This is a genomic window from Corynebacterium suicordis DSM 45110, assembly GCF_015351405.1.
GTDB classification, from domain to species: domain Bacteria; phylum Actinomycetota; class Actinomycetes; order Mycobacteriales; family Mycobacteriaceae; genus Corynebacterium; species Corynebacterium suicordis.
The window spans coordinates 1,265,826-1,381,168 of record NZ_JADKMY010000001.1 but is presented as its reverse complement, the minus strand read 5'-3'; the positions used below and the strand labels follow the sequence as shown (position 1 = coordinate 1,381,168).

Genomic DNA, 115,343 nt, shown 5'->3' with positions numbered 1-115,343 from the left:
AGCGAATACTAACTAGTGTGTTTTAGTGGCATGTCCTGGACCCGAAGCGGGGTGATCTACCCATGGCCAGTGTGAAGCAGCAGTAAGATGCTGTGGAGGCGCGAACCCACTTAGGTTGAAAACTGAGGGGATGAGTTGTGGGTAGGGGTGAAAGGCCAATCAAACTCCGTGATAGCTGGTTCTCCCCGAAATGCATTTAGGTGCAGCGTCGTGTGTTTCTTGCCGGAGGTAGAGCTACTGGTTGGTTTAGCGGGACTACAATCTTAGCGACATCAGCCAAACTCCGAATGCCGGTAAGTTAGAGCGCGGCAGTGAGACTGCGGGGGATAAGCTTCGTAGTCGAGAGGGAAACAGCCCAGATCGCCGGCTAAGGCCCCTAAGAGTGTACTAAGTGGAAAAGGATGTGGGATCGCGAAGACAGCCAGGAGGTTGGCTTAGAAGCAGCCACCCTTGAAAGAGTGCGTAATAGCTCACTGGTCGAGTGGTTCTGCGCCGACAATGTAGTGGGGCTCAAGTACACCGCCGAAGCCGCGGAATTCAACATTTAGTTGTTGGATTGGTAGGGGAGCGTCGTGTGGCCATTGAAGGTGCGGGGTAACCCAGTGCTGGAGGCCATGCGAGTGAGAATGCAGGCATGAGTAGCGAATGATGAGTGAGAAACTCATCCGCCGGATGACTAAGGGTTCCTGGGTCAAGCTAATCTTCCCAGGGTGAGTCGGGACCTAAGGCGAGGCCGACAGGCGTAGTCGATGGATAACGGGTTGATATTCCCGTACCCGTGTATGTGCGACCAATGGTGAATCAGTGATACTAACCACCCAAAAGCACACTTTCGCCATCTTCGGATGGTGCCTGTGTGTGGCTGCGTGGGACCTGAACTGGTAGTAGCCAAGCGATGGGGTGACGCAGGAAGGTAGCCAAGCCACTTATTGGATTGTGGTGTAAGCGTGTGGCCCGCAGGATTGGTAAATCCGTCCTGCATGAAGGGTGAGGCGTGATGCATACCCGTTGTGGGGAATTTGGTGATCCTATGCTGTCGAGAAAAGCCTCTAGTGAGTGCATATATGGCCCGTACCCTAAACCGACACAGGTAGTCAGGTAGAGAATACTAAGGCGATCGGGTGAACTGTGGTTAAGGAACTCGGCAAATTGCCCCCGTAACTTCGGGAGAAGGGGGACCATTACTGGTGACAGACTGATGTGAGCTGGTGATGGTCGCAGAGAGTAGAGGGAAGCGACTGTTTACTAAAAACACAGGTCCGTGCGAAGACGATAAGTCGATGTATACGGACTGACGCCTGCCCGGTGCTGGAAGGTTAAGAGGACCTGTTAGGCTTTCGAGCCGAAGCGGAGAATTTAAGCCCCAGTAAACGGCGGTGGTAACTATAACCATCCTAAGGTAGCGAAATTCCTTGTCGGGTAAGTTCCGACCTGCACGAATGGCGTAACGACTTCCCTGCTGTCTCAACCACAGGCCCGGCGAAATTGCAGTACGAGTAAAGATGCTCGTTACGCGCGGCAGGACGAAAAGACCCCGGGACCTTCACTATAGCTTGGTATTGGTGTTTGGTTCGGTTTGTGTAGGATAGGTGGGAGACTGTGAAGCTATCACGCTAGTGGTGGTGGAGTCGTTGTTGAAATACCACTCTGATCGAATTGAGCATCTCAACCTCGGCCCATGATCTGGGTTAGGGACAGTGCCTGGTGGGTAGTTTAACTGGGGCGGTTGCCTCCCAAAGAGTAACGGAGGCGCCCAAAGGTTCCCTCAGCCTGGTTGGCAATCAGGTGTTGAGTGTAAGTGCACAAGGGAGCTTGACTGTGAGACTGACAGGTCGAGCAGGTACGAAAGTAGGGACTAGTGATCCGGCACCGGCTTGTGGAAGCGGTGTCGCTCAACGGATAAAAGGTACCCCGGGGATAACAGGCTGATCTTCCCCAAGAGTCCATATCGACGGGATGGTTTGGCACCTCGATGTCGGCTCGTCGCATCCTGGGGCTGGAGTAGGTCCCAAGGGTTGGGCTGTTCGCCCATTAAAGCGGCACGCGAGCTGGGTTTAGAACGTCGTGAGACAGTTCGGTCTCTATCCGCCGCGCGCGTTGAAACTTGAGAAAGGCTGACCCTAGTACGAGAGGACCGGGTTGGACATACCTCTGGTGGGCCAGTTGTCACGCCCGTGGCATGGCTGGTTGGCTACGTATGGGAGGGATAACCGCTGAAAGCATCTAAGCGGGAAGCCTGTTTCGAGATGAGGTTTCTTTTGAGGTTCCCTATAGATTATGGGGTTGATAGGCCGGATCTGGAAGCGCTGTAAAGTGTGGAGGTGACCGGTACTAATTGACCGAGACGATTAAACGAGTATGACTGACAGTTTTGGTTGTTGGTGTGCATGATGACTGTTGCGTAACAACATAAAATAGATATTTTCGCGTCTGCTGTGCAGTGTCTGGGACGACACGGCACACCACCCCCAAGCACTTGTGTGTGGGGGTTGGGTGTGTGGTTTGTTCTGTTTTGTTTTGTCGGTGGTTTTAGCGGCGGGGTCACGCCCGGTCCCTTTCCGAACCCGGAAGCTAAGCCTGTCTGCGCCGATGGTACTGCACCTGGGAGGGTGTGGGAGAGTAGGTCACCGCCGGCATTTATTATTTAGTGGGCTCTGATGAGTCGAGGTTTATACGGTAAACAATTTGTTTACTGTGTTACCCCGATTCATCAGGGTCCATTTTTATGTTTAAAGTAAGTTTTTTTATCTCAGTTACTGAATAGATCAGTATCTCGGTTTGCTAACCATCCATTCATACTGGCGGGATCTCCGCAGTCTGTCTTAGGATGGTTTCTAGGTTAATTTCACAGTGAAAGGTCTTCTTCATGTCTCAGTTCAACGGTGGTCGTAGCAATAATTCTCAGGGCGGCGGTCAGCGTAGGTCTGGACAAGGACGACCTTCCGATCGTCGTAATGACGATCGACGCGGAGGTGAGCATCGGGGTGACGACCGCCGTGGCGGAGAGCGCCGTAGCGACGACCGACGTGGCGGAGACCAGCGACGATCCGAATACCGCGGGGGTGTGAACGGATCTCGTGGGGGATACTCATCTCGGAATGATTCCGAAGGCGGTTACTCCAGGGATGATCGTGGCGGTTCATCCGAGCGCCGTGGCGGGTGGAATGGACGTCGGGATGAGGGACGTCCAGAGCGCCGTGGGGAAGATCGCAACCGCGGGCGTGATTCCTATCGCGGAGACCGTGAAGGTGGGCGTCGATCAGAAGGGCGATACGGACGCAACGATGACCGCCGGGACGACCGTCGGGATGATCGCGGTTACCGCGGGCGGGATGATCGAGATGACCGGCGCGGTGGTGAGCGTCGCGAAGGTGGACGAGGCCGTGGCGATGACCGCCAGCATGCCAACCGCGGTGGCGCCAACCGTGCGCAGCACTCGGGCCCGCAACGCACCGGTTACCGCGAAGAGCGCATCAACAACCGCATCAACGAGCCCGCCGTGCCCGCAGATCTGGATCCAAAGGAGCTCGATCCATCGGTTCGTCAGGAGCTACGCAGCCTGGCCAAAGACAATGCGGACATGGTGGCGAAGCACCTGATCATGGCAGCAACCCTGCTGGATGAGAATCCAGAGAAGGCTTTGGCCCACGCGCGGGCTGCGAAGGATCGTGCCGGCCGGGTATCCGTGGCTCGTGAAACCAACGGCATCGCCGCTTATCACGCCGGTGAGTGGAAGGAAGCTATCGCTGAATTGCGCGCTGCTCGTCGTATGTCCGGCGGGCCTGGCCTGCTGGCTGTGCTCGCGGATGCGGAACGTGGCCTCGGTCGCCCGGAAAAGGCTATTGAGGTGGCTCATGAAGAGGGCGTGGAATCCCTGGAGCCGGGTTCTCGTGCAGAACTGGCGATCGTGGTTGCTGGTGCCCACCAGGACCTTGGCGATAACGATGCAGCTTTGGTCAGCTTGCAGGATGCCCTGGATATCCCGGAGATCCCGGAAGTTAACCTCATGCGCCTCTTCTACGCGTACGCCGATGTTCTGGAGCACGTGGGTCGCAGGGAAGAGGCCATCGACTGGTTCCAGCGTTCCGCACGATTGGACGCGGGAGAGCTCATGGACACTCCTGAACGCCTAAAGAACCTCAACGCTGGCCAGGAATCGGAGTAGTTCAGAATGGCTCTCGCATTACTCGATAACTACGATGCCCTCTTGGTTGACCTCGACGGCACCGTTTTTGAAGGCGGCCGCCCAGTGGACGGTGCCGCGGAAGGTTTGGCAGGCAGGGAAGTGGTCTACGTGACCAACAACGCCTCCCGCTCCCCGCAGGCCGTAGCTGATCACCTTTCTGAGCTGGGTTTTCCCACCACCGCAGACCAGGTGCTCACCAGTGCCCAGGCAGCCTGCACACTGGCCGTGGAGCAGCTGGGTAAGCCCGAGGGCAAGGTCTATGTGATCGGTGCCGAGTCCTTCAAGGAACTGGCTCGCGAGGCAGGCTTCACCGTGGTGGAGTCTGCCGATGATGAACCCATTGCCGTGCTGCACGGGCATAACCCGGAAACCGGTTGGCCGCAGCTTTCTGAAGGTGCGCTAGCCATCCAGCGCGGGGCAATTTACGTGGCCTCCAATCTGGACACCACCTTGCCCACCGAGCGTGGGTTCCTGGTGGGTAATGGCTCCATGGTGGCTGCCGTGGTCAGCGCAACCGGCGTGACCCCCGTGAGCGCTGGCAAGCCCGGAGCGGAAATGTTCCGGGTGGCCGCTGAGGGTGTTAACGCCCAAAAACCTCTCGTGGTGGGCGACCGCCTCAACACAGATATCGCCGGTGGTATCGCGGCAGGCTTCGACACCCTCTGCACCGTCACGGGCGTTTCCGGGCATCGCGAACTGCTGAGCACCCCTCATCGCCCCACGTTCATCGCCGCCAACATGCGCGATCACCTCTCCGGTTGGTCGGCCGAGGCACGCGAAGAGGAGCCAGGAAAGGTCATCGTTTCCGTGCGTTCCGGAGAATCTTCTTCCGACGCCACACTCCTGGCCGCCGAGGCAGTCGCCGCAGCCGCACCAGTGGTGTGGGAGCAGCTAGACCAGGGCGTGGCTATGGAAAACATCGAAGTAGTCGGCGCGGATGAATCAGCTCAGCGCGGCATTGAGGCGTGGCGATAGATGAGTGGGATGAATCCGGGCGCGCTGGCGGAACAGGGGCGGCGTCGACAAGAAGAAGAGGCCAAGTCCCCGCAACAGAAACAAGAAGAACTAGCAGCGGCCGTGGATGAACTGCTCGCGCAGGACGTGGACGGCGCGGAGGAAGCTGCCGTGCTGGAACGAGCGCATCAGGTGGTTAACGATGCGTTGGGGCGGGGCTAGCCCATGGCGAAAAAGGGCGCCAAGCTGCAGCGACTCGATGCGGAGCTGGTGAAGCGGAAGATCGCGCGCAGCAGGGAGCACGCGCAAGAGATGATCAAGGCTGGGCGAGTCACCGTCAATGGGATGGCCGCTACGAAGCCAGCTTCCGGGGTGGATGGGCTGGTGTCTATCCGGGTTGCAGACTCGGAGGATGATCGCTGGGCTTCACGCGGTGCGCACAAATTGATGGGCGCGCTGGACGCGTTTGCAGGTCAAGGGGTCAGCGTTGAAGGCAAGGTGGTGCTGGATGCTGGGGCGTCCACGGGTGGATTCACAGATGTGTGCCTGGACCGGGGCGCGAAAACTGTCCACGCGGTGGACGTGGGGTACGGGCAACTGATCTGGCGGCTGCAAAACGATGAGCGCGTGGTGGTGCATGACCGCACCAACGTGCGCACGCTCACCCCGGAAGTTTTGGGCGGGCAGGCGGACTTGATGGTGGGGGATCTTTCCTTTATTTCCATTGAGCTGGTGCTTCCCGCGCTGGCGGCCTGCATGCGCGAGGGCGCGGACCTGCTGCCGATGGTCAAGCCGCAGTTCGAGGTGGGCAAGGATCGGCTGGGCAGTGGCGGAGTTGTGCGCAGCCCGGAATTGCGTGCGGAAGTGACGCGAAGCGTGGCTGTCGCGGCAATGAAGTATGGTTTATCAACAAAGGGTGTTGTTGCATCGCCTCTTCCCGGGCCGAGTGGAAACGTGGAGTTTTTCCTCTGGCTGGTGAAGGACGGTGGCGCGGCCATGCCAACCATGGACCAGCTGAACGCCATGGTGGACACAGCGATTAAGGAGGGCCCACAATGACGGAATCCCGTGAGGTCTTGTTGGTGGCGCACACTGGTGTCCATGAAAACTTGGGGCTAGCTGCGGAGGCTGCTTCTCGACTCAAGGCCGGTGGTGTCGACGTGCGCGTCATGGCTACCGCAGACCCCGCTCCGGTGGCTCGTCACGAGGTGCTGGGTCGGTTCAAGCGCTTCGGTCACACGCGTGAGGCTGCAACCGGTGTTGAGCTGGTTTTGGTGCTCGGTGGCGATGGCACGTTCCTGCGCGCGGCGGATATCGCGCACTCTGCTGATGTGCCCGTGCTGGGTGTGAACATGGGCCACATTGGCTTTTTGGCTGAGTGGGAGCAGGAATCGCTGGAAGAGGCGATTGACCGGGTGATCGATAAGGATTACCACGTGGAAGATCGCATGACGCTGGCGATCACCGTGCGCGATGGCGATGGTCGCGTACTGGGCACCGGCTGGGCGCTCAATGAGTGCTCAGTGGAAAACCTCAACCGCCAGGGCGTGCTGGATACCATTCTGGAGATTGATCAGCGCCCCGTGAGCTCCTTCGGCTGCGATGGCGTGCTGGTCTCTACCCCAACTGGCTCTACGGCGTACGCGTTCTCCGCTGGTGGCCCCGTGCTGTGGCCAGAGCTGGAATCCATCTTGGTGGTGCCATCTAACGCGCACGCGCTGTTCAGCCGCCCGCTGGTGGTGTCCCCGAATTCTTCTGTGGCCGTGGAGACCAACCCCATGACCTCGCCCGCCACCGCAGTGATGGATGGCTTCCGCCAGATCCACATGCCTCCGGGTGCCCGCGTGGAGATCCGCCGTGGCCCGCAGCCCGTGCGCTGGGTGCGCCTGGATTCTGCACCGTTTACCGACCGACTGGTCAGCAAGTTCCGCCTGCCTGTGACCGGTTGGAGGGGTCCGCGCCGCTAGTATGCTGCAAGAACTCCACATTCGTAACTTGGGCGTGATTGAAGAATCTACCGCCGAGTTTGATTCCGGCCTCACCGTGGTTACCGGTGAAACTGGTGCCGGTAAGACCATGGTGGTCTCTTCTCTGCGTTTGCTTTCCGGGCACCGCGCTGATGCTTCCCGCGTGCGTGCCGGTGCGGACCGCGCCGTGGTTGAAGGCATTTTTTCTTTCGACGCCACCTCTCACCCCAAAGTTTCCGATCTCATCGAAGAAGTGGGCGGCTTTGTGGAAGACGAAGAGGTGATCGCTTCTCGCACGGTAACTTCTGCTGGGCGCTCCCGAGCTCACTTGGCGGGCAAGACCGTGGCCGCTGGCGTGTTGGGTGAGTTCGCCTCTGGCATGATCACCATCCACGGGCAGAATGACCAGTTGCGTTTGATTGATCCCGTGCGCCAGCTGCTGGCGGTGGATGAGTACGCGGGCTTGGGGTCACTTCGCGCGGAATACCGCGAGGCTCGCGCTGCATGGGTAGCGCTGGCCAAGGATCTGAAGAAGCGGATAGATGCACGCCGAGAGCTGGCGCTGGAAACCGAAACACTGCAGCGGGCGCTGGAGACCATTGACGCGATTGATCCGCAGCCGGGGGAGGATGAGGATCTGAAGATGCAGATCCAGCGCCTCCAGGCCGCTGATGAGCTGCGCGCGCAAATGGGAGACGCGCTGGCAGTGATTGATGGCTCTGCTGGGGAGGTGGACGCTGATGTGCCCACCGCAGTGGATCTGGTGGCGCAGGCGGAGAACTTCCTGCGCAGCGATGACGAGCAACTAAAGAAGCTGGCCGAGCGACTGCGGGAGATTTCCACGCTGCTCTCCGATGTAGCGATGGAAGTCGGACAGTCGCTGGCAGCAGTACCGGATCCCGATGAGCTGGAGGGGATGCTGCAGCGGCAGCAAGAGCTGCGTGAACTGCGGAAGTTTGCGGTGGACGTGGACGGAGCGATCGCGTGGCGCGATGAGGCTCGGGAACGTTTAAGCAAGATCGATGTGTCCGGGGAGGCCATCGAGGAGCTGAAGTCTAAGACAGAGGCTGCTCTTCAGGCGATGTTGGGCGTCGGAAAGAAGCTTTCCACCGAGCGTTCCAAGGCCGCAGTGGACTTCGGCAAGGCAGTGACCAAGGAAATCAAGGGACTGCAGATGTCCGCGGAGATCCGCGTGGAGCTGACTGAGGTGGAGCCAGGCTCGCAGGGCCTGGACGAAGCTGAGTTCCAGCTGGTGCAGGGCGGGCACGCGAACGCACTGGCCTCTAGCGCGTCCGGCGGTGAGCTTTCCCGCGTGATGCTGGCGCTGGAGGTGATCCTGGCGGGTAAGGGCCGCACGATGGTCTTTGATGAGGTCGACGCCGGGGTGGGCGGCAAAGCGGCTGTAGAGATTGGCCGCAGGCTGGCCCGCTTAGCGGTGGACAACCAGGTGATCGTGGTGACGCACCTGCCTCAGGTGGCTGCGTTTGCTGATGCGCACGCGTATGTAGCGAAGAACGCCACCGATAACTCCGTGACTTCCGAGGTGAAGCTGCTCAGCGATGAGGAGCGCGTGGAAGAGCTCTCGCGCATGCTTGCCGGGCTTGAGTCCGAAACGGGACGGGCGCATGCGGAAGAATTGCTGGAAATGGCGCAAACATATCGCGGGAAACTTTAAACCTAGAGCAAAGAGTTAATGTGTTTCTTGGGAACTAATGTGATTATTGATAATTGCAGGCTTGAAATAACACTAATGTCATTAATTTACGAAAATCACGTCTACGTGCGCATACTAAATTTCACTTAAAAAACATTAATTTCAACTAGTCAATCCCCTGTGACTCTGCTTAGATTTTTCTTGGACAGAGGCTCTCTAACTGGGAGCTCCAGTCCAAGGAATGGTTTCCAGAGGAACGCAGGGGAGAGGTTGCCAATTAATGTGGCATCGCACCAATGGCCATATGGTTCAACGGGGGTTAGGTTGGATCATCGCCGCACTGTTGGGGACAGTGTTGGCCAGCTGTGGGGCGATGGCAGATGATAACCAGGCTCGTCCAGAGGGGGATGCACTCAGTAGTGAGAGTGTGAGCGAAGAGGAGATGGGGGCTCCGGAAATCGCAGAGGACGGGAGAATGTTGCAACCGAGGGGCCACGAAGGACTTTGGTTTGAGACTGAACCTGCAGATCCATGGGAACGATATGTTTGGCTGTCCCAGAAGTACGTGGGGGATCCGGTGCATCTGGGACAGCTTGCCGAGGGGGAAGTGTCGGAAGGCTTTGTGGGGGAGCCAGATATCTGTAGCGAAGAAGTGATCGCTCGGATGGGGGAGATTGGACTTAAGAAGATCCAGACGGATTCTGAATTCGGGTCTTACACATGCCAATTCGAGGCACATCCAATTGAGCAAGAATCGTTTTCAGCATATGTCGATCTTGACATGTTTCATCCCGAGCCAGGGTGGTCGTCAAAACCAACACAATTGAATTTCGGTCCAGATAGTGGGCGAATAGTCCGTGAATTTTCGCAAGATCTTGATGATTATGGCTGCGCTGGAATTGGTCGAGTAGAAGGTTCGCGAACGACTGTGTTGACTTACAGCGATATGGGGTATCGGTCGGAAGGGTTTGAGGATGCGTGCCGCCGAGCATATTTAACATTCTGGATACTTAAAAACGTAGGAATTCTGGGGAGATCTAATGATCAAATTTGATTTGGCAGGAATAAATAGCGTTAAAAATCATCTTGAATTAGCAGAGTTGGCAGTTAGCACAGTCGCTAAACTTTCCAATAGGTCTGCGAAATTCACCAACTCCCCATCACTGTCAGCATCATTTGCTCAACATCAAACGTACTTTTCTGGCCAGCCGGGAGCAATGACGAATGTTATCCGGTCATTGAAGAGTGACATTAAGTGGCTCCAAGAGATGTTCGACTCTCACATCACCGCGTTTGAACTGCAGGATCAATTGTCTTCCGGGTCATTTGATCAGATGAACTCCACCATTGAATTCGATCAAAAGATGGTGAGAATGCGGAACCCGGAAAGAGACTTCAAACCCATTAGCAACCTGATTTACACGCAGCCGGTTACTGCTGTTGAAGCGACCACTCCACTGTTAGCGCTAATCGCCATGTTTGAAGGCAACGATGGGGCGCCAATCCAATCGGCTCAAAACTGGATGAATGCTGGCAAGAAACTAGTCGAGTCAATGACTGCTTTGCAGGCCGCATCATCAGCCATGGCTGCTTCGGCGGAGGGATACTCCTTCGATATGGCCCGAACCGCTATTGGCGATGTTGTGAAGACCGGCAATGTCGTGGGTGCCAATGCGGTCATCATGGGGCAATCCATGATGGAGTTCCCAGCGGTGAGATTGGCGAATTTGAACGCTCTCCGGGCGATTCAAGCATCCACCGCAGCTATTCCTGATCAAGCGGCGAGAATCGCAGCCGAGCAAAGTGCAGTTGCAACCTTTGCCTCAACCCAGTTGCAACCGTCATTGGAATTGCTCCGCCCACCCGTCGCCAACCTTGGCACTCCGGTCGTTGGCCACATGGGAGGCGGCGCATTAGACAGTGCAACGACCTCTCAAAGCTCGGGCATTTCCTCAGTTCACACACCTCAAGGCGGTAACGCTACAGTTTCTACCGCTTCGGCTAATGGTCTAGGTGGGCAAGCTCAAGCTGCAGCGAATGCCGCCCCACAACCAAGCGGAACAGTAGCGCCAGCTTCAGCTGCCAATGCAGCACCGCAATTCGCCCAGCCAGCCGCTTCTCCCGTCTCACCTCAACCCCTCAATTCAAACCGGGCAGGCACCACCGGGCATGCAGGGGCTATGAACAACAGTGCAGTGGTTCGCCCAAGCGGCATGGTCGGCCATGGGGCAACTAACACCGGAATGAGTGGGTTGACCCAGGCTCATTCTGCTCAGTCGGTGAGGGGTGGCGTCGCAAATGCGAATTATGGTGCCACGATGATGCAGCGAGGCGGCCTCAATGGGCCGGTTGTTCCTCAATTGCCTGGAGGGCGGCTCGGCAATACCAGCAGCACGCCAATGAACGGCCGAATGAATGCGCTCTCAACACCGCCACATGGAACAGATTCAGTAGGTGGGAATCAGAGCAAGAATGCGCTTTCGGCGGGTAAATCAGGGCAGACAACCGCTGGTGGTTCGAATAATCGTGGGGGAATGCTGGGCATGGGCGGAATGGGAGCCAATAACGGAAAGGCCGCCGCAAAGGGGGCCGGCTCGGTGACTTCTCGCAACCTGAAGGCCGCAGCGGGAATCTTCGGCAAGAGGAAATGGGCGCCGGAGGTCAATGAATACTTCAAACGGCAGTTCATGGGGCAGAAAAAGCGCACTGTTAATAAAGTGATTCGCTAGATAACCGGCGCGCCTTCCGCAACAACAGTCACAGGCGTATCAAAATGGTGACATGATCTTCTCCCGTACCGACTTGCCCGGCATCCACGGTGTCACGCGCGATCTCACCGGCCCCAAGGGATTCAACAAGGCCAAGCTGCATGAAGGCGATATCGCTATCGTCGACGCGCCAGATATGTCCCGCGCCTACGCGCAGCGGCTCATCGATTCCAAGGTGGCTGCCGTGGTTAACCTGCAGCAATTCACCACCGGCAAGGTTCCCAACTTCGGCCCCCAGATGCTGCTGGATCGTGGCACCCTGCTGGTGGAAAACGCCGGCCTGGACCTGGCCAAGAAGGTGAAGAACGGCAAGAAGGGCCGCATCGAAGATGCGAAGCTCTACTACGGTGACCGTTCTGTCGGCGGCGGTGAGATTCTCGATAGCGAAACCGCATCAGCACGTTTCGATGAAGCGCGTGAAGAGTTGGGCGATCACGTGGAAGCGCTCTCCGGCAACATGTCTGAGTTCGTCCGCAGCGAGGCCCCGCTGTTGATCGATGGCCTGGGCATTCCCGATGTGGACGTGGACATGGATGACCGCAAGGTGCTGGTGGTCTCCCAGGACCACCGCCTGCGCGACAAGCTGAAGGATCTGCGCTACTTCATTCGCGAGTATGACCCAGTAGTTATCGCCGTGGATGCAGTGGCCGATGACCTGATCGCTGCAGGCCACAAGCCAAATATCATCGTGGGCGATCCAGAAGTGATCTCCTCCGAGGGCCTGCGTTCCGGCGCGGTAGTGGTGCTCCCTGCTGAGCCGGACGGACACGCTCGTGGTCTGGACCGCATTCAGGATCTTGGCGTGGGTGCAATGACCTTCCCTGCCGCCTCTAACAACCCCACGGACCTGGCGCTGCTCATTGCGCACTACCACGGTGCGTCCATGGTGGTTCACCTCGGCGAGCCAATGGACGTGGATACCCTCTTCAATGAAGCTGCAGGTGAGAACACCTCTTCCGCATTGCTCTCCCGACTGCGTGTAGGCCCACGGCTGGTGGATTCCACCGCGATGTCTGAGCTCTACCGTGTCTCCAAGTCCAGCTTCGGCTGGCTCTGGGCACTCCTGGGAATCCTCGTGGCCATCGCCGCCATCATCGTGATCGTGGGCATGAGCGGCGACGCCGGCTTCACCGATAACCTCATCAATTCTTGGAACAACTTCGCGTTGAGCGTCCAAGACCTGTTCAAGAACTAGGGGAGACATGGCTAAGGGAACAGCTGGAAAGGTCATCGCAGGCTTAGGCCTGGGCGTGGCACTGGGCACGGCCGTGGGCTTCTACGCCCTCGCGCCGAATGTCGAAGGCGGTGCCGGAGGAGGCAGCGCAAAGATCCAGGAGCAGTTGGATCAGGAAAAGTCCGCACGTGAGGCTGCGGAAAAGGACGTCGCTGCATCTAATGATGTGCTTTCTGATGTGGCGGGCGACGTCGTTAAAGAAGAACTACAAGGCCAGTCCGTGGTGCTTTTTGTAGCACCCGACGCCAACTCTGACACCGTGAACTCCACCCGCGAACTGGTGCAGGATGCGGGCGCGAGCGTATCCGGAGTGATCAAGCTTTCCGAAAAGATGCTGGATCAGAACAATGGCGATGACCTGAAATCCATCGCCGCCAATTCCCTCCCAGCAGGTGCCAAGCTGAACGAGGAAAACCTCAACCCGGGAATGCACGCGGGTGAGCTGCTGAGCGCCGCCTTGAACACGGAGAAGGAAGCCTCCGATTCTGACCGCGGCCTGGCTCTAGGAGCCTTGGAGCAGGGCGGATTCATCTCCTTCGAGGGTGAGCCTGCCGGCGCAGCGGATCTGGCGCTGGTTATCGGCGGCGAAAACTCGGAAGGGTACCAGGGCGGATTCCTGGCCGATTTCTCTATGGGTCTGGATGAAAACTTCAAGGGCGCAGTGCTGGCGGACACACAAGCATCCGCTGAGGCAGAAGGTGCAATTGGCACCCTGCGCGATAACGGCGATTACGCAGGCAAGGTGTCCACCGTGGACAACGTGAACACCGAGGCTGGGCGCATCACCGTGGTGCGCGCGCTCAAGCAGCAAAGCGAAGGCGAAGCCGGACACTACGGTGCTGCGGACAACGCTGGCTCCGCGACTGTTGGATAGCGCAGCGGAACAGCTGAGGAATAAAAGAGCGTCCTAGGCCTGTGTTAGGCTGAGGTCCCGTAGGTACACACCTGCGGGGCTTTTTTATTTGTGCTGGAAACCGGCACTTTTGGCCTCGCTATTGACGAGGAGCGCCCGTGAGCGGCAAGCGTGCACAGCAGGACACCAAATTCATTTTCGTGACGGGCGGGGTGGCTTCCTCACTGGGTAAGGGGCTCACGGCAGCCAGCCTGGGGCAGCTGCTTAGCGCGCGTGGCCTGCGCGTGACCATGCAGAAACTGGATCCCTACCTCAACGTGGATCCGGGCACGATGAATCCATTCGAGCACGGCGAAGTGTTCGTCACCGAAGATGGCGCGGAAACCGACCTGGATCTGGGCCACTACGAGCGCTTCTTGGACCGAAACCTCTCCGCGCACGGCAATGTGACCACCGGCAAGGTGTACTCCAACGTGATCGCCAAGGAACGCCGTGGTGAATACCTGGGCAAGACCGTGCAGGTCATCCCACACATCACGGATGAGATCAAGGACTCCGTGCTAGCCATGGCCCTGCCGGATAGCAACGGTGACGCCCCGGACGTGGTGATCTCCGAAATTGGCGGCACCGTGGGCGACATCGAATCCCAGCCCTTCATGGAGGCAGCCCGTCAGGTCCGCCAGCAGGTGGGCCGGGATAGCGTGCTGTTCATCCACGTTTCCCTGGTGCCTTACCTGGCCCCATCCGGCGAGCTGAAAACCAAGCCCACCCAGCACTCCGTGGCTACCTTGCGCAGCATCGGCATCATCCCGGATGCGCTGGTCCTGCGCGCGGACCGGGATGTGCCTGAGGCCGTGAAGAACAAGATCGGTCGCATGTGCGACGTGGATGAAGAAGCCGTGATTGCCTGCCCCGATGCACCTTCCATCTATGACATCCCCAAGGTGCTCTACACCCAGCACCTGGATACCTACGTGATCCGCCGCCTGGGCCTGCCATTTCGCGATGTGGATTGGAGCACCTGGGGCCGCCTGCTGGATTCCGTGCACAACCCAGAGGGCAGCGTGCGGGTAGGCATCGTGGGCAAGTACATCGACCTGCCAGATGCGTACCTCTCCGTGGCAGAAGCTGTCCGGGCCGCTGGTTTCGCCCGGAATGTGAAGGCGCTCGTGGAATGGATTCCCGCCGATGAATGCATCACCCCAGAGGCAGCCGCCAAGACCCTTGGTGAGCTGGATGCGGTGGTGATCCCTGGCGGGTTTGGTAACCGTGGCGTCGAAGGAAAGATTGGAGCGATCAAGCACGCGCGCGAAAACAAGCTGCCGCTGCTGGGAATCTGCATGGGGTTGCAGTGCGTGGTGATTGAGGCGGCCCGCGCAGGCGGATTGCCAGAGGCCACTTCCACCGAGTTTGAGCCAGATGCGGCCGTGCCCGTGATTTCCACCATGGAGGAGCAGAAAGCCGCTGTGGCCGGTGATGCGGACTTGGGCGGCACCATGCGATTGGGCTCCTACCCTGCGGTGTTGGCGGAAGGATCGCTGGTGCGGGAGCTGTATGGCCAGGCCGAGGTGAGCGAGCGCCACCGCCATCGTTTCGAGGTGAACAACGAGTATCGTGAGACCATTGCGGAAAACACCGACCTACTGTTCAGCGGCACCTCGCCCGAAGGCGTGCTGGTGGAGTTCGTGGAATACCCGCGGGAGGTCCACCCCTTCTTCGTGGCCACCCAGGCGCACCCGGAATATAAGTCCCGGCCGACTCGCCCTCACCCTCTGTTCCAAGGATTAATCGACGCCGCCCTGGAGGCCCAAGCATGAGCAACCAAGCTAAGAACGAACAATCCGCACGCGAAGAACGGGATTACCGAGTTAAGGATTCTCGCGTGATCTTTGACGGGCCCATTTTTGCGGTGCGCCAGGACGTGATTGAGACCCAAACCGGTGAGGCGAAACGCGACTTGGTGGAGCACTTTGGCTCCGTGGCTAGCGCTGCAGTCAAGGATGGAAAGCTGCTGATGGTGCACCAGTACCGGCATGCGGTGGGTCGATATTTGTGGGAGATTCCCGCTGGTCTGCTGGATCAAGCAGGGGAGAAGCCACTGGCCGCAGCCAAGCGTGAACTGGCTGAGGAAGGTTCCGTGGCGGCACGGGAATGGTCGCTGCTGGGGGACATCGTGACCTCTCCCGGGTTCTCCGAGGAGATGTGTCGCATCTTCAAGGCGGAGGATGTGCACGAGGATTTGCGGGAGTTCGATATCCCCGAGGCCGCCGATGAAGAAGCAGACATGGAGCTGCGCTGGGTGCCGCTGGATGAAGCGGTGGCCTGGGTACAGGATGGCACCGTGGATAATGCGATCGCGGTAGCTGCGATTTTGCACCTTGCTGTGGGAACACAGCGGGAGCTTTCCGAGGATTTCCCTTTCACCTCCGCCTTGGCTGAACGTCGCAGTGACAAGGTTGCCGAGGGTGAGGATATGAAGTCGCTTGGCTAGCGAACGCCCTGCTGAGATGAACCCAGCTGAGGTGGCCTCTGCGAAAGCGCGCCCGATCGAAGTCAATCCTGACAATCAGCGGCTGGCTCAGCGGTGGATCCGTCACCTGCGCACGGAGCGGGACCTCTCGCCGCACACGCTGAGTAATTACAGCCGCGACGTGGACAAATACCTTGGATGGCTGGGCAACAAGCCCCTCGCGGATGTCCGTACCGGTGACATCGAGGACTTCCTGCTCCAGCTGCGCAATGACATCGGCCTGGCTGCAAGCTCCACGGCGCGCATCCTGGCCAGCGTGCGCGGCCTGCACTCATTCGGCGTGCAGGAGCGCGAACTTTCCGCGGATGTCTCCGCGAGCGTCCCCGTCCCGGCACAGGCAGATAGCATCCCCAAGGCCATGTCCGTGGACGAGGTCATTCGCCTTATCGACGCCTGCCCCAACGCCGAAGCGGCAACTCCCTTGAATCTGCGCGATAGGGCCTTGGTGGAGATGCTGTATTCCACGGGAGCGCGAATCACCGAGCTTCTTGATCTAGATATCGATGATCTGGACGCCAAGAATCGCTGGGTGAAGGTGCGAGGCAAGGGCGGGAAAGAGCGGATAGTCCCGCTGGGTGATCCAGCCTTGGAAGCCGTGGATCAGTACCGCGTGCGCGGGCGGGAAACGCTGAACAAGAAGGGGAGTCCAGCCTTGTTCCTTAACCGCTCGGGTAACCGGATGGGTCGGCAGAGCGGATTCAAGGTGGTTTCCGAAGCCGCCGAGCGGGCCGGTTTGGGTCATGTTTCGCCCCACACGTTGCGTCACAGCTTTGCCACCCACTTGTTGGAAGGCGGGGCTGACGTGCGTGTTGTGCAAGAGTTGCTGGGCCATGCGAGCGTGGCCACCACGCAGATCTACACCAAGGTCTCTCCGCAACACCTGCGGGAAATCTGGGCTACCAGCCACCCACGAACCTGAGAGCTGGCGGACAAGATTCTGGTTGTGTGTTTCCTCGGTACACACCCTGCTAATCTGGAGCATGTAATTTATCGGCACATCAAGCTGCAAACGGGTGCGATGTGCTGGAACTGGAAACTATCCAGTGATATGCGCGAATAATCAAGGGAAGGGGCTTGACGGTGCCTGGATCAGATGCGCTGTTCTCAAAGCCTGAGCAGCAAATGGGACTCACCGGCCGACCATGGCGTGAACTTCCGGATCCCCAGCCCTTGGAGTCCCACGGCCCGGCCACCATCATCTCCATGTGTAATCAGAAGGGCGGAGTGGGTAAGACCACTTCCTCCATCAACTTGGGCGCATCTCTGGCCGAATACGGCCGCAAGGTGCTGCTGGTGGATCTGGATCCACAAGGTGCGCTTTCCGCAGGTTTGGGAATCAACCACGATGATCTTGATGTCACCATCTATGACCTCTTGGTGGATAGCCGCAACACCATCTTCGATGCTCTGCACACCACCTCGGTGACCAACCTGGATGTGGTGCCCGCCAATATTGACCTCTCCGCAGCTGAGATTCAATTGGTGAACGAAGTGGGACGTGAACAGGCCTTGGCCCGCGCGCTGCGTCCGGTGATGAAGGATTATGACATCATCATCATCGATTGCCAGCCTTCCCTTGGGTTGCTGGCTGTCAACGCGCTGAGCTGCTCTGACTCCGTGATCATCCCGGTGGAATCCGAATACTTCTCCCTGCGTGGCCTGGCTCTGCTCATGGACACGGTGGAGAAGGTGCGCGATCGTCTCAACTTCCGGCTGGAAACTCTGGGCATCTTGGTGACCATGTTTGATCGCCGCACCCTGCACGCCCGTGAGGTCATGGATCGTCTGGTGGATGCGTTCGGCGACAAAGTCTTTGAATCAGTGATCACCCGAACCGTGCGCTTCCCCGAAACCTCCGTGGCAGGTGAGCCCATTAATTCCTGGGCGCCGACCTCCCAGGGAGCAGAGCAGTACCGAAACCTGGCCAAGGAAGTCATCGAGCGCGTGGCCAAGCTGCCATAAGCCTCCATCCATGACCACCAGCCAACACGTCGAGCAGCCAGAACTCCCCGGATTCCGGGTAGCTCTGGCTAATTTCGATGGCCCCTTTGATCTGCTGCTGCAGCTCATCCATTCCCGAAAAATGGATATCACGGAGATTGCCTTGGCCACCGTGACGGATGAATTCATCGCGTACACACGCGGGCTATCTAACTCCGCAGAGGATCTGGATGAGGTGACTGAGTTCCTCGTGGTGGCGTCGACCCTCCTGGACCTGAAAACCGCCCGCCTGGTGCCGCGAGGCGAGGTGGAGGACGAAGAAGACCTGGCGCTGCTGGAATCACGCGACCTGCTGTTTGCGAAGCTCCTGCAGTACAAAACATACAAGGGCGTGGCGGATATCTTCGCGCAGTGGCAGCGCGACGCCGCGCGGCGATTCCCCGTGCAGCTCTCGCTGGAAGAACAGCATTCGAATCTTCTGCCGCCGGTGAAGCTGGGGCATACTCCGGAGAGCTTCGCGCAGATGGCCGCGGCGGTGTTTCGCCCGCGTCCCACCGACGTGGACACGGGGCATATCCACACCGTGGCGGTGTCCGTACCGGAGCAGGCCGGGCATATCCTTTCCACGTTGAAGATCGCCGGGGCTGACCAATGGATCAGTTTCCACGCGCTGACCGCGGATTGTGAGCTGTCCATGACGGTGATTGGCCGGTTCCTCGCGTTGCTGGAGCTCTACAAGGCGCGCGCGATCGGAATTGAGCAGGCCGAGGCGCTGGAAGAGATGACCGTGGCATGGACCGGTGTGGATGTGGACCCAGCTGTGGTTGCGGCTGCAAACTGGAACTAAAGGACAGGAATTAAAGGACTTTGACTGTGAATTCTCCCGCTGATTACACGCCCGTGAGCCTGCTGCGCAGCCGACTGGAATCTTTGCTGCTGGTGTCAGACGAGCCGGTGACGGCCGAGGATCTGGCCCGGGTGCTTTCTGCGGTCTCGGGAAGCACTCCAGATGACCCCGAACTGATCAGCGTGGAAGCGGTCCGCGCGGAACTGCAGACGATCGCCGATGAGTTCACCCAGCGAGGATCCGGCTTTGAGCTGCGGGAACAGGATGATGCGTGGCGTCTGTTCACCCGCCGGGCAAACTCCGATGTGGTGGAAGCCAAACTGCTGGATGGCACGCAACAGCGACTATCTCGCGCAGCGCTGGAAACCCTCGCGGTGATTGCTTATCGCCAGCCGTGCACCCGCGCCCAGGTTGCCAGCGTGCGCGGTGTGAACTGTGATGGCGTGATCCGCACCCTGAACCTGCGTGGTTTGATCGCTGAAGTGGGGGAGACCGGAGGCGCGCACCTGTACTCCACCACGGAACTTTTCCTGGAACAGCTGGGTCTGGATTCCCTCAAACAGCTCCCCGAACTGGCACCGCTGCTGCCAAATATTGAAGACATCGACGACTGATCGCCCGGCGTCGAAAAGAGACACACTCACCACCCGGCTGGCGGCCAGAGACAAGCCGCCGTACCCACCCCTCAACTCACCGCCATTGGGCACGGCCACACTCCGCATACCACGAACAAAAATGCGGGCTATAGGAAACGGCATATTCCCTGCTAGACTCCCAGGGAGTATCAATGTTTTCCATGTGAGGATCTATAAATGAACACCCCCGCTCGCCGAGACGGCACACCGGAGAAAAAGGCCAAGGACACGGAAATCTTCCTGTCCAAGGCCAAGCCGGCCAAACGTCAACACATCACTGAGACTGAATTGGCCGAAGCCGCCGAATCCTCCCCTCAAGAAAAAGTCCGCCTGCAGAAGGTTCTCGCCGGAGCAGGAGTGGCCAGCCGCCGCATGAGCGAGAAGCTCATCGCCGCAGGCCGTGTGGAAGTCAATGGCGAAATTGTCCAGCAAATGGGCATGCGCATCGACCCCATCGCAGACGTGGTCCGCGTGGATGGCACCCGCGTACAGATCAACGATGAAACCGTGTATTTCATCCTGAACAAGCCACGTGGTGTGCACTCCACCATGCAGGATGAACTGGGCCGCCCCTCCGTGGGCGATCTCATCGACGTCCGCTTCAAGCAGGGGCAAGGCCTCTTCCATGTCGGCAGGCTGGATGCCGAGACCGAAGGTCTGTTGCTGCTCACTAACGATGGCGAGCTGGCCAACCGCCTGATGCACCCCAAGTACGGCATCTCCAAGACCTACATGGCCACCGTGCTGGGCGAGGTCAACCGCAACATCATCAAGGAACTCAAAGATGGTGTGGACCTGGATGATGGCATCGCTCGCGCCGATAACGTGCAGATCGTGGACGTCTGGCAGGGCAAGTCTCTGCTGAAGATCGAGCTGCATGAAGGCCGCAAGCACATCGTGCGCCGCATGCTCAAGGAACTGGGCTACCCAGTATCCGCGCTGGTGCGCACCAAAATTCACACCGTTCAGCTGGGTGAGCAGAAGCCGGGCACAGTCCGCGCTCTCAACCGCTCTGAACTGGCAAGTTTGTATAAGGCCGTGGGGCTGTAACGCATCCCTGATCTCGCCACAACGCTTCAATTAAGAAAGGCAATGAATAGGGATATGAGCGAAAACAACCTCACGTACCTCGCCACGGTAGATAACCTCGTAGACGGCGGACTGATCCTCGCCGTCGATGGGCCCTCCGGCACCGGAAAGTCCACGGTCTGCCGTCTGATCGCCCAGGCAGCTGGCGCAAAATACCTGGACACTGGTGCGATGTATCGCGTCGCCACCCTGCACGTTCTTCGTCAGGGCATTGACATGGAGGCCTTTGATCCGCAGGATCAGGCAGCCGTTTCCCGGATTATCGACGCCACCTCTGAACTGCCCCTGCAGGTCAACGAAGACCCTGCGTCTACCGAAGTTCTGCTGGATGGCGAAGATGTCTCCGCCGAAATCCGCGGTTCCGAAGTCACCAGCCACGTTTCCGCAGTCGCCGCAATCCCCGAGGTTCGCGAGAACCTGGTGGCCATCCAACGCGCGATGGCTCTTGATGCTGGTCGCTGTGTTGTCGAAGGCCGGGATATCGGCACGGTAGTGCTGCCCGATGCGCCCGTGAAGATCTTCATGACAGCTGCCCCGGAAGTCCGCGCGCAGCGTCGCTTCGATCAGGATTCCGCCAAGGGTGCTGAGCTGGACCTGGCTGAGGTGCTCGCCGATGTGCAGCGCCGCGATGAAGCTGATTCCACCCGCGCTGTGTCTCCGCTGAAGCCCGCGGAAGATGCCGTGGTGCTGGACACCGGAGATTTGAGCATCGATGAGGTGCTGGAGAAGTTCTCTGAGCTCGTGGTGGCGTCGGAAGATAACCCGGCCGACCTGCGCCTCGAAGAAGATCTCGAGGAAGACCGCGAAGAAGACGATGACCTCGAGCCACTGGTGTTCCGCACCAGCGGCGGCAATGTGGTGGGCGCGGATGGTCACGTAACTGTCCGCGATGAACCGGTGCTGGACTCGGAGATCGAGACCACCAACGAGGCTGAGATGGATGAGGATCTCGATGCAGACCTCACCGAAGATCTGGACGAGGATCCGGAGGACTTCGATGACAGCGAATTCGCCGATCCGGAATTCTCCGATGGCTACTTCATCGAAGGCGATGACTCCGAGCAGTTTGACCTCCTGGCTAATGACGATGCCAACACCGACTGGGACGCTGTTGAATCGGCCTTCGGCGTGTTCGGCGAAGATGGCCTGGAGCAGGAAGCCCTGTGCACGGTAGCTATCGTTGGCCGACCAAACGTGGGCAAGTCCACGCTGGTCAACCGCTTTATCGGCCGCCGCGAAGCAGTGGTGGAAGACTTCCCCGGCGTGACCCGCGACCGCATCTCCTACTTGGGAGAATGGACCGGGCGTCGCTTCTGGGTGCAGGACACCGGCGGCTGGGACGCGGATGCCAAGGGCATTCACGGCGCTATCGCTCGCCAGGCAGAGGTGGCCATGGCCACCGCCGATGTGATCGTGTTCGTGGTGGACACCAAGGTGGGCATCACCTCCACCGATGAGATGATCGCGCACAAGCTGCTGCGCTCCGAGGTGCCGGTGCTGCTGGTGGCCAACAAGTTCGATTCCGATAACCAGTACGCGGATGTCTCCGAGTTCTGGTCCCTCGGTCTCGGCAACCCATACCCCGTCTCTGCTCAGCACGGTCGTGGTGCCGCAGACGTGATGGATCAGGTTCTGAAGGACTTTCCGGACAAGCCTCGCGAGGCATCCATCGTGGCTGGTCCGCGCCGCGTGGCACTGGTGGGTCGCCCGAATGTGGGCAAGTCCTCCTTGCTGAACAAGATCACGGGCGAGGAACGCTCCGTGGTGGACAACGTGGCCGGCACCACCGTGGATCCAGTGGACTCCATCGTGGATCTGGAAGAAAAGACCTGGCGCTTCGTGGATACCGCGGGTATCCGCAAGAAGACCAAGACTGCCCGTGGCCACGAGTTCTATGCCTCCCTGCGCACCCGTTCCGCGATTGATTCCGCGGAAGTGGTGATCTTCCTGGTGGATGCCTCCGAGCAGATCGCCGAGCAGGATCAGCGCGTGCTGCGCATGATCCTGGATTCCGGACGCGCGCTGGTGGTGGCCTATAACAAGTGGGATCTGGTGGATGAAGACCGCCGCGACCTGCTGGAGCGCGAGATCGAGCTGCAGCTGGCACACGTGCCATGGGCACGCCGCGTGAACATCTCCGCCAAGACCGGGCGCGCTTTGCAGCGCCTAGAGCCTGCGATGATCGAAGCCCTGGAGAGCTGGGATCAGCGCGTGACCACCGGCCAGCTGAACACTTGGCTGCGCGCCGTGATCGCGGAGACTCCACCTCCAATGCGCGGTGGCCGTTTGCCTCGTGTGTTGTTTGCGACGCAAGCTTCATCCAAGCCACCGGTGATTGTTCTGTTCACCACCGGCTTCCTGGAGCATGGTTACCGCCGCTTCCTCGAGCGCAAGTTCCGCGAAACCTTCGGTTTCGAGGGCTCCCCAGTGCGTATCGCCGTGCGCGTGCGCGAAAAGCGGGGGCGCAAGAAGTAAGTTTTTAGGCCGTCACAGCTTGGGCTGCGGCGGCCACTGACTTATTAATGGCCCGGTCTAATGTGGGCTGGGCCTGCTTCTTTGGGTGTTGCATTGCGCGCAGAGCCATGTACGCAATCTTGTCCGCTGCTTCATTCAGAGGATCCCCCGCGTGCCCGAACACGCGGCGCAGCTCTACATCCACCGTGCCATCGGCAGCCTTCCATGCCTGATCAAAGCGGGCACGAGCTCCGGAGGAAATGCCCCGCCACATGCGGCGCGTGCGACCCCCGCGGCGCACATAATCAGCCGCCTCCAGAGCCGCCATGGAATCTGATTCCACAATCGCCGATTCCGCGCCGTTGCGCACCAGGTACTTCAGCGCCAGGGTGATGGTTTCCAGCTCCAGCTCATCCGTGGATGCCTTAGTGTTCTGCGTGCGCAGTTGGTAATCCCCGTTGGAGGCCACGAAACACATCGTGCCCTTGTTCTGCGTGTCCGAGGAGGCATCGCAGGAAATGCGAATAGACCCACCCTTGCTCGCACTCTTAGAAGAATTGGGTAGCCAATGCGTTTCCGTGGTTTCCACTTCCTTGGTGGCTACTTCCTTGGGAGCTTCGCCTTCGCGTTTTGCCTTCCGGGTGAGCCCCTTGGCCCCCTTCCTCCGCATCTCAGAGGCCTTATCGCTGGCGCGGTTCTTCTCCGAGAATGAGCCGGTCAGAGAGTAGCCGTTCTTGGTGAGGAGCGAGGCTAGGGTGAGGCGGCGTCGGCCAACTACAATCCACGCATCCTTCTTGGCCCGCTTCAGCTTCTTCAATTCTGAATCGAGTTGGCGGTGGATGTGCGGATTGGGATCCTTCTCATCCGTGGTGCCCATGCTGATGTAGGGCTTGCCACCCTTCGGGTTCACGGCGAGCACCCACTCCGTGCGCCAACCAGTCGGGGAGGAGAGCCATTTTTCTTCCCACACCGCGATGGCGATGTGCACCGGGGAGGCTACTTGCTCGTCGGTCACCTGGCGCGTCTTATAGGTGCGCGAACGGGTGCCGGTGAGTGCCTCTGGCTCGAGTGGAGTCATGAGTTATAGATTATCTGGTTGCTTCATCTGGGCCACCGGTTGGGCTTCCCAAGCAAACCGGAACTCCGGGAACGGCAGGTTCAGGGTCTCCAAATGGTAGAACGCGTTCTTGCCGTGCTTGGAGTAGTGGTACTCGCGGGCACGCAGGGTGGTGATACTCAGCAGGTTGCCGAAACCCTCGAGGAACGTGGGGGCATGCATCTGCAGGAAGGGGAGGAGATTCAAGAGATAAGCATCCGCGAGTTCAATGAGCTGCGCGGGATAGGCATCCATCGTGGCAATGTGTGACATCTTGGTGCGCTGCTCATCACCATAAACCACCTGCGTGTCATTGAGCAGCTGCACCTTCACCGCGTTGGAACTATCGTTCCCGCCGTTGAGAGCCCAATAGGATTTCGCCACGCTCACGAACACCTGGGAATCCGGCCGCAGCGTGACCTGCGGCATGGATCCGTAGAGGTGGCTGGAATGTAGCTCGATCGCCTGGCCATCCACCACCAGGGTGATGGCACCTGGCCGGAAGAACTCCTGCAGAACGGGATCGCGTTCGATCAGGGCGGGCAGCGCGTTATCCGGATCCAGAATCTCCGGGTTGAATTTCATCAACCGGGGGACACTTAAATCCTGATAGATATCCGGCTGATTAGCGCGAATGAACTCATCAACCAACATCCGTGAACGCTCCGGCATCGGCGGGAAGCGCTTGGGTTGAGCTTTGTAGAGTCTTTTTGCAGCGCACAGGTGTAGCTGCGGTTGCCTCGGGTGTTGTTGCGCTCGATGGGGCAGCCGGCCATGCAGAGGTAGAACCACTCGCATTGCTGACATTCCTGGGAGAGGGGCTCGTTGTTGGCCTCGTAGTTCCTGATTGTTTCGACGCCACTTTTCACCAGTTCCGGCATTCCCAAAGCCACGATGTTTCCGAACTTCAGGTCAGGCTCGGCCTGTCCACGGTGGCATGGGTAAACATCGCCGTCTTTCTGCACCAGGAAGTTGTTCGCGCCGCAATTGATCTGGCTGGTGCAGTAATCATGGGTGAATTCCTTGAACCACTCGTAGTAAATGGCCCGCTCAAACTTGGTGCCCGCGAAATGCTGCTGCAGTCGGTGCAGGAACTCCACCATCTGCGCTTGGCTCAGCTGGGACTTGAAATGGCTGTTTGCGCTGTCATAGGCAAACATGATGTAGAAATCTGTGCACATGTCGAAGCTGTGGGCATCCAGCCATTCGATATCCGCGATGAACTCATCGATGCGAGCGAGGTGCTGGGTGCCCACCACGCAGCTGATTCCCTTGGCATAGGGGTAGGTGGCCAGCGACAGCACGTTATCGCGCGTGCGCTGGAGCGTGGACTTGCCCTTCTTGGTGACGCGCAGTTCCTCGTGCAGTGAGAACGGTAAATCGAAGCTGCCGGAGATCGATACCCGGAACTCCTCGTATAGTGGCCGCAGAACGTGGAAGTTATAGAGATTCGTCTTGATGTGAATCGGGCTGGTGGTGCGCCTGCGCAAAGCCTTGAGCTCGCCGCGGAAAGTTTCGCGGTAATCGAAATAAGCTCGGAAAAGCTCGCGGAGAACGGGCTGGGGGAGAAGAGAGATCTCGGCACCGTGGAGAAGTAGGGCATCGATCAAAATACCTTGGTGCTCGAGGTGCCTGGCGATGTGGTGGAACTGCGCCACCACATCATCGTAGGTATCCCGGTTTTCCGTGAGATCGCCGAGGTAGCAGTACTTGCATCCCAAGTTGCAGTATTGGTTGGGCACGAAGGTGAGCTTGATGGCCTGGTGGTGGAGGCGAGCGGCGGTGGTGAGACCCGGGGTGAAAGAGCCTGCGGGGGACTGTGTTGGGGTCTCCGAAGCGGAATCAGCCGGCGCGGGCGGGACGAGGGGGATTCCGAGTTCCTGCAGCTCAGCCATTGTTATTGTTGTTATTATTGTTGTTGTTATTGTTATTCGAGCTTCCGCCGGAGGAACCGAATCCGCCGGAGCCGCTGGAGGCAGCAGCTTCCGCCAAGCTGGAACCGCCACTGCTGCGCAATTCCGCTTGGAGCACGTTGGACCACCCGGACGTGTAGCTTCCCGTTTGTGCAAACAGGCTGTCGGGTTCAACCTGGTTCATCATCTGCTGCTGTTGCAGCCAAGAGTTGAAGTCATTCATGGTTATTCACCGTTTCGCGTGCGTAGGTGTGGTGCGTGGAGTTTGAAGTGCGTGCGCTGATCATGGCGGTTATCTCTTGGAATCTGAGGGGATCTTCACCACGATTTGCTGTGGATCCACAGGTAGGAATTTCACGTCCACGCTCTGCGTGTTGATGAACAAAGAATGTTGGTAGTCGTTGAGAAACATGTGCTTTCTCACGCGAAAGCTAGGGCCGCGGGGAGGGTACACCTCAAGATCGAGGTTGTATCCGTAGTTGTGCATGATGCGCGCGCCGGAGGGTTGAATCCACTGCAGCTTGGCCCACGCCGGTACGCCCTGGTAGTTCGCGTTGATGGTGGCCTGATCAATGAGTCCGGCCCGTTGCTGCACGTAGTCGTACATGAGCATCGCCGGGGTTTCTAATTGGAACTGCGGGACTTCCAGGATCTTTGGATTGCTCTCGCGGAAAACCACCGGGAGTAATGAACCTGGCTGAAGGCCTGCGAGGCGGCGTCGACCAATAGGGCATTTCAGGGTTCCATCAAATACTTTGCCAGTCTGACTCTCCACCAAAAGGTCGATGGAATATTCGCGGATTCCGCCCCTTAGACCCACATGCTTGTAGCTTTTTACCGTGCCTACGCCAACCAGACCATCCTTCCATTTGTCTACTGCCAGCGGCGGGATGATCTGGAAAGCACCGTACGCAAGAAGGCCGACAAAGAGGATGAGGAAGATTCCGCCGATAACATTGCCGCTTCCATCGCTGTCTCCCCAGCTCACGACCACCATGTAGAACAGCGCAATGACAATAGCCACCAAGACTGCGAAGAACACCATGTGGGCAATTCGGGAGCGAGTGCGTGGACTCATGACCTTTAGATTACCCGATTGACCTGCAGTTTAGTCTTTACTTGGGTGCAAATATCTGCTAGCGCAGCACGATCAGCCAGATGGCGATGTGGTGCAAAGCTGCCGCGATGATGGTGGTGGCGTGAAAAACCTCGTGGAACCCGAACCAACGCTCGGAAGGATTCGGCCATCGTGCTGCATAAACTAGTGCACCCAAGGTATAAACCAATCCGCCGACTCCAATGAGAATGCTGGCTGCCAGGCCAATTCCGTAGAAGAATCCCAGTGGAGCGACGATAGCTAGACTGCCCAGCATCAAATACACGCTGGTGGAAAGCCCGCGGGGGTGGTGCAGCCAGATGATATTGAGGGCGGCCGCTACTGCCGCGGCGACCCAGCTCAGAGCCACGATCCACAGACCGCCCGAATAGCCCCACCCGGCGTTATGGAACCATTCCGAACCAAACGCTCCCACCGTCACCGGGCCGTAGGTGCCCGCGATGAACACGGCGATCATCACGTGGTCTGCCCTGCGCCATCCCTGCACCGTGGCCTCTGAACGCCAAGGTGCGCGGTGGTACAGCGCAGACGTGGCGAGCATGCCGACCAGGCACACCGAGTACACGGCTGTGACGAGTGACATCATGCCGTAACCGTCCAAGATAATTGCCACCACCGTCAAAGCGGTGGAGGTGCCGGCAAAATACCACGCGGCCGCAGTGTGGAGACGCCCGCGGAGAGCTGGCCGGGGACCGCGATCAAAGATTTGGTGGCGGAGCTCTTCGCGCATGGAGTGTCCCTGGCCACCTTTGGTTGGGGAGGAGATGGTCATAGCGTTTAGCGTACAAAACAAAATCGGATTCAGCGCGTCTCGAACGGAACTTTTTTAGAAGATCTTCTTCACCATCGGGTTATGAACGCATAACGAATTTATGGGCTACCCAGATGCACGAAAGCGAGACGCAGACCACAATTACCCCGGTAGATGGCGATAAGCGCACATCTGGGCTCGAAATCGGGTCAGGGTGCGGGGAATCCGCGGGGTATCGCCTAAAGTGCTAGTGAAAGCCCGACACCCCGGGAACGCTTTTTTCAACATCGGACAGCGAGGATTGATGACCGCTCCAGAGCAGCACCATAACGAATGGAACGAGCGCCTGCACTTGGCGCAGCAGATGCTTCCACTGATCAGCCAGCTTCACCGCGAGAAGAACGTGGTGACTTCCATGTTTGGTCGCCTGTTGGTGAACAACTCGGACATCGACATCATCAAGTCTCACCGCTACGCGCGCCGCGTGGTGGCCAAGGAAATGACCTTGAACGAGACCCTGCCGATCCTGCAAGAGCTGGCCACCATGGATCTGGGCACCGCATCCATTGATATCGGTACCTTGGCTCAGCGTTACGCGGAGCAGACCGGGGATCAGGACCTGCGCAGCTTCCTGGAAGATCAGCTGCAGGACATCATCGGTAAGTTCGAGCAGCGCGATTCCCGCGATGTGGTGCTCTACGGCTTCGGCCGCATTGGCCGTCTTCTGGCCCGCATTCTGATCTCCCGTGAGGCTACTTACGGTGGAGCTCGCCTGCGTGCCGTGGTGGTGCGTTCCAAGGGTGCTGGCGATTTGAAGAAGCGCGCGTCCTTGTTGCGTCGGGATTCTGTCCACGGCGCGTTCGATGGCACCATCACCATCGATGAGGAAAACAACGTCATCTACGCCAACGGCACCGCCATCCAGGTGATTTACGCGGGTGATCCATCCGAGATCGATTACACCGAGTACGGCATCAACGATGCCATCGTGGTGGACAACACCGGCGTGTGGCGCGACCGCGATGGCCTGAGTCAGCACCTCAAGTCCAAGGGTGTCTCCAAGGTGCTGCTCACGGCACCGGGCAAGGGTGACATCAAGAACATCGTCTACGGCATCAACCACGCCGATATCGATGATTCCGATCAGATTCTTTCCGCCGCATCGTGCACCACCAACGGCATCACCCCAGTGCTCAAGGTGATTGCGGATCGCTACGGCGTGCGCCACGGACACGTGGAAACCGTGCACTCCTTCACCAACGATCAGAACCTGATCGATAACTTCCACAAGGGTGAGCGCCGTGGCCGTTCTGCCAGCCTGAACATGGTGCTCACCGCCACGGGTGCGGCGAAGGCCGTGTCCAAGGCTCTGCCTGATTTCGCGGGCAAGCTCACCGGTAACGCCATCCGCGTACCGACCCCAGACGTCTCCATGGCCGTGCTGAACCTGGATCTGGAATCTGATGTAGAGGCAGAAGAGGTCAACAACTACCTCCGTCGTGTCTCCCTGCACTCCAACCTGCGTCAGCAGATCGGCTACATTCATTCCCCTGAAGTAGTCTCCACTGATTTTGTGGGCTCGACGCATGCAGGTGTCGTAGACGGTTTGGCAACCATCGCCAGCGGAAACCACCTGGTGCTCTACGTGTGGTACGACAACGAGTTCGGTTACTCCAACCAGGTTGTGCGCATCGTGGAGGAAATCGCGGGCGTGCGTCCAGAGGTCATGCCTCGTCGCAGCGATGCCAGCGAGGTCTAAAACCCGCGCATCAGTGCTTTCGTGTCACTGATTTGTTTAGAGAATCCCCAGCGTTTATTCGCTGGGGATTTTGCTGTTTCTGAGCTGTGGCTAGGTGGTCGTTGGCTGTTGCGGACCGATGAGGGGGCATTCCGATGGATTGTTGAGGGGTGGGGAATAGACTCCGCGCGTCGATGGTTGGAAGGGATATTGCAAAAATAGACAGATGAGTCTAGTTTTGAAGTCTTCTGACACAAGAGAGAGGAACGGGTGCGCAGGATGAACTCCACGCAAACCACCGCAGAGCCGCAACACTCGAGTTCTGCAGATTCCACGCCCTCGACCACGCCTGAAAGCAACAGTTCGTGGTACCGAGGGTTTGGCGCGCAAGTAGTCGCTGGTCTTTTCATCGGCCTGGCACTGGGCTTTGTTGCTCGGGCGTTAGGTACCGAAGGTGAAGAGGATAACTGGCTGGGAGCTTTGCTCGACGGTGTGGGCAGCGCCTATGTGCAGCTGCTCAAGGTGATGATTCCACCGCTGATCATTGCGGCCGTTATCACCAGTGTGGCTAACCTGCGCAAGGTTGCCAACGCCGCCAAGCTGGCCATCAGTACCCTGTGGTGGTTCGCCATCACCGCGTTCTTCAGCGTGGTGACCGGCATCATCGTGGCCCTGGTGATGAAGCCCGGAGTGGGCGCCGCCGTGGATGCCAGCACTGCTGCTGAGCCATCCAAGCAGGGTAGCTGGACCGCATTCCTGCAATCGATCGTTCCGCAGAACATCCTTGGCTTGCAGGCTTCATTGAGCGAAGATCACGTCTCGCTGAGCTTCAACGTGTTGCAGCTCTTGGTCGTCTCCATCGTGATTGGCGTGGCCGCAGTTAAGACCGGCAAGACCGCCGAGCCTTTCCTGCACTTCATGGAGAGCTTCCTCACCATCGTGCAAAAGGTGCTGTGGTGGATCATCCGCCTGGCACCGATCGGTACGGCAGCCTTGATTGGTACGGCCGTGTACTCCTACGGCTGGGAAGCACTGGGCGCACTCGGCAAGTTTGTGCTGGCCATCTACGTGGGCCTGGCCATCGTGGCAGGTGTGATCTACCCCGTGGTCTTGAAGCTCAACGGACTTTCGGTGGCCAACTTCTACCAAAAGGTGTGGCCAGTGACCTCACTGGGCTTCGTCACTCGTTCCTCCATGGGAGTCATGCCCGTCAACCAGCGCATCACCGAGGACGAGATGGGCGTGCCACGCGAATACGCCTCCTTTGCGATTCCCCTGGGAGCTGCCACCAAGATGGATGGGTGTGCTGCGGTCTATCCCGCAATCGCGGCGATCTTCGTGGCACAGTTCTACGGCATTGACCTCAACCTCACGCACTACCTGCTGATCATCTTGGTATCCGTGCTGGGTAGCGCGGCAACCGCCGGCACCACTGGCGCCACCGTGATGTTGACCCTGACGCTCTCCACACTGGGTCTTCCCCTCGCCGGTGTTGGCTTGCTGCTCGCCATCGAGCCAATCATTGATATGGGACGCACCGCAGTCAACGTGACCGGTCAGTCCCTGACCGCCACCGTGGTGGCCAAGCGCGCCGGAATTCTGGAAGAATCCCGCTGGGCCAAGGCCTAAGAACGCTAACGAAATCCCCCGCCAGTTGCTTCTGGCGGGGGATTTTTTACTGTGCGCGGTTGTTTTAGTTATCCATCGTGTCCAGCAGGTGCTTGACGCGGCTATCGATATCATCCCGGACGATGCGCATCCGCTCCATACCGTGGATATCCCGGTGGGAGGGTTCATCAATATCCCACTGCTCCAGGGTTCCTTGGGCATCAGCGGGCATCTCCAGCTTCGCGCTGCTGCCCAGCACCACAACTTTGTTCACACGCTTGAGCAGTTCGGGATCCACGCCCTTGGGGCTGCCGTGAGACATGTCAGCTCCCACCTCAGCGATAGCTTCCACAGACTCGCCGTTCAGGGAGTCTCCTGGGTTGGTACCGCAGGAATGGATCTCCACCTTGCCAGCGGCGTGCTTTTCCGCCAAGGCCGCGGCCATCTGGGATTTTCCTCCATTGCTGGAGCACACGAAGAGTACGGATTGTTGAGAAGTCATGGTTAGTCTTTCTGGTTGGTGGGAGTTGGCGTCGAAATAAAAGAACGGGGAGGGAGCGTGGGGTCCTGGGGGAACAGGCGGGGACCGAGCCACAGAATCACGTAGACCAAGCTTACGAGCACGGGGATTTCCACCAGCGGGCCCACAGTTCCGGCTAGGGCCTGCTGGGAAAAGGCGCCGAAGGTGCCGATGCTCACGGCGATGGCGAGCTCGAAGTTATTGCCCGCGGCGGTGAAGGATACCGAGGTGGAGCGGGCGTAGTTCAAGCCGGCTGCTTTGCTGATGAAGAGGGCGAAGAAGAACATCGCGATGAAGTAGCAGAGCATCGGCAGGGCTACGCGAGCAACGGCCAGGGGATCGTCCATGACCTGCTGACCCTGCAAGGCGAAGAGCAACACGATTGTGTAGAGCAGGCCGAGCAGCGCTAGGGGATCGATGGCGGGGAGGAACTTTTCCTCGTACCACGCGCGGCCCTTGGTGCGCTCACCGATGAGGCGCGAACCCACGCCGGCTAAGAGCGGAATGCCGAGGAAGATCAGCACGGAGCTGACGATCGACCAGAAAGAGAAATCCGCAGCGGTGGCGTCCAGGCCTAGCCAGTTGGGGAGTACCTGCAGGTAGAACCAGCCGAGCACGCCAAACATCAACACTTGGAAGAAGGAGTTGATGGCCACCAGAACTGCGGTTGCCTCGCGGTCACCGCAGGCTAGATCTGACCAGATGAGCACCATCGCGATGCAGCGGGCCAGACCCACGATGATCAATCCCGTGCGAAGCTCGGGGTGATCAGCCAGGAAGAGCCAGGCCAGGGTGAACATGAGTAGCGGGCCGGCGATCCAGTTCAGCAGCAGAGAGATGACCAAAAGGCGGCGGTCGGCGGCGATGTCCCGAGCTCGATCGAAGCGCACCTTGGCCAGTGGCGGGTACATCATGACCAGCAAACCAAGCGCAATGGGGACGGAAATGCTGCCGATGTGCATGGCTTCCAGCGCTGTGCTGATGCCGGGAGCGAAGCTGCTGATGCCAAGGCCCAAGAGCATGGCCAGCAGGATCCACAAGGGGAGAAGCTTATCCAGCAGGGGGAGGCCCTGCGGGCGGTTCGGGCGAGCGGGAGCAGCTGAGGTCATCGAGTTAACGCTTCTTCTTTCGGTAGTACACCTGGCGGCGAACGTGAGCCACTACGTCACCTGATTCGTCCTTGACGTCCACATCGAACCAGTGGAGATACTTCGAGCCGTCCGCAGTTTTCTCCTTGATGAGCTGGTACGTCTCATCATCGATGCGCATGTCCGCGGTAATTTTTCCCTTACCCGGCTTCACGAACTCAACTTCAGCGCGGATATCCCACACGTTGTACTCCCGCCCCAGCCGAGACATCGAGGCCAGCATGAAGAAAGGGTCAGTCATGGAGAGGATCGTGCCGCCAAAGGCCGTGCCCACCGCGTTCTTCGTGAGGCGGTTCGGCTTGTGAGAGACGACAACTTGGGAGCCATCATCGGTGAACTCTTCAACTTTCACTCCCGCACCCAGGTACGGTGGCCAAAACTGCATGAAGCGGCGGAACTGCTGAGGGGTAAAGGCCACGGGTTTCTCCTTCATAAGGGGTTGATCACGATGACAACCAGACTATCTGTGCTTTTCCCTGGCAACGAAAAAGGCCAGCGAATAACCGGAGTTATTTGCTGACCTTCATTAGATTGGTCGGGCTGACAGGATTTGAACCTTGTCGAGAATATCGGAAGTCAGGGCTCAACCATCTTGTTCACGATCCCCGGAGCAGAATCTGAATCGTTCTGTTGGGTGCTTGTGTCAGAAGTCTAAAATTCGATGGTAATCAAGCGAAGATCCACGAAGACCAAGCGGGCGGGCCGTCCTTACTCTTCGGCAGTCAATGAACGCTACGCAGCTGGCCGAGTTTGAAGTCAGCGGTTCAGACCATCTGTGGGCATGTATCACGCACCAGTTTTTGATTGAAGCTTATTCTTTGAGAGAGGAAACACGGTTACGTAATTCGTCGGCATATTCGTAGATTCCTTCTACACCGTCCGGTAGATCGTGAGCGATTTCTTCACGCTCAGGTGTGAAAATTACGATTCTTGGTATTTGCCGATCCAGCAGCAGTCTAGCTATCGGCTTGCGGTTGTTGTCCTTATACAGAATGGCGCAATAACTTTTTGCATCTCGCATCGCAATGTCTTTTGCCGGGACTTCCGAGCAGCAGACCGCACGGATAATCTCGTACGCTGCAACTTCTTCCGCCGTCGTGATGACATTCGGAGAATCAGGCAGGACTTCCAGCACTTCAGACGACTCGCGGGCTACGACTTCGGAAGAAGCCTCAACTGACGGCTCTTCAAGATCTTGTGCGGACCGCAGCCTCCGATTAACTTCATCCCGGATGTATTGCGATAGAGCAGTAGACGTTAAATGTGAAAATAGTTCGATGTTTTGTGAAGTCATGCGGCGCGATGTCACTTGAGAAGCAAAGAACCTGACGATCTCAGGACTTGGTTCTTTAAATTCTTTCGCAACAGCCTTCTTGATTTCTGATACATACTTCAACTCTTCAGCTTTAGCTGTGATCGTTTCAGCATCGAAGTTTGACTTGCTGCACATTTCTAAGTGCGGGAACAATCTTGCATCAACTGCCGAAAGGTCTAAGGTCATGAATGGTTTTCCATCCATGCGGTTGACCGCGTCCAGTTGGGTGTAAAACTCGTAGACTTCACCGTTGGTCAGAATCGCAAACTCGGTATCCGTGACATTGAAATACCGAACAAGTTGGTTCGCATGATTCAAGTGCAGTGGTTCGCCAATCTTCTTACACTCAATCAGGAAACGGAAATCATTGCCAGACTTGATGGCAAAGTCGACTTTCTCGCCTTTTTTGGAGCCAATGTCTGCCGTGTACTCAGGAATAACCTCTCGAGGATCAGTTACGTCATAACCGAGAACGTTAGAAATAAACGGGATGATGAAAGCGGTTTTAGTGGCTTCCTCGGTCTCGATGATTGGCTTAAGCTCAACCACTTTTTGTGCTAACTGGTTAATTTCCTGCTCGATTGGCATGGAGTTTCCTTACTTAGAGGTCGGCGTAGTGTCAATATACCGCCTGAGTTTCAGTTGCACCGTACCTTGAAGATTTGAAGTGCGGATCAAGAGCGCACAGTGGCTTACTGCTGCGGCTGATCCCTTGAAACGCATCAGTTATTGCCCAAGTTTAGAAGGCAATGGGCTGAAAGCGAGTCGAGATTTGTGGTTAGTAGCGCCTGCGCAGTACATCGCATTTTCTAGTCGAAAAGGTGGATGACTAGATTGAAAGTTTTAACGAACCGGGTTCGTTTGAAGATCTCGCGACCATTTTAATTAATAGATTGGTCGGGCTGACAGGATTTGAACCTGCGACCCCTACACCCCCAGTGTAGTGCGCTACCAAACTGCGCCACAGCCCGCCGTCTCACCTACGCCGGCGCATGAGCACCGTGCTGTTGAGACTTCGGTTAGCTTACAACAACCATTTCGGCACTTAGAAATCGGGGTCTGGGGTGTGAGGAAATTCTGTAGGGTGTTTGGGTGACTGAATATATTCGCGTGATCGGCGCCAACGATAACAACCTGCAAAATATCAGCGTAGACATCCCTAAACGTTCCCTCACCGTCTTTACCGGAGTCTCCGGTTCAGGCAAGTCAACGCTGGTGTTTGACACCATTGCGGCGGAATCCCAGCGACTGGTTAATGAGACATACCCCAGTTTCGTGCAGGGTTTCATGAGCTCGCTGGCTCGGCCTAACGTGGATCAACTGGAGGGGCTCACCGCCGCGGTTATCGTGGGGCAGGAACCCATGGGCGCGAATGCCCGCTCCACCTTTGGCACCGCCACTGATATCACCGGCATGCTGCGCGTTCTGTACTCGCGCATTGCCGAGCCCAACGCGGGTGGCCCAGCTGCATATTCCTTCAACGTGCCTTCGGTGAGCGGACAAGGTGCTATCCAGGCCGATCGAGCCGGAGCCAAAAAGGAAGTAGCTCGCTTCGAACGCACCGGCGGCATGTGCCCCAAGTGCGAAGGTATGGGCAGGGTCAGCGACATCGACATCTCGGAAGTGGTGGATGAAAACCTCAGCCTGAACGAGGGCGCAATCCTCCTGCCCGGTGCGAAGGTCGATTCCTGGATGTGGAAGGCCTACGCGGAATCGGATCTCTACCCAGCGGATAAGCCCGTCAAGGACTTCACAGAAAAACAGCGCGAAGCTCTCCTCTACCTCGACGATGTGAAGGTCAAGGTCGGTGGCATCAACATGAGCTACCAAGGCCTGATCCCGCGCATGCGCAGCTCCATGCTCAGCAAGGACCCGGAAGCGCTGCAAAAGCACATCCGGGAGTTCGTTGAAAAGGCCGTGGTGTTCGTGGAATGTCCGGAGTGTGAAGGCACCCGCCTGGCTCCGCACGCGAGGGAATCCAAGATCGAGGGCAAGTCCATCGCGGATCTCTGCGAGATGGAGCTGTGGGATTTGGCCCAATGGCTGCAGGACTTTAAGAACCCTCAGGTTGCGCCACTCGTGGAGACGATTGCGGCGTCGGCAAAAAACGCGGTGGACATTGGACTCGGTTACCTCACCCTGTCCCGGCCTTCCGGCACGCTGTCAGGGGGCGAGGCACAACGCACCCGCATGGTGCGGCACCTGGGCTCAGCGCTCACGGACGTGACCTATGTGTTCGACGAACCCTCCGCCGGCCTGCACCCCGCTGACATTGAGCGGATGAATAACCTGCTGCTCGCGCTGCGGGATAAGGGCAACACGGTGCTGGTGGTGGAGCACAAGCCAGAAACTATTGCGCTGGCTGATCACATCGTGGACCTGGGTCCGCGGGCTGGTTCTCATGGCGGAACCATCGTGTTCGAGGGCTCGGTGGATGAGCTGCGCAAGGCAGATACCTTGACCGGCAAGCACTTGGCGGACACGGTTGCGCTGAAGGACACCCTGCGCAAGCCGAAGGGCACGCTGGAGATCCGCAACGCTAACCGCCACAACCTGCGCGATGTGGACGTGGATATCCCCACCGGTGTGCTCACCTCGATCACGGGTGTCTCCGGTTCGGGTAAGTCCTCGCTGCTCAGCCACCTTCCGGAGGAACTGGTGGAGCAGGGGCGCATCGAGTTTGTGGACCAGACCCAGATCAAGGGATCACGGCGTTCCAACCCGGCGACCTACACCGGTGCATTGGAGCCCATCCGTAAGGCCTTTGCCAAAGAAAATGGCGTGAAGCCCGGGTTGTTCTCCGCGAATTCCACGGGTGCCTGCCCCAACTGCAACGGCGCGGGTGTGGTCTACGTGGAGCTGGGCATCATGAGCGGCGTGGACGTTCCCTGCGAGGTGTGTGAGGGTCGACGCTTCTCTGAAGACGTTTTGGAGTACAAGCTGGGGGAGAAGAACATCGCAGATGTGCTGGAGCTTCCCGCCGAGCAGGCTCATGCGTACTTCCAGGATTCGGCGAGCAAGGTGCCTGCGGCGGCAAAGGTCTGTGCATCTTTGGAGCAGGTGGGGCTGGGTTATCTCACGCTCGGCCAGCCGCTCAATACGCTCTCCGGTGGTGAGCGTCAGCGTTTGAAGCTGGCCATGCACCTGAGCAAGAAGAAGGATGCCGCGGATATCTTGGTTTTGGATGAGCCCACCACGGGACTTCACCTTGCCGATGTGGAGATGCTGCTGGATCTGCTTGACCTACTGGTCGATTCCGGAACCACGGTGATCTGTATTGAACACCACCTGGCAGTGGTGGCCCATTCTGATCACATCGTGGACATGGGCCCAGGTGCGGGTTCTCGGGGCGGCACGGTGGTGGTCTCCGGTAGTCCCGCTGAGCTGATGGAGGCCAAGGAGTCCGTTACCGGCGGGTACCTGAAGAAGTACCTGTCCGCCTAGTGATGGGGCTGTGGCCTTTTACTCTGCAGCCTTTTACACTGCAGCTTTTTTACTCGGCGGCCTCAACAGGGGATTCAGTCACCACGATGCCATCAGAATCGCAGTACGCGATGTGGCCGGGGACGAAGTCCACTCCCCCGATGGTGACGGTGACATCCCTGTCACCCTCACCGGTCTTGGTGGACTTTCGGGGGTTAGTTCCCAGGGCCTTGCAACCGAATTCCATCTCAGCGATCACACCGGAATCGCGGATTGCACCGTTGACGATCACGCCAGACCAACCGTGATCCTTGCCCAGGCCAGCGATGATGTCTCCGACCAAAGCCGTGTGCAGGGATCCATCGCCATCGATGACCAGCACGCCACCCTCGGCGTTCTCTTCACTGAGGATGCTCTTGAGCAGGGCATTGTCTTGGAAGCACTTCACGGTGGTGATGGGGCCGGCGAATTCCACGCGGCCTCCGAGATCGAAGAACTGGGTATCGCAGCTGCGGACGTCCGCACCGATGATGTCTACTAGGTCAGCGGTCGGGATAAAATTCACGTTGTTCATAAGCGCTTATCCTACCGGCATGTACGGCAGTGCCCACTGGGATATCAGAGAACCCACGCGTTGCCCGGAGCCTCGGCGGGTGAGCAGGTGATCCACTTCCGGCAGGCTAAATAGGCTGGCTGCCTGGGAATATTCCTGCAGGTAGTTCAGCGCGTGGGTGTATGGCACCGTCATATCCGTGGGGGAATGATTAATCAGCAGATTCACCTTGGCTTCCGCGAGTGCCGCCAAGTCCTTGGGCACATCGGCTTTCTCCAGATCCTCCACCATCGAGCGCTCAATGTGAACCGGCCGCCCCGCCAGGTTGGCATCAATGGATCCCGCCTGAGACTCAATGAACTTCTTCATCTGCGGGGACAGCGCGGACACGGTTCGCATCGGATCAAAAGGGGTGCCCACGGTGGCCACTGCACGGACGGAATCCAGCTGCGTGGCAGCCCGGATAGCCGCCACCCCGCCCAAGGAATGTCCCACCAACAGTCCGGGTGCCGCGCCATGCTCATCCCGCAGCCACTCTGCAGCAGCGATCACTTCATCCACATTGTGGCTCAAAGTCAGGTCAGTGAAGTCCAAGCGCAGGCTGGCGATGCCATGCCGAGCCAGAGTCTTGGAGATGCGCGAGGCGCCCAATGCCTTGCGATCACACGTGAAGCAATGCGCCACCACAGCGGTGAGCTGGCTGGGTTCCGCGGGCATATCCACCGTGGCGGAAATTGCCCCATGTGGGCCGTGGGGGAGTGTGAGGTTCACTGATCTCACTGGTGAGGGGCGTGCTGCCATGGTTATGCCATCCTTATTCTGCGCCTTCGCTAGTGTGAGACATACAAGCAAGCGCGAGATCGTTTGTAGATCTATCCAAAGATCAAAGACCTTTAAGACTAACGAACGACCCGAAGGGTAGGCCACACTCATGGCATTTGACTGGTTCTGGAAAGCGATGGGGACGTCTCCCCACAAGAATCAGAAGAAGAGCATGGCAGTGGTGGCACAGGCTGGTGCTGACCGTTACCGAGAGGCCACCGAAGAGGAACTGCGGAAAGCCGCAGCACAATCCGTGGTGCGTCAGCAGTTTGAAGATGGCAGCCTGATTCGCGAAGGCAAGGTCTTGGATGAATCCAAGCTGCTGGGCGTGGTGCGCGAGGTAGCGCGCCGCACCTTGGGCCTTTCGCCTTTCGACGTGCAGATGCAGGGCACCCTGCGCCTCTTGGCCGGCGATGTAGTGGAGATGGGCACGGGCGAAGGCAAGACCCTGGCCGGAGCCATGGCCGCGGTGGGTTATGCCCTGCAGGGCAAGCGCGTGCATGTGATCACCGTGAACTCCTACCTGGCCACTCGTGATGATGAGTGGATGGGTCCGATGTTCGATTTCTTCGGCATCTCCCACGGAGCAATTTCCGAGGAGCTCACCAGTGATGAGCGGCGGGATATCTACTCCCGCGACGTGATCTTTGGCGCTATCAACGAGCTCGGCTTCGATGTGCTGCGCGATCAACTCATCACCAAACGTGCTGATCAGGTGCGCTCCGAAGCCGATGTGGCCGTCATCGATGAGGCCGATTCCGTAATGGTCGATGAGGCCCTCGTTCCACTGGTGCTGGCAGGCTCTGAGCCCGGCAATGCTCCCCTCGGGCACATCACCGAGCTGGTCAAGTCCATGGTTGAGCAGCAGCATTTCCTGATCTCCGAGGATCAGCGCAACGTCTTTTTGACCGACGCCGGGGCTGCCTTCGCCGAGCGCAAGCTAGGAATCGAGTCCCTGTATGGCACTGCGGATGAGGGACGGTCTGGCTCCGCAGCTGAGCAATCCCGTTCAGAGAAAAAGGATGACGCTGGGGAGTCGGAGGTGGCGTCGGAAAAAGAAGATACTGAAACGGAAGAGGACCAGGCTGGCAGCGGCGATCTTCTGGTGCAGATCAACGTGGCCCTGCATGCGGAGCACCTGTTGCAGCGCGACGTGCATTACATCGTGCGCGATGGGAAAGTGCTGCTCATCGATGGCTCCCGCGGGCGCGTAGCGGATTTGCAGCGCTGGCCTGATGGGCTGCAATCTGCAGTGGAGGCCAAGGAGGGCCTGCAGGTCACCGATGGCGGTCGTATTCTGGATCAGCTAACCATCCAGGCTCTGATCGGCATGTACCCCGAGGTCTGTGGCATGACCGGTACGGCGATGGCGGCGGGGGATCAGCTGCGGCAGTTCTACGATCTCAAGGTCTCCGTGATTCAGCCGAATGTGCCCGTGCAGCGCTTTGACGAACAAGACGCGGTATTTGCCAGCATCGAGGATCGCAATGAAGCAGTGGTGAAGCACATTGTGGAGATCCAGAAGACCGGCCAGCCGCAGTTGGTGGGTACCCAGGACGTGGCGGAGTCTGAGTACATTGCCCGCGAATTGAAGAAGGTGGGCGTGGAATGCGCGGTGCTCAATGCGAAGAACCACGAAGCGGAAGCGGGTGTGATTTCTGAGGCTGGGCGGCCGCGTCGAGTCACCGTATCCACGCAGATGGCCGGCCGCGGCACGGACATCAAGCTGGGCGGCACGGAAGAAGACGAGCGGGATGCCGTGGTGGAGGCTGGCGGACTGCACGTTGTCGGAGTGGGTCGCTTCCGCTCCCAGCGCCTGGACAACCAGCTGCGCGGGCGTGCTGGTCGCCAGGGTGACCCGGGAAGCAGCGTGTTCTTCGTATCCATTGAGGACGACGTAGTCGCTGTGGGTGGAGCTGGTGAAGAACTGCAGGCCCAGCCGGATGACGAGGGTCGCCTGACGCAGAAGAAGGTTCTCAACTTCGTGGATCACTGCCAGCGCGTGACCGAGGGGCAGATGCTGGATATCCACGCGACCACCTGGAAGTACAACAAGCTGATCAAGGATCAGCGAGACATCATCAACGGCCGTCGCGATGATCTGCTGGATACGTCCACGGCGTGGGATGACCTGAGCTACCACAACGTGGACAAGGCAAACGAGCTGAAGGCCGCGGGCATTCCGGAGGAGACGCTGGAGCAGGCGGCGCGGGAGATCATGCTCTTCCACCTGGATTATGAGTGGAGCGAGCACCTGGCCTACCTGGATGACATCCGCGAGAGCATCCACCTGCGCGCGATCGCTCGTGAGTCACCCATCGATGAATTCCACCGGATGTCCATCGCTGCCTTCGGCGACCTGGCAGACCGCGCGGTGCGCAAGGCGCGGGAGACTTTTGACGATGCCCGCATCACCGCAGATGGGGTGGATTTGGGAGAGCTGGGGCTGCATAAGCCAAGCGCCACGTGGACCTACATGGTCAACGACAATCCGCTCAATAGCGGTGGCGGATCAGCGATGGGATCAATCGCTCAGCTGTTCCGCTAAGTCATCGTGGCAGGTCAATTGACTTGCCCATTGACAGTACGTAATCAATTGTTAAGAGTTGGTCACTGAATGCCCGCAACGGCGGGCAGGGTAGTATTGTGGTCATAGTTGCAGCACTAATCGTCTTGAGAGAGGACAACAACATGAGCGAAAACACCGGAATCCCAGAGGCTTCGGTAGAGACCACCTCGGTCTTCCGCGCTGACCTCTTGAAGGAGTCGGATACCGGAACTCAGTCCGAATCCACTCCCGCCGGTGTAGAGGGTCTGCCAGAAGGTTCCGCGCTTCTCGTAGTCAAGCGCGGACCAAACGCAGGCTCCCGTTTCCTGTTGGATCAGGACACGACCGCCGCTGGTCGCCACCCAGATAGCGATATCTTTTTGGACGATGTCACCGTTTCTCGCCGCCACGCAGAGTTCCGCCGTAACGGCGAGGGCGAGTACGAAGTTGTAGACGTTGGATCCCTCAACGGAACCTACGTGAACCGCGAGCCGAAGAACTCTGCCGTGCTGAGCAATGGCGATGAGATCCAGATCGGTAAGTTCCGCTTGGTCTTCCTGAACGGATCCAAGGAAGCCTAAGCAAGTTATGAATTGGTCCCTAGGCGCATGATGCATCTAGGGGCTTTTCCAATCCGAATCGTCTATTCATGTGAGCCCGGGGTATTCCCCGGTGAGCAGCGGTAGATGTAAAGACACAAGATGGAAGTGACTCTCGGTGAGTGCCCCAGGAAACGCAGCACGCGCAGGTGAAGGACATCAGTTTGTCCCTGCGAAAAAAGTGCTACCCACCTCCACCATCGGAGACGTGCTTAAGCAGCTCAAAGCCGACTTTCCAGATGTAACCGTGTCCAAGATTCGCTTCTTGGAAACCGAAGGGCTGATTAGCCCTCGCCGTAGCCAGTCCGGCTACCGCCGCTTTTCCCCGGATGATATTGCTCGCTTGCGCTACATCCTCACCCACCAGCGGGATAACTACCTGCCGCTCAAGGTGATCCGGGAGCAGCTGGCTGCCATGGATACTGGCAAGGTCACTCCCGTGACTGCGAAGCGCGCAGCTCCAGGGGCACTCACCGCTGAGCAGTTCCGTGCGGCGGAGGCTCCTCGTCGTCTGACTCGTGCAGATGTGGTGGCGCGCGCCGATGTGGAAGATTCTTTCGTCGGCTCCCTCATTCGCATGGGAATGATCAACGCCAACTCCTCCGGGTTCTTCTCGGTGGATGATGTGACGATGGTGCAGCTGGCTGCGCGTCTCACGGAATACGGTTTTGATAACCGCCACTTGAAGTCTTTGATCACCATTGCGCAGCGCCAGACGGACATGGTTGCCAAGGTGGCCAATCCGCTGGCTCATGGTCGCGATGATGATGCTCGTCAGCGTTCCGAGGAAACCGCGCGTGAAGTCTCCGCGCTGATCCTTTCCCTGAACACTGCGCTGGTCAAGGGCAATCTTGGCTGATATTGAAGTCCAGCTTGTCGGCCGTTTCTCGGCTGCCGGGTTAACTGATCTGGCCCGCGATGTGCTGATCTTCGCCACCCCGGATGGATCTGCCATGTTGCCCGTGTGGGTGCAGGAGCAGCCGGACTTGGGCGGGCGCCCGTCAGACGCGGAAATTCTAGCCAGTGTGCTAAGCAGCAGCGAAGTGGAGGATCCGTGGTTCGCGGAAATCTCCACCAACTCCCGCGGGCAGATGACCGCCGGATTGAAGCAGGGGAGCCGTTACATTGACGTGCGCCCCAGCACATTGGAAATGATCTGGCATGCGGGGATGCTCTTTGACGTGCGGGTGAAAGAAACGATGATGGCCGTGATGTTGCCGGTCAACCCCGCGTTTATTGATGAAATCAAGCAACTGCAGACGGCGGCTCACTTAGCTGCGGAATCAGATGATGACACGGTGGATGAAAATGCCGCTATCGCTGCGCTCAACATTGAATGGGGCACTGGGCTTTCCACTGTAGAGAGCCCCGAAGTGGTGGATGAATTCGCAGACATGTGGAAAGCCATGGGCTTGAGTGATGAACTAGGGGACTGGCTCGGGGAAGAGAAGTAAACTCCTGCGGAAATAACATGCGTGTTGTTACGCTTGTGACATTTGTGACTAGTGTTAATATCAACCGTGAAGTTTAGATTGAACCTTTGCATGTCCCCGTGTGAGCCACGGACGCGTTGAATTTCGCTTAGTTTTCTCGCGTCCATTCACCTCACCTGCGGTGCGGTGAAGTCACATGTGTGGAAATCACAATGATGTACCTCTAATGTAGAGAGCATCACGAGCCAGGAGAAAATAATGAGCAAGCAGCTTCCTCAGCAAGACGCGCTCTTTGACGTGGAAGGGCCAGACGAAGAAGTCGGCTACCGCGTTCCCATCGCATGCCAAGTTGCCGGTATCAGCTACCGTCAGCTGGATTACTGGGCTCGCACCAAGCTCGTGCAGCCCACCATTCGCAACGCGCACGGTTCTGGCTCCCAGCGCTTGTACTCTTTCCGCGACATCCTGGTCCTTAAGATCGTCAAGGGCCTGCTGGACACCGGTATTTCCCTGCAGAACATCCGCAAGGCAGTGGAAAAGCTGGAAAACCTCGGCGTGGATGACCTCTCCGGCATCACCCTGGTCTCCGATGGAACCACCGTATACGAATGTCGCTCCCCAGAAGAGGTCATCGACCTCCTCAATGGTGGTCAAGGCGTATTCGGTATCGCACTGCCTGGCTTGATGAAGGAGCTGACGGGAACCATCACCGCGTTCCCCTCCGAGAAGATCAACCAGGATCCAGCGATCGACGAGCTTGCTGAGCGCCGTCGTCGTCGCCTGGCCTAACAATCTGGTTGCGAATTTCGCCTAACGCTTAACCAAAGCATTACGGCCTAGCCGCCCGCCCACGCCTTAGCGTGGGCTTTAGCTTTATCCGGCAGTAGCTGCGCGCAGAGGCTCCGCGACATTGAGGGAATCCGCAGCGCTATGCACGATGCCCCCACCCGCAGCAGCCAGCTGGTCAAGCTCTCCGTTGTTCACGTTTGCCCCGATGGTGACGATCTCCAGACCCACGGGTGATTCCCCGTGCAGGCGCTGGATCTCTGCAATGGCAGCATCCAGGGAAGCATTCCCGCCATCATTCGGGCCATCGGTGATCAGCACCACGCGGGAATTGCTCGCTCCCGTGGCCTTGGCATTCTCCACTGCAGCGCGATATGCGGCGAGTACCGATTCATACGTGTACGTGGCGCCACCGAAGCTCAGCTGATTGAGCACTCCTGCCGCCTGGGTTCCGTCATCGTCTGCGGAAATGTCCACGTTGTTCCGGAACGCGTTGTTCACTCCAGCGTTCATGGGGGAGGAGTAGTTCCACAGTCCGACAGAACCGCCGTTGGCACCCACCGCGCGCATGGTCTCTCCAAGTGGCCCGCGCAGATTATCCAGGCGCGTTTGGTTGCCCTCGTAGAGACCCATGGACCCGGAGGTGTCCAGCACGAACGTCACGTCCTGAGCACCAGCGTTCTGTCCTGCAGCAGCATCCTTAGAGGGATCTTCGGCCCCGCCAGCAGCGTTCGCGCCTTCAGGGTTTCCTGCAGAATCTCCGGCATCGGCAGAACCTGCGCCGTTCACAGAACCCGCAGCAACCTCGGCCAGAGGGACCACAGAAGCGCCCTCTGCATCAGCGGTAAATGCGGAGAAATCAGTAGCGGAACGGGTGGTTTGCTCCGCAATGCCAGCCCCATTGCCCAGTGTGAAGAGCACAGAATCCTTCACCACAGCAGCTTCATTACCCACGGGCTTTGCTGCAGCATTCTCCAACTGCTTGGCAGCTGCAGCAGCATCTGCGGGGATCCATGCGCCGGCCACGTCTTCGGACTTCTTGATCTGCTCCAAAGCCGTCTCATCGGACACGGTGGAAACTTCCGCCTGCACGCAGTGATCGTTGACCACGTGGTGTGCCTCGTTATAACGCTCTACCAGCTCGTTTGCGGTGTCTTCGCGTTCTTGCGCGGACCACACCTTGAGTTGGTAATCACCCTCGGGGCACTGGGCCTGGTCATTGGCAGCCGTGTTGCTGGAGCGCAAAGCTCCCCATCCAATCACCACCGCGATGATCAGCAACAGCGCGAGAAGCGCCAACCACATCCACGAGGCGATGCGGTAGTTTCTCGTGCCGTTACTGTGCCGACCCATATTTCCTCCCGAGGCTGGTGAAAAGCAATGAATGTAGTCTAGCTGCTCACTGGACGCAGCTGCGAAAAGTAAGACTCCAGAATGCCAATTATTTCCGCGCGCAGTGCCTGTCCGCGCTCCATGAGCTCCCGTTGCCTCCGCACGTACTCAGCTCGCCCGGCGGGCTTCTCAATCTTCACCGGCGAAAAACCCCATTCGCGAAGATCATACGGGCTGGCCTCCATGTCCAAAACTCTCACGTCACACGCCAATTCGAATGCCCGGAGCCACAAGTCTCCAGGAATCACCGGCCCCAGCTTCGTGGCCCACTTGTATACATCCATCGTGGCGTGCAGGCATCCCGGTTGCTCCAATTCGTGTTGGGATTCCCTGGCTGGCGAGAGCTCATTGAGGGGTACCGCGCGTTCGGTGAAGAAGCGGTAGGCGTCGAAATGGGTGCATTTGAGCTGGCCTTGCTCCACCACCGCATCGGTCCCCTCAGCCCCCAGACGCAAGGGTTCCGGGTGGCGAGGCGCATCCTTGTAGACCATGGCCCATTCATGCAGCCCGAAACATCCCAGTTGCGGTGGGCGCTGCAGCGTTAGGGCCAGCAGCCGGTGGATATACCCGATCGATTTACCCCGATCCGCCCAATGCTTCTGCGCATCCAGCGTCCACATGCCCTCGCGCTCCACGTAGTGATCCTTGTGTTTCGGCAGGTCGGCCGTCTTTTTTGTCGACGCCGCCTCTGCCCCCGCAGCATGATTCTCAATTTCCAGCGCCACCCCAATGCCGGGGTGCCAATGCGCGAGCTTGCCTGGGGTGACGGGGTAGTAGCTGAACATGAAATCCCACACCGGGTGCCGCTCACCGCGGGTGCGCCTTTCTCGAGCCGCAGCAGTGAGCTCTTCCACCTTCCGCACGTGCTTTTCGCGCTGTGCGGTCCATTCGGCGTGGGAGAGGATCTTAGTCATCGTGGGTCCAGTCTCGCACTGTTCCCACCAACTCCTCAATGATGTCCTCCAAGGTCACAATTCCGACGATCGCGTTGGTGTCATCCTTCACCGCAGCCATGTGGCTGGAGGTCTGGCGCATCCGGCGCATCGCGGTATCAAAGTTCTCATTGAGGGGAACGATGATCAGATCACGAACATCGGCGGCATCCAGTGGAGTGCTGGAGGAAGGCGTGGAGGGATCGGAATCCAGGGCCACGTTATCCAGCACATCCTTGATGTGGATGTATCCGGTCCATTCGCCGGCGGCGTTCCTGACGGGGAAGCGGGAGAAACCGGTATCAATCACGGCATTCTCCACGTCTGAAACCATCACGTGCCGGCCGTGCTGCTCGATGGTGCGGACATCCTGTCGGGGAATGAGCACTTCCTGCAGGGTGCGGCGAGAGCTGCCCAAAGCATTGGACAGTCGCGCCGCCTCAGCCGGGGCAATCAGACCTTCTGAACGGGATTCAGCGATCATGCTGGCCAATTCAGAAGGGGAGACGGTGGAATCCAGCTCATCCTTTTGCTCCACACCCACCGCACGCAAGGTGATGCGCGCGATCCAGTTGAGGAACACCATGATGGGGTGGGCGATCTTCAGGAACAGCAAGTGCGGGCGGATCAGGTAGGTCGCGATCGTCTCCGGCCCGGCCAGAGCAATATTCTTCGGCACCATTTCACCCAGGATGATGTGCAGGATAGTCACGATCAACAGTGAGATGGTGAAAGACACTGGGTGCAGGAAGTGCTCCGGCAAACCCAGGCTGGCAAACGGAACCTCGATGAGGTGGGCGATAGCGGGCTCGCCCACTTTACCCAGCAGAACGGAGGCCAGCGTGATGCCGAATTGGGCGCCCGCCAGTTGGATCGAGAGGTTCTCGGTTGCCTCGAGCACCTTGACCGCGCTGCGGTTACCCGTGGCGATCATGTTGTCCAGACGGTCGCGGCGGGAGGAGATCAGTGCGAACTCCACACCCACGAAGAACGCGTTTAAGCCGAGGAGGAAGAATGCAAAGACGATGGCCCAGAGATCTGAACTCATGAGTTTTCCTCCTTCTTGACTGGCAGCATGCGGACTCGATCAACGCGGCGGTTATCCATGGAAATCACTGTGGCTTCCCATCGGAAATCCCCTCCGGCCTCGAAAGAGGCTAGTGCGGCGGTTTGTTCCGGGAGCAGTACGGTATCGCCTTCCTCCGGGATCCTTCCCAGGCTCTGCATGAGCAGTCCGCCCAGGGTTTCATAGGGGCCTTCGGGTGGGGTGTAACCCACGTACTCGGGCAGCTCATCGGTGCGTACCAGCCCGGAGACTTCCCAGTGCTGGCCTTCGCGCTTGACTTCCGCATCTTCGGCGCGGTTGTCATGCTCATCCCATACCTCGCCGACGATCTCTTCCACCACATCTTCGATGGTGACGATGCCTGCGGTGCCACCGTATTCGTCCGCGACCAGCACCAGTTGGGAACCGGCGCTGCGGACGCGAGCCAACACGGCCTCACCGCCCAAGCTGGCGGGGATGGTGGGAACTTGGCGAGCCAGCGTGCTCACCGAGGTGTGAGCGCGCTCTGCTTGCGGAACCCCGAGTGCATCCTTGATGTGGACCACGCCGATGGTGTCATCCAGATCTCCCCGGGTGACCGGGAAGCGGGAGTGGCCTGTTTCCAGCGCCACCTTGATGAGATCCAGCGCGGTATCTTCCATATCCAACGTCACCACTGTGGAACGGGGGGACATGAGGTCATCCGCGTTGGTCTCGCTGAATTTGAGGGAGCGGTCCAGTACCCGGGCTTTACCAGCGGTGAAACCGCCGTTGCCGGTGGAGTGTCGCACCAGCGCGGAAAGCTCCTGCGGGCTACGCGCACTCGCTAGCTCATCAGCTGGCTCCACACCAAGTTTCCGCACGATGAAGTTAGCGGAATCATTGAGCGCAGAGATGAACTTGGAGAGCACCTTGTTGAATACCCACACAGGGCGGATGGCGTATCGGCCAGTCGGCAGTGGGTGGGCGATGGCCAGGTTCTTCGGTACGAGCTCACCGAAAACCATGGAAAGACCAGTAGCGATGATCAGAGACAAAATCAGTGCAATCGGGCCAGTGGCGGTCTCGCTCAGGCCAAAGAGTTCCAGCATTGGGGTGAAGAACTTGGCCAGGATGGGCTCAGCCAAGTAACCGGTAGCTAGCGTGGTGATGGTGATGCCCAGCTGTGCGCCGGAAAGGACGAAGCTCAGTTCGCCATGTGCGCGGCGGAGCAATTTAGCGGTGCCATCACCCTTTTTCGCTACATGGTCATCGACCGTCGAGCGTTCCAAGCCCGTGAGAGCAAACTCCGCCGCCACGAACAGGCCAGTACAGCCGGTCAGGGCGATGAAGCCGATCAGTCCAAGAATAGAGAGGACAATGTCCACGGATTATGCACGCCCCTGATTGTGCTGCAGCATTTTCAGCAACGCGGTGGGGGACAGCTCGGTGGGAGTTACCCCGGCCTTGTCGAGAAGCTTGAGGGCATCAGAGGTGGCGTCGGCAAAGCACAACGTCACCACGGTGCCGGACGTGCCAGCGCGAGCCGTACGGCCGGCGCGGTGAACATACGCCTTGTGCTCGGCGGGAACATCCACGTGAACCACGAGCTCCACGCCGGAAATATCGATACCACGAGCAGCAATGTCCGTGGCGACCATCACCTGGGTATCACCCGCGGTGAAGCTATCGATCGCTGCGGTGCGGGAATTCTGCCCCTTGTTACCGTGCAGCGCCACAGCGCGCACGCCGGACTTCACCAGCTTCTTTGCCATGCGATCCGCACCGTGCTTGGTGCGGGTGAACATGATGGTGCGGGTGGAGCGCTTGCCGATATCCACCACCAACTGGTTGCGAGCTGGGCCGTCCTGAACCGGGGTGAGGTAGTGATCCATGGAATCGACGCGAACCTGCGCCTCACCGGTGGAGTGCGTGATGGGATTATTCATGTAGCGATCCACCAGGATCTGCACATCGCCGTCGAGTGTGGCGCTGAACAGCAGGTGCTGCGCATTCTTGGGCATCTTGTCCATCAGGCGCTTGACCTGCGGCAAGAAGCCCATGTCTGCCATCTGGTCGGCCTCATCAAGCGCCACGATCTCCACGTTCTTAAAGGAGATCTGCTTTTGATCCAGCAGATCCTGTGCACGGCCTGGGGTGGCCACGAGGATATCCACCGGGCGGGCCAGAGCGCGGATGTTGTGGGAGATTTTCACGCCGCCCACGACTTCCAGAACTCGCTGACCAGCCGCGCCCGCGAGGGGCTCCAGGCGAGCACGGATCTGTGCCGCGAGCTCGCGCGTCGGGGCCAGGATCACCGCACGCGGAGCGCGCAGCGACGAGGCACCCTGCATGAGGGAGGAGATGATGGGCAAACCAAATGTGAAGGTCTTGCCGGACCCCGTGGGGCCACGGCCGAGGATGTCTTTGCCGTCCAATGCCTGTGGAATCGCTTTGGCCTGAATCGGGAAAGGGTGGAGGATGCCCTCATCCTTGAGGGCGTTGACCAGCGCCAATGGCAGGCCAAGGTCCGCGAACGTGGTGGAGGTATCCGCCATTGCCACGGGCTCTACGGATTCCTTGGTAGACCTCTGAACCATCGAGTATCCGGGGTCAACCTCAGGAAGACGCTGCGCATCGGGGCGGTTGTTATTGCGCGCGTTGCGCTCAGTGGAGCGTGGGTTGTGGCGATCGTCGCGGCGGATGCGGCCTTGCTCATCTCGTCGATCTTCTCGACGCCCACCCTGCCGAGAACCAGGCTTGGAACCCTGCTTGGAACCCGGGCGGGTATCCGCCTGGGCATCCTTGTTCGGCTTGCGCTTCGGAGTCCAGTTGGGGCGATTGTCCCCAGAGCTGTCTCCACGGCGGGATCCGCCAGTGCGTGAACCGCCTGAGCGGGATGAGTTTCGAGAAGTGGATGAGCCGGATGAATCGTTGCGGCGTCGAGAAGAAGAACGACCCTCTGAAGACTCAGAGGAATCGCCCAGCGCACGGCTACCCCGACGAACGACGCGGCGTCGTGAAGAAGAATCAGATGACACTTAGGCTTCGACCTCATTACGGTTGCCGGACCACAGGGTATGGAATGCGCCCTCGCGGTCGATGCGGCCGTAGGTGTGGGCACCGAAGAAGTCACGCTGACCCTGGATCAGAGCAGCTGGGAGACGCTCGGCGCGGAGAGCATCGTAGTAAGACAGGGAAGAGGCGAACACGGGAACAGGCAGTCCCTGCAGCGTGGCGGTGACCACGATGCGGCGCCAAGAATCGATGAGATCCTGCAGCTCGCCATTGAAATAATCATCCAGCAGCAGGGAAGGCAAAGCTGGATTCTTCTCGTATGCCTCGCGGACGCGGTTCAGGAAGCGGGCGCGAATGATGCAACCACCACGCCAAATGGTGGCCATGTCCTTGGGATCAACATTCCAGTTGTACTCCTTGGAACCAGCCAAGATCTGATCAAAGCCCTGCGCATAAGCCACCAGCTTGGAGGCGTAGAGCGCGCGACGGACATCCTCGGTGAACTGAGCCTTGGACTCTGGATCGATGCCCTGGCTGACAGAACCGGAAGGAAGCTTGCCGTGGGCAGCCTGGCGCTGCTCGCGGGCGGAGGAGAGCGCACGGGCGAAAACGGCTTCGCCGATGCCCGTGACGGGAATGCCCAGATCCAGCGCGGACTTGACGGTCCAGCGACCCGTGCCCTTCTGACCAGCGGAATCCACGATGATATCCACCAGTGGCTTGCCGGTTTCCTCGTCTACCTGAGCGAGTACTTCAGCAGTGATCTCGATGAGGTAGCTCTCCAGAGGACCCTGGTTCCACTCGCGGAAGATCTCAGCGATCTCTGCGGGCTCCATACCGGCGGAGTAGCGCAAGAGGTGATAGGCCTCGCCGATAACCTGCATGTCGGCGTACTCGATGCCGTTGTGCACCATCTTCACGAAGTGGCCAGCGCCATCGGGGCCGATGTGGGTGCAGCAAGGCACGCCATCAACCTGCGCGGAGATGGACTCCAGCAATGGACCCAAGTATTCGTAGGACTCCTTGGGGCCACCGGGCATGATGGCGGGGCCGTTGAGGGCACCTTCTTCGCCACCGGAGATGCCCGCGCCGACGAACATGAGTCCACGCTCGGACATCTCGCGCTCACGGCGGATGGTGTCTGTGTACAGGGCGTTTCCACCATCGATGATGATATCGCCCTCATCCATGGCATCAGCCAGCTGGTTGATCACGGCATCGGTGCCAGCTCCGGCGGCAACCATGATCAGGGCACGGCGTGGACGCTCCAGGGAGGCCACGAAATCCTCAATGGTTGCAGAGGGCACGAAGTTGGCGGTTTCGCCGAACTCGTTGATGAATGCCTCGGTCTTGGCGGTGGTGCGGTTGTATACCGCCACGGTGTGACCGTGGTTAGCGAAGTTTCGCGCGATGTTGGAGCCCATGACGGCTAGGCCGACAACACCGATCTGTGCGGAACCTGCTGCGGAGGCAGACTCGAAGGACGGAGAAGAATTAGTCATAGTTATCTATATTAGCGATCCAAACTCGGATACGGTTAGCCCCATGACTGATAACTCTCAAGCAGACGTGAGCAAAGCCGCTAAGCGAGCCGCCTTGCTCAAGTTCCAGGAGCTCTCCGAAATCGCGGCGAAGCAGGATTTGGATGAATCGCAGATCGCCCAGTTCAACAAGGCGAATCGGTTTGATACGAACTTCGATGTGGTCATGGGATCGCGCTACATCGAGGTGGGGCCACGGAAGGTCACTCTGCGCGTGGAGATCACCGCCGAGCACCTGCAGCCTTGGGGAATCACTCATGGCGGTCTGCTTGCAGCCCTTGCCGAGTCAGCAGGCTCCGTGGCTTCCTACCTGGCTGCGGGTGCGGAACCGGCTGTCATGGGCACCAGTAATCACACCGACTTCCTGCGTCCTTCAGCCAAGGGTGATGTGATTGTTTCAACGGCAACCCCGGAACATCTGGGTAGAAGCACACATTTGTGGCGCATTGAGCACAAGCTTGAGGCCACGGGAAAGCTCGTGGCCTTGACGCAATTGAAGACTGCAGTAGTTCCTAACCTGAAGCCGAAGCAGTAGTTGCGCGTGCGTGTTGTCAACGGTTGAACGTGCTGTGAGCACGCGCTAAAGGCGCCCCATGCTGTTGCATGAAGGGCGCCTTTAGTAATTCATTAAGAGCGATTAGTCAGAAACAGCGCGGGTATCGCGGCCTTCGCCGAAGCGGAGGTTATCGCGCACCTCGATGGAGCGCACGCCCTCGTTGTCCTCCATCACGCGCAGCTTGCGCAGCGCGTTGCGCGCGTGCAGCTGCTGGCGGGTAGCGGTGAGCTGCCAACGACGACGGGATACGGAGTTCAAGCCCCAGCTGAAGGCTGCCACGGCGCGGTTGCGGAAACCGACCATGTAGAGCAGGTGCAGTCCGAGCCACATGAGCCAGCCCACGAAGCCGGAAACTTCAGCCTTGTTCAGCTTCACCACGGCGTTGAAGCGGGAGACAATGGCCATGGAGCCCTTGTCGAAGTAATTGAAAGGTGGGCGAGCCTCAGGTGAGGTGCGGTTTTCCACCTCATCGATGATGGTGCGGGCGGCGTACTGACCACCTTGCATTGCCACTTGAGCCACGCCTGGCAGGCGATCCAGGTTGATCATGTCGCCGATCATGAACACGTTGCGGTATTCACCCACGGAGAGGTCAGGGTTGACGGAAACGCGACCTGCGCGGTCAACTTCCACCCCAGCCTGCTCAGCCACGTGCTTGCCCAGTGGGGAAGCGGCCACACCAGCGGACCAGATCTTGCAGTAGGTGGGAATGAAGGACTCTTCGGAAGTCTTCAGGTCCTTGAGGGTCACGCCTTCCTTGGTCACATTGGTTACCAGGGCGTTCGGGATGACCTCTACGCCCAGGTCTTCCAGGCTGTGCGCTGCCTTGCGGCCGAGGCGCTTGCCGAATGGCATGAGCACGTGCGGGCCACCATCGACCAGCAGGATGCGGGTGTTCTGCGTGTTGATCTCGCGGAATTCATCGCGCAGGGTGCGGTGTGCCATTTCGGAGAGCTGGCCAGCCAGCTCCACACCGGTTGGGCCAGCGCCAACCACAACGAAGGTGAGCAGGCGATCGCGCTCTGCTTGATCATCGGTGATCTCGGCGCGCTCGAAGGCACCGGTGACGCGGGCGCGGATCTCCAGAGCATCATCAATGGACTTCATGCCCGGCGCGAACTCAGCAAAGTGCTCGTTGCCGAAGTAGGACTGAGAGGCACCGGCGGCGACGATGAGGCTGTCATAATCCAAAACCTCATCCTTGCCACCGAGGTCAGCGGTTACGGTGTGGTTTTCCAGGCTAATGTCGCGCACTTCGCCCTTGACCACGCGGACGTTGTCCTGATCCGCCAAGATCTGGCGGATGGATGGGGCGATTTCACCTTCGGAAAGGATGCCAGTTGCTACTTGGTACAGCAGTGGCTGGAAGAGGTGGTGGTTGGTGCGGTCTACGATGGTGACTGCAACATCCGTGTTCTTAAATTTCTTGGCGGCGAAAAGGCCACCGAAGCCCGCTCCAATGATGACGACATGGTGGCGGTCACCTTGGGGGCGATATGGGGTCTGAGACATGCGGAGTAACTCCTCCAATAATTGCGCACTGTGTTTTTAGCGAGGTTATAACAAGCCTATGTAATCCTCAGGTGTGAGGTTCTTCGCCCAGAATAGGTTCATTCGGATGAATATTCATGTCATGCGGGTGGCGGTGTGGGTACTCAGCACCCCGGGGCAAGCAATTTTGGGTGAAATCGGCTGTGTCATCGCAGTGAAATGTGGTTTTCCTAGTAACTTCGGGGGGACTAGGAGGTGCGGCAACAACCGTGGAATATTACATCGATGAGCAGCGCTGGCCCGCGCTGGTGCAAGCTCCGCAGGCCCGTTTTCAAGGCATGCGTGCACGCGATGTGACTGAGCGCCTGGAGACGTTGTTGGCGGAAAACAACGTCGCGCTAGATTCCGGTTCTACGCCGCACATGGTGGTTCGTGATGGCCAGGTCATTGACCGCGTGGTCGCCAGCGGCTGGCTGGGGTTGGCCGAGGGGTATTTGGCAGGGGAATGGGATGCCGAGCCTCTGCCCGAGGTGCTGGGGGTGCTGCTTTCTCAAGATTTAGAGAAGAAGGCCGGCCTCTGGCTGGGTTCTGCGGGCAAGAAGAAGCACCGGGATTTCGGCACGGTGAGCCCGGGTGAATTGCCGGAAGGGCTGATTGAGCTCTACACCGGTGCCACCCGGGTGACGGGGAGCGCGCTGTTTTCCTCTGCCTCGCGCACCACTGCCACCGAGGTCCGCGAAGTACAGATTGGCAATGGGAAGCGCGCCACCGACAGTTGGGCCGTGGATGTGACGTGGTTTGGCGATCCCTCCGTGGTGGAACGCCAGGACCTCGACGATGCCCAAGGCAGGCGAATCACCGCGATGCTGGATGAAGCCGGGGTTGGCCCGGGGGATCGCGTGCTGGAACTGCCTAGCTCAGGTGGTCAGCTGGCGGTGGAGGCCGCACTCCGCGGAGCTAGCGTGGACGTGCTGACCAGCGATGAAGATCATGCGGAAGCCGTGGAAGCCCGCGTGCGCGCTGCCGGAGTGGGCGGGGCGGTGCGCGTGATGCTGATTGATGGCCCCATTCCTTCACCGCGTCAGTGGTCCGGTAGGTACGACGCCATCTTCTCCATCGAGCGCATGGAAACCCTCGGCGAGGGCGGATTGAAGCATTTCCTGCGCGCGGTGGATCGAATGCTCGATGAAGGCGGGCGGGCAGTCATCCAAACCTGCGTGTCCACGGAACTGATGCGGGAGACCAGTCGAGAGGCTCTGGATGTGATGCGCGCCTATGTCTGGCCTGCCTTGGCGTACTCCACGGCAGAGAACATCCGCGAGGTCACCGCCAAGCACACCAAGCTGGCCATCAGCGCCGAAAACCATTTGGGTTCCCACTTGGCGGCGACCATTCCGCTGTGGCGCGCGAACTTCGCAGCTCGGGAGCGCCAAGCTGCTGCGGCCGGGTTTGATCCCGTTTTCCGCCGGCTGTGGGAATACCAGCTGTCCCTGCATCAGAGTTTGGCGGAATCCGGAGAACTGGATTGCATGCAGTTCGTGTTCCGCCCGCGCGGCTAGGAGCGCAGGATCTTCTCCATGGGGCGACCCTTGGCCAGCTCATCAATCAACTTGTCCAGGTAGCGGATCTCCTGCATGAGCGGCTCCTCGATCTCCTGAACCTTCACCCCGCACACCGATCCCGTAATTAATCGGCGGTTCTCGTTGAGATCCGGCGCGTCCGCAAAGAAATCGCGGAAGGACACGCGCTTGTCCAAAGCGTGTGCGAGGCCCGCGGAATCATAGCCCGTGAGCCACTCAATAACCTGCTTGACCTCCTCTTCCGTGCGCTGTTTACGTCCGGCTTTAGTCACGTAGTGCGGGTAAACATCCGCCACGGCCATGGAGAAAATCTTGTGCTCTGCCATGAGCCCAATTATGCACACTCGTGGAACTTCCTTCGGTAGGGCAAGTAATTCCGCGAACTTCCCGCGATTGATTCCCCAACAAAATAAGATCACCAGTATTGCGTGCTGTAGATCCGCTACGGCGCTTAGGAAACACCCGTGCTGCCAAGCACTCCCACGATGGAAAAGAGGCGCATCAACCGTGAATACCCGCCCTATCGAACACCCCGCAGAGCCCGGCAATTCTACTTCTCGCCCGAACAACGAGGAGGGGGAACGACAAGTCATCATCGTCGGTGGTGGATTGGCTGGAATGGTCACCGCGTATGAAGCCGCGCGCAGCGGTCTGCACGTCACCGTGGTGGAGCAGGAGAGCCGGGAAAATCTCGGTGGTCAGGCGTTTTGGTCTTTGGGTGGCCTGTTCTACGTGGGCAGCCCCGAGCAGCGCTTGATGGGAGTCAAGGACAGCGAAGAGCTGGCCTGGCGTGATTGGGAAAATTCCGCGCAATACGACGATGCCGAGAACGACTATTGGCCACGCCGTTGGGGTCGCGAGTATGTGCGCTTTGCTGCCCAAGAAAAGCGCGAGTACCTCAAGTCCCTGGGCTTGAACGTGCTCCCCACCGTGGGCTGGGCCGAGCGTGGCTCAGGGGATGCCTCCGGGCACGGCAATTCCGTTCCCCGTTTCCACCTCACGTGGGGCACCGGCCCTGAGGTGGTGCGCGTGTTTAAGGAGCCGTTGGAGAAGTTTGAGGCCGAAGGCAAGGTGACCTTCCTTTTCCGACGCCAAGTCGATGAGCTCATCACGGAAGCCACCCCGGAGGGTACGCGAGTGGTAGGAGTGCGCGGCAGTGTCTTGGCGGAAGATCCTTCAGAACGAGGAATCGCTTCGAACCGCGAGGTTGCCGGCTCGTTCGAACTGCGTGGGCAGGCGGTAGTCGTGACGTCTGGCGGCATTGGCGGAAACCTGGACCTGGTTCGCCGAGCGTGGCCCGTGGAACGCTGGGGTGAGGCTCCCGCAGACATGGTGTGCGGAGTACCCGCGTATGTGGATGGCCGGATGATTAAAATCTCTGAATCCGCGGGCGCGCGCCTAACCAATACCGATCGCATGTGGGCGTACCCGGAAGGCATGCAGAACTGGGATTCGGTCTGGCCCATGCATGGCATTCGCATCATCCCCGGACCGTCTTCACTGTGGATCGACGCAGACGGCAACCGTCTTCCCTCCACGATCATTCCCGGCGGGGATAACTTGGCTAGCGTCGCCCACATTGGACGGACCGGACATGGATACTCGTGGTTCGTGCTCAACAAGACTATTGCGGACAAGGAGTTCATCTTCTCCGGGTCTGAGCAGAATCCAGACCTGACCGTCAAGAAGGTGAAAAACCTGCTGAGCAAGGTGGGGCCGGGCACGCATCCAGCCATCAAGGCTTTCATGGATCACGGTGAGGACTGGGTGATCGCCGATGATGTGAGTGAGCTGGTCAAAAAGATGAACGCGATGGTGGGGGATGACTCCCCGCAGATTGACGAGGCGCACTTGCGTCGGCAGATCGAGGACCGCGATAGTCAGATCGATAACAAGTTCTCCAAGGATTACCAGGTCAACTACATTCGCACGGCGCGCGGATACCTCGGGGATAAGATCGTTCGCTGCGCGGCTCCCCACAAGTTGATGGACGAGGATCACGGCCCGCTGATTGCCGTGCGCTTGCGCATGCTGACCCGCAAGACGCTCGGCGGGATTGAAACGGACATGTCCGGTCGGGCGCTGCGCGCCGATGGATCTGTTCTGCCGGGACTGTTCGCGGCGGGGGAGGTCTCCGGGTTTGGCGGCGGAGGTATGCACGGCAAGAACGCCCTGGAGGGAACCTTCTTGGGCGGGTGCATCCATTCCGGAAAGCGCGTGGGCGAGAACCTGCGCCATTACGTGAAGTAGGAGCGGGGTCATGGATACTTCTAGCTGGTGGAAACTTGGCGTGCAGGAATGGCGCGAGCGGGTGCTATCGCAGCCCGGCGCGGGTGCACGGGAGGGTGTGGAGGCGTGCCTCGCGCGCATCGATGATCTCAATCCCACCCTGAACGCCATCCATGTTCTGCTCGAAGATGAGGCACTGCGCACCGCCGATGAGCTGGATCAGCAAGCTCTCCAGCCTGATTTTCAGCCGGGGCCGCTGCACGGTGTGCCCATCCTCATCAAGGACGAGATCGACGTGGCTGGCACTCCCACCACCTTCGGCACCGCGGGCAATCCCACCCCGAAGACGGCCGATTCTCTGCTAGTTACCCGTTTGCGCGAGGCAGGCGCAATCATCCTCGGCAAGACCCTCATGCCCGCCTTTGGCGCCTTCCCCTTCACAGAGTCCGAGGCCTTCGGCATCACCCGCAACCCATGGGATACCACTCGCACCCCGGGTGGTTCCTCTGGCGGCTCGGCTGTCGCGGTGGCCTCTGGCATGGTTCCGGCAGCTATCGGCGGTGATGGCGGAGGTTCCATCCGCATCCCGTCATCGCACTGCGGAACCTACGGCCTCAAACCCTGCCGCGGCTCCGTGCCCACAACTCCTTATGAGGATCTGTGGATGGAACTCGGCACTGCTGGCCCCATCACCCGTTCTGTGGCGGATTGTTCGGTTATTTTCGACGCCATTGCCGCTGCCCACACCAGCGAATCCCTGAAATCTGCAGTTGAGGGGCGAAAGCTGGTCATCGGGGTGGACACCACTCCTGCCACTCCCGGACTGAAGATTCATCCGGATCACGTGGATGCGGTGCAGCGGATCGCCCGCGCTCTGCAAGCGGCAGGCCACGAAGTATTACCAGTGAAACTCCGCAAGCCAGACCCCTCTTTGGCCTTTGTCACGCAGTTCTACGCGGGGATCAGAGATGAGATCGCAGGCTTGGAAATGCCCGAGCGGATCGAGCCGCGCCACAAGCGAACCAACCTGCTGGGTTTCTGGGCGCGTCCCGCTGTGAGGGCGTGGGCGCGAAGGTTCTCCCATGAGTTTGGTGAGACCATGACGGAGAAACTGCAGGGTTATGATGCCCTGTTGACCCCCACCGTGGCGGGGCGCCCAGCGCGCGCAGGCGCGCACCTGAAGACCGGAACGCTGAGAACACAGCTCGCCTCGCTGACATCCACCGCTTTTGCTGCGGAGTGGAATGTATCCGGCCACGCCGCGATATCCCTACCCGCGGGACTGGCGAGCGATGGACTACCGGTGGGCATCCAGCTGGTGGGCCCGCGGGGAGAAGCGGATCTTCTGCAGGTCGCGCGGATAGTGGAGCAAGCCACCAGCTGAGATTGGGCGGGTTAGCGGGAGAGGTCGGCGTCGGAAGAAAAGGCATGGGGGAGCACGCCGGGACGAATTTGATCCATCTCCAACCACTGCTTGCGCAGGTCGAAGCCGTCCGCGCCCGCGATGGTGGGAACCATGCCGCGGTGCAGAACCTCGCTCAGTGGGGCGGCCGTGCCGTGGGCGAGGACGTGCTCGCTGGGGGAGAGCTGGCGGATGGCCAGGGCGGCCACGCGATCCGGGTGCTCCTCGGCGAAGTTGCCGTAAATGAAGGGGTCGTGCTGGCCATCATCGCCGACCAGGATCCAGGTGATGTCCGGGAAATCGATGACTAGATTGCGCAGCTGAACGCGCTTGTGCTCCTGACCAGAGCGGAACAGGCTGGTCTGGGTGGGACCCCAGTCCGTCAGCAGCATTGGGCCCTTTGGCAGGGCATGTTTGGCGATGAAATCCACGAGTGAGGAGAACGTGTTCCACGCGCCGGTGGAGACGTAGAAGAAGGGGATTTCGGGGTGCTGTTCGCGAATCGTTTCGTAGAACGCGGACATGCCTGGCACCGGCTTGCGGGAATTGATCCGTGCGAACCAGGAGTTATAGGCAGCCGTGACGGCGCGGGGGAGCATGGTGACCAGGATGGTGTCATCGATATCCGAGACCACGCCGAAGCGCGTTCCGGGCTGCAGGATGAGTACCTCGGCATCCACTGGCTCGGCACCTTCTGCCTCGATCTGGATGGTTTGCCAACCTGGTTCCAGGCCGTGATTCTTGATCGGCAGATCGATGTAACCACCGTTGTTGGTGTGCGTTTCCACCGTGGCATCACCCGCGTGAACGGTTACGGGGTGCTCGCTGACCTGGATGGTGAAGAACTGGCGGAAACCGCGGCGGGAGCGCTCGCTTTCCTTATCCGGAGCCTTCATCATGACTCGGGCGAAGATGCGCACCTTATCCATATCGCCGTAGCCGTAGTAACCCGCGAGGCTGGGCTGCCACCCTGCTTTTTCGGTGTAATTAATGCCGACGTTATTAATTCGTTTTTCCACTGCGCGCGCGAAATCAGAGATGGCCATGAACACGACAATAGGGGAATCCGGGCAGCGGTGTGGAATGACGCTGCGGGGTCAATAAGAGGCAGCAGCAAGCCATGACATGCGAACGAAACCCAGTGCTATAACATGCACTACTGGAGAAAAACTGACCAAGTTTCATAACCAATACGAAATGGAGACATCACAGTGTCGTTCATGCGATCGATGAAAATTGCCTTGGCTTTCGTGGGCCTATTAGTAGGCGCAGGATTTGCCACCGGTAAAGAAGTGATTCAGTACTTCATTTCCTTCGGCTACTGGGGACTCGCCGGTGCCGTAATTTCCGGTATCATCATGTCCATCGCCGGAGCCGTGATCTTGCAGCTGGGCAGCTACTTCCTGGCCCGCGAGCACAAGTTCGTGTTCAACAACGTGTCTCACCCCATTGTCTCGAGGTTCCTGGACTTCGCGGTGACGTTCACCATGTTCACTGTGGGAATCGTGATGATTGCGGGCGCCGGATCCACCCTGGAGCAGCAGTTCGGATGGCCCGCCTGGATCGGCTCGTTGGCCATGGTGGTGCTGGTGATGCTCACCGGCCTGATGGATGTGGACAAGGTCTCCAGCATCATCTCGCTGATCACTCCGTTCATCGTGATCGCCGTCATCGGCGTATTCATCTACTCACTGGTGAACATGCCTTCTGACCTGGGCGCCCTGAACGAGCTGGCGCAGCAGCAGGAATCCCCAGTGAAGCCATGGATTCTTTCCGCCCTGAACTACAACGGCCTGGCCTTGATCCTGGGTATCTCCATGTGTCTGGTGATCGGTGGCAGCACCGCGAACCCCAAGGAAGTGGGCGTGGGTGGACTGCTGGGAGGTCTGCTCTACACGGTCATGCTGGTGATGTCCGCTGTGGCTCTGTTGTTCGGCATGGACAAGGTTGAAGGCTCCGATGTCCCGATGCTGGCGCTGTTTGAATCCATCAAGCCTTTCTTGGCAAGCATCATGGTGTGGATCATCTTCGCCCTGATCTACAACACATGCATCGGCATGTTCTACGCCCTGGGCCGTCGCCTGACCGCGAAGAGCCCGGGCAAGTACGCACCTGTCTTCCTGGCTACCTGTGCAGTGGGATTCGCGGTGAGCTTCGTGGGCTTCGAAGCGCTCATGACGTACGCCTACCCAGTGATCGGTTACACGGGCATCGTGACCGTCGGAGTCATGGTGGCGTGGTGGATCAAGAACCGCGACCGGATCAAGAAGGAAGGTGCGCTCCGCGAGGAGATTCACACCCTCGTGGAAAAGCGCGAGGATCCGGAGCAGGAATTCACCGCAGAAGATCACAAGACCCTTGCTTCGAAGTTCGAAGAGTCCGATATGGACAACACGCAGGAAGTCATTGAAGCTGAAATCTGCGATGACGATGATGCTGACGCCGACGCCAGCGATGTCTCCGGAGACATCAACGAAGCCGGAGACAACGGCAAGTACGCCGCAGTTAAGGTAGACCCAAAGAATTAAAACTCGTGAGCGCTAGGGGGTAGCGCGCACGAGCATGATAAGAAGTCCCGGCCACACAACACCCTGTGAGGCCGGGACTTTTCTCTGTGTGGGTGGGTAGATTCCGTGCTGAGTTGAAGGCTTGTGAAGAGGGCCTGTTGGGATTGCGAAGGGATTGTGACGGGAGCGGGAGATGTCTCGCTGACTGTTTTGCCACCCCGTGGACATCCCGGCAGGAGAGGCTGGCGGAATGGGGGAATTTAGTAGAGGTGCTTGAGGGGTTGGCGTCGGGAAAAAAGGGGGAAAGAAAATGCCCACCGCACAAGCGATGGGCATTCAGACGGTGATGTCAGATCTTAACGAGGGCTGACGGTACCGAACTTGGAAGCGACGGGTGCGATGAGCAGTGGTCGCGTGGCGAAGAGTGCGCCGATGGTGAGGAACAGTGCTCCGGCGAACCAGAGGAAGCCGCCCCAACCTTCCGCTGGGGTGCCTGCGAACATGTGGTTGAGGTTCTTCAGCATGCCCGTGGTGAATACCAGGAACACGTGGCCCAGGATGAAGGCCACGAAGAACAACATGGTGGGGAAGTGGAGCTTGCGGGCCAGTGGAGCTGGGTAGATCTTGTTCAGCTTATCGGCCTTCTTTGGCCACCATTCGCTCATGCGCAGACCGGTGATGATTGCCAGAGGAGCAGCGATGAAGACAACGATGAAGTAGGTGAGTTGCTGGAGGCTGTTGTAGTTAACCCAGCCGTTTTCTGCAGGCCAGTCCATGGATGCGTACTGCAGTGCAGCGGAGAGCGCGTTCGGGAAGACTTCCCAGCTGGTTGGCACGATGCGTGCCCAGTGGCCGCTGGCGAACAGCATGATGATGAACAGCGCACCGTTGACGATCCACAGGACGTCCAGGTAGGTGTGCAGCCACAGGTTGATGCTGATCTTCTTGCCACCCTTCTTCGGCTGCCACACAGCCGGTGGCTTCTGCTGCTGACGCACGCGCAGACCGGACTGAATAATCAGAGCCATGAAGAAGAAGTTCAGGAAGTGAGTCCAGCGGGCCCACCAAGGGAAGCCTTCGTCGACAAATGCAGGCGGTTCGTAATCGCCTGGGTACTTGTCCATCCATTCGGCGACAGAGTCCAAGCCGACGAGCCAGCGGGCACCGAAGACCACGATGGCGGCGACGACCAAGGCAGCAGCCAAGGCGATGCCGGCGAGCTTGCCCCACTGGCCGAGGGTGCGCTCGCCGATGACGATTGGCTCACGCTTCTTCTTAGGCTTTTCCTTTGGCTTGTCCTTGGTGGACTGAGCTGGAGTCTTGGCAGCTGCTGCTGGGGCGCCTGGGGCACCTGCAGCGGGAGCTGCTGGAGCGGCGGCCGGAGCACCTGGAGCCGCTGGGGCAGCAGGAGCGCCTGCAGCCGGAGCACCGGGAGCGCCTGGCGCAGTGGGGGCACCTGGGGCACCAGGGGCCGATGGAGCGCCGGGAGCCGATGGAGCCTTTGGTGCACCGGGAGCGCCCGGAGCTGAAGGAGCGCCTGCAGCCGGAGCACCGGGGGCGCCTGGGGCAGAAGGGGCACCGGGAGCTGCAGGAGCCGATGGAGCCTTTGGTGCGCCTGGGGCAGCAGGAACGCTTGGCGCTGCTGGAGCACCGGCGGATGCTGCGGGAGCAGATGCGGCCGGAGCGGAAGGAGCAGAAGCAGCTGGTGCCGCAGGAGCTCCTGGAGCGCCCGGTGCACCCGGAGCGCTAGCCGCGCCGAGCTTCAAAGGACCGCTAGTGGAAGCGGCCGCTGGTGCAGCAGTTTCGGAGGCAGCAGTTTCGGAGGCAGCGGGAGCTGCGGCCTCAGTAGCTGGTGCCGCGGTTTCTGCGGCAGGAGCCTGTGGAGCTTCCGGGGTCGGAGTGGACTCTGCTGGCTCAGGGGTGCTCGCTGCCGGTGCGCTTGCTGCCGGTGGTGGAGTTGAAGGCGCCCCCGGCGCCTGGGCGATCACCGGGTTCAGCTTGATTGGCTGTCCCTTGGCATCATCGTTGGACATATATAGTCTCCTGCATATTGAAGCTCGTCATAGCTCTGGTTATATAACCTTAGCCCATGTAAATTACATCACTCAAAGAGTCTAGTGGAGTGCTCGTCACACTCTGAATTTGCCCTTTCCTCGGTGTGTGAGCCCGCGCCGTCCGCCAGTGCGTGTCAGCAGTCACAGACCTCGCCGCCAGAGCCCGCGTCGCAAAGCTGATGAACAATGGAAATATCGCTCGCATGAAAATGCCTAAGGTGGGGAAGCAAAGGGCGATTCAGCCACTCTGTCAGCAGCGAAAGTACGGTGAGCACACAATGTCCACGTTGGAAGAATTCACGATTGAGCAGTCAGACAGGGTTCTCTGCGTCGCGGCGCACCCGGATGACTTGGAATACGGCGTGTCTGCCGCGGTGGCCAAGTGGGTTGAGCAGGGTGTGGATGTGACGTATCTCTTGCTGACCACCGGGGAAGCGGGCATCCAGGACAAGTCTCCGGAGGAAACCGGCCCGCTGCGGGCACAGGAACAAAAACGCGCCTGCGCCAAGGTGGGCGTGGATGATCTGCGCATCCTGGATTTCTCGGATGGGGTGTTGGAGTACTCCACTGAACTGCGTAAGAAAATTGTGGAGGTTATTCGAGACGTCAAGCCAACCGTTTTGGTTCTCACCGAATGGGCTTTGGAAGTGCCGTGGGGTCTGAATCACGCAGATCACCGGGTTGCTGGCTTGGCAGCGGTTGATGCGGTTCGCGATGCGGGCAACAAGTGGCTGTTCACTGACCTCACCGATGAGAACGGCGCTCAGCTGGATTATTGGCAAGTCTCCACGTTGTTGGTCTCGGGATCTGATCGACCGACCCATCAGATCGAGATCACCGGCGCGCCCATCGAGAAAGGCATTGAGTCGCTGCGCGAGCATCGCGTCTACTTGGAGAACCTGGGTGATCATCCCGATCCTAGTGACTTGCTCCGCGGCATGACCGAATTGGAGACAGACGCGGACGAGGAGCAGCGTTACGCCCTCGCAGTTCGACGTTTCGATCTCTAGGCAGGCGGCGCTATTGGTGGGGAGCGCCCCGCAATCCTCAAAGTGTCATAATGTATATTATCGGCCAAAAGAAGTAAAAGGTGACGTCGAGAAGGGGTTACCCAACACACGCCCTGCATACACGCACTACTTCACGCCCATGCTGCCGCTACGTGACCCCGGCGAAGTTGTTAGCCGCACCCGCTTTGTTTTCCTCAACGGGCAATCCGTTTCCTTTTCTTTTCGACGCCACGCTCATCCTTAAGCAAAACATTCAGGCAAGCACCCAATGTTGAATCCCGGTGCACTCGGCAGCTGGATCCTTGGGCACGGCTTGAAGGCTGTGCTGAAGTCTCAACTCCCGGCTAAATGGCGCATTTAGCCCCTCGGGTCATGCGGCCTCCTACCCTGGTGCAACGCCCCATTTTGTCACTTGTGACGTAATGCAGCGCTCGGAAGGCAGGTATACATGAAGGTGTAGAACGACACATAAACAAAACAAGGAGTTCTCATGACAAAGGTATTGATCGCAATCACTGCAGCAGATCACTGGACGCTCAAGGACGGAACCAAGCACCCCACTGGATTCTGGGCTGAAGAATTCGTGGTGCCTCACGATATCTTTGCTGAGGCTGGATATGACATCACCGTCGCTACGCCAGGTGGCAAGGCGCCAGTTGTAGACAAGCTGAGCTTGAAGGTCATGGGTGGCGTGCTGCCAGGAACCATCAAGAAGATGAAGGAGCGCTTGGAAGCGCTCAAGCCAGTTCTGGATAAGCCCGCGGATCTCCACGAGATGGATGCCGCTGACTTCGATATCGTGTTTTACCCAGGCGGCCATGGCCCAATGGAAGATCTGGCAATCGATGAGAAGTCCGGAAAAATCCTCGTCGATCAGTTGGCTTCCGGTGGTCAGCTCGGCGTGCTGTGCCACTCGCCTGCCGCTGTACTGGCGACCCTGGATGAGCAGGGAAACACCCCATTCTCCGGCCGAGAATTGACGGGTCTTTCCAACGTCGAGGAACGCATCAACCCATTTGGCTGGAAGGCAAAATGGTACCTCGAAGACAAGCTGAAGGAAGCCGGCTTGCGCTACAGCAAGGGCTTCCCACTGCGTCCGTACGTGGTGGTTGACGGAAATCTGTACTCCGGTCAGAACCCGCAGTCTTCCAAGGCGCTCGCCGAAAAGATGGTTGCAGACCACCGCTGATTTTTTACTAAGCGACACGTGAGGGCTCCGGTGAACCGGGGCCCTCTACTTTCGTGTGAACCGCGCTTGAGCTGCGATTAAGATAATCGAACGTTTTATCTAAGGATCGCGAGCCGTTGTCCAGGACCTCTGATAGATTTTCACTCATGACGAAAAAAAGAGCGGTACTGCCGATAATTGCCAGCGTGTTGCTGTTCGGTGCAGCAGCTTGTTCCCAGAACGAAGAACCTGCTGCGCAGGAATCTTCTTCTGCTTCTACTGAGTCCTCCTCCAGTAAAGAGACCAAAAAGCCAGAGCCGACTCGCGGAGAGGTGGCCAAGCCAGAAGAGACTCAGGCCGCCGCTGCTACCACCGGTGAATGCGCAGCTGCAGCTGTGCGAAAGAACCCAGAGAATCACTGGGTGGACAACATCGAGAACTGTGACGGCAAGTTCTTGTTTGGCGGCCAGGCACAAACTGATCACGTGGGACTCTTCCGCTTTGCTGATGGCCAGTGGAAGCGCATTCCTCACGCACCGGGAAAGACGACTCACACCGGTTTTCCTTGCTACGAAACTTCCACGTTGGATGAACTCGGCGTGCCGCAGGCGACCAGGGCAAGGGTCTCCAAGTGTGATGGTTCCTCCTCCACCGGTGGCCAATCGAGTGGCGCGAACAGCTCCGGATACCTCACCTCAGCTGCGCTGGGCGAATGGGTGGAGCCCGCAGCTCAACCTGCGTGCGATGGTCGAAACATCCTCATTGTTAACTCCGTCCACGTTCCCGGCAATGACCGCAGCGAGCTGAATGATCAGATCGCCATGACGATCGCTCGCGGCAACAATCTTGACTTCACCACTCCCGGCAAATGCCCATCCTTGCGCTCGCAGATCAATGGTGAGGACATCTACCCCGTCTACTACGACTTCGGCCAGGACCAGCAAGCTATGTGTGCGGCCAAGGCGCGCGAAGGTGGAAACGCTCGAACGCTCAACACCGCGGGAGACTTCACCGATCCTTGCTAAATCGGTTGGCCACCACTACCCCATTGCCGCGGCAATCTGATCCGCAAGGATCAGATTGGCAATGGTGAAGTAGATGATCAATCCGGTGGCATCCACCAATGTGGAGACCACGGGCGTGGAGAACACCGCTGGATCCACCCCGAGTTTGCTGGCGAGCAGCGGCAACACTCCACCCACCACGCATGCCCATCCACAGATCGAGACGATGGTCAGAGAAATGGTGCAGGCAACTGGGAAATCATAAATCACCATAATGACCGGGAAAATCACGGCTCCGAGGAATGCGCCGAGCAACAAGCCCACGCGAACCTCGCGCCAAATCACCCTCGTCAGATCCGCTGGCCGTACCTCATCCACGGCCAGCGCGCGCACCACGGAACTCGCAGCCTGGGCACCCGCATTGCCACCCGTGCCGATGATCATGGGCACGAAGACGCTCAAAACCACCACGGCTTCCAGGGTGGCCTCGAAGAACTCCATGACATTGATGGTCAGGAACGCGGCCACGATGAGTAGCGCCAGCCACGTTCCTCGTTTGCGCGCCATCGTGAGAACCGTGGCTTTGAGGTAGGGCTCCTTGAGAGGTTCGGAACCGCCGGAGCGGTACGCATCCTCGGTGGCCTCCCACTCCAGGACCTCCATGGCATCGTCCACGGTGATGAGCCCCAAAATGCGCTCTTCATCATCCACCACGGGAAGGCTCAAGAGGTCAGCCTCCTGCATCAAGCGCGCTGCCACTTCCTGATCCTCGGTGGCCCGCACGTGGTGCATTTCGCGGTGCATGACCTGCTCGATCAACGTGCCCGTGGGTGCGGCCACCACCGCGGAGAGCGAAACTGTTCCGAGCAGGCGGCGGGCCTCGTCGCCCACGGGGATCACGGCGATGTCCGAGTCCGTGACGGTAGAGCGCGGGAATTCTCCGGAAGTTCGCTGTGTCACAGCGTTGCGCTGAATCTTTTCCAGCGCATCTTCCCTGGTGGCGCTGGGAGCGAGAATGGTTGGCGTCGGAACCATAAGACGGCCAGCCGATTCCGCAGGATAACCCAACAAATCAGAGACGAAGGCCCGCTGCTGCTCCGGCAAGCCCTCCATGAGGCGCGCCGCGACCTTCGCCGGGATCTCATCCAACAACTCCGCCTGGTCATCGGGAGCCAGGAAATCCAGCAGGCCAGTGGTTTCCTCATCAAGCAGGGCCTGGAGAAGCTCGGCCTGCGTGGGAGGATCCATCAATTCGAAGACGCGCAGCGCCCTGTCCTTGGGCAACAAGCGATATGCCACGGCCATATCAGCGGCCGAAAGCCGGTTGATTTCCTCAGAAATGACCACTGTGGAGTGAGCTGCCAGCCACTCCTGGACGTGCTCTGCACCTTGCGTGCTCACCACAGCCTGTAATGCCTGCTGAGGTGCTGCGGTCATGAGGAGCGCTCATCCTTCATGGTGCTCCAGATCTGCCATACCGTGGCTGCCAGCAAGACGGCGCACACTGCGGCGAACAGCCAGTTCACCCACGTGGAGCCCGTGACCAGGAGAAAGCCGATGAAAAATACCAGCACCACTGCCCGCATCAGGCGGGAGTAGAAAATCAATTGTGGAGACATGAGTCTTAGCTTAACCGTCCATCAAGACAGCAGAAGTTCCGGCAAGAGCTAGGAGCGTTGTTGGAATACCAACAGCAGATCGATCGTGCCTTCATCATCGATCACCGCGGCCACGAAATCACCAGACTCAATGTGGAAATCGCTGCGTTTCACGGGCACGCTGCCCTCGATGATCACGCTTTCACCCGTGCGCAGTACCCGCAGGTCAGTGGTGATTTTCTTAGTGACGCCATGCAGAGTCAAATCCCCCGTCACCTTCACCGTGCCTACGGTTCCATCCTCCGGCACCCCGGAGAGATCCGTGGGTTCAGTGATGGCGAACGTGGCCTTGGGGTATTTGTCCGTGTGCAGGATGTTCTTGCGCACGTTGATATCGCGGCGTTCGTTATCTGAGCTGATGGATGCCACATCCACCGTGACCAGGCCCTCCTGGAGCTGGCCATCGCTCACGCGCAGTTCGCCATGCACCGATTCAGAGTCCTGATTATCGGTGCGCCCGGACGTGGTCTTGTCCTCGGCGGGGAGCTTTTCAAAGAAGGTATACCCAGCTTGCGTGCGGTTTTGCCCGAAGCCGTCAACGGTGAACCAGGTTCCGTCAATCCCGATGCTGGCTGGCTCTCCCCCTTCGCTCAGTGAAGCGGTCTGAAGCCCCTTGTCATTGACCATGCGGTAGACCATCGGCCCAAAGCCCACCAGCAGGCTGACAATGATTCCGATGACACCGAGCGTGATGATTCCTTTACGCATGGTTTTCAGCCTAGTCTTCGAGTGGAAAAACTCTAATCTGATTGGCCACGTAGCTTTTCCAGCCGCCGGGCGATCTCCACCAATTCCGCGGTGAGCTCAGAGACGCTCGCGGCCTCTTCCCCTTCCTCCACTGCCGTGCGGATATCCTCGGCGGCGCAGCGTAGCTCGAAAAGACCATCGAGCAGCTCATTGGCGGCCTGCGAGGAATAGATCACGGAATCACCGGGGATATCCGTGTGCGATAGCTTCCTGCGCTGTTCATATGCGCGCTGCCTGCAGGATTGCGAGCAGAACTTGCGGGGCCGGCCGGACTCAGATTGTTCCATCTCCCCCGCGCACCACAGGCACTGTTGGGCGCGCTTGCGGTTGCGCGGCTCGGGGCGGTTGGAGAGCTCAGTCTCGGAAGCGGGCATGGGAACAAATTCTAGTGCCCGTCCGTTAAGTGGAGGTGAGTGAAACCCGCTAGAATGACAGGGTTAGGTGCGAGCAGCAGGTAGTTACATATCTCTGGCACCGTAAAAATCTATTGGAGGAGTGAGGCAAAAATGGCAGATCGCGTTTTGCGTGGCAGCCGGATGGGCGCAGTTTCCTACGAAACGGACCGGGATCACGACCTAGCGCCCCGCCGTATGGTGAAGTACCAAACCGATAGTGGCGAAGTCTACGAAGTCCCCTTCGCTGATGATGCAGAAATCCCCAACGAGTGGATGTGCAAGAACGGCCAGCTCGGCACGCTGATCGAGGGCGATGGCCAAGAGTCCAAGCCCGTCAAGCCACCCCGCACCCACTGGGATATGCTCCGCGAGCGTCGCTCCATCGAAGAGCTGGATGTGCTGCTTGATGAGCGCATTGAGCTCCTGCGCAAGCGTCGCCGCAACGCAGTGAAGCTGATGAAGGAACAGGAAGCCGCCAAGAACGCTTAAAGAGCGATCTTCAAGGTGGGCGCGCTGCCAGGATAAGTCCCAGCGCACTTCCTGCAACACCAAAGGCCGGGTACCAATCGAGGTACCCGGCCTTTCGCTATGGAAAAGTTCCAGCGCTTACTTGGTGAACGTGTTCTTCAAGACACCGAGACCGAGCCGAGAGAACTCGGTGGTGAGGTTCTTTGCCTGGGAGTAACGGTGCGCCGCACCCCACTTGGTGACCTGCAGCATCGCTTCGCTGACAATGTTGCCGCTCATCTTGGACTCGCCCAGCTCACGCTCGGTGAAGGTGATGGGCACTTCGCGGACGTCGAATCCGGCTTCCACAGCGCGGAATGCCAGATCTACCTGGAAGACGTATCCAGCGGAATCCACGGAGTCCAGATCGATCTCTTCCAGCACCTCTCGACGGTACGCGCGGTAGCCACCGGTGATGTCAGAAAGTCCTGCGCCCAGTGCCACCGAAGCGTAGACGTTGCCACCGCGGGACAGCAGCTGACGGCTCGCTGGCCAGTTCACGGTCTTGCCACCGCGCACGTAGCGGGAGCCGATGACCATTTCCGCGCCGGTATCGATGCGATCCAGGAGCAGGTGCAGCTGCTCTGGGGCGTGGGAGCCGTCGGCATCCATTTCGCAGAGCACGTTGTACTCGCGCTCGAGACCCCAACGGAAGCCAGCGACGTAAGCGCCACCCAGGCCGCCCTTGCCCTCGCGGTGCATGACGTTGATGCGGTCATCCTTGGCTGCCAGCTCATCGGCCACGTCACCGGTGCCGTCTGGGCTGGAATCGTCTACGACCAGCACGTTTACGCGCTCTGGCTCTGCGTCAAGCAGGCGACCGACGATGAGAGGCAGGTTTTCACGTTCGTTAAACGTTGGAATGATGACCAGTGTTTTATCGCTGATTTTCGTCATATCTGCAAAAGCAACCTTTCTATATGGGCTTGTTGACCCAGTGCTGTATTAAAGTCTAATTACTTCCGCGAGCGCATGCTGCGTTGGGCTCTCGTGTTGCGGGTTTTATTTCCCGCCTTCTTCTTATTTCCCTTTGTTTTCGACGCCACCATCACCGGCCGCAGCCAGATTGCCAGCACCAAGCTGATGGCTCCCAGAGCCTCTAGAGCGACCTCGACCCATGGGCCTACCCGGGCAGAAATGCTGGTGGTGTCCCGCAGCTCCAGATCCGCGGTTAACGCATCTGCCTCGAAGATCCGGGTTTGTTCCGAAACCGAGCCATTCGGTTGGACGATTGCAGAGACTCCGGAGGTAGCGGCGACGATCAGCGAACGGTCATACTCGATGGCTCGCATCCGGCTCATGGCGAGCTGCTGGTAGGTCATATCCGTGAAGCCGAAGGTGGCGTTATTCGTGGGAGTGGTGAGGATCTGCGCTCCCCCACGGACGGATTCCCGGAGGGCACCATCGAAGCTGATTTCGTAGCACGTGGCCACGCCCATGGGGATCTCCACGTTGGCGAAGGATCCTGAGTTGGGAGTTAACGGCACTACTCCGTTATCCGTTCCAGGTTGGAAGTTCCCGGCCCGATCCACCAGCGGAGTGACCTTGCGCAGCAAATCGCGCAATGGCATGTATTCCCCGAAAGGCTGGAGGAAGCGCTTGTCATGGTAATCCGCAGGGCCTTCGCTGGTCCACAGCACCATGCGGTTACTCGTTGGGGTGACGGTGCCCACCAAGATGGGAGCCTTGATCTCCGCTACGGCCTCATCCAGCACCTCAGCTGCCTCGGCATGCATGAAGGGGTTCACGTCGGAGGCGTTTTCCGGCCAGATCACGATGTCCGGCTGTGCTTGTTCCCCCGCAGCCACCGCTTCGGCCAGCTTGTGGGTCTCCCGCGCGTGGTTTTCCAGAACGGCCATTCTTTGTGCGGCGAAATCTAGCCCTAGGCGAGGCACATTTCCCTGAATTGCGGCCACCCGGAGCGTGGGAGGCGGGTTATCTGCCCTAGTGCTGTCAGCCTGTTTTTGCGCCAACAGCAGACCCAGACTCCCGCCGAGGGAGAGTATGACTGCGAGAGCTGCGGGAACCACGAGGGAAAAGTGGTGGGTGCGCGGGGTGTGGCGTCGAGAAAAAGGAAGGCGATCCTCCACGAACGTCCAGTACAGCCACGCCAGTCCCACACCGCTCAGGACCACCATGAAGGTAACCAAGGCGGGGCCGCCAATGCGGATCCACCACGCCAATGGGCCTTCCACCTGTCCCCACGCCAGGCGGGCCCAAGGGAAGCCACCGAAGGGCCAGCTCGAGCGGATGAACTCGATGAGGACGTACCAGGCGCTGATGCCCAGCCCGGAGAAAATCACCGCGCGCCGGGAATTGCCCTGCGCGGGTGAGCGGTGAATCCAGCGCAGGCCGATGCCGAACACCAGGGAGTACAGCGATTGGATGACCGCCAGGCCGACCCACGCGTACCAACCCACGAATTCTCCCACCCAGGGAAGGAGCAGCAGGTAGAGGATGATTCCTTGCAACCAGGAGGCGAAAATCGCGTTGTGCCGGGTGACCGCGCAGACGAAAACCGCCATGCCCAATGGAGCGGCCCACCACAGACCGGTGGGCGCGAAAGATGCATAGAGCATCAAGCCGGAGAACCCGGCTAGGAGGATCCGGAACATTAGCGGGAATCTTCGATTCCGCGGGGTGGGTTGGGGTCTTCGGGGTGGTTGTTCGTGCGGGGATCAGTGCTGGTGGGTGTTTCTCCTGCGCGGTGATCGATTACCTCTCCCCAGCCCTGCGGGCGGTCTGCGCGCTCCTTGCCATAGGCCTTGCTGCCTGGGCGGGCGACTCCGTAGACATTTTGGTAGGTATTGTCCGCGAACTTGGTGATGGCAACGCGTGCACCAGCACCGATACCCTTGCGGATCAGCGCGCGGGTGGGTGGCAGCAGGAAGAAAATTCCCAGCGCCGAGGTCACCACACCGGGGACAGCCACGAGCAGTGAGCCGACCAGTGCCAGTGCGAGATCGGCGGTGAGCCGGCCGGCGGATTCGCCGTCGACGGGCTGAGCCGCGGTCGCGCTATCCGGGTGCGTCGCTGTGGTGGATACCCGACGCGTGAGTTCCCGGAACTGCCAAGCGCTCAACGCCAAGCCCAGAACGAACAGACCGATGATGAGCAGAATGGCCCAGCCAAAACCGATCCAGAGGCCAAGCAGAATGAACGCGGTGATTTCGATAATCAGATATGCAGCCGCTAACAAGGGCATAAAAACTCCATTACAAGGGGTAAGAAAGGTGATCTCTATCCTATCCTGCACACGAACGTTTGAAATACCTGAGTGCGCAGGCTAGATTAAGAGTGAATTTGATAACGAATCAATAACTTATTTTCAGATTGGAAATTCCTCATGCGTCTTCGCCGAAACGCTCTCGCAGTAGCTACCGTGGCTGCCATCTCCTTCACCGCTGTTGCTCCTGCTCAGGCTGAGGCGTCCGCGTTTGTGGTCGCGCAGGCTGGCGGCAGTTCCGTAGAGGAAGACAACGGAGACGCCACCGGCTCTTGGGGCAATGTATTCCCAGAGTATGACGTCTTTAAACAGCTGGACGGAGGTCAGCAGTTCCTGACCATCGTCAAGGGCACCCTGGTTGTGGTGGCTTTCGCCACCGCGCTGTCCGTGGGACTCGGATTCCTGCGCACTCTGATTTACAACGTCGCTGGTGTCTAAGGGTTTTACCCTTCATCACCTAAGCTCTTGAGCTTTTGTGATCCAGCTCTACCGTGGCGCGCGTCGCCACAACCAGCGTGGCACCACCTGCATGATTGCAGCCAGTACGCGCAAGGTACCCGGGACCCACAGATCCCGGGTTTTTCCATCTGCGATGGCATCCACTGTTGCCTGAGCCACCACGTCCGGGGTGGTGGAAAATGGTGCAGGATCCATCCCCTGGGTCATGCGCCCGATCACGAAGCCCGGGCGGACCAGCAGCAAACGCACACCGGTGTGCTGCAGCGCATCCTGCATCCCCTGGCAGAAGCCATCCAGTCCCGCCTTCGCGGAACCGTACACGTAGTTCGGCCTGCGCACGCGGGCGCCGGCGATTGAGGAAAAGGCCACCACTGTGCCACGCCCGCGCTGCTTCATCCGGTAGGTCAACTCCGTGAGCAACACAGCTTGGGCGGTGAAATCGGTGTGCAGAATCTTGTGCACCTCTTCCCCGCTGACCTCCGCCCGCTCTTGATCACCCAGCACGCCAAACATCGCTAGGGCGGTATCAATGGACGCTACGGCCTCAATCTCCTCGATGATTTCGGCATGGGTGTGGGTAGAGGTGGCGTCGAAAAAGAAATAACGCACCTCCGCCGCGCCTGCCTCACGCAGCGCTGCGGCCTGCACCTTGAGGTCATCGAGACGACGGCCAGCTAGCATCAAGCGGTTGCCCGGAGCCATGCGCAGCGCGACCTGCGCGCCGATCTCGCTGTTGGCGCCGAAGATGGCGATTGTCTGCGGACCAGCTGCCGAATTTGGGGAATGTTGTTGAGTCACGCAGGCCATTCTAGGCGGGCGGGGCGCTAGGCTTCCAGCGCCACCACGGAACGGTTGATCGCCTTGACCGCCTTGCGGCTGGTGGTCTTCACCGAATTGGCGTAAGCGGTGTTGCGGATCTGATCCAGGAGATCGATCACCCGGCGACACCAGCGGACAAAGTCACCCGGGGTCAGGGACGCCCCGGAGGCCTCGGCAGCCTGCAGGCAGTAATCCAGGGGTGCGCCCGCTGTCCACTGGTGCAGCGCCGTGGCAAAGCCCAGCTCCGGCATGCGGGTCAGCGGGATTCCGTGGCGCTGCTCATCGCTGCTGAGCTCGTTGTAGATGCGAATGGTGGAATCGATGGCCTCCGCCAGTGGCTCGGAAGGCACCTCCATGGACTCGCCGGTTTCGCGACGGTTTTCGAACACCACCACACTGGCCACGGCCGCCAGTTCCGCGGGATCCAAATCATCCCAGATTCCACGGCGGAGACACTGCGCCACCAGGAGGTCAGATTCGTGGTGAATGCGGGACAAGCGCGAGCCTTCCAGCGTGATATCCGCCTGCTTCTGGCCATCGGCGTCCACAGACGTCTCCACGTAATCCAGCTCTTCCAGCAGCGCGACGATCCGGTTGAACTGCGCGGCCAAACTATCACCCGTGGACGTGACGGTCCCCTGCTCAAACTCCAGGCGACGCTGCGCCTTGAGGTACTGAATGGCCACCCGGGCGATATCCTCCCGCGAAGTCCACTCGTGCACCGGGTGATCCTGCACCTGAATGCGCAGCGTGGTGGCACGCTCCGAGCCACCCTTCGCCTTCTTCTTGAGGTTGGCGGGCTTGTGATCGAAGTGCATGCGTCGCAGATTCGCCGCCACGGAACGAGCCTGACGCTTCGGGTTGCGCCCCACGCCCTTGTGCAGGCGCATATGCCCGATGTGCACGGGCGCGTTGCTGAACATATCTGGGCTCAGCCGCTCCACCCAGCCTTCCTCGGTCACAAACGTAGGCCGGGGGCGCCGAGGCGAGGAATCCGCCCGCACCACCACGGCGGTCATCGGGTCGCGACCAGTGGGCAGCGCGAGCACGTCACCTGCCTGCAGGTTCTGGAACAGCGTGGCGGTTTCCTGTTGGCGTTGGCTGCCGGCATGCTGCTTGGCTCGGCGTTCCTCTTGTGCCAATTCTCGACGCAAACCTGCGTATTCCACTGCCAGTTTCAGATCTTGATCCACCTGGTTCGGGTCCAGTGAGTACTCAGCGCGAATGAGATGCTGCAGTTCTTGTTCTTCGTGGGCGAGTTCGCGGCGGCGTCGTTCCACAGCCTCTGCCTGCTCCACCACAGAGCCGTTCTTTTGGTACTGCGCGAAAGAGCGATCCAACAGCCGGTGGGATTCTTCCCAGCCCTTGGTGCCGAGCATGTTGACCGCCATGTTGTAGCCAGGGCGGAACGTGGAATTGAGCGGATAGGTGCGCGTGGAGGCCAGCCCCGCTACCCCGTAAGGGTCTACTCCCTGGGACCACAACACCACGGCGTTACCGATGGTGTCGATGCCACGCCTGCCCGCACGGCCCGTGAGCTGCGTGTATTGGCCCGGGGTGAGATCCACGTGGGCTTCACCGTTGAATTTGATGAGCTTTTCCAGCACCACCGAGCGGGCGGGCATGTTGATGCCCAGGGCCAAGGTCTCGGTAGCGAAGCAGACCTTGAGCAGGCCGCGGGAGAACAGATCCTCCACGATGTGGCGGAACGCGGGCAGCATGCCGGCGTGGTGGCAGGTGAAACCGCGGGACAGGCCGCGGCGGAAATGGCGGAAACCCAGGACTTCCAGGTCTTCCGCGGTCAGCCCGGCGACGCCTTCGTCTACCGTGCGGAGGATTTCCTCGCGCTCGCCTGGGCTGGTGAAATCAACCTTGTCCACCAGCAATTGCTTCACGGCAGCATCGCAACCAGCGCGGGAGAAGATGAAGTAAATGGCGGGCAGCATGTTTGCCCCGGCCATGTGGGTCACGACGTCTGAGCGCTTTGGCCCGCGTCGTTTGCCCGCTTCTTCCTGCTTGGCGGCAGCGGCCACCACCGCACGGTTGATGGAGCCGATGTGTTCATCGGTGGAATCAAACAGGGGCAGGATCTGCCGGCCCACCATCATGTACTGATTGAGCGGCACGGGGCGCTTGTCGGTGAGGATGATGTCCGTCTGCCCACGGATGGTGGACAGCCAGCCGCCGAACTCCTCCACGTTGGAAACGGTGGCGGAGAGTGACACCAGGATCACGTCCGTATCCAGATTGAGGATGGCCTCTTCCCAGACCGGTCCGCGAGAAGGATCCGCGAGGAAGTGCACCTCATCCATCACCACGTGCGTGAGGGTGCGCAGGCGCTCCGAGTCCGCGTAGATCATGTTGCGCAGTACCTCGGTGGTCATCACCACGATGGGAGCGTCACCATTGACCGTGACATCGCCGGTGAGCAAGCCCACGTTCTCCTCGCCGTAGATCTTCACGAGGTCGTGGAACTTCTGGTTGCTCAGCGCCTTGATGGGCGTGGTGTAGAAACACGTGCCCTGGTTGTGGAACGCGGTGAACACCGCGAACTCGCCCACCACGGTCTTGCCCGCACCGGTGGGAGCGCCGACGAGCACTCCCCTGCCCTGAGCGATGGTCTCAGCTGCGTCCAGCTGGAATGCATCGAGAGCGAAGGGGTACTGAGCTCGGAATCGCTCCACTTCCGGCGAATACTCCTTGAGAGATCCTGCGACGGAGTTGCGAGACGTGCGTTCTACGGAATTCTGGTCATTCATCACAAACGAGCCTACCGCCGCCACTAAATGAGTGACGGCGGCAGGTTGGGGACTTCAGAATTTGATGCGGGAGCTACAGCACATCATCGAAATAATCATGGCCAGTGGAGTTCCCCGGATTGTTGGGGTTCTGGCTGTTCTGCAGATCTAGGCCAGTGCGACGGCCGTAGACGTCTTCCTGCATCGGCCGGGCGCCGCTGCTGCTCCGCGGGGCGGGCGTGGCGGTCACGGGCTCACCGAACTGGTTGCTGAGACCATCCGTAGGGGAAATGCTCGAGGCGGTGACGGCACTGGCGGCGTCGAGAACAGGATCTGCTTCCCCGAGAGGCATGGCCTCTTCGATGGTGGAAGATTCGGAATCATCCAGATCCATCCACTCTTCGCGCTTCTTGGCTGCCCGGCGCTTATCGTTCACGCGGGCGATCTGGGTGGCAATCTCCATCAACAGGCACAGAGCCACTGCCAGGAAGACCATGGAAATAGGTTCCTGGCCTGGGGTGATGACCGCCGCGAAGACGAAAAGGAAAGCGATGATGTAGCGCCGCTTCTCGTTGAGATCCTTATAGGAAATGATGCCCGCAGCGTTGAGCAACACGGTGAGCAGAGGCACCTCAAAGGAGACGCCGAAGATCAGCAGCAGGGAGATGGCGAAGCCGAAGTACTCGGTACCGTTCAGGGCGGCGATCTGCGCTTCATCGCCGATTCCCAGCAGGAATTCCAGGCCGACAGAGAGCACGAAGTAGGCCATGATCGCGCCAGCCACGAACAGGAAACTGGCGGCGAAGGAGACGCCCAGAGCCCAACGGCGCTCATTCTTCTTCAAGCCCGGGGTCACGAATCCCCAGATTTGCCCCAGCCAGACTGGCGAGGAGAAAACCAGGCCAGCCAAGGAACCAACCTTGAGGCGCAGCAAGAACATCTCGAAAGGAGTGGTGGCGAGCAATTTACATTCACCATCATTGGAGCCGAAGCGCATCTCTGGGGGCAGAGAACAATAAGGTTCGCGCAGGATATCGCCCAGAGATGGGATGGGCCCCACAGCCGTGCCGTACCAGATGTAACCGAGGACGGTTCCGGCCAAGATTCCCAGCAGCGCGATGAATACGCGCCTGCGCAACTCTTCGATGTGCGCGACGATGCTCATGGAGCCATCGGCGGACTTCGGCTTCTTGAGCTTGCGCGCCTTGCCCCGCATCTTCTTCGTGGCCGGAGGCACGGAAGGGATGGGTGTGGCGGATTCAGGGGCTGTGGAGCTCATCGGGTTTTAAGCCTCGATCTGGTGTAAAGAGGGAGGGCTTAGTTCTGCTGACCTGGCTGCTGTGGAGCCTGTCCGTTGGTCTCTGGGTGGATGGGGCCACCGGTCACGCCGTCGTTGGGGTTCTGCACTGGTACGGCGTTTGCCTGTGGCTGGGCAGGCTGTACTGGCTGCTGCTGCACTGGCTGGGTTGGCTGTGCGTACTGCTGGGCTGGCTGCTGCACCGGCTGGGTTGGCTGTGCGTACTGCTGAGCTGACTGCTGCACTGGCTGTGCCTGTGGAGCGGGCTGTTGTCCAAAGTTCTGCACTGGCTGCTGATCGATGATCTGCTGCTCGTTGGTCAGCGCGTGCTGCTCAGCAGCGGCCTTTTCTGGAGCCTTATCGGTCTTCATCTCGTCCATTTCGGACTTGAAGATGCGCATGGAACGCCCCAGGGAGCGGGCTGCATTTGGCAGGCGGGTTGCTCCGAAGAGAACCAGAATGACAAGAGCAATGATTACGAGATCCCAGCCACCGGGGAGAGACATACGACACCTTTCGAAGGGGTTTTTCCAATGCTCCTCGCCATTTTTCCTGGCGATTTAGTGGAACATTGGCTGCTGCAAAGATTTATTTAGTATAAGCCCGTAAGCCGTTTTTAGCACGATGGCTCACGCGATTCTTCAACGATTCGGGAGCCATCACAGTGATGTTCTCGCCATAAGCGATGCAGAATCTTTCCAACCACGCGCCCGTATCGGGGATGCTGACGAGTGGTGCTTCCTTCTCTTCTACCAGCCACATTGGGTAGTACTCCAGCATCCACGCCAACTCTGGGGAAAGGCACAGCGTTCCCCAATCCGTCGAGGCTTCAAAATTGAAGGGGTCTGTGTGATCCAAGGTAGGAACCTGTGGTTTCCCCTCGGCACTCCCCGGCTCCCCCACCTCCAAAACTTGCATCCGGGACAGCGCGTAGGAACGCTGTTCGCGCCCCGCTTCCCTGCCCCACACATACGTTTCCCCGTTGATCATCGCCACGTGATCTGGGTTGAGGCTGCGCGTCGTGGTGGTGTCACTACTTGTCGAGCGATACCGCACCTCCAGCTGCCGCCGTTCCCGCACGGCTTCCATCACGCGTTGCCGTAGGCCCGGTGCCTCGCTGTGGTTCGTGGATTCACCGTCCTTTTTTCCCGACGCCACCTCGGCCCCGTCCAGAGCATTCTCCACCGGCTGCTTATCGCGGGCCGCGGCTAAGAGCCCGCGGATCTTCCCGGATACCTTTTGCACAGCTGGCTGCTGTTCTTCCGGCAAGGTGCTGCGCAGCGCTTCTAGGCTGAAGAGCAGCACGCCGGCTTCCATCGGGGTGAGCGCGAGGGGCCTATCCATCCCGGCGGTGAACTCCACCCGCGCGGTGGTCTTATCCATCGCCACTTCCACCAGTGAGCCGGGAAAATATCCCGGCAGGCCGCACAGGGAGAGCTGCGTGAGTTCATGCTTCAGCTGGGCCACCGGGATGCCCAATTGCGCGGAGGCCTGCATGAACGTGCCTTCGGGATGCGCGCGGAACCAGGCCAGCACATTCACACTTTGGGCGAGCTGCTGTCCGGGTTTGTTGGGAGATGCTGGCGATGTCATGAGGGTGAGGCCTCCGAGCTTTCAGCGAGCGAAGTGAGCAGAGCAATCACGTCATCCACCACGTCTTGCGGTTCCCGCACGATCACATCTGGGGCGTATGCCGCTGCGGTGCGCACCAGCCATGTGCGATCCACGGGCCCGATCTGCCCAGCTTCATCGCACAGCGCGCGCAGTTCTTCGGCACCAGAATCAGCTGGGAAATGCAGGCGCGCGGTGATATAGGTTCCCGCCGCTGCCAAACCTCTGCGAATGAGCTCTTGGCTGGGAAGTTGCGGGGCCGGATGCGTGCTGAATTCTGGCAACGCTTCTACCTCGGCGATGCGCGCCAGGCGGAAGGTGCGCTGTTGCTGGCGATCCATATCAAACCCGGTGAGGTAGATCTTCCCGTCCACAGCTCCATATGCCCAGGGCTCTACTGTGCGAACGACAGGTTCCTCCAGCAGCGAAGGGTAGTAATTGAACTGCAAACGCACGCCCTTATCCAAAGCGCGGAAGATAGCTTCCACCGACCCCTGATCCAGTTCGGTGTGGTCTGGAACGGAGGGGATCACCGCCTCCCCCATTCCACGCTGCAGACCCGCCGCGGCAAGTTTCCGGTAAGCGGAAGTTGCTGCCTCGGAGAGTGATTCGGATTGATTCCACCGCGCTGCAGCCACCAGCACTTCGGATTCTTCCGGGGAAAAGTCCATGTCTGGCAAGAAGAGCGCTTCGCTATCCACGCTCCACAGCTCCTTGCCGTCATCGGAAGGATGAGCGGTGAGGATTACGCCAAAGGGTGCCAGCGCTGCCCTATCTCGGTGAAAGCGCTTGCGATTGGTTTCTGGCTTTTCGGCGTCGTAGCCAGCAACGTTGCTCAGAATCCAATCGGTGCTGCGAGGAGCGGGTGAATTGATCAGGGCTATCACCAGGTTGAAGAGCCGCGCAGCACCGGAATCCCAGGTCACCGGGACCGGCGCGTTGCGTGAAGGTGGCGTGGGTGTGCTCAAGACTGATCCAAACCGCTCATCATCTGGATCATCGATTCCACGCGCTCGTCTACCTCGGAGAATGGGTCGCCCAGCACAGCTTCCATGCTGTGCTCGCCGTTGATCTTCAGCCGCATCCAATCTACGTTCACCGAAGCACCGTGTTCGCGCGCCGCAGTGAGGAAGCGGCCGCGCAGAGAGGCGCGGGTAGTCGCCGGGGCATGCACCTGGGCTCGGGCGATGTCCTCTGGGCTCACCAGGCTCTGCGCCATCCCGCGCTTGACCAGCACGTGGAACAGGCCACGATTCGGGTTGATGTCGTGATACGTCAGATCAATCTGGCTCAGTCGAGGATCGGCCGGAGCCAAGTTGCCGCGGGCAGCCATGCGATCCATGAGGGTCTTCTTGATCACCCAATCAACTTCGGTGTTCACCGAGGAGAAGTCGCCGGTATCGAAGCAGTCCAAGACCCTGCCCCACAGCTCCACCACGGGTTCTAGCTGCTCCCGCGGGGTTCCGCGCAGACCTACCTCATCGCGGTGCGTGTCCGGACGCTCTTCCTCTAGCCACTTCTTGGCCGCAGCGTGGAATGCCCGCTGGATTTCCAGCGGGGTAGATTCCTTTCCGCTGCGCAACCGCAAAGGCACGGTCCCGGTGAAATCGCGGGCGATATCGCGGATGGAGCGGATCTCGTTGGCAATCTCAAAATCCGGCAGTGGCACGCCGGCCTCGATGAGCTCCAGCACCAACAGCGTGGATCCCACCTTCAGCGCGGTGGTCACCTCCGACATGTTGGAGTCACCCACGATCACGTGCAGGCGGCGGTACTTGGTGGAATCCGCATGCGGCTCATCGCGGGTATTGATGATGGGCCGGGAGCGCGTGGTGGCACTGGACACGCCCTCCCACACGTGGTCAGCACGCTGGCTCATCACAAACCCAGCCTCAAAGTTCTCGTTTGGTGCGCCTTGCGTGGGAATGGAGATCTTGCCCGCACCACACATCAACTGCCGGGTAACCAGGAACGGCAGCAGCTGCTTACTCAGCGCCTTGAGCGGCACCTTCCGGCTGATGAGGTAATTTTCGTGGCATCCATAGGAATTGCCCAGGGAGTCTGTGTTGTTCTTGAGCAGGTAGATCTGCCCGCCGACTCCCCTTTCCGCCAGCCGAGACTCCGCGTCCACAGCCATCTCATGCAGGGTGGCTTCGCCCGCACGGTCATAAGCGATGAGCTGGTGCAGAGAATCGCATTCCGCCGTGGCGATTTCCGGGTGTGAGCCCACATCCAAGTACAAGCGCGAGGCATTGCTGGTGTAGATATTCGAGCTCCGGTACTCCCGGGTGATCGGTTCAAAAAGCTCGCGCGCAATCTCATCCGGCCCCATCCGACGCGCCGAGTTCAGCACATTCGTGATGCCGTATTCAGTCTCCAGACCCATGATGCGGCGCACGTTGACCCCGCCGGAATCCACCTGAGCTGGCGTTTCTGAAACGCTCACTGTCCGCCCTTTTGCACGTATGCGCGCACAAATTCCTCGGCGTTGTTTTCCAGCAAACCGTCGATCTCATCCAACAGATCATCCGTTCCAGTGACCTGCACCTGTCCGGACTGGGATTCGGTGTCCTCGATCGCGGAATCATCCCGGCCGCGGCCACCGCCGGCATTAATTTGTCCACCTGTAGTCATCTGGCCCTCGCTTCCTGGTTAGTGTGTCCTATCTTAACGCGCGTACTTTCCCTTTTTAACCGACGCCACCCACCGCAGCCTCATTAATCTCCCCGATCCTGCGAACCAATTCCTCGAGACTCAGCTGCGCACCGGTCTCACCCAACACCTGAGCCTGGGTGAACTGGAGTGGCTCATCCATGCGGATCTGTGTCGCTGGATGCTGACCGTGGGCCAGATCCAGGATGAGGCTGTCCCAGTTGGCAGCCAAGATCTGCTCGGAGAAATTGCTCACCACATAGCCACGCAGCCAGGCGCGGGTGTCCGTGGGAGCGTTGATGGCTGCAGCCTCAATGTCTGCTGGATCGGCAAGCGTGCGCATCCTCCCCCGCTTCACAAGTGCGTGGTACAGGCTGCGGGCAGGATCGATGTCCGTGTACTGGATATCCAGCAGGGACAAGCGGGGATCTCCCCACTCCAATCCTCGGGCTCGATAGCCGTTGATCAGAGCCAATTTGGCAGTCCAGTCCAGCCTGTCCGCGGTGCTGAGCGGATCGGTGGCCAGCATGTCCAGGATCTCCTCCCATTCCTGAAGCACTCGCTGGTCATCATCGCTGAGCTGATCAGCGCTTTCTTGATCTGCGCCTACCTGATCAGCACCTAGCGTATTGCGCACTCGGCTCAGAATCTCCCGCTGCGTTTCGATGGCCGTGAGTGAGCGCTTGCCGTAGAAGTCCAGCGGCTGCGTGCACGTGAGATCCCGGGATACCTGGCGCACGGCTTTGACTGGCTCCAGTAGTTGGAGATCCGCGAAGTCAGCTCCCAGCGCTACTGCCTTGAGCACGAGCGCTGTGGAGCCGAACTTGAGGTAATTCGCGGTTTCGGCCATGTTGGCGTCGCCAATAATCACATGCAGCCGACGCCAGGAATCGGCGGTGGAATGAGGCTCATCGCGGGTGTTGATGATGCCACGGTTCAGCGTGGTTTCGAGGGACACGGTGGTCTCGATGTAATCAGCGCGCTGGGAAAGCTGGAACCCAGGCTCCTGACCCATCTGGCCCAGGCCCACGCGTCCCGAGCCGGTGAAGATCTGGCGGGTCACAAAGTGCGGGATGAGTGCTTGTTGGAGAACCTCGATGTCCAGCTCTCGTGGGTAGAGGTAGTTCTCGTGGGAGCCATAGCTGGCGCCCTTGCCGTCCACGTTGTTCTTGTAGATCTTCAGCTGCGGTTGGCCTTCCACCTGCCCGGCAGCCTGGGCGGCTCGGTGCATCACCAGATCCCCGGCCTTATCCCAGATCAGTGCGTCCCAGGCAGATGACACCTCAGGGGAAGAGTATTCGGGGTGGGCATGATCCACGTAGAAGCGTGCACCGGCGGAGGTGATCACGTTGGCTGCACCCAGGGCGTTGGGATCCAGGGAGGGGGCGGCGTTGGACCGGTAGCGACGCAGATCGAACCCGCGGATGTCCCGCAACGGGGACTCGTTGTGATAATCCCAGCGGGTGCGTCGGTTGATTCCGAGCCCGCTGGCCTGGGCATATGCCACCACGGCCTGGGTGGAGGTCTCGATGGGGCTGGCATCCGGCTGATCCACTGCCACGATGCCGTATTCAATTTCGGTGCCGATGATGTGCATGGATGAAACGTCCTCGTGGATGGGATGGAGCGGATTGGATGGAGTGAGCTGGATGGAGTGGATTGGAACTAGTGAACGGAGATATCAACCACGCGCTTGTTGCTGTGGCCGTAGATGCGAGCCCATTCTGCGGGGTTGGTGGTGTCCGGGAGATCCTCGTTGTCCCGGGCCTCCTCCTGCACCGCCGTGGTGATGTGTTCCAGGGTGAGCCCGGATGCTCCCTGCTGCTCGGACTTCAATGCTGCCTTGATGGCGGAGGTCTTGGCGCGATCCACGATGTTGGCCAACATCGCGCCGGAGACGAAGTCAGACCAGAAGAGATCCAGTGAGGATCCGTCACCGAAGTGGAGGGTGACATAGCGCTTGGCATCTTCGCGCTCGAAAATCTGGGACACGATGTGCTGGCGCAGGAACGTCGCTGCCTCATCTGCAGATCCGTGCTCCGCGACCAGGTCTGGGTGGATGGGGATGGAACCGGTCAGGTACTTGGAGAGGATATCCGCGGCACCTTCTGCATCGGGGCGTTCCACGCGGATCTTCACATCCAGGCGGCCGGGGCGCAGCACTGCGGGATCGATGAGCTCTTCGCGGTTGGAAGCACCGATCACGATCACGTTTTCCACCTGCTCAACACCGTCCAGCTCTGCCAGCAGCTGTGGCACCACGGTGGATTCCATATCGCTGCTCACACCCGTGCCACGAGTGCGGAAGATGGCTTCCATCTCATCGAAGAAGATGATGACAGGCTTGCCGGAGCTGGCCACGCGCCGGGCTTGCTCGAAGATCTGCCGCACCTGGCGCTCGGTCTCACCCACGAACTTGTTGAGCAGTTCTGGGCCCTTGATGTTGAGGAAGTAGGAGGACACGCGGCCACCTTCGCCCTCACTGCCGCCCTTGGCGCCACCGATCTGCTGGGCCAACGAGTTGGCCACTGCCTTGGCGATCAAAGTCTTGCCATTGCCGGGAGGGCCGTACAACAGCACACCCTTGGGTGGGCGCAAGCCATACTTCTCGTAAATTTCCGGGTGCAGGAACGGGAGTTCCACGGCATCCCGGATCTGCTCGATCTGCCTGGTCAAGCCACCGATATCCGAGTAGGACACATCCGGGACCTCCTCCAGAACCAGGTTGGAGACCTCCGTGCGTGGCACAGCCTCAAACGCCCAGCCGGAGCGGCGATCCACGATCACCGAATCCCCGGGAGTGATGTCCTTATTCACCACTGCCTTATGCAATGGTCCTGCGGCCTTCACCACGGTTTCCTCACCCAGCTTGTCAGCGATGATCAAGCGCTCGCCAACGATTTCCACGACCTGCGCGATATCGCCGGAGTCCTCCACCCCGGTGACCTCCACGACCTGCTGGCCTTCACCCAGTCGCACGGTGGCACCGGGCACCATCGTGGATTGATCAACCAGTGGAGATACGGGCACGCGCATGCGACGGTTAGCGGTGAAAACTTCCGCTTCCAGGCCCTTGTTCCCCACCGCGAGCAGGGTGCCATACGTGCTGGGAGGCTCCCCCAGAGCCTCCAGACGCCCGTGAATCTCCTCCAGCTTGTTGCGGCTGGACTGCAGCAATGTCACCAACTGTGAATTGCGCGCAGCGAGCGTGCGGTTGGAAGCCTGCAGCTCGTGTAAGGACTCGGTTTCGGACGATGGGTTCCCAGTCATGGATTACAGTTTACGCCCGGTGCATAGGCGGGAGTGTCATGGGTGGCGTCGAAAAATAAGGGAACGCTCACCTCACAACGTTGCCCCTGACGCCGTCGTTGCCACTGTTGCTGCGTTTAACGGCGGGCGCGGCGCTGTGGACGCGGTGCCACCACGCCATCGGTGAGGCGACGGGCAGAGATGAGGAATGCGGTGTGGGCATTCATGCGGTGCTCCGGGCGAGTCGCCAGCCCCTCCACCTTCCATTCGCGGACCAGGGATTCCCAGGCCTTGGGCTCAGTGAACGCCTTGGTCTCGCGGATGCCTTCCATGACCTTCATCAGCTGCGGAACCGTGGCCACGTAGGTGAGGAACACGCCGCCGGGAAGAAGGACGTCCTTGACCGTCTCCAGCATCTCCCACGGAGCCAGCATGTCCAGCAGCACGCGGTCTACCTGGCCAATTTCCTCTCTGCTGGCCTCATTGAGATCGCCCAAGCGCAGATCCCAGTTATCGGGGTGACCGCCCATGTAATCGGCCACATTATCCCGCGCGTACTCCAGGTGATCCTCGCGGATCTCATAGCTGATGAGCTTGCCGTGCTCGCCGACAGCGCGCAGTAACCACATGCTCATTGCACCAGAACCTGCGCCGGCTTCCAACACGGTGGCACCGGGGAAAATATCGCCTTCTACCAGGATCTGCGCTGCATCCTTGGGGTAGATCACGGCAGCGCCGCGGGGCATGGACAGCACGTGATCCACCAGCAAGTGACGGAAAATCAGGTACTCGCCGGCACCAGAGGACTTCACCACGATGCCCTCATCCTTACCGATGATGTCATCATGCTTGATCTCACCCTTGTGGGTGAAAAAGCTCTTGCCCTCCTCCAAAGTGATGGTGAAGTGGCGGCGCTTAGCGTCCGTGAGCTGCACGCGGTCGCCGGCAGTGAAAGGTCCTGAATAAGCCATGCGAGAATACTAACGTATGCCCGAGACAACGAACCTCGGGTGCTGCACGTTGAAAGGACCTCGTGACTTCCTCATCCTCCCCTGCCCCATTGAAGCTGGCGCTCTCCCCCTCTCGCGCAGGCGATTACAAGCAATGCCCGTTGCTGTATCGCCTCCGGGCCATCGATAAGCTCCCCGAGCCCAAGACGATTGCCCAGGTCAAGGGCACGTTGGTGCATGCCGTGCTGGAGAACCTGCACAAGTTGGAGCGCACCGAGCGCACCTATCCCGCGGCCGTGAAGATGCTCACGCCCGAATGGGAAAAGATGTGTGCGGAGGATGCCGAATTAACGGAGCTGGTGCCGGAGGAAGCCACCCGCGATTTCCTCATCGAGGCCCGCAGCCTGGTCAAAGGGTATTTCTCCATGGAAAATCCCATGGGATTCGACGCCCACGAGTGCGAAATGTACGTGGATACCGTGTTGCCCAACGGCGTTCCCGTCCGCGGGTTCATCGACCGCGTGGACGTGGCACCCACCGGAGAAGTTCGGGTGGTGGACTACAAAACGGGGAAAAAGCCCATCCCTCGTTTCTCGGAACAGGCCAAGTTCCAGATGCTGTTCTACGCCCTGGTGTGGTGGCGGATGTTTGATCACATCCCGGCGCAGCTGCGCTTGATGTATCTCAAGGTCTCCGACGATATGGTTTTGACTCCCGGGCCAGCGGAGTTGAACTACTTTGAGCGGGACCTGGGCCAGTTATGGGAGCGGATCCTGCGGGATGTGCGCTCCGGCGAGTTCGCCCCACGCACCTCCAAGCTGTGCGATTGGTGCAACCATCAGTCCATTTGCCCCGCATTCGGCGGAACCCCGCCGGAATACCCCGCCGAGAAAGTGGCGGGGATCTGAGCGGGGTTCTGTGGTGAGCCTGGTGCGTTGGGGTTTGGCGCCGGATCCTGTTCTGGATCCGGATGCCAGTTCTGGAAGCTAGTCCTTCTTCTTGAGAATTTCGCCCTGGTAGGTGGGGTTGAGCAGGTTTTCTGGGGAGAGAACCTTATCCACCGTCTCTTCATCCAGCAGTCCCTTTTCCAGCACCAGTTCACGCACTGATTTGCCGGTGGCGGCTGCTTCCTTACCGATCAGGTCACCATTGTGGTGTCCGATGAGTGGGTTGAGGTAGGTGATGATGCCGATGGAGTTGTTCACGTACTCCGTGGTGACATCCTTGTTGACCGTGATGCCCACCACGCACAGCGTGCGCAAGGTGTTGCAGGCGCGAGCCAGGAAACGAACCGATTCAAACACGCACTGCGCGATGACAGGTTCCATCACGTTGAGCTGCAGCTGACCGGCTTCTGCGGCCATGGTGACGGTGACGTCGTTACCGAAGACCTTGAAACAGATCTGGTTGACCACTTCCGGGATCACCGGGTTGACCTTTGCCGGCATGATCGAAGAACCAGCCTGGCGTGGGGGCAGGTTGATCTCGTTGTAGCCGGCGCGAGGGCCGGAGGACAGCAGGCGGAGGTCATTGCTGATCTTCGAGAGCTTCATGGCCACGCGCTTGACGGCTGCGTGGGCAGAAACATAGGCGCCACAGTCGCTGGTGGCCTCGATGAGATCGCGGGCAGGAAGGATTTCCAGCTCGCTGACCTCGGAAAGTGCGCGGGTGACGGCTTCCTGGTATCCGGGAGGGGTGTTCACACCGGTACCGATTGCGGTGCCACCCATGTTGACCTCACGCAGCTGAGCCTGCGCGCGCTCCAGCTGCAGGCGCTCCTCAGCGATGTTGTGGGCAAATGCCTTGAACTCCTGGCCCACGGACATCGGCACCGCATCCTGCAGCTGGGTGCGACCCATCTTCAGAATGTTTCCAAACTCCCGGCCCTTTGCATCAAATGCGCGCTCGAGGGCATCCAGGTGCTTGATCAGCTGGTCCAGGGCGAAGTGCAGGCCCAGACGGAATCCGGTGGGGTACGCGTCATTGGTGGACTGAGACATGTTCACGTGGTCATTGGGGTTGATCACGTCATAGGTACCCTTGGGGTATCCGAGGTGCTCCAGTGCAAGGTTTGCAATGACCTCGTTGGCGTTCATGTTCGTGGAGGTACCCGCACCGCCCTGGAACACATCGATGGGGAACTGATCCATCGCGATGTGGTTTTCCAGCATCTGATCGCAGGCCCAGATGATGGCATCTGCCTTCTCCTGCTCCAGCACGCCAATCTCGGAGTTCGCGATGGCCGCAGCCTTCTTCACCATGACCAGACCACGAATGAACTCCGGGATCTGGTTGATGCTGGTACGAGAGATTTGGAAGTTATCCACGGCGCGCAACGTGTGCACGCCGTAGTAGGCGTTCATTGGAACGTCCATTTCTCCCAGAAGATCTTCTTCCTGACGGAAGGTGGTGGCTTCACGAGCCTTAATGGAGTGGGTCTCCGCGTTGGTGATGATGTCCGTGGAGTGGACAACGTGGCCGGTAGCGGCGGATTCAGATTGAGGTGAGGGCTTGGGAGTGTTCTCCATGGTCAATGGCACATCCTTCTAAGTATCTGTTGGCTCAGCATCTGCTGGGAGGGAGTCTTTGAGGGTCAAAACATCTCGCAGTTCCCCACCCTAACGAAAATGCCCATTCCGGACATTGGGGGGATATGAGAAAGACGCCCACTGGGAAAAGCTGGGCGTCGAAAAAGAAGGAAAAGAAGAACCTAGATGCGGGCGATGCGAATGTCGCTGGCCAGGATCGCCTCAGCACCCATTGCGGAGAGGGAATCCATCAGAGAGTTGGCATCCTCGCGGGGAACCATCGCGCGCACGGCCACCCAATCGGCATTGGCCAGCGGCGAAACGGTCGGCGCGGACAGACCCGGGGTGGTGGCGGCGCAAGCATCCAGGTTGGCCCGGGACACGTTGTAATCCAGCATCACGTAATTGCGGGCGTGCAGGATGCCCTCAATGCGCTTGATCAGCACCTGCTGCTCTGGAGTGACCTCGTGGTTAACGCGGCCGATGATGACGGCCTCGGAAGTGATCAGTGCCTCACCGAAAGGCTTGAGTCCCTGCTGGCGCAAAGTGCGACCGGTGGACACCACATCGGCGATGGCATCAGCCACGCCAAGACGGATGGAGATTTCCACGGCGCCGTCCAGGCGGATGACCTCGGCATAAATCCCCCGCTCGTTGAGATCGCGGCGCACCAGATTCGGGTAGCTGGTGGCGATGCGCTTGCCCTGCAAAGACTCGATGCTCCACTCCTGCTCCTGTGGCGCAGCGTAGCGGAAGGTGGAATCTCCGAAGCCCAATTCCAGCAGCTCCTGGACCTCTTCGCGGGTGTCGGCGGCCAGGTCACGGCCGGTGATGCCCATGTCCAAGTGGCCGGAAGCCACGTAGATCGCGATGTCCTTCGGGCGCAGGAAGTAGAACTCCACCCCGTTGGCCTTGTCCTCCACCGTCAGGGACTTGGAATCTCCGCGGGTGGCATAGCCTGCCTCTTTGAGGATCTCGGTGGCGGTTTCGGAGAGAGAACCCTTGTTTGGAACGGCGACGCGAAGCACGATGAATTTCCTTTGCGGGAGGGCGAGGGCTGGAGTGGGGCGGCACCTCGCGGGAAGTGGACTGTGGGCTGGTGGGAAAGTTAAGGCCCGAGTCTAAAAGTCCTCAGGCTAAAAGTGCGGTTTAAAGATTCCGGTAAATATCTTCGGGAGTCAGGCCACGACCCACCATGACCACCTGCAACCAGTAGATCAGCTGGGAAATCTCACCGGCGAGTTCCTCATCGGACTCGTACTCGGCGGCCAGCCAAACCTCTCCGGCTTCCTCCACGATCTTCTTGCCCTGGAAATGCACACCGGCATCCAGCGCCTGCACGGTGCCGGAACCTTCCGGGCGCTGTTCAGCCTTCTGTCGCAGTTCGGCAAAGAGGGAATCGAAGTTCTTGGGCTCATTCACATCGCTCATTATCTCACGAGGATTGCTCCGAGGTGGCCGTTGCCCCAAGACTTCATAGATCTCCCGCAGGTCCTCGAGCTGGAAGCCACCCAGGTCTTGCCTTCCCGGGCGGATCTCAGAAAGCTCCGTGACCGCCTCTGGCACGATGATTCCCGGCTCCAGTGGCACACCCAGAACGCGACAACCCGCGGTGAACGCGCTGTTCATACCCGCTGTGGAATCCTCCACCACCAAACACTGATCCGGCTCTGTTTTCATGCGGGCCGACGCCTCCACGTAGATATCCGGAGCTGGTTTACCAGTCGGGACTTCATCTCCGCACAGGGTGAATGCGAAGCAATCCTCCCCCAAGGTGCGGTACATGGACTGCAGAGCGATATCGGTGAGGTGGCGGGTGGTGTTGGTGACCAGGGCCATGGGGATCCCGGCGGCTTTGGCTTCCGCGATGAGCTGTGGGACTCCTGGGCGGAACTCCAATTCCCCGCTCAAGAGCTCTTCCATGGTGCTGATCATGAACTGCTTCCAGTGCGCAATCATCGCATCGTTGATATCTAATCCGGCCCAAGCGGCGCAGGTGCGGATGGTGTCCGACAACGTACCGCCCACGGTTTGCGCTCGAACCTCCGCGGTCAAGGGGCGGCCCATCTTCTCCCCCATCCCGTAGGTGGCTTGCCCCCACAGGTGCTCGGTGTTAACTAGCGTGCCGTCCATATCCCACAGAATTGCTTTCATGATGCAGCTAACCCTATGGCACCGTTTCTTTCCTCGCAGCAGAGCCCTCGCCCGTACAGTGTGAGCCAAGGAGGAATTATGACGCAGAACACATCTGGCACTAGCGAGGAAACTCGGGATTCCGCGACGAGTTACTTCAAGCTTGATCGCGCTGAGCCTGCTGCTGGTTCGACCGCTGCTGAAGCGCAGAGCGCAGCAGGCGAGGCCGCGACTACCTGGGATTTCACGGCCACGGAGCTGACCGCCAGCCCCTGGGGCGAGGGTTTTCAGCACGGTTCTCCCCCGGCAGCACTCATCGCTTTCCTTTTGGAAGCAGGTGCGCAGGAAGCTGGTCTGGATCCCACCCGCGGGCGATTCGCCCGGATCTCAGTTGATCTACTCGGGGCAGTCCCGTTGGGAGCTCTCCAAGGACGCACCACCGTGATTCGTCCGGGCAAGCGCATTAGTCTTCTGGAAGCCATCGTCACTGATGCGAATGGCCGGGAATGTATCCGCGGCCGGGGATGGTGGCTGATCGGCAGTGATACCACCGCGGTGGAGCGCTCGGTGGCGGAAAAGATCCCCGGGCCAGAGAAAGGCCGCCCCGCCACGCAGTGGCTCGAGCACTGGAGCAGTGGATACATCGATTCCATCGATGTGATCCAGGTTGACCTCCCCGAAAAGCAACCTGGCTTCGCGCAGGGTAACGCGTTTGCGTATTGGGCACGCAGCACTTTCCCCACCATGGCGGGTTACATTGACACCCCGTGGACTCAGCTGATGAAGATTGTGGATATCGCGAACGGACTGAATCCACAACTGCTGAGTGTGCAGGAATGGACGTACATGAACGTGGAAATGTCCGTGAATCTCCACCGCTTGCCCGTGGGCGAATGGACGGGGATCGTGGCGGAGGCCAATCACGGGCCAGATGGTATTGGCACCACCATTGCCCGGATCTATGACACCTCCGGCCCCATCGGTGCCGTGACCCAGGCGATCATGCTGGCACCCGCCAGTTAGACGTTGAAGTACTTCGCCTCTGGGTGGTACAGCACAAACGCGTCCGTGGATTGCTCTGGGTGCAGCTGCAATTCCTCGGAAAGTACCACCCCGATCCGCTCTGGCTCCAGCAGCTCCACCAGCTTGATGCGGTCTTCCATATCCGGGCAGGAACCATAACCGAAGCTGAAGCGCGCGCCGCGGTACTTCAGGTCGAAGAACTCCTCGGTGTTATCGGCATCCTCTGCGCTGACCTGGCGCCCCTTGGCTTCGCCTTCATCCAGCACCAGCTCGCTGCGGATGCGCGCGTGCCAGTACTCGGCCAGCGCTTCCGTGAGCTGCACACCCGCCCCGTGCACCTCGAGGTATTCGCGATAGGAATCCTTGGCAAAGAGCTCATTGGCGTAATCCGCGATTGGTGCACCCATGGTGACCAGCTGGAACGGCCACACATCAACCTGGCCGCGCTCCACTGCGAGCTCGCGGGAGCGCACAAAGTCCGCGATATTGAGGAAGCGGCCACGCTGCTGGCGTGGGAAAGTGAAGCTGGCCACGGGCTCGGCTGTGGGGTCTGGCTGTTCGCCGGATGGCGGCGTCGGCAAAATATGAACGGTATCGCCTTCCGAAACGGCGGGGAAATAGCCGTACACCACGGCCGCATGATCCAGCACACCCTGAGATTTCAGGGTGTCCAGCAACGCACGCAATCGGGGCTTGCCCTCGGTCTCCACCAGCTCTTCGTAGGTTGGCCCGCCCTCACCGCGGCTGGCCTGCAGGCCCCACTGGCCGCGGAACAAGGCGCGCTCGTCCAGGAAAGGCAGGTATTCCTGCAGGCTGAGGCCCTTGACGATGCGCGTACCCCAGAACGGAGGGGTGGCCACGGGTACGTCAGCTGCGACGTCCGAGCGCTCCGGCACCTCCACGGGAACGGCTTCGGCCTTGCGCTTTTCCGCGATAGCCTTGGAACGCTCACGGCGAGCGCGGCGCTCCTCCTTCTTCTTGAGCGCAGCCTCGGATTCCTCAGTGTGCTCGCCACGCAACCCGGCCATGATTCCGCTCAGGGTAGAAAGCGCCTCGAAGGCATCCTTGGAGTAGTACACATCGCCTTCGTAAACCTCGCTGAGGTCATCCTCCACATAAGGCCTGGTCAGCGCAGCACCACCGAGCATCACCGGGATATGAGACTTGCCCAGGCGGTTTAGCTCCTCCAGGTTCTCCTTCATGATCACCGTGGATTTCACCAGCAGCCCGGACATGCCGATGACGTCCGCGTTGTGCTCCTCGGTGGCTGCAAGGATGTTGCTGATCGGCTGCTTGATGCCGATATTCACCACTTCATAACCGTTATTGGAGAGGATGATGTCCACCAGGTTCTTGCCGATATCGTGCACATCGCCCTTCACCGTGGCGATCACCATCTTGCCCTTGGAGCTGGATTGCCCCTCAGCCACCGCTTCCATGTGTGGCTCCAGGTGAGCCACCGCGGCCTTCATCGTCTCGGCTGATTGCAGCACGAAAGGCAGCTGCATTTGCCCGGAGCCGAACAGATCGCCCACGGTCTTCATGCCCGCCAGCAGGTCTTCATTGATGATCGCCACGGGATCTTTGTCCTGCATGGCCTCATCGAGGTCATTGGTCAGGCCGTTGCGGTCGCCGTCGATGATGCGCTGGGCCAGGCGCTCCAGCAGTGGCAATGCGGCCAGCTTCTCCGCGCGCTCATTTTTTGCCGACGCCGCACTGACCCCCTCGAACAGCTGCATGAAGACCTGCAGCGGGTCATAGTCTTCGCGCCTGCGGTCATAAACCATATCCAGCGCGACCTGGCGTTGCTCTTCATCGATCCGGTTCATGGGAACGATCTTCGAGCTGTGGGCGATGGCCGTATCCAGGCCCGCCTCCACGCACTCATTGAGGAACACGGAGTTGAGTACCTGGCGGGCAGCGGGGTTCAAACCGAAGGAAATATTGGAAAGGCCCAGCGTGGTGTGGATCTTGGGGTGGCGCTTTTTCAGCTCCCGGATGGCCGCGATGGTTTCAATTCCATCCCTGCGGGTCTCCTCCTGCCCGGTGGAGATGGGGAACGTGAGGCAGTCCACGATGATGTCTTCTTCCGGCACTCCCCAGGAACCGGTGATATCCGCGATGAGACGCTCGGCGATCTCCACCTTCTTCTCGCAGGTACGAGCCTGTCCCTCTTCATCAATGGTCAGGGCGACCACGGCCGCGCCGTGTTGCTTGGCCAGGCGCATGATCTGCTGATAGCGGGAATCTGGCCCATCGCCGTCCTCGAAGTTCACGGAGTTCACCGCGCTGCGGCCACCGAGGTGCTCCAGTCCAGCGCGGATCACGGCGGGTTCGGTGGAGTCGATCATCACCGGCAGGGTGGAGTTAGTAGCCATGAGGGCGGCCAGGGTCGCCATGTCATCCACACCATCGCGGCCCACGTAGTCAATACAGAGGTCAACCAGGTGAGCACCATCGCGCACCTGGTCTTTGGCGATCTCCAGGCACTTCTCCAGGTCCCCGGACAGCATGGCCTCGCGGAATGCCTTGGATCCATTGGCGTTTGTTCGTTCGCCAATCATGGTTACGCCAGTTTCCTGGGTCAGTGGCATGGCCTGGTAAAGAGAGGCGACGAAGTTGTTGTGCTGCGGGTGGCGCTCGGCCTGCACAGCGGGCTCAAGGCCTTCCCCATCCCCCAGCACGGCATCGCGCACCGCAGAGATGTGCTCCGGCGTGGTGCCACAGCAACCGCCCACCATGGAAAGGCCGTAGTCCTGCACAAATCCGCGCAACGCAGTCCCCAGCTCGGGAGCTGTCAGCGGGTATTCAGCACCGTTGGCGCCCAGCACGGGCAGACCGGCATTGGGCATCACGGAAACGGGCAGCGTGGTGTTCTGCGAGAGGTAACGCAGGTGCTCGTTCATTTCTTCGGGGCCGGTGGCACAGTTCATGCCGATCATGTCGATGCCCAGTGGCTCCAGCGCCGCGAGTGCTGCGCCGATTTCCGAGCCGAGCAGCATGGTGCCGGTGGTCTCCACGGTGACGTGGACCACGATGGGAATTGCCGTGCCCAGTTCTTCAAAGGCCAGCTTCGCGCCCAGAACAGCGGCCTTGACCTGCAGCAAATCCTGACAGGTCTCAATGAGCAGCGCGTCCGCTCCAGCCTTGACCATGCCGCGGACACATTCCACGTAGGCATCGCGCAGATCCGTGTACGGCGCATGTCCCAAGGAAGGCAGCTTGGTACCCGGGCCGATGGAACCGACCACAAACCGGGGAGTTCCGTCCGCTGACGGGCCCATTTCATCGGCCACTTCGCGCGCAATGGCCGTGCCCTTGAAGGCCAGCTCTTCGATGCGATCCTGGATATCGTAATCCGCCAAGTTAGGCAGGTTACAGCCGAAAGTGTTGGTTTCCACGAGATCGGCACCGGCCTCGAAGTACCTGCGGTGAATATCCCGCAGCACATCGGGGCGGGTGTCATTCAGGATCTCATTACAACCCTCGAGACCCAGGAAGTCACGATCCAGATCGAGCTCCACATCCTGCAACTGGGTGCCCATGGCGCCATCGCCAATGAGGACGCGGCGCTGCATGGCCTGGAGGAATGGGTGATCCGGGGAAGCCTGGGAGAATTCTTGAGTAAGCATTAACTAGACAGCTTAGTACACAATGCCCCCAGCCCAAGCGAGGAGCTACTACTCGGAGTAGTTGTCGATCATTTCGCTCACGTGGTTGACCACTACGCGGGGCTCAGCACCCGCCTTTTCGGACACGGCGCGCAGGATCTCGTTGAGATCGGAGATTTCCTCGTCTTCCAGCACTGCATCTTCGTGCGCCGCAGACAGTGACAGCAGCGCGTTCACTTCCTTGGTGATTGCAGAGATCACGGCCACGGTCTGGGGCGAAGGCGCATCGTCTTCCCCCTCGGCTTCGTCTGCGGAACTATTCACTGATGGAGTGTTCGCAGCATTGGCGGCTGGCACCTTGGCGGCGGAGCTGATCAGAGAATCGATGATCACTCGAGCTTCATCCACCACGGATTCCGGGTACGGAGCTTCCCAGAACTCCTTGTCCTCATCTCGCAGGTAGCTGCCGGTGGCCATGGAGTGCAGGTTTTCGATGAAAGAATCGCGAGCCTGCGTGATCTGATTGCTCATTGAACATTTCCCTTAATCTGTGAAAGCGCGGAAGAGAGATTCTCCGCCATCCTAACGTGCTAACCGGACACCCAGCAGGGCGAAGAGTGCGTCATTAATTTTCGACGCCACCGCGCGCTCTTTGCCAGCGATAACCGCATGGGCCCACGTATCCATCACCTGCAGTGCGCCCGGGGTATCCAAATCCTGGGCCAGACAGGCTCGCAGCTCACTGACGAGCCGCTCGGAAGAATCCGCACCGGCGGCTTCGAGGTCAGCAGCGCTCTCTTCGTTGTCATCCAGGCTGTTAAAGGCCTTGCGCCATAGTTCCAGGCGCTCGTTTGCTTCGCGCAGGATCTCCGCTGACCAATCGCGATCAGCCCGGTAGTGAGAGGCGAACACTCCCAGTCGGATTGCGGAGGGATCAGTGCCCTCCTCCACCAGTTTGTGCACGAAGACCAGGTTGCCCAGAGACTTACTCATCTTGGTGCCCTCCAGGCCGATCATCCCCGCGTGCACATAATGGTGCGCCATCCGGGAACAACCAGTGGCTGCCTCAGCGTGAGCCGCGGAAAACTCGTGGTGCGGGAATCGCAGATCAGAGCCTCCGCCTTGAATGGCGAAAGGCGTACCCAAGCGGTTGAGCGCAATGGCGGAGCACTCCACGTGCCACCCTGGTCGGCCAGCGCCAAAGGGAGCATCCCACTGTGGCTCCCCCTCACGGTGAGCCCGCCACAGCAATGCGTCCAGAGGATGCCGCTTGCCCGCGCGCTCGGGATCCCCTCCCCTTTCTGCGAAGAGCTCGTTCATGGTGGATTCGTCATAACGAGACTCGTATCCGAACTGCTCGGTGAACGTGTAATCCGCGTACACGTCCGGATATTCGTCTCCACTGAGTTGGTAGGCAGCGCCCTTTTCCAACAAGCGGTTGACCAGTTCCACCACCTCATCGATAGATTCAATCGCCCCGATGTAATCCCGTGGCGGGATGACGGAGAGCTGCTCCATGTCAGAACGGAACAAATCAGTTTGGCTGTTACCCAGCTCTTTCCAGTCCACCCCATCGCGCTCGGCGCGCTCGAAGAGCGGGTCATCCACATCGGTGATGTTCTGCACATAATGCACCGATTGACCACTGCTCAGCAGGTAGCGATTGATGAGGTCGAACGTGAGATACGTCGCCGCGTGACCCAGGTGCGTGGAATCATAAGGGGTGATGCCGCAGACATACATTCCCACGTCTTCGGAAGGATCCCCCGGGAGCTCCACGGGCTTGATGGAATCGTCCGCTGTGTCATAGAGGGAGAGAGCGGGGAGGTTCCCCTCGAGTATCGGGATGGAGGGGTTCGGCCAAGAATGCATGATGCCTACTCTAACGATCGTCGAGACAAGGGGGTCGAGACAAGGGGGTTAAAGCCGCGTGGCCTCAGGCTCCTGAGACTCCTAAGGCTGCAGCACTCCCAGACCCAGCAGCAGCATGACCAGCAGGCCTACTGGGATGCGCCAGGCCGCGAACCACGCGAAGGAATGGTTCGCCACGAAGCGAAGCAGCCACGCGATGGATATGTAGCCCACCACAAACGCGATACTGGTACCCACCAACAGCTGCAGCGCAGAGGCGGATTGACCGGCTTCGGGGTTGAAGGCGTCGGGCAAAGAAAAAATTCCGGAAGCCAGCACGGCCGGGATGGCGAGCAAGAAGGAAAAACGAGTTGCCACCTCGCGATCCAAGCCGAGGAACAAGCCGGCAGAGACGGTGCCGCCAGAGCGGGATACACCGGGGATCAGCGCCAGGCACTGGGCTAGGCCCATCCAGATGGCATCGCGCATCCGCAGCTTGTCGAAACTGCGCTGTTTTGAACCGAACTTCTCCGCGATGATGAAGACAAAGGAGAACAGCACCAACATGGAGGCGGTGATCCACAGATTGCGTAGGTTGTCCCGGATCAAGTCCTTACCCAGGTAGCCGAGCAGGCCCACGGGGATGGTACCCGCGATGACCATCCAACCCATGCGGTAATCGAAGTCGCGCTTGGAGCTATCGAACAACCCGGCAAACCAGGCCTTGATGATGCGGAAAATGTCCTTGGCGAAGAAGACCAGCACAGCCAGCTCGGTACCCAGTTGAATGACCGCGGTGAACGAGGCGCCGGCATCTTCACCCCAGATGAGCTGGGAAATGATGCGCAAGTGGCCAGAGGAAGAAACGGGAAGGAACTCCGTTAAGCCCTGGACGAGGGAGAGGACAATGGTCTGTGCCCATGACAGGTCTGAAGTCATGAGCACAGACCATACACCCACCCCATGGGGATGCTCAGATTCGAAACTCCTACTGGTAGCGTGGATGCTGTGAAAAAGCTCGGAACTGCCCCTTTGCCCCACTTCGCTAAACGCCCACGTACCAGCAGAATTGCTGTGGGAACGGTGCTGCTCGCCAGTGGGCTGATATTGGCAGGATGCACCCAGCAAATGCTCGGGGACAATGGGGATGAATCCGCGGAGCAATCGGATCGCCCATTGGCAGGTGAAGCGTCCACCCCGGATCCTTCCCCGCAGGCCAAGAAGGATTTGCCGGGTGCCCAGGGTGAAGCCGCGCCGGGCATCAAGGACGTGGTGTCCGTGGAGCGCTCCGGAAACCAGGATCGCATCGCGGTGTTGCGCGAAGGCAGCTTGAGCATTGGTGCGCCCGATGACGTATTGCGCGCAGATGCGAAGATCGTGGAGGTGGACAAGAGCTGTCACAACTTGAGCACCTCCGCCAAGGGCGTGGCCGTGGCCTGCCAGGATGCGCTGCTCGAGTTTGGCCCAGATGCCAAGGAGCTGAAGAACGTGCACGTGGAGGGTCTGGTGAGCTCTGGCACGTTCGCGGACACGGGCAAGGCCGTGGCCGGTGCGGAGGGCAGCGACAAGATCCAGTACTTCGACGCCGAGGGTAACAACACCGGTTCCGAAGTCGTGACCGCTAATTCGGATGAGACCCTGCTCATTAACGCGGGCTCCGGCGAGCCACAGCGCGCCGCGGTAATCGACCGCAGCCAAACCTCGATCAGCGATATCGACATTGACAATGCCGCTAACAATGCAGCGTTGCGCATTGGTCAAGGCGTGGGCGAAGCTGCGGATGGACGTGGGGACGATGGCGTGATCGTGGCCTCCGACCACCGCCAGCAACAGGTGCAGATCTTCAGCATGCTGGATGTGGTCCGCCTGCATCAGGAAGCTCCAGTGGGCCCCTCCCCATGGGCTGTGCGCTGGGATTTTGACCGGCAGATCGCCTGGGTCTCCACCACCGGAGACAACCAGCTCACCGGCTACCGGATCAATTCCGGCACTCCCCTGCCCGTGGCTCAGTTCGACACCATCGCGGATGTGCGATCAATCATTGATTCCCCGGACGGCGAATTGCTGCTGATCAGCGAGGATGGGGAATGGCAGAAGCTGGAGACCGGGGATATTGACCAAGGTTTGGAGCGGGGCGTGGACACCACCGAGGAATTCGGCACCCGTCCGATCGCCGAGAAATAACCGAATAACTACCGACGGGCCGCCGCCTGAACCCGCCATTGAGAGACTGAAAGTGACGTGCCAGCCATGAAGGCTATCGAAACCCTGCGCATTCGCGCCTATGAAGCAGCGCTGAATCAGATGTTCCGCCTTCGGCCGGAACGAATCCACGGGCTGATGTCTCAGGCCCTGGAAGTCGTCAGCGATTCACAGGTGTTGCAGAACGCTTTGCGTCGCCTCCTGGTGGTGCAGGATCCCGCTTTGGCCCAGGACGTGGCGGGAATCCACTTTCCCCGTCCACTCGGCCTGGCAGCTGGTTTCGATAAAGACGCCAAAGAGGTCAATGCCTGGGGACCCGTGGGCTTCGGATACGCCGAAGTGGGCACCCTGACCTCCGTGGGCCAGCCTGGCAACCCCACCCCGCGCTTGTTCCGTCTCAAAGAGGATCGCGCGATCCTCAACCGCATGGGATTCAACAACGAGGGCATCATCGGCGCCACCCAGCGTCTGCGTGAGCGCACCACCCCGGAACCCATCGGCGTGAACCTGGGCAAGTGGAAGCGCACGGATGCCTCCATCGCGCACAACGATTACAAGAACTCCGCCCGGGTCATTGGGAATGACGCTGATTACCTGGTCATCAACGTCTCTTCCCCCAACACCCCGGGCCTGCGGGACTTGCAGGCCGTGGAATCCCTTCGCCCCATCATTGAGGCCGTGCAGTCGGTGAATGATCGCCCGTTGTTCGTGAAGATTGCCCCCGATCTTTCCGACGCCGACATCGCCGAAGTCACAGACCTCGCCATCGAACTGGGTGTGACTGGCCTGATCGCCACCAACACGACGATCTCTCGCGCAGGTTTGCAAACCAGCGATAGTTACGTGGCAGCCCTGGGCGCGGGTGGAATTTCCGGTGCTCCCGTTGCAGCCCGCTCTCTGGAGGTACTGCGGTTGATCGCTGAGCGTGCCAACGGGAAATTGGTGCTGATCAGCGTGGGTGGAATCGAAACCCCTGCCCAGGCATGGGAGCGCATCGCTGCCGGAGCCACCTTGATTCAGGGATACACGCCCTTCATCTACGGTGGCCCGGACTGGATTCGCGCCATCCACAAGGGAATCTCCGCACAGCTGAAAGCCCACGGCTTAAGCTCTGTGAGCCAAGCCGTGGGCAGCCAGTTGCCGTGGACTTTGCAGGGCTAGCCGGCAGGACTAGCCAGCGAGGCTAGACACCAGCGTTAACCAGCATTAACCAGCAGGGTCTAACGAGGTATTAGTTTTCCGTCCAACCCCAGATGATGCCACGGGCGGTGGCATTGAAGTTGAGGTTGAATCCCAACTTGGTGGCGGTTTCGGAATCATCGATGTCCAGCTCGTCGTCCACGGAGTGCACGGCGTACAGGTAACGGTGAGGGCCGTGACCCTCTGGGGGCTGCGCGCCGTAGTAACCGCGGGAGCCACTATCGCCCTTGAGCGCGGCGGCGCCCTCTGGCAGGCCAGTCAGCTCCTCATCACCGGCATTGAGCGCAAGTGAGGTGACATCTGCGGGGATGTTGAACACTGCCCAGTGCCAGAAGCCGGAGGCCGTTGGCGCATCGGGGTCAAAGCAGGTCACAGCGTAAGTCTTGGTGCCTTCTGGGCCCTTCTCCCAGGACAGCTGCGGGGAGATGCTGTCTCCACACTGTGCTGCGGGGAGCTCATCGCCATCGTTGAAGGACGCGCTGGTGACTTCCAATGGTGGCAGATCCGCGAGTGGTGCGTAGGGATCTGGGCCGGGGAAGCGATCATCAATGTAGGTGGGCTGGTGTTGTTTCTGATTGCTCATGACATCCAACGTAGCGAAAAGCAGGAATGGGCGCAGCCAGTTCGGTAGGCGAAATCGTGCAGTTTTTCGGCTGAATTTTCTCTGGGCAAGCAAGATTTATTGCGCTCCAAGCCCGCCTGTTACCTGCGTGTTTGTTTAATGTGGGTGTCTAACGCTAGAGTGATTCCTCGTGCATAGGGCGCGGTGAATACCGTGTCAGATGCCCACCCTGTCCGGGTGGCGGAATGGCAGACGCGCTAGCTTGAGGTGCTAGTGTCCTATTAACGGACGTGGGGGTTCAAGTCCCCCTCCGGACACAATATGTCTAAAAAAGACAACTTCCTTGCCCGCACCAAGCGGGCTTTTTCTGTACTCCAGCGCCGCATCGCTGCGATGAGCGCAAAGAGCAAGATAGTCGGCTTGGCAGTCATTGTGCTGCTGGCCGTTTTCGTGTTTCTGGTGCCTGTCCCCTCCACGCTGCAGATCCGCGAATGGGTGGAAGCCGCCGGCGTGTGGGCACCGGTTGCCTACCTGGTTCTCATGGTGGGCTTCACCCAGCTACCCATCCCCCGCACCGTGTGGACCATCGCCGCGGGCATCATGTTCGGTCCCGTTGCCGGATCCATCTTGGCGATCTCCGGCCTGGCGCTGTCCGCCAGCCTCTCTCTGGTGCTGGTGCGTTTGCTCGGCAGGCCATGGGTGGAGAAGAAGGCCGCGGGCGACCAGCGCCTAGAGCTGCTCAGCGAGATCGTGGTGAAGCGCGGTTGGGTGGCCGTGCTGGGACTGCGCATGGTTCCGGCCGTTCCGTTTTCCCTGTTGAACTACGCCTGCGGACTCTCCAGCATTCCCGTCCTGCCGTACCTGCTGGTCACGGTGGCCGGATCCGCCCCCAACACCATCGCTACGGTATTAGCCACGGACGCCCTGGCCTCCGGAGGAAGCCCGTGGATTCTCCTGCTCTCGGTGGTGGTTGTCTGCACTGGATTCCTGCTCTCCATCAGGGAATTCACCCAATGGATGCGCGTGCTCAAACACCCCGCCCAGGCATCCGAAATCTAGGTGTCAAGCCGGAGTAAAATAGCCTCATGTTTGCAATTCGCGCCTCCTATCGAGGACATTCTCGACGCCGCAGCGCGTACGTCCGAGACGTTGCTCAAGCCCTCGGCCAATCCCCCGCTGTACTCTCCGAACGGGTGTTGGGTGTGGAGGATTTCGTCTGCGTGGTGCCTGGTCCGGAAGAGGCCGGTGGAGTGGTGATGAGCCTGCTCCAAGCGGGAGATTTCGCCATTGGGATTGGGGCGATTGCGGGGCTGCACGGGGTGGCGTCGACAAACGAAGAAGCACATGGGGATGAAGAGGATCTGGAGGCTGCCGATTACCACTCCGAACTGCACGAAGAATGCATGGGAGCGGCGGGTCGAGCACTGGAGCCGAAGCAGCGCGCCAGTGCGGTCAATGTACGCATAGAAAAACCCGGGCCAGGTGGAGTTCTGGCACCGGGTAAGGCCGTGGATATCGCGGAGGATATCGCAGCGGCGTTTTCGCTACTGGCTCACGTGCTGGCGCGGAGAACCAAAGAAGGCAGGGAGGCCACGGCAATGCTGCGGGCCGGGCACCTGCAATCTGAGGCGGCGCAGATCGTGGGGATCAGTAAACAGGCTATGAGCCAGCGTCTGGCTGCTGCGGGTTGGCAGGCTGAGCAAGCGGGCTGGAACCTGGCTGTCCATATGTTGGCTCGGATTGACGAGCTTCCAGCGACTTAGGTTCATCCGCCTGCACGCCCGTCTGTTCATCGAGCTGCGACGTTGAGCGACCGACTGCAGTGGAGTTACGAAGCGGAGCCTCATCAACATCCACTGGCTTCTTGGCCTGCTCGTTGGCCTGAGCCACGGCAGCGGCGATCTCCGGGGCGGATTCGGTATTGAACCAATCTGCGGGATCGGATTCCTCGGCGAGATCGCGGGTGTGCTGATCCACCTCGGAAGGCTCGTAGCGGAACACTCCGTCCTCATCCTGCTTGCTGAGCGCCTTGGCGAACTGCTCCAGGGAATCGCCGAACTGCATGGGGATGAGCCAGGTCTTGTTGGAAGACCCCTTGGCCATCTCCGGAAGCTTCTCCAGGTACTGATAAGCCAGCACATCCGGGGTGATCTGCGCTGCCTTGATGGCGGCATTGACCTTCTGGATGGCCTTGGCATCGCCCTGCGCCTTCAGGAACTTCGCGGCACGTGCACCTTCGGCGCGCAGCATGGTGGCCTGGCGCTCAGCCTCTGCGGCGAGAATCTGGGCTGCCTTGTCACCCTCAGCGGAAAGGATGCGCGCCTGCTTGGCGCCCTCTGCGGTCTTGATATCCGATTCGCGGCGGCCCTCTGCGGTGAGGATGGTGGCGCGCTTTTCGCGCTCCGCCTTCATCTGCAGCTCCATGGACTGCTGGATGGATGGTGGTGGATCAATGGCCTTGAGCTCAACGCGGGAAATGCGTAGACCCCAACGGGTGGTGGCCGCATCCAGCTCGCCACGCAGGCGACGGTTGATGACGTCGCGGGAAGTCAGGCACTCCTCCAGGGTCATGCCACCCACCACGTCACGCAGCGTGGCCACGGAAATCTGCTCCACGCCCACGATGTAGTTGTTCACGCCGTAGATGGCGCGGGCGGGATCGTTGATCTGGAAGGTCACCACGATATCGATGGCGACAGTCAGGTTGTCCTGGGTGATCACTGCCTGGGGTGGGAAGCTGACCACCTGCTCGCGGGTATCAATCCGTTCGCGAACTTTATCCACGAATGGGATCAACAGGGTGAGTTCGCCGGAGACAGTGCGCTGCCACTTTCCCAGACGCTCAATCACCGCAGCTTCACCCTGCGGGATCAGCGCGATGGACTTAATGAGGATTAAGACCACTAAGACAATGAGAACGATGATTAATAAGCCGGATATTGACATCTAGATTCCCTTCCACACCACAGCTGTGGTGCCGTCAATTTTGAGTACTTGAACCTCTTCACCAGGCGAGAATTTTTCCCCTGGATGGGCCGCCCGGGCGCTCCACAATTCCCCGGCGATCCGCACCATGCCCCCATCGAGGGAAGCATCCGTGACTGGATCCACCACAGAGGCCGTGTGGCCCTCTAATTCTTTTGGTGAGAAATCGCGGTCGTTGAGACTTTGCTTGAGCCGACGGCGCAGAATCGGGCGCAATCCCGCCAGTGTGAGTAGTGCTGAGATCGAAAAGGCTGCCACTTCTGCCCACAACGGCACATCCGCGATAGCCACTCCTGCGGTGAAAAGGGCGGCTATGGCGAGCATGAGTAGGGAGAAATCCATGACAGCTAGCTCAGCAATTGCCAGAACAACCGCGACCGCAAACCAAATCAGAGGACCCATAGTCTCCACCCTATGGAAGATTCCCTACTCTTGCGGGACGGTGACGAAATCGATCAGCCGCTCCACCGCTCCGATGAGCGTGGAATCTAGATCCCGGAAGGAATTGACGGAGCGGTAGACGCGTCGCCAGCCATCCTGCGGTGAGCCCCATCCCAGCCGATCGCACACCCCGGTCTTCCAATCCTCCCCCCGCAGTACCTGCGGCCAGGCGGGGATCTTGACGCTGCTGGGCTTGACCGCCTCCCAGATATCTACATAAGGGTGGCCAGTGACCATCACGTGGGGACCCAGGTTCTGCGTCATGCGTGCTTCCTTGGTGCCCGCGATGAGGTGGTCTGCCAGTACACCAACCCTTCGCTCAGCGGTGGGCTGGAACTCGCGAAGCCGCTCCTCCAAGTTGTCCAAGCCCTCGAGGAACTCCACCACCACGCCCTCCACACGGAGGTCGTGTCCCCACACTTTTTCCACGATTGCGGCATCGTGCACACCCTCCACCCAGATCCGGGATGGAGCCGCCACCTTGGCCTGCACCCCTTCTACGCGTCGCGATCCGGAGTTCGAACGAGTGGGCTGTGAGGGAATCAACCTGGGATCTACATAGCGAGTCAAGGTTATTCGCTTGCCTTCCAGCAGGAAGCCACCGGGCCGAAGCTTGAACAAACGGCTGGCTCCGTAGCGGTCCTCCAGGCGGATGAAGTCCCCATCCGCGGTCCGCTCGCCACCGATGATCCCGCCCACGAACTCATCGCCAAACACCTCCACCACCATGTCCAGCTCCGGGCGCACCTCGGGAAAACTCACGGGTTGCCTGCGGCTGTGCCCCTGCAGGATGTCTGCGGAATAGGGGTCGCGGGAAGAGAAATCACGGGGAGTCATAAGCCAGCATTCTAGGTCACGGCCCCTCGGGTTGGGTCTAGCGAACCAGCCGGGCTATTTTAGGTCTCATGTCTTATCCCGAACCCACGCAGTTGCGCGATCAACTGTGGTCTCCCGTGCAAAACTCAGCCCTCTGGCTGGGTTGGTGGGTTCATCAGGTGATCAGTACGGACCTTTTGTTGGATGCTTTCCGGTCCGTTCAGGGCCCTGTTCAGCTTCTCGACGCCACCTCTGCCCTCACCGCGGGAATCGCCTCCACCGAGGAATTGTCTGGAGCCACGGCTCCCCTGGGTGATCTCCTCCGACTGGTGCGCAGGGTGACTGATGATGTCCCCGTTAGCGCGGACTCACGACCTCTCGTGGGATTGGTGCTGGCTGGGCATGGTGACGTTCCGGCGCTGCCCGCCGGTTCCGCTGCCGCCGAGGCAGTGCAGCGGTGTGGAGCGGGAATCACCTTGGCGGATACGGATCCAAACACCATTCATGTGCTGGTGCCGGAGATGAAATACAGCGAGTTTCACGAGTCCGAGGCAGTGTTCTGGCAGTGGTTCGTGGCGCAGGGCCCGGTGCCACATCTGCCCTTCTACTCCCCTGGCGAGGCTGATGAGCATCTGCGCGAGGCAATGGATCGAGCCGGTGAGCTGGTGGCGAACTCTGGCCAATCCCAGCTGCGACGCCCAGATGTGCGCCTGGAAGTGGGAACGCTGGCGGATGCCTTCGGCCTCCCAGGGCTTCCACCTGGGGTTTCTTTGCGGGCTTCCCGCCTGTTGGCGCGGGCTGATTATGTTTCTGCAATCGTAGAAACGGCCCGCACCAGTGATGCGGGCCGTTCCTTTGATCCCATGCTCTTGCCCCTCTTGCGCACTATCCGGGCGGCCAGGATGACCGCCGTGGATTACGCGTTTCGGGAGTTAGTGCGCTGAGTTAAAGCTAGTGCGCTGAGTTAACTAGCGCTGAGTTCTCTTACTCGATCAGGCGAACGGCCATCGGGGTCATGCCGCCGTAGCGCACGTCGCTGACGCGGACGGTGGAGCCGGACTGTGGAGCTTCCAGCATCTGTCCATCACCGAGGTAGATGGCCACGTGCTGGCTGCCGCCCGCACCCCAGAACAGCATGTCGCCACGCTTGATCTGTGAGGTCGGCACCTGACGGCCAGCCGTGTACTGACTACCGGAGTAGTGATCCAGGGTGATGCCTGCAGCCGCGAAGGCGTACAGGGTCAGGCCGGAGCAGTCGAAGCCGATCTTGGCGTAATCGCCGTAGCCATCAGCCACGCCACCATCGCGGATACCCAGCGTAGGACCGTACTTGTTGCCGCCACCCCACGCGTAGGTCACTCCGAGCTGAGACATGCCTCGAGCAATGACCTTTTCAATGCGCTCGGATGCAGTGCCGGACGTGTTGCCGGGAAGACTACCGGTTCCAGGGGTTCCCGGAGTGGTGGGAATGGTGGGAACCGTCGGGGTGGTCGGCGTGGTGGTGGAAGGAGTACCAGGAGTACTTGGCGTGGTCGGAGTGGTTGGCGTGGTGGTCGACGGCGTACCCGGAGTTGTAGTCTTCGGCGGGTTCAGCGTGGATTGTGCCTGGTCATACTGCTCACCAGCGGCTTGGCGACCCGCAGCCAAGGCTGCATTGACTGCGCTGCCCTGGTCACCATTGGCGGAATAAGAGTTGAATCCGGCCATTGCCGCTGCTCCACCGGTTGCCAAGAGACCGTTGATGGCCAGCTGACGCTGCTCATCGCCCTCCGCAGAACCAGCGAAATCTGCTCCGGTGGGAAGCTCGCGCAACCCGGTATCGCCACTGTATTGTTCCACGGCTCCTGCAGGACTTGCTGGACCTGCGGGAGCAACCGGGTTTTGTTGTGGCGCAGCTGAGTTGTTGTCTTGCTCGGTCTTGTTCTGCTCGGCAGAATCCTGCTGGGTGTCCGTAGCCGAGTCAGCGGCATCAGCAGGCGCGGAGGCTGGTGCTTCGTCCTTCGCGGCTGCTGGAGCCTTGCTCTCGGCGTTGTCCGCGGCGGCTTCCGCTGCGCGACGCTTATCGAAAGAAGTGGCATCTGGCTTGGTGTTGGCCAGCGTGTCCACTGCAGAGCGAGCTGCATCCAGACGCTTTTGCGCCAGGTCGCGGTCCTTGATCAGCGCCTGCAGCTGCGCATTCTTTTCCTGTACCTGCTTCTGCGCATCGGCCAGTGCCGTGCGCGCCTCGTTGTGCAGGCGGATGGCTTCGTTGACCTTGGAGTTCGCATCATTGCGGTTGTCCCGCAGTGCAGACTCCTCGTTCGCGGTCTGGGTACGAGCCAGATCCAAACGATTTACAGTCTTCTGCTGCTGCTCAGTAGCGCTGCGAATAAAGCTGGCGCGATCCAGCGTGTTTGCCACGGCATCGCCACCGGCTGCCAAAGTCACTGGAGAGGCATCGCCACCCGTGGTGTAGGCAGAGCGGGCGATCTCATCGAGTTCCTTTTGGGCGTCGGTGACGGCCACATCTGACTCTCCGAGTCGTCCGCGAGCATTTTCGACGCCGTCCTGGGCTTCCTGGGCAGAGGCGCGAGCCTTATCCAGATCCACCCGAGCCTTGTTGGCGCCTTCACGAAAGCCGCCCATCTCCAGTTCGAGATTGGCGACTGCGTTTTGGGAATCCGTGACGTCGTTAACCAAAGAGGCGAGGTATGCCTCAGCTGTCACTGCCTCCTCAGCCTGTGAGGGGTGAATGGCCATTTGCATGGACAGTCCTGCGGTGACTGCGCACGCCAGCAGGACGCGCGACGATCGAGCGATCGGCAGCGCCTGCAGACGGCGTGTTGGTGAACTGTGAAGCACGGTGTTTCTCCTGGTTTGGTCGAATTGCGACGGGAGGCACCTTCGGTCCTGCTGCCCTCACTTCCCCGCGAGGGCAGTACAGGTCCCGTGTGGAGACCTTTTCTTATGACTCGCACTCCCAGGGTTGGGATATTTGAGACATAAAAAAACACATGAGACCTAAAAGGTCACTATGTGATCATCCCGTTACAAATGATGACAAGAGAACCATATGACCCAAAAGAAACCAGAGTGAACTCTATTCACGTGAGTAACATCCGAAACACTGGATTCATTAGTCACGTCATTACCCTTGACCAGCGATAACTAGAGATCCTTAACGAAGTGTGATTTGCATCACATTTTGAGGATTGGGCGGCGTGGTGCCTTGAGTGTGCAAGGACAAGGCTCATTGCTTGAACCTTCAGTTAACGGTAGTCAAGCGAGAGAACTTGACCAACCATTCGACTTGCTCGCACTGGTTGTTTTACCCGGGATGCGGGCCGTGACCCGGGGATGGGTGCGCCGGGATGAAGGCTGAGGTGAGAATAGGGAGAGCTGGGCGTCGAATAAAAGGACGCGCTCAATCCCTAACGGGAACGCAGGGCCAGCTTGGTGCTGATCGCACCAACGGGAATAGCCACGAGAACTGCGATCAAGGCCACGGCGTTGACCGGGGTGATGTAGCTATGGGCATCGGCTGCAGAGGAAACAAAGGCTTGGGTATCGGCCGGGTCCAGAGAACCCGCCACGAGGGGCTCGTTGTTTTCGATGTTGTAGCGCGTCAGGCCGTCGGATACCGCGCCTGCGCTCTGTGTGGTTTGCACCAGAACGGTGTCCGCATCGGTGCGGTCCTTGATTGCCTGGGCGATATCGCGAGAGTTCTCCCGCGTGAGATTGTTGCCCTTGAGCAGAACCACCTTGGTCTCCCCTAGCCGCTCGGCCATTTCTGGGTGGCTTTCTGTATCCACGGTGGATTGCACATGCTGCAGGGTGGAGTCCGCGTGCTCACCCAGAGTATCGAGCGCGGCTTGGTTGGCCACCACGTCGGAATCGGTGAGCTGTTCAGCTAATGCGTCAACATTGATGTCATTGGGAATCATGATGTGGCATTACCTCGTGTCATCGGGGCGCAGTAGCTGATCTGTGCATGATCTGAGCGCAACTATAAGGACTCTTCCACTGTTGGTCTTGTCCTGCTGAAGGCACGGGAGCGTGCCAATTCGAAGTATTTTTACCACTAGTGACTTTTTGGGGGTGGCCTCGACACGCGATAAGCCCGCAGATTCAAAAACAGGACAGTTGTACTGTTAGGGTGAATTCTGACGTAGCGGGCTATTTGCTGCCACAATGGTAGATAGGTTCCCCGCTGATGCGTTCTTTGACGAATAGGACCATCGGACATCAAAAACTTTTGATGTATTGCGGTGTCCGTACCACGACTACGAGAAGTGACTCAGGAGCACACTGTGACTGAAAGCAAGAACTCTTTTGACGCCAAGAGCACGCTAGAGGTCGGTGAAAAGTCTTATGACTACTACCGACTATCCGCCGTACCGGGGATGGAAAAGCTTCCTTACTCCCTTAAGGTGCTGGGCGAAAACCTGCTGCGCAACGAGGATGGCAAGAACGTCACCCGCGAGCACATCGAAGCAGTAGCCAACTGGGATGCCTCTGCTGACCCAAGCATCGAGATCCAGTTCACCCCAGCCCGCGTGATCATGCAGGACTTCACCGGCGTGGCCTGCATCGTGGACCTCGCAACCATTCGCGATGCCGTGGTGACTCTCGGTGGCGAAGCCGATCAGGTTAACCCGCTGAACCCAGCGGAAATGGTCATCGACCACTCCGTGATCATCGAGGCCTTCGGCGATTCCGATGCACTCGAGAAGAACGTGGAGATCGAGTACCAGCGCAACGACGAGCGCTACAAGTTCCTCCGTTGGGGCACCGGCGCATTCGATAACTTCCGCGTGGTTCCTCCCGGAACCGGCATCGTTCACCAGGTCAACATCGAGTACCTGGCACGCTCCGTCTTCGAGAAGGACGGCGTGGCATACCCGGATACCTGTGTTGGTACCGACTCCCACACCACCATGCAGAACGGCCTGGGCATCCTGGGCTGGGGCGTGGGTGGCATCGAGGCCGAGGCTGCAATGCTCGGCCAGCCTATCTCCATGCTGATCCCTCGCGTGGTCGGCTTCAAGCTCACCGGTGAAATCAACGCTGGCGTGACCGCCACCGACGTGGTTCTGACCATCACTGATCTGCTGCGTCAGCATGGCGTCGTCGGCAAGTTCGTGGAGTTCTACGGCAAGGGTGTTGGCGAGCTGCCACTGGCAAACCGCGCCACCATCGGCAACATGTCCCCAGAATTCGGCTCCACCGCCGCGATGTTCCCGATCGACGAAGAGACCGTCAAGTACCTCGAGCTCACCGGCCGCGACAAGGAAACCCTTGAGCGCGTCGAGGCTTACGCCAAGGCTCAGGGCATGTGGCTCGATCCAGAAGCCGAGATCGAGTACTCCGAGTACCTCGAGCTGGACCTGTCCACCGTGGTTCCTTCCATCGCTGGTCCAAAGCGTCCTCAGGATCGCATTGAGCTCTCCGATTCCAAGTCTCAGTTCCGCAAGGACATCCACAACTACGTGGAGGCTCCAAACGTGGGCGAAGAAGGCGGTGTCTTCGACGACGAAGGCCCAACCACCGAGGCAACCTCTGCTTCTGATTCCGGATCTTCCTCCGAGACTCCAGCATCTGCTGCCGACGCCAAGGGCAATGTCCCTTCCGCCGCAGAAGGTGCCGAAGGCCGCCCATCCAACCCAACCGCTGTGCACTACAACGGTCAGGACATGGAACTGGATCACGGCATGGTGGCTATCGCCTCCATCACCTCCTGTACCAACACCTCTAACCCTTCCGTGATGATCGGCGCTGGCCTGCTGGCTCGCAAGGCCGCGGAAAAGGGTCTGCAGTCCGCTCCTTGGGTGAAGACCTCCATGGCTCCAGGCTCCCAGGTAGTCAACGGCTACTACGAGGCTGCCGGTCTGTGGAAGGACCTCGAGGCCATGGGCTTCTACCTCGTGGGCTACGGCTGTACCACCTGTATCGGTAACTCCGGTCCATTGCCTGATGAAATCTCCGCTGGCATCAACGAGGGCGACCTCGCTGCCACCGCAGTGCTCTCCGGTAACCGTAACTTCGAGGGTCGCATCAACCCCGACGTGAAGATGAACTACCTGGCCAGCCCAATCCTGGTCATCGCGTACGCCATCGCCGGCACCATGGACTTCGACTTCGAAACCCAGGCTCTGGGCAAGGACAACGAAGGCAACGATGTCTTCCTGCGCGACATCTGGCCTTCCACCGAGGAAATTGAAAAGGTCATCGCAGAGTCCATCACCAAGGAGCTCTACACCGCTGACTACGCTGACGTCTTCAAGGGCGACGAGCGCTGGCAGAACCTGGACGTGCCAACCGGTAAGACCTTCGAATGGGATGAGAACTCCACCTACATTCGTCGCGCACCTTACTTCGACGGCATGTCCACCGAGCCAGAAGCAGTCAAGGACATCTCCGGCGCTCGCGTTCTTGCCCTGCTGGGCGATTCCGTGACCACCGACCACATCTCCCCTGCCTCCACCATCAAGCCCGGCTCCCCTGCCGCGCAGTACCTGGATGAGCACGGAGTAGAGCGCAAGGATTACAACTCCCTGGGCGCTCGTCGTGGTAACCACGAGGTCATGGTTCGCGGTACCTTCGCGAACATCCGCCTGCAGAACCAGCTCCTGGACAACGTTTCCGGTGGCTACACCCGCGACTTCACCCAGGAGGGTGCACCGCAGGCTTACATTTACGACGCCGCCATGAACTACAAGGAGCAGGACACCCCACTGGTTGTTCTCGGTGGCAAGGAGTACGGCACCGGATCCTCCCGTGACTGGGCTGCCAAGGGCACCCTGCTGCTGGGCGTGAAGGCTGTCATCGCTGAGTCCTTCGAGCGCATCCACCGCTCCAACCTCATCGGAATGGGAGTTGTGCCAGTACAGTTCCCAGAAGGTGAGTCCTGGAAGTCCCTGGGCATCGACGGCTCCGAGACCTTCGATATCTCCGGAATCGAAGAGCTCAACAACGGCGGAATCCCTAAGTCCGTCAAGGTCGTTGCCACCAAGGAAAACGGTGAGAAGATCGAGTTTGACGCTCCAACCCGTATCGATACCCCGGGTGAAGCTGATTACTACCGCAACGGCGGCATCCTGCAGTACGTTCTGCGTAACATGATGGCCTCCAAGTAGGACCCTCATTACCCGCGCGGAGCTGCCTGATTAAGGACATGCTCCACGGGTGATGGACACCAGCGGTGAACCTGAGTGAAGACCCGGGTTCACCGCTTTTGTTCTGCGCGTCAGAAATACGCGTGCCAGGAAAGTTGGCAGAAAGCGAAAATGGGAATGGGCACACATTCTGAACCGGTCAAAGATGACAAGCTAATGCTTGATCCCCAGCCAACGCTCGATTCACAGCGCGCACTCGATTCGAAACCCGAGCTGGATGCGAAGAAGGAAGAAATCCTCATTGGCGCGAGGCGGTGTTTCACTGCTCACGGTTATGAGGGCGCAACGGTGCGCCGCCTGGAAGAGGCAACTGGGAAATCCCGCGGTGCAATCTTCCATCACTTCCGGGATAAAGAAGCTCTCTTCTTGGCTTTGGCTCGGGAAGATGCCATGCGCCAGGCCGCTTTGGTGGCGGAAGAAGGATTGATCGAGGTGATGCGGGATATCCTCGCCCACCCTGAGCGCCACGATTGGCTGGCCACCCGCTTGGAGATCTCCAAGCTGCTGCGCACGGATAGCAGTTTCCGCGCGCGGTGGGAGGAAGATCAGCAGGTGCTGGACAAGGCCGTGCGCGCCCGGTTGACCTCGCTGGCCAGCGATGGGCGGATCCGCGATGACGTGAATCCGGAGATCATCCACCTGTTCTTGGAAACGGTGCTGGATGGGCTGATCACCCGCTTGGCCTCCGGTGGATCGGCTGAGGGCTTGGAGCAGATGCTGGATGTCGCGGAAAACGCCATCAGGCGGCAGTAGCTCCCCGGCTATGCGGCTTGCATGCGCCCCGAAACCGGGCGCATGCCGCGCACGTACCGACGAGTGATCCACAGTTGGGTGAGCCGGGCCAACGGTGAGCCCAGCTTGGCCAGCCACCACGCGTGCTGCGAAAACGCCACGCACCGCCCAGTGACCACTCCCTGGGAGTCCATCTCCACGATGAACGCCTCTTCCCCGCGCTCCACATGCCCCGGCAGCGTTCCGTAGATCACCACGGCTCGGGTTGGGGTGAGCTCTCTGTGGATCACCAGGCATGGGCTGCGCGTGGGCCCGAAGTGGACGCAGACCTTATCCCCCACAGCTGCACCCCCTACAGATGAGCCTTCCACAAACCCGTTCCGCTCCATGCTCACCCGCACACCCGC

99 protein-coding genes, 2 tRNA genes and 2 rRNA genes (2 of these 103 cut by a window edge) are annotated in these 115,343 nt (G+C 59.5%); 48 read left to right on the top strand and 55 right to left on the bottom strand.

Annotated features, from left to right (window positions below; all coding sequences use genetic code 11):
* The 20 genes from IRY30_RS06385 to der form a co-directional block, all read left to right on the top strand.
* Positions 1 to 2,354 (top strand): 23S ribosomal RNA (locus tag IRY30_RS06385) (it extends 718 nt beyond the left edge of the window).
* A gap of 165 nt (positions 2,355 to 2,519) precedes the next feature.
* Positions 2,520 to 2,636, top strand: a 5S ribosomal RNA gene (gene rrf, locus IRY30_RS06380).
* 230 nt (positions 2,637 to 2,866) lie between these two features.
* A complete protein-coding gene (locus IRY30_RS06375; protein ID WP_228502620.1) occupies positions 2,867 to 4,165 on the top strand; it encodes a tetratricopeptide repeat protein in 1,299 nt (432 codons plus the stop codon).
* Positions 4,166 to 4,171: 6 nt separating this feature from the next.
* On the top strand, positions 4,172 to 5,161 hold the full coding sequence (locus IRY30_RS06370) for an HAD-IIA family hydrolase (RefSeq protein WP_194556471.1): 990 nt from the start codon (positions 4,172 to 4,174) through the stop codon (positions 5,159 to 5,161).
* Complete coding sequence (locus tag IRY30_RS06365) at positions 5,162 to 5,362, top strand: hypothetical protein (protein WP_194556613.1); 201 nt, start codon at positions 5,162 to 5,164, stop codon at positions 5,360 to 5,362.
* 3 nt (positions 5,363 to 5,365) lie between these two features.
* Complete coding sequence (locus tag IRY30_RS06360) at positions 5,366 to 6,199, top strand: TlyA family RNA methyltransferase (protein WP_194556470.1); 834 nt, start codon at positions 5,366 to 5,368, stop codon at positions 6,197 to 6,199.
* A complete protein-coding gene (locus IRY30_RS06355; protein ID WP_194556469.1) occupies positions 6,196 to 7,107 on the top strand; it encodes an NAD kinase in 912 nt (303 codons plus the stop codon). Before IRY30_RS06360 ends, IRY30_RS06355 begins: the two co-directional genes overlap by 4 nt.
* 1 nt (position 7,108) lies before the next feature.
* Positions 7,109 to 8,782 carry a DNA repair protein RecN gene (gene recN, locus IRY30_RS06350; protein ID WP_194556468.1) on the top strand — a complete coding sequence of 558 codons (1,674 nt, stop codon included), beginning with the start codon at positions 7,109 to 7,111 and terminating at the stop codon, positions 8,780 to 8,782.
* A gap of 352 nt (positions 8,783 to 9,134) precedes the next feature.
* Positions 9,135 to 9,815 carry a hypothetical protein gene (locus IRY30_RS06345; RefSeq protein WP_194556467.1) on the top strand — a complete coding sequence of 227 codons (681 nt, stop codon included), beginning with the start codon at positions 9,135 to 9,137 and terminating at the stop codon, positions 9,813 to 9,815.
* A complete protein-coding gene (locus IRY30_RS06340; RefSeq protein WP_194556466.1) occupies positions 9,802 to 11,490 on the top strand; it encodes a hypothetical protein in 1,689 nt (562 codons plus the stop codon). Before IRY30_RS06345 ends, IRY30_RS06340 begins: the two co-directional genes overlap by 14 nt.
* A 52-nt stretch (positions 11,491 to 11,542) precedes the next feature.
* Positions 11,543 to 12,724 (top strand): putative cytokinetic ring protein SteA, encoded by a 1,182-nt coding sequence (gene steA / locus IRY30_RS06335; protein WP_194556465.1) that lies wholly within the window; start codon positions 11,543 to 11,545, stop codon positions 12,722 to 12,724.
* Positions 12,725 to 12,731: 7 nt separating this feature from the next.
* The gene (locus IRY30_RS06330) at positions 12,732 to 13,637 is read left to right on the top strand and encodes a copper transporter (RefSeq protein ID WP_194556464.1); all 906 of its coding nucleotides are present in this window, start codon (positions 12,732 to 12,734) and stop codon (positions 13,635 to 13,637) included.
* Positions 13,638 to 13,774: 137 nt separating this feature from the next.
* Positions 13,775 to 15,433, top strand: coding sequence for a CTP synthase (locus tag IRY30_RS06325; protein WP_194556463.1), 1,659 nt, complete (start codon positions 13,775 to 13,777; stop codon positions 15,431 to 15,433).
* The gene (locus IRY30_RS06320; RefSeq protein WP_194556462.1) at positions 15,430 to 16,107 is read left to right on the top strand and encodes an NUDIX domain-containing protein; all 678 of its coding nucleotides are present in this window, start codon (positions 15,430 to 15,432) and stop codon (positions 16,105 to 16,107) included. Before IRY30_RS06325 ends, IRY30_RS06320 begins: the two co-directional genes overlap by 4 nt.
* Before the next feature lie 16 nt (positions 16,108 to 16,123).
* Positions 16,124 to 17,065 (top strand): site-specific tyrosine recombinase XerD, encoded by a 942-nt coding sequence (locus IRY30_RS06315; RefSeq protein WP_194556610.1) that lies wholly within the window; start codon positions 16,124 to 16,126, stop codon positions 17,063 to 17,065.
* Positions 17,066 to 17,268: 203 nt separating this feature from the next.
* Positions 17,269 to 18,108, top strand: a complete 840-nt coding sequence (locus tag IRY30_RS06310) for a ParA family protein (RefSeq protein WP_194556609.1) — start codon at positions 17,269 to 17,271, stop codon at positions 18,106 to 18,108.
* Between the two features lie 10 nt (positions 18,109 to 18,118).
* On the top strand, positions 18,119 to 18,934 hold the full coding sequence (locus IRY30_RS06305; protein ID WP_194556461.1) for a segregation and condensation protein A: 816 nt from the start codon (positions 18,119 to 18,121) through the stop codon (positions 18,932 to 18,934).
* Positions 18,935 to 18,960: 26 nt separating this feature from the next.
* Positions 18,961 to 19,548, top strand: coding sequence for an SMC-Scp complex subunit ScpB (scpB, locus tag IRY30_RS06300; RefSeq protein ID WP_288813982.1), 588 nt, complete (start codon positions 18,961 to 18,963; stop codon positions 19,546 to 19,548).
* Between the two features lie 198 nt (positions 19,549 to 19,746).
* Entirely contained in the window at positions 19,747 to 20,619 is an 873-nt protein-coding gene (locus tag IRY30_RS06295) for a pseudouridine synthase (protein WP_194556460.1), read from the top strand.
* Between the two features lie 54 nt (positions 20,620 to 20,673).
* Positions 20,674 to 23,133: a bifunctional cytidylate kinase/GTPase Der gene (der, locus tag IRY30_RS06290; RefSeq protein ID WP_228502618.1), complete on the top strand. Its 2,460-nt coding sequence runs from the start codon at positions 20,674 to 20,676 to the stop codon at positions 23,131 to 23,133.
* 4 nt (positions 23,134 to 23,137) lie between these two features.
* On the opposite strand, the gene IRY30_RS06285 is transcribed toward der, so the two are convergent.
* The 6 genes from IRY30_RS06285 to trhA form a co-directional block, all read right to left on the bottom strand.
* A complete protein-coding gene (locus IRY30_RS06285) occupies positions 23,138 to 24,190 on the bottom strand; it encodes a ribonuclease HI (protein ID WP_194556458.1) in 1,053 nt (350 codons plus the stop codon).
* 3 nt (positions 24,191 to 24,193) lie between these two features.
* Positions 24,194 to 24,796: a hypothetical protein gene (locus IRY30_RS10335; protein ID WP_228502615.1), complete on the bottom strand. Its 603-nt coding sequence runs from the start codon at positions 24,794 to 24,796 to the stop codon at positions 24,194 to 24,196.
* Positions 24,797 to 24,807: 11 nt separating this feature from the next.
* On the bottom strand, positions 24,808 to 26,103 hold the full coding sequence (locus IRY30_RS06280; RefSeq protein WP_228502613.1) for a radical SAM protein: 1,296 nt from the start codon (positions 26,101 to 26,103) through the stop codon (positions 24,808 to 24,810).
* Complete coding sequence (locus tag IRY30_RS06275; RefSeq protein ID WP_194556457.1) at positions 26,096 to 26,344, bottom strand: hypothetical protein; 249 nt, start codon at positions 26,342 to 26,344, stop codon at positions 26,096 to 26,098. Before IRY30_RS06275 ends, IRY30_RS06280 begins: the two co-directional genes overlap by 8 nt.
* A 69-nt stretch (positions 26,345 to 26,413) precedes the next feature.
* Positions 26,414 to 27,199: a hypothetical protein gene (locus tag IRY30_RS06270; protein ID WP_194556456.1), complete on the bottom strand. Its 786-nt coding sequence runs from the start codon at positions 27,197 to 27,199 to the stop codon at positions 26,414 to 26,416.
* A gap of 58 nt (positions 27,200 to 27,257) precedes the next feature.
* On the bottom strand, positions 27,258 to 28,010 hold the full coding sequence (gene trhA / locus IRY30_RS06265; protein WP_309824890.1) for a PAQR family membrane homeostasis protein TrhA: 753 nt from the start codon (positions 28,008 to 28,010) through the stop codon (positions 27,258 to 27,260).
* A 283-nt stretch (positions 28,011 to 28,293) separates the two neighbouring features.
* On the opposite strand from trhA, the gene IRY30_RS06260 reads away from it, so the two are divergent.
* Together IRY30_RS06260 and IRY30_RS06255 are read left to right on the top strand one after the other, a co-directional pair.
* The gene (locus IRY30_RS06260; RefSeq protein WP_194556455.1) at positions 28,294 to 29,748 is read left to right on the top strand and encodes a glyceraldehyde-3-phosphate dehydrogenase; all 1,455 of its coding nucleotides are present in this window, start codon (positions 28,294 to 28,296) and stop codon (positions 29,746 to 29,748) included.
* A 258-nt stretch (positions 29,749 to 30,006) separates the two neighbouring features.
* Complete coding sequence (locus IRY30_RS06255; RefSeq protein WP_194556454.1) at positions 30,007 to 31,356, top strand: dicarboxylate/amino acid:cation symporter; 1,350 nt, start codon at positions 30,007 to 30,009, stop codon at positions 31,354 to 31,356.
* Between the two features lie 64 nt (positions 31,357 to 31,420).
* Here IRY30_RS06255 and IRY30_RS06250 read toward each other — a convergent pair whose 3' ends face one another.
* The 5 genes from IRY30_RS06250 to IRY30_RS06230 all read right to left on the bottom strand — a co-directional run bounded on the left by IRY30_RS06250 (position 31,421) and on the right by IRY30_RS06230 (position 35,289).
* Positions 31,421 to 31,837 carry an arsenate-mycothiol transferase ArsC gene (locus tag IRY30_RS06250; protein ID WP_194556453.1) on the bottom strand — a complete coding sequence of 139 codons (417 nt, stop codon included), beginning with the start codon at positions 31,835 to 31,837 and terminating at the stop codon, positions 31,421 to 31,423.
* 2 nt (positions 31,838 to 31,839) lie between these two features.
* Entirely contained in the window at positions 31,840 to 32,964 is a 1,125-nt protein-coding gene (arsB, locus tag IRY30_RS06245) for an ACR3 family arsenite efflux transporter (RefSeq protein ID WP_194556452.1), read from the bottom strand.
* A gap of 4 nt (positions 32,965 to 32,968) precedes the next feature.
* Positions 32,969 to 33,436, bottom strand: coding sequence for a DUF4442 domain-containing protein (locus IRY30_RS06240; protein ID WP_194556451.1), 468 nt, complete (start codon positions 33,434 to 33,436; stop codon positions 32,969 to 32,971).
* Positions 33,437 to 33,814: 378 nt separating this feature from the next.
* Complete coding sequence (locus IRY30_RS06235) at positions 33,815 to 34,906, bottom strand: type I restriction enzyme HsdR N-terminal domain-containing protein (RefSeq protein ID WP_194556450.1); 1,092 nt, start codon at positions 34,904 to 34,906, stop codon at positions 33,815 to 33,817.
* Between the two features lie 306 nt (positions 34,907 to 35,212).
* Positions 35,213 to 35,289 (bottom strand) — tRNA-Pro (locus IRY30_RS06230).
* A 121-nt stretch (positions 35,290 to 35,410) separates the two neighbouring features.
* Here IRY30_RS06230 and IRY30_RS06225 point away from each other — a divergent pair.
* The gene (locus IRY30_RS06225; protein WP_194556449.1) at positions 35,411 to 37,762 is read left to right on the top strand and encodes an ATP-binding cassette domain-containing protein; all 2,352 of its coding nucleotides are present in this window, start codon (positions 35,411 to 35,413) and stop codon (positions 37,760 to 37,762) included.
* Positions 37,763 to 37,811: 49 nt separating this feature from the next.
* Here the strand turns inward: IRY30_RS06225 and rraA are convergent, their stop codons facing one another.
* Both rraA and IRY30_RS06215 read right to left on the bottom strand, forming a co-directional pair.
* Complete coding sequence (gene rraA, locus IRY30_RS06220; RefSeq protein WP_194556448.1) at positions 37,812 to 38,315, bottom strand: ribonuclease E activity regulator RraA; 504 nt, start codon at positions 38,313 to 38,315, stop codon at positions 37,812 to 37,814.
* A gap of 6 nt (positions 38,316 to 38,321) precedes the next feature.
* The gene (locus tag IRY30_RS06215; RefSeq protein ID WP_194556447.1) at positions 38,322 to 39,095 is read right to left on the bottom strand and encodes an alpha/beta hydrolase family protein; all 774 of its coding nucleotides are present in this window, start codon (positions 39,093 to 39,095) and stop codon (positions 38,322 to 38,324) included.
* Between the two features lie 130 nt (positions 39,096 to 39,225).
* Between IRY30_RS06215 and secA2 the strand changes: the two genes are divergently transcribed.
* From secA2 to IRY30_RS06190, 5 genes are all read left to right on the top strand, one after another.
* Positions 39,226 to 41,664, top strand: coding sequence for an accessory Sec system translocase SecA2 (gene secA2, locus IRY30_RS06210; protein ID WP_194556446.1), 2,439 nt, complete (start codon positions 39,226 to 39,228; stop codon positions 41,662 to 41,664).
* Positions 41,665 to 41,807: 143 nt separating this feature from the next.
* Positions 41,808 to 42,245 carry an oxoglutarate dehydrogenase inhibitor Odhl gene (gene odhI / locus IRY30_RS06205; RefSeq protein WP_194556445.1) on the top strand — a complete coding sequence of 146 codons (438 nt, stop codon included), beginning with the start codon at positions 41,808 to 41,810 and terminating at the stop codon, positions 42,243 to 42,245.
* A gap of 136 nt (positions 42,246 to 42,381) precedes the next feature.
* Entirely contained in the window at positions 42,382 to 43,122 is a 741-nt protein-coding gene (gene ftsR / locus IRY30_RS06200) for a transcriptional regulator FtsR (protein WP_194556444.1), read from the top strand.
* On the top strand, positions 43,115 to 43,717 hold the full coding sequence (locus IRY30_RS06195) for a hypothetical protein (protein ID WP_194556443.1): 603 nt from the start codon (positions 43,115 to 43,117) through the stop codon (positions 43,715 to 43,717). Before ftsR ends, IRY30_RS06195 begins: the two co-directional genes overlap by 8 nt.
* A 237-nt stretch (positions 43,718 to 43,954) precedes the next feature.
* Complete coding sequence (locus IRY30_RS06190) at positions 43,955 to 44,485, top strand: MerR family transcriptional regulator (protein ID WP_194556442.1); 531 nt, start codon at positions 43,955 to 43,957, stop codon at positions 44,483 to 44,485.
* 84 nt (positions 44,486 to 44,569) lie between these two features.
* Here the strand turns inward: IRY30_RS06190 and IRY30_RS06185 are convergent, their stop codons facing one another.
* From IRY30_RS06185 to gndA, 6 genes are all read right to left on the bottom strand, one after another.
* Complete coding sequence (locus IRY30_RS06185; protein ID WP_194556441.1) at positions 44,570 to 45,835, bottom strand: vWA domain-containing protein; 1,266 nt, start codon at positions 45,833 to 45,835, stop codon at positions 44,570 to 44,572.
* Positions 45,836 to 45,873: 38 nt separating this feature from the next.
* Positions 45,874 to 46,788 (bottom strand): 3-methyladenine DNA glycosylase, encoded by a 915-nt coding sequence (locus IRY30_RS06180; RefSeq protein ID WP_194556440.1) that lies wholly within the window; start codon positions 46,786 to 46,788, stop codon positions 45,874 to 45,876.
* A complete protein-coding gene (locus tag IRY30_RS06175) occupies positions 46,781 to 47,854 on the bottom strand; it encodes a hemolysin family protein (RefSeq protein WP_194556439.1) in 1,074 nt (357 codons plus the stop codon). Before IRY30_RS06175 ends, IRY30_RS06180 begins: the two co-directional genes overlap by 8 nt.
* Positions 47,851 to 49,218, bottom strand: coding sequence for a hemolysin family protein (locus tag IRY30_RS06170; RefSeq protein WP_194556438.1), 1,368 nt, complete (start codon positions 49,216 to 49,218; stop codon positions 47,851 to 47,853). The genes IRY30_RS06175 and IRY30_RS06170 overlap by 4 nt, the downstream gene beginning before the upstream one ends.
* Positions 49,219 to 49,221: 3 nt before the next feature.
* Positions 49,222 to 50,388 carry a DEAD/DEAH box helicase gene (locus tag IRY30_RS06165; protein ID WP_194556606.1) on the bottom strand — a complete coding sequence of 389 codons (1,167 nt, stop codon included), beginning with the start codon at positions 50,386 to 50,388 and terminating at the stop codon, positions 49,222 to 49,224.
* A gap of 483 nt (positions 50,389 to 50,871) precedes the next feature.
* A complete protein-coding gene (gndA, locus tag IRY30_RS06160; RefSeq protein ID WP_194556437.1) occupies positions 50,872 to 52,350 on the bottom strand; it encodes an NADP-dependent phosphogluconate dehydrogenase in 1,479 nt (492 codons plus the stop codon).
* 43 nt (positions 52,351 to 52,393) lie between these two features.
* On the opposite strand from gndA, the gene IRY30_RS06155 reads away from it, so the two are divergent.
* Entirely contained in the window at positions 52,394 to 52,924 is a 531-nt protein-coding gene (locus IRY30_RS06155) for a PaaI family thioesterase (RefSeq protein ID WP_194556436.1), read from the top strand.
* Between the two features lie 102 nt (positions 52,925 to 53,026).
* Here the strand turns inward: IRY30_RS06155 and IRY30_RS06150 are convergent, their stop codons facing one another.
* The gene (locus IRY30_RS06150; RefSeq protein WP_194556435.1) at positions 53,027 to 54,457 is read right to left on the bottom strand and encodes an NAD(P)/FAD-dependent oxidoreductase; all 1,431 of its coding nucleotides are present in this window, start codon (positions 54,455 to 54,457) and stop codon (positions 53,027 to 53,029) included.
* A gap of 248 nt (positions 54,458 to 54,705) precedes the next feature.
* Between IRY30_RS06150 and IRY30_RS06145 the strand changes: the two genes are divergently transcribed.
* Positions 54,706 to 55,995 (top strand): class I SAM-dependent methyltransferase, encoded by a 1,290-nt coding sequence (locus IRY30_RS06145; RefSeq protein WP_309824908.1) that lies wholly within the window; start codon positions 54,706 to 54,708, stop codon positions 55,993 to 55,995.
* On the opposite strand, the gene IRY30_RS06140 is transcribed toward IRY30_RS06145, so the two are convergent.
* Positions 55,992 to 56,342, bottom strand: a complete 351-nt coding sequence (locus IRY30_RS06140) for a DUF2200 domain-containing protein (protein ID WP_194556434.1) — start codon at positions 56,340 to 56,342, stop codon at positions 55,992 to 55,994. The two genes, IRY30_RS06145 and IRY30_RS06140, sit on opposite strands and share 4 nt — an antisense overlap.
* Positions 56,343 to 56,607: 265 nt before the next feature.
* Here IRY30_RS06140 and IRY30_RS06135 point away from each other — a divergent pair, with 265 nt between their 5' ends.
* Both IRY30_RS06135 and IRY30_RS06130 read left to right on the top strand, forming a co-directional pair.
* Complete coding sequence (locus IRY30_RS06135) at positions 56,608 to 58,266, top strand: FAD-binding dehydrogenase (RefSeq protein WP_309826321.1); 1,659 nt, start codon at positions 56,608 to 56,610, stop codon at positions 58,264 to 58,266.
* 10 nt (positions 58,267 to 58,276) lie between these two features.
* The gene (locus tag IRY30_RS06130; protein ID WP_194556433.1) at positions 58,277 to 59,629 is read left to right on the top strand and encodes an amidase family protein; all 1,353 of its coding nucleotides are present in this window, start codon (positions 58,277 to 58,279) and stop codon (positions 59,627 to 59,629) included.
* 11 nt (positions 59,630 to 59,640) lie between these two features.
* Here the strand turns inward: IRY30_RS06130 and IRY30_RS06125 are convergent, their stop codons facing one another.
* Positions 59,641 to 60,693, bottom strand: coding sequence for an App1 family protein (locus IRY30_RS06125; RefSeq protein ID WP_194556432.1), 1,053 nt, complete (start codon positions 60,691 to 60,693; stop codon positions 59,641 to 59,643).
* Between the two features lie 174 nt (positions 60,694 to 60,867).
* On the opposite strand from IRY30_RS06125, the gene IRY30_RS06120 reads away from it, so the two are divergent.
* Positions 60,868 to 62,175 (top strand): YkvI family membrane protein, encoded by a 1,308-nt coding sequence (locus tag IRY30_RS06120; RefSeq protein ID WP_194556431.1) that lies wholly within the window; start codon positions 60,868 to 60,870, stop codon positions 62,173 to 62,175.
* Between the two features lie 335 nt (positions 62,176 to 62,510).
* Here IRY30_RS06120 and IRY30_RS06115 read toward each other — a convergent pair whose 3' ends face one another.
* Positions 62,511 to 64,187: a cytochrome b/b6 domain-containing protein gene (locus IRY30_RS06115; RefSeq protein WP_194556430.1), complete on the bottom strand. Its 1,677-nt coding sequence runs from the start codon at positions 64,185 to 64,187 to the stop codon at positions 62,511 to 62,513.
* Positions 64,188 to 64,486: 299 nt separating this feature from the next.
* On the opposite strand from IRY30_RS06115, the gene IRY30_RS06110 reads away from it, so the two are divergent.
* From IRY30_RS06110 to IRY30_RS06100, 3 genes are all read left to right on the top strand, one after another.
* Complete coding sequence (locus IRY30_RS06110; protein WP_194556429.1) at positions 64,487 to 65,218, top strand: PIG-L deacetylase family protein; 732 nt, start codon at positions 64,487 to 64,489, stop codon at positions 65,216 to 65,218.
* A 490-nt stretch (positions 65,219 to 65,708) separates the two neighbouring features.
* Entirely contained in the window at positions 65,709 to 66,407 is a 699-nt protein-coding gene (locus IRY30_RS06105) for a type 1 glutamine amidotransferase domain-containing protein (RefSeq protein WP_194556428.1), read from the top strand.
* A gap of 146 nt (positions 66,408 to 66,553) precedes the next feature.
* On the top strand, positions 66,554 to 67,411 hold the full coding sequence (locus tag IRY30_RS06100; RefSeq protein WP_194556427.1) for a hypothetical protein: 858 nt from the start codon (positions 66,554 to 66,556) through the stop codon (positions 67,409 to 67,411).
* Positions 67,412 to 67,426: 15 nt separating this feature from the next.
* On the opposite strand, the gene mgtE is transcribed toward IRY30_RS06100, so the two are convergent.
* From mgtE to IRY30_RS06080, 4 genes are read right to left on the bottom strand one after another with little or no spacing between them, the layout of a single operon-like run.
* Positions 67,427 to 68,827 carry a magnesium transporter gene (gene mgtE / locus IRY30_RS06095; RefSeq protein WP_194556426.1) on the bottom strand — a complete coding sequence of 467 codons (1,401 nt, stop codon included), beginning with the start codon at positions 68,825 to 68,827 and terminating at the stop codon, positions 67,427 to 67,429.
* Positions 68,824 to 69,009, bottom strand: coding sequence for a hypothetical protein (locus tag IRY30_RS06090; protein WP_194556425.1), 186 nt, complete (start codon positions 69,007 to 69,009; stop codon positions 68,824 to 68,826). The genes mgtE and IRY30_RS06090 overlap by 4 nt, the downstream gene beginning before the upstream one ends.
* A gap of 48 nt (positions 69,010 to 69,057) precedes the next feature.
* On the bottom strand, positions 69,058 to 69,756 hold the full coding sequence (locus tag IRY30_RS06085) for a YceI family protein (RefSeq protein ID WP_194556424.1): 699 nt from the start codon (positions 69,754 to 69,756) through the stop codon (positions 69,058 to 69,060).
* A 32-nt stretch (positions 69,757 to 69,788) separates the two neighbouring features.
* Positions 69,789 to 70,169, bottom strand: a complete 381-nt coding sequence (locus IRY30_RS06080; protein ID WP_194556423.1) for a hypothetical protein — start codon at positions 70,167 to 70,169, stop codon at positions 69,789 to 69,791.
* A gap of 132 nt (positions 70,170 to 70,301) precedes the next feature.
* Between IRY30_RS06080 and IRY30_RS06075 the strand changes: the two genes are divergently transcribed.
* On the top strand, positions 70,302 to 70,679 hold the full coding sequence (locus IRY30_RS06075; RefSeq protein WP_194556422.1) for an RNA polymerase-binding protein RbpA: 378 nt from the start codon (positions 70,302 to 70,304) through the stop codon (positions 70,677 to 70,679).
* A 117-nt stretch (positions 70,680 to 70,796) separates the two neighbouring features.
* Here the strand turns inward: IRY30_RS06075 and IRY30_RS06070 are convergent, their stop codons facing one another.
* From IRY30_RS06070 to IRY30_RS06060, 3 genes are read right to left on the bottom strand one after another with little or no spacing between them, the layout of a single operon-like run.
* A complete protein-coding gene (locus IRY30_RS06070) occupies positions 70,797 to 71,594 on the bottom strand; it encodes a polyprenol monophosphomannose synthase (RefSeq protein WP_194556421.1) in 798 nt (265 codons plus the stop codon).
* Positions 71,595 to 71,653: 59 nt separating this feature from the next.
* Entirely contained in the window at positions 71,654 to 73,312 is a 1,659-nt protein-coding gene (gene lnt / locus IRY30_RS06065) for an apolipoprotein N-acyltransferase (RefSeq protein ID WP_194556420.1), read from the bottom strand.
* Complete coding sequence (locus IRY30_RS06060) at positions 73,312 to 73,902, bottom strand: FxsA family protein (RefSeq protein WP_194556419.1); 591 nt, start codon at positions 73,900 to 73,902, stop codon at positions 73,312 to 73,314. Before IRY30_RS06060 ends, lnt begins: the two co-directional genes overlap by 1 nt.
* Before the next feature lie 141 nt (positions 73,903 to 74,043).
* Between IRY30_RS06060 and IRY30_RS06055 the strand changes: the two genes are divergently transcribed.
* Positions 74,044 to 74,361, top strand: coding sequence for a hypothetical protein (locus tag IRY30_RS06055; RefSeq protein WP_194556418.1), 318 nt, complete (start codon positions 74,044 to 74,046; stop codon positions 74,359 to 74,361).
* A gap of 48 nt (positions 74,362 to 74,409) precedes the next feature.
* Here IRY30_RS06055 and IRY30_RS06050 read toward each other — a convergent pair whose 3' ends face one another.
* From IRY30_RS06050 to IRY30_RS06000, 11 genes are all read right to left on the bottom strand, one after another.
* The gene (locus IRY30_RS06050; RefSeq protein WP_309824925.1) at positions 74,410 to 75,180 is read right to left on the bottom strand and encodes an SDR family NAD(P)-dependent oxidoreductase; all 771 of its coding nucleotides are present in this window, start codon (positions 75,178 to 75,180) and stop codon (positions 74,410 to 74,412) included.
* 26 nt (positions 75,181 to 75,206) lie between these two features.
* Positions 75,207 to 77,960 carry a DEAD/DEAH box helicase gene (locus IRY30_RS06045; RefSeq protein WP_194556416.1) on the bottom strand — a complete coding sequence of 918 codons (2,754 nt, stop codon included), beginning with the start codon at positions 77,958 to 77,960 and terminating at the stop codon, positions 75,207 to 75,209.
* A 73-nt stretch (positions 77,961 to 78,033) separates the two neighbouring features.
* Positions 78,034 to 79,218 carry a twin-arginine translocase subunit TatC gene (gene tatC / locus IRY30_RS06040; protein ID WP_374708539.1) on the bottom strand — a complete coding sequence of 395 codons (1,185 nt, stop codon included), beginning with the start codon at positions 79,216 to 79,218 and terminating at the stop codon, positions 78,034 to 78,036.
* 38 nt (positions 79,219 to 79,256) lie between these two features.
* The gene (gene tatA, locus IRY30_RS06035; protein ID WP_194556415.1) at positions 79,257 to 79,742 is read right to left on the bottom strand and encodes a Sec-independent protein translocase subunit TatA; all 486 of its coding nucleotides are present in this window, start codon (positions 79,740 to 79,742) and stop codon (positions 79,257 to 79,259) included.
* Positions 79,743 to 79,824: 82 nt separating this feature from the next.
* Entirely contained in the window at positions 79,825 to 80,829 is a 1,005-nt protein-coding gene (locus IRY30_RS06030; RefSeq protein WP_194556414.1) for a WYL domain-containing transcriptional regulator, read from the bottom strand.
* On the bottom strand, positions 80,826 to 81,815 hold the full coding sequence (locus tag IRY30_RS06025; RefSeq protein ID WP_194556413.1) for a helix-turn-helix transcriptional regulator: 990 nt from the start codon (positions 81,813 to 81,815) through the stop codon (positions 80,826 to 80,828). Before IRY30_RS06025 ends, IRY30_RS06030 begins: the two co-directional genes overlap by 4 nt.
* Positions 81,812 to 83,233 (bottom strand): Pup--protein ligase, encoded by a 1,422-nt coding sequence (gene pafA / locus IRY30_RS06020; RefSeq protein WP_194556602.1) that lies wholly within the window; start codon positions 83,231 to 83,233, stop codon positions 81,812 to 81,814. The genes IRY30_RS06025 and pafA overlap by 4 nt, the downstream gene beginning before the upstream one ends.
* 56 nt (positions 83,234 to 83,289) lie before the next feature.
* Entirely contained in the window at positions 83,290 to 83,481 is a 192-nt protein-coding gene (locus IRY30_RS06015; protein WP_194556412.1) for a ubiquitin-like protein Pup, read from the bottom strand.
* A 55-nt stretch (positions 83,482 to 83,536) separates the two neighbouring features.
* Entirely contained in the window at positions 83,537 to 85,096 is a 1,560-nt protein-coding gene (dop, locus tag IRY30_RS06010; protein ID WP_194556411.1) for a depupylase/deamidase Dop, read from the bottom strand.
* A 68-nt stretch (positions 85,097 to 85,164) separates the two neighbouring features.
* Positions 85,165 to 86,769, bottom strand: coding sequence for a proteasome ATPase (gene arc, locus IRY30_RS06005; RefSeq protein WP_194556410.1), 1,605 nt, complete (start codon positions 86,767 to 86,769; stop codon positions 85,165 to 85,167).
* A 116-nt stretch (positions 86,770 to 86,885) separates the two neighbouring features.
* Positions 86,886 to 87,719, bottom strand: a complete 834-nt coding sequence (locus IRY30_RS06000) for a tRNA (adenine-N1)-methyltransferase (RefSeq protein WP_194556409.1) — start codon at positions 87,717 to 87,719, stop codon at positions 86,886 to 86,888.
* 62 nt (positions 87,720 to 87,781) lie between these two features.
* Here IRY30_RS06000 and IRY30_RS05995 point away from each other — a divergent pair, with 62 nt between their 5' ends.
* Positions 87,782 to 88,606 carry a RecB family exonuclease gene (locus IRY30_RS05995; RefSeq protein ID WP_194556408.1) on the top strand — a complete coding sequence of 275 codons (825 nt, stop codon included), beginning with the start codon at positions 87,782 to 87,784 and terminating at the stop codon, positions 88,604 to 88,606.
* A 78-nt stretch (positions 88,607 to 88,684) separates the two neighbouring features.
* Here IRY30_RS05995 and aspA read toward each other — a convergent pair whose 3' ends face one another.
* The 3 genes from aspA to IRY30_RS05975 form a co-directional block, all read right to left on the bottom strand.
* Positions 88,685 to 90,226, bottom strand: coding sequence for an aspartate ammonia-lyase (gene aspA / locus IRY30_RS05990; protein ID WP_194556407.1), 1,542 nt, complete (start codon positions 90,224 to 90,226; stop codon positions 88,685 to 88,687).
* A 182-nt stretch (positions 90,227 to 90,408) separates the two neighbouring features.
* Positions 90,409 to 91,254: an ATP phosphoribosyltransferase gene (gene hisG, locus IRY30_RS05985; protein WP_194556406.1), complete on the bottom strand. Its 846-nt coding sequence runs from the start codon at positions 91,252 to 91,254 to the stop codon at positions 90,409 to 90,411.
* Positions 91,255 to 91,375: 121 nt separating this feature from the next.
* Positions 91,376 to 92,380 carry a phosphoribosyl-ATP diphosphatase gene (locus tag IRY30_RS05975; RefSeq protein ID WP_228502611.1) on the bottom strand — a complete coding sequence of 335 codons (1,005 nt, stop codon included), beginning with the start codon at positions 92,378 to 92,380 and terminating at the stop codon, positions 91,376 to 91,378.
* A 78-nt stretch (positions 92,381 to 92,458) separates the two neighbouring features.
* Here IRY30_RS05975 and IRY30_RS05970 point away from each other — a divergent pair, with 78 nt between their 5' ends.
* Positions 92,459 to 93,382: a thioesterase family protein gene (locus tag IRY30_RS05970; RefSeq protein ID WP_194556405.1), complete on the top strand. Its 924-nt coding sequence runs from the start codon at positions 92,459 to 92,461 to the stop codon at positions 93,380 to 93,382.
* Here the strand turns inward: IRY30_RS05970 and metH are convergent.
* The 4 genes from metH to IRY30_RS05950 all read right to left on the bottom strand — a co-directional run bounded on the left by metH (position 93,379) and on the right by IRY30_RS05950 (position 99,783).
* Positions 93,379 to 97,014, bottom strand: coding sequence for a methionine synthase (gene metH / locus IRY30_RS05965; protein ID WP_194556404.1), 3,636 nt, complete (start codon positions 97,012 to 97,014; stop codon positions 93,379 to 93,381). The two genes, IRY30_RS05970 and metH, sit on opposite strands and share 4 nt — an antisense overlap.
* Before the next feature lie 48 nt (positions 97,015 to 97,062).
* Complete coding sequence (locus IRY30_RS05960; protein ID WP_194556612.1) at positions 97,063 to 97,524, bottom strand: hypothetical protein; 462 nt, start codon at positions 97,522 to 97,524, stop codon at positions 97,063 to 97,065.
* A 51-nt stretch (positions 97,525 to 97,575) separates the two neighbouring features.
* Positions 97,576 to 98,865: a cysteine--1-D-myo-inosityl 2-amino-2-deoxy-alpha-D-glucopyranoside ligase gene (gene mshC, locus IRY30_RS05955; protein ID WP_194556403.1), complete on the bottom strand. Its 1,290-nt coding sequence runs from the start codon at positions 98,863 to 98,865 to the stop codon at positions 97,576 to 97,578.
* Between the two features lie 81 nt (positions 98,866 to 98,946).
* Positions 98,947 to 99,783, bottom strand: coding sequence for an undecaprenyl-diphosphate phosphatase (locus IRY30_RS05950; RefSeq protein WP_194556402.1), 837 nt, complete (start codon positions 99,781 to 99,783; stop codon positions 98,947 to 98,949).
* Between the two features lie 189 nt (positions 99,784 to 99,972).
* Between IRY30_RS05950 and IRY30_RS05945 the strand changes: the two genes are divergently transcribed.
* Both IRY30_RS05945 and IRY30_RS05940 read left to right on the top strand, forming a co-directional pair.
* The gene (locus IRY30_RS05945; protein WP_194556401.1) at positions 99,973 to 101,028 is read left to right on the top strand and encodes a YncE family protein; all 1,056 of its coding nucleotides are present in this window, start codon (positions 99,973 to 99,975) and stop codon (positions 101,026 to 101,028) included.
* 66 nt (positions 101,029 to 101,094) lie between these two features.
* Positions 101,095 to 102,207 carry a quinone-dependent dihydroorotate dehydrogenase gene (locus IRY30_RS05940; RefSeq protein WP_194556400.1) on the top strand — a complete coding sequence of 371 codons (1,113 nt, stop codon included), beginning with the start codon at positions 101,095 to 101,097 and terminating at the stop codon, positions 102,205 to 102,207.
* Between the two features lie 70 nt (positions 102,208 to 102,277).
* On the opposite strand, the gene IRY30_RS05935 is transcribed toward IRY30_RS05940, so the two are convergent.
* Complete coding sequence (locus IRY30_RS05935; RefSeq protein ID WP_194556399.1) at positions 102,278 to 102,829, bottom strand: YbhB/YbcL family Raf kinase inhibitor-like protein; 552 nt, start codon at positions 102,827 to 102,829, stop codon at positions 102,278 to 102,280.
* 210 nt (positions 102,830 to 103,039) lie between these two features.
* Here IRY30_RS05935 and IRY30_RS05930 point away from each other — a divergent pair.
* The 3 genes from IRY30_RS05930 (at position 103,040) to IRY30_RS05920 (ending at position 104,571) form a co-directional block, all read left to right on the top strand.
* Positions 103,040 to 103,125 (top strand) — tRNA-Leu (locus IRY30_RS05930).
* A gap of 4 nt (positions 103,126 to 103,129) precedes the next feature.
* A complete protein-coding gene (locus tag IRY30_RS05925) occupies positions 103,130 to 103,867 on the top strand; it encodes a TVP38/TMEM64 family protein (RefSeq protein WP_228502609.1) in 738 nt (245 codons plus the stop codon).
* Between the two features lie 26 nt (positions 103,868 to 103,893).
* Positions 103,894 to 104,571, top strand: a complete 678-nt coding sequence (locus tag IRY30_RS05920; protein ID WP_194556398.1) for a DNA-binding protein — start codon at positions 103,894 to 103,896, stop codon at positions 104,569 to 104,571.
* On the opposite strand, the gene IRY30_RS05915 is transcribed toward IRY30_RS05920, so the two are convergent.
* From IRY30_RS05915 to IRY30_RS05905, 3 genes are read right to left on the bottom strand one after another with little or no spacing between them, the layout of a single operon-like run.
* Complete coding sequence (locus tag IRY30_RS05915) at positions 104,468 to 105,754, bottom strand: SPFH domain-containing protein (RefSeq protein ID WP_228502607.1); 1,287 nt, start codon at positions 105,752 to 105,754, stop codon at positions 104,468 to 104,470. The two genes, IRY30_RS05920 and IRY30_RS05915, sit on opposite strands and share 104 nt — an antisense overlap.
* Complete coding sequence (locus IRY30_RS05910; RefSeq protein ID WP_194556397.1) at positions 105,755 to 106,195, bottom strand: NfeD family protein; 441 nt, start codon at positions 106,193 to 106,195, stop codon at positions 105,755 to 105,757. It abuts the gene before it with no gap.
* Positions 106,196 to 106,219: 24 nt separating this feature from the next.
* Positions 106,220 to 107,071, bottom strand: a complete 852-nt coding sequence (locus IRY30_RS05905) for a DUF3097 domain-containing protein (RefSeq protein ID WP_194556396.1) — start codon at positions 107,069 to 107,071, stop codon at positions 106,220 to 106,222.
* A gap of 68 nt (positions 107,072 to 107,139) precedes the next feature.
* Here IRY30_RS05905 and IRY30_RS05900 point away from each other — a divergent pair, with 68 nt between their 5' ends.
* On the top strand, positions 107,140 to 107,994 hold the full coding sequence (locus tag IRY30_RS05900) for a hypothetical protein (protein ID WP_194556395.1): 855 nt from the start codon (positions 107,140 to 107,142) through the stop codon (positions 107,992 to 107,994).
* Between the two features lie 40 nt (positions 107,995 to 108,034).
* On the opposite strand, the gene IRY30_RS10425 is transcribed toward IRY30_RS05900, so the two are convergent.
* Both IRY30_RS10425 and IRY30_RS05890 read right to left on the bottom strand, forming a co-directional pair.
* On the bottom strand, positions 108,035 to 109,891 hold the full coding sequence (locus IRY30_RS10425) for a DIP1281 family NlpC/P60 protein (protein ID WP_309824947.1): 1,857 nt from the start codon (positions 109,889 to 109,891) through the stop codon (positions 108,035 to 108,037).
* A gap of 569 nt (positions 109,892 to 110,460) precedes the next feature.
* Positions 110,461 to 110,973, bottom strand: coding sequence for an Rv1476 family membrane protein (locus IRY30_RS05890; RefSeq protein ID WP_194556394.1), 513 nt, complete (start codon positions 110,971 to 110,973; stop codon positions 110,461 to 110,463).
* Positions 110,974 to 111,339: 366 nt separating this feature from the next.
* Between IRY30_RS05890 and IRY30_RS05885 the strand changes: the two genes are divergently transcribed.
* A complete protein-coding gene (locus IRY30_RS05885; protein WP_194556393.1) occupies positions 111,340 to 114,165 on the top strand; it encodes an aconitate hydratase in 2,826 nt (941 codons plus the stop codon).
* 195 nt (positions 114,166 to 114,360) lie between these two features.
* Positions 114,361 to 114,957 carry a TetR/AcrR family transcriptional regulator gene (locus tag IRY30_RS05880; protein WP_194556392.1) on the top strand — a complete coding sequence of 199 codons (597 nt, stop codon included), beginning with the start codon at positions 114,361 to 114,363 and terminating at the stop codon, positions 114,955 to 114,957.
* Between the two features lie 8 nt (positions 114,958 to 114,965).
* On the opposite strand, the gene IRY30_RS05875 is transcribed toward IRY30_RS05880, so the two are convergent.
* A protein-coding gene (locus IRY30_RS05875) for a DUF1990 domain-containing protein (protein WP_194556597.1) crosses the window boundary here: on the bottom strand, positions 114,966 to 115,343 show its 3' portion. Its footprint extends 195 nt past the window's final position; only the last 378 of its 573 coding nucleotides appear in the window; its start codon lies beyond the right edge, outside the window; the stop codon is at positions 114,966 to 114,968.

Coding starts and splice junctions, on each gene's coding strand:
- IRY30_RS06375 (WP_228502620.1), top strand. CDS start 2,867: ATGTCTCAGTTCAACGGTGGTCGTAGCAATAATTCTCAGGGCGGCGGT.
- IRY30_RS06370 (WP_194556471.1), top strand. CDS start 4,172: ATGGCTCTCGCATTACTCGATAACTACGATGCCCTCTTGGTTGACCTC.
- IRY30_RS06365 (WP_194556613.1), top strand. CDS start 5,162: ATGAGTGGGATGAATCCGGGCGCGCTGGCGGAACAGGGGCGGCGTCGA.
- IRY30_RS06360 (WP_194556470.1), top strand. CDS start 5,366: ATGGCGAAAAAGGGCGCCAAGCTGCAGCGACTCGATGCGGAGCTGGTG.
- IRY30_RS06355 (WP_194556469.1), top strand. CDS start 6,196: ATGACGGAATCCCGTGAGGTCTTGTTGGTGGCGCACACTGGTGTCCAT.
- recN (WP_194556468.1), top strand. CDS start 7,109: ATGCTGCAAGAACTCCACATTCGTAACTTGGGCGTGATTGAAGAATCT.
- IRY30_RS06345 (WP_194556467.1), top strand. CDS start 9,135: ATGGCAGATGATAACCAGGCTCGTCCAGAGGGGGATGCACTCAGTAGT.
- IRY30_RS06340 (WP_194556466.1), top strand. CDS start 9,802: ATGATCAAATTTGATTTGGCAGGAATAAATAGCGTTAAAAATCATCTT.
- steA (WP_194556465.1), top strand. CDS start 11,543: ATGATCTTCTCCCGTACCGACTTGCCCGGCATCCACGGTGTCACGCGC.
- IRY30_RS06330 (WP_194556464.1), top strand. CDS start 12,732: ATGGCTAAGGGAACAGCTGGAAAGGTCATCGCAGGCTTAGGCCTGGGC.
- IRY30_RS06320 (WP_194556462.1), top strand. CDS start 15,430: ATGAGCAACCAAGCTAAGAACGAACAATCCGCACGCGAAGAACGGGAT.
- IRY30_RS06315 (WP_194556610.1), top strand. CDS start 16,124: ATGAACCCAGCTGAGGTGGCCTCTGCGAAAGCGCGCCCGATCGAAGTC.
- IRY30_RS06310 (WP_194556609.1), top strand. CDS start 17,269: ATGGGACTCACCGGCCGACCATGGCGTGAACTTCCGGATCCCCAGCCC.
- IRY30_RS06305 (WP_194556461.1), top strand. CDS start 18,119: ATGACCACCAGCCAACACGTCGAGCAGCCAGAACTCCCCGGATTCCGG.
- IRY30_RS06295 (WP_194556460.1), top strand. CDS start 19,747: ATGAACACCCCCGCTCGCCGAGACGGCACACCGGAGAAAAAGGCCAAG.
- der (WP_228502618.1), top strand. CDS start 20,674: ATGAGCGAAAACAACCTCACGTACCTCGCCACGGTAGATAACCTCGTA.
- IRY30_RS06285 (WP_194556458.1), bottom strand. CDS start 24,190: ATGACTCCACTCGAGCCAGAGGCACTCACCGGCACCCGTTCGCGCACC.
- IRY30_RS06280 (WP_228502613.1), bottom strand. CDS start 26,103: ATGGCTGAGCTGCAGGAACTCGGAATCCCCCTCGTCCCGCCCGCGCCG.
- IRY30_RS06275 (WP_194556457.1), bottom strand. CDS start 26,344: ATGAATGACTTCAACTCTTGGCTGCAACAGCAGCAGATGATGAACCAG.
- IRY30_RS06270 (WP_194556456.1), bottom strand. CDS start 27,199: ATGAGTCCACGCACTCGCTCCCGAATTGCCCACATGGTGTTCTTCGCA.
- trhA (WP_309824890.1), bottom strand. CDS start 28,010: ATGACCATCTCCTCCCCAACCAAAGGTGGCCAGGGACACTCCATGCGC.
- IRY30_RS06260 (WP_194556455.1), top strand. CDS start 28,294: ATGACCGCTCCAGAGCAGCACCATAACGAATGGAACGAGCGCCTGCAC.
- IRY30_RS06255 (WP_194556454.1), top strand. CDS start 30,007: ATGAACTCCACGCAAACCACCGCAGAGCCGCAACACTCGAGTTCTGCA.
- IRY30_RS06250 (WP_194556453.1), bottom strand. CDS start 31,837: ATGACTTCTCAACAATCCGTACTCTTCGTGTGCTCCAGCAATGGAGGA.
- arsB (WP_194556452.1), bottom strand. CDS start 32,964: ATGACCTCAGCTGCTCCCGCTCGCCCGAACCGCCCGCAGGGCCTCCCC.
- IRY30_RS06240 (WP_194556451.1), bottom strand. CDS start 33,436: ATGAAGGAGAAACCCGTGGCCTTTACCCCTCAGCAGTTCCGCCGCTTC.
- IRY30_RS06235 (WP_194556450.1), bottom strand. CDS start 34,906: ATGCCAATCGAGCAGGAAATTAACCAGTTAGCACAAAAAGTGGTTGAG.
- rraA (WP_194556448.1), bottom strand. CDS start 38,315: ATGAACAACGTGAATTTTATCCCGACCGCTGACCTAGTAGACATCATC.
- IRY30_RS06215 (WP_194556447.1), bottom strand. CDS start 39,095: ATGGCAGCACGCCCCTCACCAGTGAGATCAGTGAACCTCACACTCCCC.
- secA2 (WP_194556446.1), top strand. CDS start 39,226: ATGGCATTTGACTGGTTCTGGAAAGCGATGGGGACGTCTCCCCACAAG.
- odhI (WP_194556445.1), top strand. CDS start 41,808: ATGAGCGAAAACACCGGAATCCCAGAGGCTTCGGTAGAGACCACCTCG.
- IRY30_RS06190 (WP_194556442.1), top strand. CDS start 43,955: ATGAGCAAGCAGCTTCCTCAGCAAGACGCGCTCTTTGACGTGGAAGGG.
- IRY30_RS06185 (WP_194556441.1), bottom strand. CDS start 45,835: ATGGGTCGGCACAGTAACGGCACGAGAAACTACCGCATCGCCTCGTGG.
- IRY30_RS06180 (WP_194556440.1), bottom strand. CDS start 46,788: ATGACTAAGATCCTCTCCCACGCCGAATGGACCGCACAGCGCGAAAAG.
- IRY30_RS06175 (WP_194556439.1), bottom strand. CDS start 47,854: ATGAGTTCAGATCTCTGGGCCATCGTCTTTGCATTCTTCCTCCTCGGC.
- IRY30_RS06165 (WP_194556606.1), bottom strand. CDS start 50,388: ATGGCGGATACCTCCACCACGTTCGCGGACCTTGGCCTGCCATTGGCG.
- gndA (WP_194556437.1), bottom strand. CDS start 52,350: ATGACTAATTCTTCTCCGTCCTTCGAGTCTGCCTCCGCAGCAGGTTCC.
- IRY30_RS06155 (WP_194556436.1), top strand. CDS start 52,394: ATGACTGATAACTCTCAAGCAGACGTGAGCAAAGCCGCTAAGCGAGCC.
- IRY30_RS06150 (WP_194556435.1), bottom strand. CDS start 54,457: ATGTCTCAGACCCCATATCGCCCCCAAGGTGACCGCCACCATGTCGTC.
- IRY30_RS06140 (WP_194556434.1), bottom strand. CDS start 56,342: ATGGCAGAGCACAAGATTTTCTCCATGGCCGTGGCGGATGTTTACCCG.
- IRY30_RS06130 (WP_194556433.1), top strand. CDS start 58,277: ATGGATACTTCTAGCTGGTGGAAACTTGGCGTGCAGGAATGGCGCGAG.
- IRY30_RS06125 (WP_194556432.1), bottom strand. CDS start 60,693: ATGGCCATCTCTGATTTCGCGCGCGCAGTGGAAAAACGAATTAATAAC.
- IRY30_RS06120 (WP_194556431.1), top strand. CDS start 60,868: ATGCGATCGATGAAAATTGCCTTGGCTTTCGTGGGCCTATTAGTAGGC.
- IRY30_RS06115 (WP_194556430.1), bottom strand. CDS start 64,187: ATGTCCAACGATGATGCCAAGGGACAGCCAATCAAGCTGAACCCGGTG.
- IRY30_RS06110 (WP_194556429.1), top strand. CDS start 64,487: ATGTCCACGTTGGAAGAATTCACGATTGAGCAGTCAGACAGGGTTCTC.
- IRY30_RS06105 (WP_194556428.1), top strand. CDS start 65,709: ATGACAAAGGTATTGATCGCAATCACTGCAGCAGATCACTGGACGCTC.
- IRY30_RS06100 (WP_194556427.1), top strand. CDS start 66,554: ATGACGAAAAAAAGAGCGGTACTGCCGATAATTGCCAGCGTGTTGCTG.
- mgtE (WP_194556426.1), bottom strand. CDS start 68,827: ATGACCGCAGCACCTCAGCAGGCATTACAGGCTGTGGTGAGCACGCAA.
- IRY30_RS06090 (WP_194556425.1), bottom strand. CDS start 69,009: ATGTCTCCACAATTGATTTTCTACTCCCGCCTGATGCGGGCAGTGGTG.
- IRY30_RS06085 (WP_194556424.1), bottom strand. CDS start 69,756: ATGCGTAAAGGAATCATCACGCTCGGTGTCATCGGAATCATTGTCAGC.
- IRY30_RS06080 (WP_194556423.1), bottom strand. CDS start 70,169: ATGCCCGCTTCCGAGACTGAGCTCTCCAACCGCCCCGAGCCGCGCAAC.
- IRY30_RS06075 (WP_194556422.1), top strand. CDS start 70,302: ATGGCAGATCGCGTTTTGCGTGGCAGCCGGATGGGCGCAGTTTCCTAC.
- IRY30_RS06070 (WP_194556421.1), bottom strand. CDS start 71,594: ATGACGAAAATCAGCGATAAAACACTGGTCATCATTCCAACGTTTAAC.
- lnt (WP_194556420.1), bottom strand. CDS start 73,312: ATGTTCCGGATCCTCCTAGCCGGGTTCTCCGGCTTGATGCTCTATGCA.
- IRY30_RS06060 (WP_194556419.1), bottom strand. CDS start 73,902: ATGCCCTTGTTAGCGGCTGCATATCTGATTATCGAAATCACCGCGTTC.
- IRY30_RS06055 (WP_194556418.1), top strand. CDS start 74,044: ATGCGTCTTCGCCGAAACGCTCTCGCAGTAGCTACCGTGGCTGCCATC.
- IRY30_RS06045 (WP_194556416.1), bottom strand. CDS start 77,960: ATGAATGACCAGAATTCCGTAGAACGCACGTCTCGCAACTCCGTCGCA.
- tatC (WP_374708539.1), bottom strand. CDS start 79,218: ATGAGCTCCACAGCCCCTGAATCCGCCACACCCATCCCTTCCGTGCCT.
- tatA (WP_194556415.1), bottom strand. CDS start 79,742: ATGTCTCTCCCCGGTGGCTGGGATCTCGTAATCATTGCTCTTGTCATT.
- IRY30_RS06030 (WP_194556414.1), bottom strand. CDS start 80,829: ATGACATCGCCAGCATCTCCCAACAAACCCGGACAGCAGCTCGCCCAA.
- pafA (WP_194556602.1), bottom strand. CDS start 83,233: ATGGGTCTGGAGACTGAATACGGCATCACGAATGTGCTGAACTCGGCG.
- IRY30_RS06015 (WP_194556412.1), bottom strand. CDS start 83,481: ATGACTACAGGTGGACAAATTAATGCCGGCGGTGGCCGCGGCCGGGAT.
- dop (WP_194556411.1), bottom strand. CDS start 85,096: ATGCACATCATCGGCACCGAAATTGAATACGGCATCGTGGCAGTGGAT.
- arc (WP_194556410.1), bottom strand. CDS start 86,769: ATGACTGGGAACCCATCGTCCGAAACCGAGTCCTTACACGAGCTGCAG.
- IRY30_RS06000 (WP_194556409.1), bottom strand. CDS start 87,719: ATGGCTTATTCAGGACCTTTCACTGCCGGCGACCGCGTGCAGCTCACG.
- aspA (WP_194556407.1), bottom strand. CDS start 90,226: ATGGAGAACACTCCCAAGCCCTCACCTCAATCTGAATCCGCCGCTACC.
- IRY30_RS05975 (WP_228502611.1), bottom strand. CDS start 92,380: ATGAAAGCAATTCTGTGGGATATGGACGGCACGCTAGTTAACACCGAG.
- IRY30_RS05970 (WP_194556405.1), top strand. CDS start 92,459: ATGACGCAGAACACATCTGGCACTAGCGAGGAAACTCGGGATTCCGCG.
- metH (WP_194556404.1), bottom strand. CDS start 97,014: ATGCTTACTCAAGAATTCTCCCAGGCTTCCCCGGATCACCCATTCCTC.
- IRY30_RS05960 (WP_194556612.1), bottom strand. CDS start 97,524: ATGAGCAATCAGATCACGCAGGCTCGCGATTCTTTCATCGAAAACCTG.
- mshC (WP_194556403.1), bottom strand. CDS start 98,865: ATGCATTCTTGGCCGAACCCCTCCATCCCGATACTCGAGGGGAACCTC.
- IRY30_RS05950 (WP_194556402.1), bottom strand. CDS start 99,783: ATGACTTCAGACCTGTCATGGGCACAGACCATTGTCCTCTCCCTCGTC.
- IRY30_RS05945 (WP_194556401.1), top strand. CDS start 99,973: ATGCTCGGGGACAATGGGGATGAATCCGCGGAGCAATCGGATCGCCCA.
- IRY30_RS05940 (WP_194556400.1), top strand. CDS start 101,095: ATGAAGGCTATCGAAACCCTGCGCATTCGCGCCTATGAAGCAGCGCTG.
- IRY30_RS05935 (WP_194556399.1), bottom strand. CDS start 102,829: ATGAGCAATCAGAAACAACACCAGCCCACCTACATTGATGATCGCTTC.
- IRY30_RS05925 (WP_228502609.1), top strand. CDS start 103,130: ATGTCTAAAAAAGACAACTTCCTTGCCCGCACCAAGCGGGCTTTTTCT.
- IRY30_RS05920 (WP_194556398.1), top strand. CDS start 103,894: ATGTTTGCAATTCGCGCCTCCTATCGAGGACATTCTCGACGCCGCAGC.
- IRY30_RS05915 (WP_228502607.1), bottom strand. CDS start 105,754: ATGTCAATATCCGGCTTATTAATCATCGTTCTCATTGTCTTAGTGGTC.
- IRY30_RS05910 (WP_194556397.1), bottom strand. CDS start 106,195: ATGGGTCCTCTGATTTGGTTTGCGGTCGCGGTTGTTCTGGCAATTGCT.
- IRY30_RS05905 (WP_194556396.1), bottom strand. CDS start 107,071: ATGACTCCCCGTGATTTCTCTTCCCGCGACCCCTATTCCGCAGACATC.
- IRY30_RS05900 (WP_194556395.1), top strand. CDS start 107,140: ATGTCTTATCCCGAACCCACGCAGTTGCGCGATCAACTGTGGTCTCCC.
- IRY30_RS05890 (WP_194556394.1), bottom strand. CDS start 110,973: ATGATTCCCAATGACATCAATGTTGACGCATTAGCTGAACAGCTCACC.
- IRY30_RS05880 (WP_194556392.1), top strand. CDS start 114,361: ATGCTTGATCCCCAGCCAACGCTCGATTCACAGCGCGCACTCGATTCG.